Consider the following 115,343-nt stretch of genomic DNA (forward strand, 5'->3'; position numbering starts at 1 on the left):
GAGTTCTCAAGGAACGGACGCTTCCTTCAAGACCCTTTCACCGGTCTCTCCGGGCGCTTCCCTTCTTGTTTCTCCAGCTTATCGGACTCGATTCGGCCTTTTCAAATCGGCCTCTTCGCCATCCGGCAGCTTTTCGGAGATTTCCTTCGACTTCGCACCCAAGCCTACCAGGCTTTTGGTGTTCCGTTTCCGGGGGGTGACTCCCGCGAGAAAGGAAGAGTCCATTGGAATTCTTCGGTCTTCTCGGGAGTGGAGTGGATCGTAACTCCTGCCTGCGACTGGTGTCCAGTTTCGCGGCAACCGTTCAAATCTACCTCCCGCCCCACCCCCTGTCAACAGGAGGAGCGGCGCGAAGAGGAGGTTAGCAGTCCCACGGGCTCCCGCGCACATCAGCCCGCACGTTCAGGCGGCGGTGGGCAGCTGGTCGCCCCGGTCGAGCCGTTCCACATCACCCGTCTCGCCGCTCCGTGCCTGCCTGCGGCCCAGGACGAAGACGTAGACGAGGAACAGACCCTCGACCAGCACCCCGATCCCGATCCGCGCCCAGGTGGGCAGCGGGGACGGAGTCACAAAGGCCTCGATGACACCGGAGACCAGCAGCACCAGCGCCAGGCCGATGGCCATCCCGATCGCCGCCCGTCCCTCCTCGGCGAGGGCGGCACGCCTGGTGCGCGGACCCGGGTCAATGACCGTCCAGCCCAGCCGCAGCCCCGTTCCGGCCGCCACGAAGACGGCCGTCAATTCCAGCAGGCCGTGCGGAAGGATCAGTCCCAGGAAGGTGTCGATACGGCCCACCGAGCCCATGAGCCCGATGCCGACGCCGAGGTTCACCACGTTCTGGAACAGCACCCACAGCACAGGAATTCCCAGGAAGGCCCCGAAGACGAGGCAGATGGCGGCGGCCTGGGCGTTGTTCGTCCAGACCTGCGCGGCGAACGAGCCCGCGGGGTGGCTGGAGTAGTACGTCTCGTAGCCCCCTCCCGGCCTGGTCAGGCTCCGCAGGTCGTCCGGTGCCGCGATGGTGGCCTGGACCTCGGGGTGAGCCGCGATCCACCAGCCGATGACGGCCGCGAGCGCCGTAGAGAGCAGTGCGGTCGGGACCCACCAGCGCCGGGAGCGGTAGACAGCGGCGGGAAAGGCCGAGGCGAAGAAATGGGCCACATCGCGCCAGCCCGCCGTACGTGCCCCGGTGACCGCGCTGCGGGCCCGGGCCACCAGCGTGGTGAGCCGGCCGACCAGTGCCGGATCAGGGGCACTCGACTGCACCAGGGACAGATGTGTGGCCGTGCGCTGGTAGAGGGTGACGAGTTCGTCCGTCTCCTCGCCCGACAGCCGGCGGCCCCGCCGCCGCAGCAGCGCGTCCAGGCGGTCCCATTCGGCACGGTGCGCGGCCACGAAGACGTCGAGGTCCATGCGGCTCAGCTTCCCAGACGCCGGATGCGCGTGCCCCGGGGGTGGGAGGCATGCTTGTCGGGCAGGGCTCCCGGGGAGAGGGCCGCGAGGACGAGGGGCGAGCGATGAGTCAGTTGGTCACGGGCGAGGCGGTTGTCCTCGGGCTGCAGCCCGCCAAGCTGCCGAGCCGCATAGTTGCGGTGGCCATCGACCTCGCGGTGTATTGGGGCGTCTACCTCATCCTGGCCATCGCGCTGGTCGGCGCCACCTCGAGCCTGGACGACGCGGCGTCCGCCGCCGTGACCGTGGCGATGCTGCTGTTCCTGCTGGTCGGCGTGCCAGTCGCCGTCGAGACACTGTCGCGGGGGCGTTCCCTGGGGAAGCTGGCGCTCGGGCTGCGGGTGCTGCGGGACGACGGCGGGCCGGTCCGGTTCCGGCATGCGCTGGTGCGCGGTGCCGTGGGGGCCATCGAGATCCAGCTGTCGATGGGGGTGATCGCGAGCATCGCCTCGCTCGTGTCGGCGCGTGGCCGCAGGGTGGGGGATGTCTTCGCGGGGACGCTCGTGGTCCGCGAACGGATCCCGGCGCAGTATCTCCAGCAGCCGCCTCCGCCGCCGTGGCTGGTGGGGCAGTTGGCCGGAATTGATCTGTCGGCGGTGCCGGACGAGCTGTGGCTCGCGGTGCGGCAGTACCTCTCGCGGATGCGGCAGCTGGACCCTCAGGTGAGCTGGGGCATGGCGCAGCGGCTGGCCGCGGATGTGACCGCCCGCACGGGCAGGGCGGTGCCCCAGGGAGTGCCTCCGGCGGCCTATCTGGCGGCGGTCGTGGCCGAGCGGCAGTCCCGGGACGCACGGAGGGTGTTCGGAAGCGCTCAAGCGAACGGAGCCACGGGGGCGCCCGTCGCGGCCGGCCACGCATCCGGTCAGGGGCCGGTCGCCCCGGTGAACGGGCCGACGTACGGGGGGTACGGGCCGATGGGCGGACCCGCGCATGCTCCTGCCGACGGTCACCCGGCGCCCTCGGCTTCTCCTCGGGTCGACGACGGCAGGCCGACCGGCGGTTCCGCGTCCGGCCCCCAGCAATCCGGCACCCAGCAATCCGGCCCTCGGCAATCCGGCACGTCGCGGTCCGGGCAGTCCGGCGGAAGCACGGGGTTCGCTCCTCCCGCGTAGACGAACGAGCCTTCCCGCGGCAGACGATCCTTCCCGCGTAGTCCCTGGTCGGTGGCCCTTAGGCCGTAGGTGTACTCGTAGTCCACGGCATGCGATGGTCCACGGCATGCGATGACCCACGGCATGCGATGGCCCTGGCAGTCCACGGCAGTCCACGGCAGTCCACGGCAGTCAAGTGGTCCACGGCGCGGCCGAGGCGGGCCCTCGGACTCGTCCGGCCTACTCGAAGGCCGGGGGCGGGGACTCGAACGTGGAGGGCGGGGACTCCAGGTCCTCGAGCTCGATCCCGGGGGCCGCGAGGACGACGTCGCCCGCGATGTGCACGGTGTGCTGCTCGCCCGTGTCCATGTCGCTGACCTGGTAGTTCTCCAACATCAGCGGCCCATTGTCAGTGTCGTGTGCTTCAGTGTTCACCAGGGCCCAGGACTGGTCGATGGTGCGTGGCGCGAGGACTGGCGCGGTGAAGGCGACGAGGCGGATTCGGGTGGCGGGGCCACCGGGGTCGAGGCGCAGCAGTCGGGCCGTTGCGATGAGGAAGCCAGGGGAAGTTCCGGCGAATGTGTGGGCGCGGGCGTTGCCTTCCTGCGCTTGCAACCCAGCCGGGTCGGAGCGGACCCAGGTGACGCCTTCGAGGCAGGCGCCGCGGACCTGCCAGCCGGCGGCGTGGAGTTCGAGACGGATGGGTCTGCCGAGAGCGTCGATCGTGAGGTCGACGGAGCCCGAGTGATCGCCCGAGGGAGTGGTGGTCCGCGCGGTGTAGCGCCAGCCGGAGGGGCCGGGGGCGCACTGGAAGTGTTCTTCTCCCAAGGGGGTGCTGTCGTATGGCTCATACAGCGAATAGCGACCGCGTGGCATTGGACGACTCTACGGGGAGCGTGGGCACGGACGGGCGAGGGCCCCCGTGCGGTGGCGGGGGCCCTCGTTGGTCACCGGTGGTTCAGGCGGGGACGGACGCGCTGGTCAGCCTGCGTGTCCGAGACCGGTCAGTAGCGGTAGTGGTCGGACTTGTACGGGCCCTCGACCGGGACGCCGATGTAGGAGGCCTGCTCGGGGCGGAGCTTGGTGAGCTTCACGCCGAGCGCGTCCAGGTGCAGACGGGCGACCTTCTCGTCGAGCTGCTTGGGGAGGACGTACACCCCGACCGGGTACTGCTCGGTCTTGGTGAACAGCTCGATCTGGGCGATCGTCTGGTTGGCGAAGGAGTTCGACATCACGAACGAGGGGTGGCCGGTGGCGTTGCCCAGGTTCAGCAGGCGGCCCTCGGACAGCACGATGATCGTGTGCCCGTCGGCGAAGCGCCACTCGTGGACCTGCGGCTTGATCTCGGTCTTCACGATCCCGGGCAGCTTGGACAGCCCGGCGATGTCGATCTCGTTGTCGAAGTGGCCGATGTTGCCGACGATCGCCTGGTGCTTCATCGCCTCCATGTGCTCGGCGAGGACGATGTCCTTGTTGCCGGTGGTGGTGATGAAGATGTCGGCCGTGCCGACCACGTCCTCCAAAGTGGTCACCTGGTAGCCGTCCATCGCCGCCTGCAGTGCGCAGATCGGGTCGATCTCGGTGACGATGACGCGGGCGCCCTGCCCGCGCAGGGACTCCGCACACCCCTTGCCCACGTCGCCGTAGCCGCAGACGACCGCGACCTTGCCGCCGATCAGGGTGTCGGTGGCGCGGTTGATGCCGTCGATCAGCGAGTGGCGGCAGCCGTACTTGTTGTCGAACTTCGACTTGGTCACCGCGTCGTTGACGTTGATCGCCGGGAAGAGCAGCGTGCCCGCCTGGTGCATCTCGTACAGCCGGTGCACACCGGTGGTGGTCTCCTCCGTCACCCCGCGGATCTCCGAGGCCAGTGCCGTCCACTTGCCCGGCGACTGCGCCAGGGAGCGGTTGAGGAGTTCCAGGATCAGGCGGTACTCGTCGTTGTCAGCGGTGGACGGGTCGGGGGCCGAGCCGGCCTTCTCGAACTCCACGCCCTTGTGCACCAGGAGGGTGGCGTCACCGCCGTCATCGAGGATCATGTTCGGGCCCGGGGCGTCCGGCCAGGTCAGCGCCTGCTCCGTGCACCACCAGTACTCCTCCAGCGTCTCGCCCTTCCAGGCGAACACCGGCACACCCCTCGGCTGCTGCGGCGAGCCCTCCGGCCCCACCGCGACGGCCGCGGCGGCGTGGTCCTGCGTGGAGAAGATGTTGCACGACGCCCAGCGGACATCGGCTCCCAGCGCCACCAGCGTCTCGATCAGCACGGCGGTCTGCACGGTCATGTGCAGGGAGCCGGTGATCCGCGCACCGGCCAGCGGCCGGGCGGCGGCGTACTCGGAGCGGATCGCCATCAGGCCGGGCATCTCGTGCTCGGCCAGCTGGATCTCCTTGCGACCGAAGGCCGCCAGGGAGAGGTCGGCGACCTTGAAGTCGCCTGAAACGGCCGTGGTGGAGGACGTCATGCTGTGGTCTCCTCGGAGTCGGGTTCGAGGGTGGGCGTCGGTCTGTCAGCCGCGGTGGTTTCAGAGCCCGGCGAGGGCTTGACGCGCGCACGCCGAACTGGACCGGTGGTGCCGGTCCTCTACCGCAGCGCAGTCCGTCGGAGGCCCTCTCTCCCTCGGTCGGCCCTCGCGGGCCGCCCGACCGCCATCAGCAGCGACGTCTGGCTCTGTGTACAGAAATCTACACCGATTGTCCGAGCAGCCAAGCGTCCGGCGCGGGTTCGCGCCAACTCTCCAGCGGGGATCGGGTTCCGGCTCGAGGAAACCGATCCCGACCGGTGTGTTGCTAAGCGGTGGGGGGCGGGGCGAGACTCATGCGCCAGCCGGGCAGTTCCTTCCGCGTGACGCGGCCCGGCCCAGCACAACCAAGGAGTCGATGCACGTGACTGGTCCCGACATCCCTCGCGAGAGAGCGGGGAGGAGCGAGCCGGGGCTGAAGCTGCTCGCTGTCACCGCCTGTCCGACGGGGATCGCCCACACCTATATGGCCGCGGAGAAGCTCTCCCAGGCCGCCGCAGCCCTCGGGCACACCATGAAAGTGGAGACGCAAGGTTCGATCGGGGTGGAGAACGCACTGTCTGACAACGATGTCAGAGAGGCTGACGCCGTGATCGTCGCGGCGGACAAGGACGTGGACACGAGCCGGTTCGCCGGGAAGAGGCTGCTGGTGGTGGGGGTCGCCGAGGGGATCCGCCACCCCGAGCGGCTGGTCGAACGGGCCCTTGCCGCCCCCGTGCACCGCGTCGGCGGCTCCGGGGGATCGGCGGCTGCCTCGGGGGCGGCCGCCGGTACTGCGGGCGGCGGCGAACGCAGCGCCGTGTACAAGGCGCTGATGAACGGTGTCAGCTACATGATCCCGTTCGTCGTGGTGGGCGGACTCCTGATCGCGATCTCACTCGCGCTCGGCGGCGACCCCAAGCCGGACGGCGGCCTGGTCATCCCCGAGGGGACGTTCTGGAAGCACGTCAACGACATCGGGGTGATCGGCTTCACGCTGATGGTGCCGGTCCTGTCCGGCTACATCGCCTATGCGATCGGCGACCGGCCGGCGCTGGTGCCGGGCATGATCGGAGGCTGGATAGCCAATACCGGCGCCCTCTACGACAGCAAGTCGGGCGCGGGGTTCATCGGGGCGATCGTGACCGGGTTCCTCGCCGGGCACCTGGTGCTGTGGATCAAGAAGGTGAAGGTCCCGAAGTTCGCCCAGCCGATCATGCCGATCATCGTGATCCCGATCGTGGCGACGGTGACCCTGGGGCTGTTCTTCATCTATGTGATCGGCAAGCCGATCGCCTGGGTCTTCGAGAACCTCACCGACTGGCTGTCCGGCATGACGGGCACCAGTGCGGCGCTGCTGGGCATCATCCTCGGGCTGATGATCGCGTTCGACATGGGCGGGCCGGTGAACAAGACGGCGTTCCTCTTCGGCGCGGGCCTGGTCTCCAAGAATCCGGAGATCATGGGCATGTGCGCGGCGGCGATTCCCGTACCGCCGCTGGGGGTGGGCCTGGCCACGGTGATCCGGCGCGGGTTCTTCACCGAACAGGAGCAGGAGACCGGCTACGCGGCGCTGTTCATGGGGTGCTTCGGCATCACGGAGGGCGCCATCCCGTTCGCGGCCGCTCGGCCGGCGAGGATCATTCCGGCGAATATGATCGGCGGCGCCGTGGCCGGGGCGGTCGCGGGGGTTGCCGGGGTCGAGGACTCGGTCCCCCACGGTGGTCCGATCGTGGCGGTGCTCGGAGCCATCGGCGGTGTGCCGATGTTCTTCGTGGCGGTGCTGGCGGGCACGGCGGCGACCGCGCTGACGGCGGTGGCGTTGATCGGGATGCGGCACAGCGGGAAGGAGGCCGGGGCGCAGGTCGCGGTTCCGTCGCCGGCTCCCGAGCGCGAACTGGCCATGGCGGGCGCGCCCGCCACCGCGACGGGCGCGGTGACCACCGCGAGCACCGGCGACGGCCCCGCCGGCGACACGGGCCCCGGCACGGCCACGAGCACCGGCGACGCTTCGGCCGATGTCCCGGCCGAAAGCCCGGCCGACGATCCCGTCGGCACTCCCACCGGCGAGCCGGGAGTGCTCTGCGGGTATCTCACCAGCGGCACGGTGAAGGAACAGCTGGTCTCGCGGACGAAGAAGGAGGCCATCGAGGAGATGGCCGATCTGCTCGCGTCGACGGGCAAGGTCGCCGACAAGGCCGGGCTCATCGAGGCGGCTCTGGCGCGCGAGGTGCAGGGCACCACGGGTCTGGGTGAGGAGATAGCGATACCCCACGCCAAGTCGGACGCGGTCACGGCTCCGGTGGTCGGGTTCGCCCGATCCGCCGAGGGGATCGAGTGGGGCTCGCTGGACGGGACGACGGCGAAGCTGGTGTTCATGATCTCGGTGCCGGAGGCGGCGGCCGGGGACGAGCACCTGCGCATTCTGGCTCTGCTGTCGCGCAGGCTGGTGGACGCGGACTTCCGTGCGAGATTGCAGGCGGCGCCGACGAGGGAGGAGATCATGCGCTTGCTCGCCGAGATCCGTTAGCCCGGGAGGGAGCCGGGAGGGAGCCGGGAGGGTCCGGAGGGGGCCCGGAGGGAGACGGAACCGGCCGAGGGCCCTCGCTGGTCGGCGGGGCCCTCGGGGACGAACACTGAGGCCGGGCGCGGGTACAGCCTGGCGGCCGGGGGTCAGTGCTCGGAGCCGCCCTGCCCTGTGGCTCCGCCGGGGGTCGCTGTCGGGTCCGGGCCTGCCGCGGCGGCGTCGGCGCTGTAGATGTCGGGTTCGAGGTAGATGACGCGGGCGATCGGCACGGCCTCGCGGATGCGCCGCTCGGCGTCGTCGATGGCCTCGGCGACCACGGCGGCGGTGTCGTCGTGCCGTACCGCGATCTTCGCCGCGACCAGGAGCTCCTCCGGACCCAGGTGCAGGGTGCGCATGTGGATGACACCGGTCACGGTCCTTCCGTCCACCGTGGCCTCGCGGATCTTCTCCACGACCTCGGGCCCCGCGGCCTCGCCGAGCAGGAGCGACTTGGTCTCGGCGGCGAGCACGAGCGCGATCACGACGAGCAGGACGCCGATGCACACGGTTCCGATGCCGTCCCACACACCGTCGTCCGTCAGCAGCGCGAGGCCGACACCGCCGAGGGCCAGCGCGAGGCCGACCAGGGCGCCGAAGTCCTCGAGCAGTACGACGGGCAGCTCGGGAGCCTTGGCACGCCGCACGTACTGCACCCAGGAGAGGTCTCCGCGGGTCTGGTTGGACTCCTTGATCGCGGTCCGGAACGAGAAGCTCTCCGCGATGATCGCGAACACCAGCACGCCCACCGGCCAGTACCAGTGCTCGATGGCGTGCGGGTGCTCGATCTTCTCGTAGCCCTCGTAGAGGGCGAAGACGCCACCGATGGTGAACAGGACGATGGAGACCAGGAAGCTGTAGATGTAGCGCTCGCGGCCGTAGCCGAACGGGTGCTCGGGGGTCGCCGCGCGCTGTGCTTTCTTGCCTCCGATGAGCAGCAGCGCCTGGTTGCCGGAGTCGGCGACCGAGTGCACGCCCTCGGCGAGCATGGACGACGAACCACTGAAGGCGAACGCCACGAACTTCGATACGGCGATCGCGAGGTTGGCGCCGAGCGCCGCCACGATCGCTTTGGTTCCGCCTCCAGCACTCATCTGTGCCCGGTGTCCCTTCGTCAGTCGTCCGGCAAGGCGCACATTCTTGCAGCCTCGACGACCGCCGTTCGGGTCACACCACCACGGTCGCCCTGAAGACGGTTCCCTCCCCGTCGATCTCGACACCCGTTCCGGCTGGGACGAACGCCGACTCACCGCGGGCGAGCACGAGTTCACCGCCGCGGGAGCCGAGGTCGCAGCCACCGTCCGCAGCCTCGCCAACGGCCGCGCCCCGCTCCCGCACCGTGGCCGAGCCGTCCGTGCAGAGCAGGATCTGCGGGACACCCGCGGCCACCTTCCGCGGCCCGACACCGTCGAGGACGTAGCGGGACAGCCGGAACTCGTCGATCGGCGTCGGGTACACCTGCTCGCCGTCCTCCCCCGGCTCCGGGCGCAGCACACCCGGGCCCGAACCGCGGAAGACAACGACCTTCAGCAACTCCTTGACGTCCACGTGCTTCTGGGTGAGGCCGCAGCGCAGCACATTGTCGGAGTTGGCCATGATCTCCACGCCCATGCCGCTGAGGTAGGCGTGCGGCACACCCGCGCCGAGGTAGAGGGCCTCACCGGGGCTGAGCCGGACGTGGTTGAGGAGCATGGCCGCGATGACGCCCGGGTCGCCGGGGTGGGCACGGGCGATGGAGGCGTAGGCGGCGTAGTCGGAGGCGAACGGCCCCGGAACGCAGGCGAGCCGTTCGGCGGCGGCCGCCGCCGGCTCGACCGTTTCCGCGACCCGGCCCTGTTCCGTGGTGAGCACGGTGGTGAGCGCGTCGCGCAGCGCTTCGGCCTCGGGCAGGGCCCGCAGGAGGTCCACGAGGGGCTTGAGCGCGTCGACTCCGAGGGCCTCGATCAGCTCGGCGGCCTCCCGCGTGGGGCGGAACCCGCACAGCCCGTCGAACGGCTCGAGGGCGCAGATCAGCTCGGGCTTGTGGTTGGTGTCCTTGTAGTTGCGGTGCGGGGCGTCGATCGGGACGCCGCGTTCCTCCTCGTCCTCGAAGCCCTGGCGGGCCTGCTCGCGGTCCGGGTGCACCTGGAGCGAGAGCGGTGATCCCGCCGCGAGGACCTTGAGGAGGAAGGGCAGCCTCGGCCCGAACCGCCGCAGCGCCGCCTCGCCGAGCTCACCCTCCGGGTCGGCCTCGATGAGGTCGGCCAGCGATACCGGTCCGGTGCCGCGGTCGAGCCGTGAGGGCGCTCCGGGGTGCGCTCCCATCCACAGCTCGGCCTGGGGGGCTCCGGTCGGCGGCGTGCCGAGGAGAGCCGGGATGGCTGTCGTCGAACCCCAGGCATAGGGGCGGACGGTGTTCGCGAGGCGGTCCATGGCTCCCAACATTCTCTGCCGAGCTGACACAGCGGTTAACTGCGGCCGAACGCATCATCTCGCGAAACCCCCGTCACACCCGCCATCGGGCGCGAGCACTGGCCCGAGCCGCGCGGGACGCGTCGGGCGTCACGACCTGTCGGCGAGCGCCAGATACGCGGAGGCGAAGTCGGTGAGGGCGAGCATCTGGGCGGCCCGTTCCAGCGTGGAGTCGGCGGAGGCGCTGACCTCGCTCAACGCGGTGTTGTTGGCCCGTGCGGCGCGGTGGGCGGCCGTGGCCTCACTGGCCAGGGTGCCGTCGACGTACTCCCGCATGAGCACCACTCTGGGCCGCAGTGCCTTGGGCTCCTCCAGCCGGTCGCGGAAGAAGTCGTCCTCGACGCCGCCCGGGGACAGCGATCCGGCGAGCAGCCCGCGGTGGTCGATGAGGGCGTCCGGGAGCGCGGCGGGCAGCGCCGGGATGCCCGCCCGCTCCGCCAGGCACGAGGCGAACCTGCGGGCGATGGCGTCCGCGGCCATGCCCTCGCTCCACAGCAGCGGCAGGGTGTCGGTCAGCTCGGTGGCGAGCGTCTTGGCGGGGTTCTGGTACGTGGCCGTGGCGGGGCCGCAGCGCGAGGCCATCTCGTCCAGGCGGTCGGCCGCGCTCTGCACCGCGGAGGCGGGGACACTGCCGGTGCCGAGCCGGTCGGCCAGGATGAGCAGGGGAACGAGCAGGGCCCACAGCGCGCCCGCGTCCTCGGCGGCGTCCTCCAGACCGGGCTGGGCCGGCAGGGACGGCTCGGAGGCGAAGGGCGCGGGGGCGAAGGGCAGGGAGAGTCCGCGTGCCTGCTCGGCGGCTTCGGAGAGCGGGGACTCCGGCGGGGTGACGGCGACGACGGAGCACCCGCGCTGGTAAGCCTGCTCGACGAGGTTGGCCAGGCCCGCCTCGGCGCCGTTGGGCGTGGCGAGCAGGAGCAGGTCGAGCGAGCCGGCCCAGCCTGGCAGCGTCCAGTGGGGGAAGCCGTCGGCCCCGGAGGCCGGGCGCAGCGTGAGGACGGGGCAGGCGGCTCCGGCGACCGCTCCGAGGAGTTCTCCGGCGTGCACGGCTGGGCCCTGCCCTGCCACGAGGACATTGCGCGGCCTGCCGTCGGGGCGCAGCGCGGCGAGGCCCGCCTCGTCGGCGAGGCGGGCCGCGGTGCGCACACGGGCTCCGGCCGAGGCGAGCGCGCGCAGCAGTCCCTGCGCGTCGCCGCGGGTGAGGGATTCGGGATCGTCGAGGAGCGCCTCGTCGAGCATCGGTTCCTGGCTCCTCTCGATCCAGCCGGGTCCACCGGCTTCACGCACGGTCTGTTGCTCCGGTCCGGCGCACCGGCTTTCACGCACCGGCTTCATGCGCGGACTTCACGCACCGGCTTCCATTCGGCACCGGACTCCATTCACGACCGGTTTTCCATTCAAGGGGGACGGCCGCTCCACGGGGACGGCCGCGTGTCAGGCCGGTCGGCGCGCCTCGTCGATCAGGAGAACGGGGATGTCGTCGCGGACCGGGTAGGCCAGGCCGCAGTCGGCGGCGGTGCAGACGAGCTCCTGCGCGTCGTCGTCCTCACGCAGAGGTGCGTGGCACTGCGGACAGGCGGCGATCTCGAGGAACGACGGGTCCAACTTCACGGCGGCCATCTCTTTCGTTGTCCTTCGGCGTTCTACGGGCCTGCGGGCGGCCCCGCGCCCCGGTGGTTCCGCGGGCGGGCAAGCCGGGGAGCCCGGTCTCACCCGCGCGCCCCCTGGTGTGAGCGTACCTCCGGGGCTTGCCGGGCCGTCAGCCGCGGACGGCCCGGTGGGCGCGAACGGCCGCCGGGGGCGCGGGAAGTCGGCACTCGCGCCCCCGCCGATCGAACATCGAACAAGTACCACCACCGGGCGTCGCGGCTGCGCCGGACGCCGAGCACGCGGGCAGGCGCTTCACGTCCGGACGATGCCCAGGACCTCGTCGCGGACTGCGGCGCAGGTGTCGGCGTCGCGCGCCTCCACGTTCAGGCGCAGCAGCGGCTCGGTGTTGGAGGGGCGCAGGTTGAACCACCAGTCGGCCGCCGTGACGGTGAGGCCGTCGAGCTCGTCGATCTCCACGTCGTCCCGCCCGGTGTACCGCTCCTTGACGGCCGCCGCGCGCCCCGCCTGGTCGTCGACGGTGCTGTTGATCTCGCCGGAGGCGGCATAGCGGTCGTACTGGGCGACCAGTCCGGACAGCGGTCCCGGCTGCTCGCCGAGCGCGGCCAGCACATGGAGGGCCGCGAGCATGCCGGTGTCGGCGCGCCAGAAGTCGCGGAAGTAGTAGTGGGCGGAGTGCTCGCCGCCGAAGACCGCTCCGGTGCGGGCCATCTCCTCCTTGATGAACGAGTGGCCGACGCGGGTGCGCACGGGCGTGCCGCCGTTCTCCCGTACGACCTCGGGCACGGACCAGGAGGTGATGAGGTTGTGGATGACGGTGTCGCCGGGGTGCTTGGCCAGTTCGCGGGCGGCGACGAGAGCCGTGATCGCCGACGGGGAGACGGGCTCGCCCCGCTCGTCGACGACGAAGCACCGGTCGGCGTCGCCGTCGAAGGCCAGTCCGATGTCCGCCCCGGTCTCGCGCACCTTCGCCTGGAGGTCGACGATGTTCTCCGGGGCGAGGGGGTTGGCCTCGTGGTTGGGGAAGGTGCCGTCGAGCTCGAAGTACATGGGGACGAGGTCCAGCGGCAGCCCGTCGAAGACAGTGGGCACGGTGTGGCCGCCCATCCCGTTGCCCGCGTCGACCACGACCTTCAGCGGGCGGCTCGCGGTCAGGTCGACCAGGCCGCGCAGGTGGTCGGCGTACCCGCGCAGGGTGTCCCGCTCGGTGATCGTTCCGGGCTTCTCGACGGGGGCCGGGGCGCCCTTGTCGGCCCAGGACTCGACGAGTTCGCGGATCTGGGACAGGCCGGTGTCCTGGCCGACCGGGGAGGCGCCGGCGCGGCACATCTTGATGCCGTTGTACTGCGCGGGGTTGTGGCTGGCGGTGAACATGGCGCCGGGCATGTCGAGGCTGCCGCTGGCGTAGTAGAGCTGGTCCGTGGAGCACAGGCCGATCAGGACGACATCGGCGCCGCGGGCTGCCGCGCCCCGGGCGAACGCCTGGGACAGTCCGGGCGAGGAGGGCCGCATGTCGTGGCCGATGACGACGGACTCGGCATCGGTGATCTGCGCGAACGCCGAGCCGAACAGCTCCGCGAGGGATTCGTCCCACTGGTCCGGCACGACACCGCGCACGTCGTAGGCCTTGACGATCCGTGACAGGTCGACCACAGCAGCTCCCAATCCAGTTGTCGTGTTCGCCGCGCAACAACCTACCCGTGGTGCGTGGATCGAACCCGTTCGCGGCTCGGGTCAGGCGTCGGGTGAGCGCAGTACTCGCAGGTGGCCGCGTCTGGCGACCTCCATCGGGTCCGCCTCCCGGCCGACGCGGTGGCCCGAGGGGCGCTCGGGCGGGCGGGCCGCTTCCCGCACGGCGTTGGCGAGGGCTTCGAGATCGTCACCGGTGGGCCGCGCGGGGCCGGTGTCGACGGCGAGCCGGACGACCTCCCAGCCCCGGGGGGCCGTCAGCCGCTCTGAATGCTCCGAGCACAGGTCGTAGCAGTGCGGTTCCGCATAGGTGGCGAGAGGGCCGAGTACGGCGGTCGAGTCCGCGTAGACGTACGTCAGCGTCGCGACGGCAGGGCGGCCGCACGCGGTGCGCGAACAGCGACGTACAGGGCTCACGACGTTGGACGGTACCGCACTCTTGAGCGGGCCGCGACGACTCTCCCCCTCCTCACCCCGACGTGTCGTCCGCGGCCCCTTGTTGCCGATCACTTCCGGCCAAAGCCGCTGACCAGCGGCGGGGCAGCGGCCTCCGGCGGCACCGAAGACGAAAGCGGTCACCATTGATCCCAATACCGGTCGAACCGCTCGGGACGACCGATCGTTTCTGCGGCCGAAATCTCTCCCGGCCGACCGTGGATCGCTCATGGGCAGACAGCTCGTCCCCGGCGGCTACTCTCGGACGTGATGGACAACTCAGGACCTCCACGCACACCTCGGCCTCGCCGCCGGGACCGGCACGGGCGCGGCATGCGCGGCCCGATCGCGCCTCCCCAGGTGCCGCTCGCGCTGACCCGCTCCGAGGCCTTCGACGACCTCGTGCGCGAGTCGGCGGACCGGCTCGAGCGCCGGTTCCCGCAGCTCTCCGAGGTGCAGTTCGCCGTGCAGGAGGTGCCGCCGACCATCAAGAGCGGGGACTCGGACACCGTGCCGCTGGGGCGCATCATCTCCTCGGCCAAGAGCCCGCCGGACCGCATTGTGATCTACCGGCGTCCGGTGGAGATCCGCGCCAAGAGCCGCGAGGACCGGGCGGCCCTGGTGCACGAGATCGTGGTGGAGCAGGTGGCCGAGCTCCTCGGGCTCTCCCCGGAGGCGGTCGACCCCCGCTACGGGCAGGACTGACGCCACACGCAGGACCCGCGCCACGGACAGGACCGGCGCCACGGGAAGGACCGGCGCCACGGGAAGGACTTGGGAGGGCGGGCAGGACCGGGGCCCCGCGGGGCGGCGCAGGTCCGGACACCGGGCGGCGCAGGTCCGGACGCGGACCCGCCCGCTGTCCCGCCCGGGGCGCCCCTCCGCCCCGGCCGCCGACAGCACCCGTTGCACCGCCCTTGCCCCTCCCAGTCCTCCTCCTACTCCTGGTTGAGGATCGAGAGGTCTTCCTTCGAGGTGGGGACGGCCACCGTGGCGTGGTCGTCGGGCATGGTCTGCAAGGTGAACATCGGCAGGCCGCCCGTCGACGCGGTCAGCATCCGGCAGGCGTGGACCGGCCCGCCCGAGACGGGCTCGACGCTCACCGAGAAGACGCCCTTGCCCGAGGGCTTCGGCGGCTCGATCGCCAGTGTCGCCCCCTGCTTGACCTCGACCGTCCTGCTCACCGGCTTGCCGCCACCGGCGGGCGCCGAGGAGGTCACCCTGACCTTGGCCGCCTTGTCCGGGGCGGTGAGGAAGAGCGTCGAGCCCTTCTCGGTGTTCCCCGACACGGTGGCCCTCTCGACGGCCCTGGGTGTGGCGGAGGCGAAGGCCATCTCCTGCGCGGCCGCCTTGCCCCGGACCACCCGCACCGACGCCACGACCGGCACCGCGTGCTTGGGGTCACTGGGCGTCAGGACGAGCGAACCGGCCTCGCCCTGCGTGATCCTGTCGAGGTCGACGGCGGTCGTCATGCCGTTCTTCACGTGCAGCGTCTCGTGCCCGGCCGGGGAGATCGACCCGGTCGGCGTGGCGACCTTCACATTGAGGTCGGCGTCCTCGCTGCCGGGGGCGAAGACCACGAGGCGGGCCTTGGTGGTGTCCTTCGGCAGTCCCGGCAGCACCACGCCGTCCGAGCCGGAGGCGGACGCGGGCACCCAGTCGCCGCCGAGGGAGGAGTCGACGGCCTGGAGCCCGGCGCCGACGCGGCCGGACCTGGCCAGGACGTGGAGGGTGAGGTTCTCCTCGTTCCCGGAGGCGAGGGTGGACAGGCGGACGGGGACGGAGCCGTGCGCCGGAACGCTCACGTCGTTGCCCGAGGGGGTGTTGATCTCGCCCTTCGCGCCGTAGAGCTCGAGGTCCACGACGGCCGGGGTGTCGTCCGGGTTGGTCAGGTGGATGTAGTCCTGCCGCGACTTGGCGGTGCTCGCTCCGGGGAACCAGTACTCCGCCCCGGGCGCGGTGCACGAGGTGCCCAGCAGCCCATGGCCGTCACCGGCGCTGATCTCGGTGGTCTGCTGGACGGTGTAGCCGGGGGCGAGCACACCGTCGGCCGTGCCGACCAGCGCGGGCGCCTTGGCGTCCCCGGTACTGGCCGAGACCGGCTTGCCCGGTGCGGTCAGCGGCGCGACAGGCTTGGCCTTCGGGTCGGGCTTGCCGTCGCGCGCCGGGAGGAGCTGGGCCTTGCCGCCCTGCCCCGCGCCGGTGCCGGGTGAGAAGGCGGTGTAGGCGGTCTTGGCGAAGTCGGAGGCCGCCGGGGCGGGGCAGGTGACCGTGCTGCGCTGCACGGGCATCCGCTTCGCGGCGGCGACGGGCGAGGGAGCGGCCTTGTCCCGCTCCGGCGCGGTGACCGAGGCGACTCCGCCGACGGCGCCGAGGGCGGCCACCGCGGCGATCAGGGACACGGTGGTGCGCTTCACTGCTCGCTCCCGTCGCGGCGCTCGGACTCGCCGTGCTCGTTGGGGTCGCCCTGCTGGCCGTAACCGGTGGCGGGGTCGGGGTCGGGGTACTGCCCGCCGTAGCCGTAGGGGTCGGTGTACTGGCCCGGGTCCGGGTAGCCCTCCGGGGCGTACGGCTGCTGGTACTGGCCGCCGTAGTCGCCGGGCGCGGTGTAGGGGGCGGCGGGAGGCTGGTCCGCGTCCGCGTACGGCCCCTGCGCGAAGCCGCCCTGCTGGGCGTCCTGCCCGAACCCGTCCTGCCCGAACCCGTCCTGCCCGAAGCCGCCCTGAGCGGTGTCCCCCTGAGCGGTGTCGCCCCGAGCGGTGTCGCCCTGCTGATACTGCTCGCCGCCGTACTGGCCGGCCGGGTAGCCGCCCTGGGCGTACTGGTCGGGCGGGTACTGGCCCGGCGCGTGGGGCTGCGGCGGGTAGTCGTCGTACGGATACTGCTCCGGCACGTACACCGGCGCCGCCTGGGTCCGGGAGGGCGGGTTGGGCGCGAAGGCGTCCCACTCGGCCGCTTGCTCCGGAGCGTCGGCGGGGTTCCCCCGGCCCTGTGCGCCCACCGGCGCGGGCTGCGCCGGGATGTCGGGGAAGTCCGGCCCGGGGAAGGCCGGTTCGGGGAGGTCCGGTGCCCCCGTGGGCTCCGGCACCTGCGATGGCTCGAAGGCCCCTGCCCGCCGCGGTGCCTCGGCGGCTTCGGCGGCGGCCTGTGCCCGCAGCCTGCGGGCCCTGCGGCCGTCGCCGGAGGCCGCGAGGTCGGCGGCGACCGGAGCCGGTGCGGCCTCGGCGGCCGCCTCCTCGTCCTCGACCTCCGCCTCCGCCCGCCTGCCGGGCAGGGCGAGCACCAGCACCACGAGCGCCAGGAAGCCCTGCGCCCACAGCCAGGCCGCATGCGTGACGGGGGTGTCATGGACGACATCCAACGCGCCGCCCTCGGCGGGCAGTTCGAAGCCCTGCGCCCAGCCGTCCAGCGTGGTCGGCGTCAGCGCCCTTCCGTTGAGCGTGGCCCGCCACCCGCTGTCGGTGGCGTCGGCGATCCGCAGCACCCGGCCCGCGGCGCCGGCCGGGATGCTCGTGTGCGTCTCGACCGGTCCCGAGGCGACGGCGACGGGCTGGGCGGAGTCCTTCTCCTGCACGGTGACGCGGGCGACCGTCCGGTCCACGCGCCACAGAGCCGTCCCGTTCTCCTGGCTGACCCGGAGGATGCCGGGAGTGCTGTCGAGGACGGTGCTCAGCTCGTGCTGGGCGGGGCCGTCCTGGACGAGGACGTAGCGGACGGCGTAGGAGGACAGCCGGCCCGCCTGGTCCGCACCGGATCCGGCGAGCAGGTTGTTCACGACCTCGCCGAGCCTGCGGTCGACGCCGTCGCGGGCGGCGATCTCCGCCTCGCCCAGACGTGCTCCGGAACCGCGCACGAGCACGAAGGAGATGTCGGAGCGCGATCCGCCGCTGAGCACGAGGGTGCGTGCCTGGTCGCGGGTGGAGCTCTCCTCGGCGACGAACGCCGGTACCTGCACCGGATCACGCCGCTCCAGCGGGTCCCCGGCGCCGCGCAGCAGCCACGCGCCCGCCGCGAACAGCGGGGCCGCGGCGGCCGCGAGGCCGATGAGCACGGCGGCGGGCTGGCGCCAGCCGAAGCTGAGCCCGGCCACCCGTGTCCTGATGCCCTCGGCGCCCACCGCGGACGCGGTCAGCAGGGCCAGGGAGTACAGCAGCACGGCGGGTCCCGGCCACGCCGGTCCGGCGGCGAGCCCCGGCGACGGGGTGACGTCGGTGGTGTTCATCGGCAGCGCGAACAGCAGCCCGGTCAGGGCCACTCCCCATGCCGCGAGGACCGCGGTGCGCCGCTCCGGGCGCAGCAGGGCGGCGAGCCCGGCGAGCAGGATGCCGACGAGGAAGGTGCCGGACAGGACCCCGGGGCCGCCGGGGTTGAGCAGGATCAGATCGCTCGCGCCCGCCGCGGCGCCGCCGGAGTACGGCAGGCCCGCCTCCAGCAGGAAGCGGGAGGGGCTGGAGAGCAGCCCGAGCGACCAGGGCGCGAGCAGGAGCAGCGGGGTTGCGAGCAGGGCGGCGGCCCGCAGCAGGAGCGGCACCACGAGCTGCGCCTGCTTGGCGAGCACCCGGGCGACGACGGCCGCGACCGCGAGCACGGCGGCGATCGGCCACACGATGGGGGTGAACGCCGTGGTGACGGTGAGGAGGAGGGCCAGCGCCCACAGGCCGCGCCGGCTGGGGCGCGCGCCGCGCTCGACGGCGGCGCGGCCGAGCCGCAGACCCGAGGCGGCGACCCCGGCGCGGGCCATGAGCGGCAGGAGCACGGCCAGGACGGCGGTGCCGATCCGGCCGGCGGCGAGCGCCCCGGTGATGGCGGGCAGCAGGGCGTAGGCGACGCTCGCCCAGGCCCTCAGCACACGGGAGGCGACCAGGGGGCGCGAGGCGAAGTAGGCGGTCAGCCCGGCGAGCGGGACGGAGCCGATCAGGAGCAGGGTGACGGCGAGCCCGGCCTTGCCCAGCAGGAGGGTGGCGAGGACGGCGAGCACCGCGAGATAGGGGGGTGCCGAGCTGGTGCCCCCGGTGCCGACGGCGTGCCAGCTGTCGCCGATGAGCGCCCACAGGTCGGAGGCGCCCGCGGACGCGGGCAGCATGGCGCCGCCGGACAGTGATCCCCCGCCGAGCAGTTGCCGGTTGGCCAGGAGGGAGACGAGCAGGAGCGCGGCGAACAGGACGGGGGCGGGCTTGCGGGCGATGCGCTTGAGCCGCGCGAAGTTCTCCACTTCGAGGAAGTCGGCGTCCTCGTCTCCGGGCCCGGACTCGACGGCTCCGTGCCGTCCGGCGGACGCCTCTGCGTCGGACCTGCCTCCGCCGAGTCCGGCGACGATCTGTTCGGCGGTGAGCCGGACGGTCGCGCCGGGCGGCGGGAATAGCGGGCGCAGTTCGGCGGCGTCGACGCGGCCCGCGGCCTTGCGGCGGCGGCGCCCGGACAGGATCCGGCCGGGCCGCAGGAGGACTCCGGTCAGTCCCGCCATCTCGTCGAGCGCCTGGCCCGGGACCTTGCCGACGAGGTAGGCGAAGGTGCGCAGGAGGGTGCCGACGACGAGCCTGAGCAGGACATAGGGCAGGACACGGCCGCGGGAGTTGGTGAGGAGGGTGTAGGCGGCGCCGGCCTTGTCCACGCGGTGCGGCCGGTTGACGGCGCAGTCGATGGGGCGGCGTTCGCGGGCGGCGGCCTCGGCGTGGCGCAGGACGGCGTCGGGGGCGACGAGCACCCGGTGGCCCGCGGCCTGGACGCGCCAGCAGAAGTCGACGTCGTCGCGCATGAGCGGCAGGCGCCGGTCGAAGCCGCCGAGCTCCTCCCACACGTCGCGGCGCACGAGCATGCCGGCGGAGGAGACGGACAGGACCTGGCGGACCTGGTCGTGCTGGCCCTGGTCCTGCTCCTTGCGGTCCAGGCCGGTCCAGCGGCGGCCGCTGTGGGCGATGCTGACGCCCGCTTCGAGGAGCTGGCGCCGGTCGTACCAGCTGCGCAGCTTCGGTCCGACGACGGCGGCGGAGGGGCTGGAGTCGGCGACGCGCAGGAGCTGGGCGAGGGCGTCGGGGGTGGGCTCGCAGTCGTCGTGGAGGAGCCAGAGCCACTGGACGGGCTCGGGGAGCTCCTGGTCGAAGGAGGGGTCGTCGTCGCGCCAGCTGCGGGTGACGGGGTCCCAGCCGCTGCGGCGGGCGAGGTAGGGCAGCGACTCGGTGTCGACCGGTCCCGCGAGGCGGGCGGCCTCGTCGACGGCGGCGCCGAAGCCGGTGCGGCGGGCGAGGTGGAGGACCCGGTCCTTGCCGAGGCTGTCCTCGAGGAGGTTGGCGGACTCGTCGGCGCTTCCGGTGTCCGCGGCGACGACGTTCTGGACGGGGCGGTCCTGGCCGTGGAGCCCGGACAGGGCCCGGGGCAGCCAGCGGGCGCCGTCGTGGGCGACGATCACGGCCGTGACGACATGGCGCGGGAACTCGGGCGTGCCCGAGTGCGGGTGGTGCTGGGCCTGGTGCGGCTGGGCCGTCTGATGGCTGTGAACGGACATCGAGGAAGCGGGCCCCGGTTCGCTGGACAGTGGGGACGCGCGCGTGAGCCTCACGCGTCTCGGACGGCCCCCCACACTAACGGCTCACGCAAGAGGCGTTCCGGTGCGGGAGCCAAGGCCGGGCCAAGGCCCCGCCTCAGGAGGAGGACTGCGACAAAGGTCCGCCTCCCACGGCAGCGCGCGCGGAAGACGGACCTGGTCCTCGGCCGCCTCGACCGGCCGTGAGGTGACGGCGGGCGGCCGACGGCGTCGGCGGGTGGGCCTGCGGCGTCAGACGGCCGCCTTCTTGAGCCTGCGGCGCTCGCGCTCGGACAGGCCGCCCCAGATGCCGAACCGCTCGTCGTTGGCGAGGGCGTACTCGAGGCACTCCGAGCGGACCTCGCAGGCCAGGCAGACCTTCTTGGCCTCGCGGGTGGAGCCGCCCTTCTCGGGGAAGAAGGACTCCGGGTCGGTCTGGGCGCACAGCGCGCGCTCCTGCCATCCGAGCTCTTCTTCGGCTTCATCGCCCAGTAGCTCAAAAAGCTCGGTCATATGCGCCCCTCGCTCCTGTTTGCATCCCCGTGATGTCGTGATGCCGTCGTCATCTAGTCCGATACGACCGAACGACACGAGTGAAATTACAAGTGTGCCGATCCAGCTCAGTCAAGCCGAGATCTGCTATTGGGCCGTTCATTCACTCCACGGAACCAAGGGTTCGCGGAAAGTGTTCAAATCTGCCCAAACTCCGACAAGCAGCTCCGCGCTCCCCGCGCGACGCCACTTACCACCCATGGACGCGGCCCGAAGAGATCGGGTTGCACATCTGTGCGAGGAGGCGTTGCGGATCGCCGCCCGCCACGGAAACGTTTCGCGGTTCGCCCCGAGGGGCGCCCCGGAGGTACGCCCCGCACACGGGATGCTGCGCCACGTTCCCGGTGCCTGTGTGCACAAACCTTTCAGCGGTGCCTGCCGCCGGAACGGGTGAAAGATTCGCCACACCGCGGGACAGTCGGTTGACAGTCGCCCTCTTGACAAGGTGTCCTGGACCGCATGTCAGTGACCCACGCACCCACCCGGACTCGCCGTGCCGAGCTCCGCCGTGCCGTGACGGCCCACTGCTTCCAGCTCTCCGGCTGCTGTCGCAGCTGTTCCTGCTGACGCCCGAGGCGCAGCCACTGCCGCTCCCGCGCTGATCCGCGCGGTCGCAGCGACGTCTTTCCGGTACCGACCGCCGAGGCCATCAGGCCCGGCCGCCGATGCCACCGCGGCCCCGCCCCAGTCCCCGGCGGACGCCCTCGCGCACGCGGAGCCCGCGCCACCGCGCGGACGCGGCGCAGCCGACTTCCGGTACTTCCTCCCGCCATAGGACACCGCAACCGTGTACAGCCCCTCTCCCCTCGCCGCCGAGGTCCCGCAGCTCAGCGACATCTCCATCGGCGGCGACCCGCTCGCCGTGGAGCATCTGGCCCCCGCCCGCCCCGAGCACCCGCGAACCGTCGCCGAGTTCGCCGGGCTGGCGTGCGCCGTGGCCGGGGACCGCGCGCGCTGGGCGCCGCTGGTCGAGTACGACCCCGTGAGCCGCTGGTACCACCGGCTCGAGACCGGCCCCGGCTACGAGGTGTGGCTGCTGACCTGGCTGCCGGGGCAGAGCAGCGGGCTGCACGACCACGGCCGCTCCTCGGGTGTCGTCACCGTTCTCGAGGGCACGCTCACCGAACGCTCCCTCACCCGCTCGGGTGAGGCCCGGCGCGAACTGCGGCCAGGCAGCCAGCGGGTGTTCGGCCCCGGCTACCTGCACGAGGCCGTCAACGACAGCCTGGAGCCCGCGGTCAGCCTCCACGTCTACTTCCCCGGCCTGACCGAGATGACGCAGTACCCGCACCTGCCTCACGTGTGCAGCTCGGTAGTGGGGGAGACCCGGTGAGCGAGACCGTCGACAGCCTGGTTGACCGGGCCAGGGCCCGCATCGGCAGGCTCACCCCCGAGCAGGCGCGCGGCGCCGTCGAGGCCGGCGCCGTGCTGGTGGACACCCGCTACCAGGCGCTGCGCGAGCGGGACGGACTGATACCGGGCGCGGTGATCGTGGAACGCAACGAGCTGGAGTGGCGCTTCGACCCGGCGTGCCCGTACAAGCTGCCGCAGGCGGTGGACCACGACGTGCATGTGATCGTGGTGTGCAACGAGGGCTATGCCTCTTCCCTGGCCGCCGCCTCCCTGCGCGACCTCGGACTGCGGCGGGCGGACGACCTGGACGGCGGCTTCCAGGCATGGGCGGCCGCGGGACTGCCCGTCGTCCCGGCGGCCGGCGCCGGTGGAGGCGAGGGCGGCAAGGGCGCGGCGCTGCGCCACTGAACCGCCTGGCAGACTGGCCGCATGCGCATCGTGGTTCTGGCCGGAGGCATCGGGGGCGCCCGTTTCCTGCGCGGTCTCAAAGCGGCGGTTCCGCAAGCGGAGATCACCGCCATCGGCAACACCGGTGACGACATCCACCTGTTCGGACTCAAGGTCTGCCCGGACCTTGACACCGTCATGTACACCCTCGGCGGCGGCATCAACGAGGAACAGGGCTGGGGCCGCGCCGACGAGACCTGGTCGGTCAAGGAGGAGATGGCCGCCTACGGCGTCGGACCGCAGTGGTTCGGGCTGGGCGACCGCGACTTCGCCACGCACATCGTGCGCACCCAGATGATCGGCGCCGGCTACCCGCTCAGCGCCGTCACCGAGGCGCTGTGCCAACGCTGGAGGCCCGGGGTTCGTCTGATCCCGATGTCGGACGACCGGGTCGAGACGCATGTCCTCGTGGACACCGAGGACGGGGGGCGCAAGGCGGTTCACTTCCAGGAGTACTGGGTGCGCCTGCGCGCCGCCGTGGAGGCGCGGGCGATCGTCCCGGTGGGCGCGGAGCAGGCGAAGCCCGCCCCCGGCGTACTCGAGGCCGTCGCGGCGGCCGACGTCGTCCTTCTCCCGCCGTCCAACCCGGTCGTCAGCGTGGGCACGATCCTGGCCGTCCCCGGCATCCGCGAGGCGGTCGCCGAGGCGGACGCCCCGGTCGTCGGCCTGTCCCCCATCGTCGGGGACGCCCCGGTGCGGGGCATGGCGGACAAGGTCCTGGCGGCCGTCGGCGTCGAGACGACGGCCGCGGCGGTCGCCGCGCACTACGGTGCCCGCGGGGCAGGAGCCGGGTCCGGCCCGGGCGGAGCGGAGTCCGGGGGCGCGGCGAACGCGTCCTCCGGTTCCGGCTCCGCCTCCGGGCTGCTCGACGGGTGGCTGGTGGACACCGTGGACGCCTCGGTGGTCGGGGAGGTGGAGGCCCGGGGCATCCGCTGCCGGGCGGTGCCGCTGATGATGACCGATATCGACACCACGGCCGCCATGGCCCGCGAGGCGCTGGCGCTGGCCGAGGAGGTGCGCCGGTGAACGACTTCCGCGTCTGGGCCCTGGACGGCATCCCCGAGGTGTCGGAGGGTGACGACCTGGCGAAGCTCATCGCCGCGGCGGCGGGACCGGACGACCTGGCCGACGGTGACATCCTCCTGGTCACCTCGAAGATCGCCAGCAAGGCGGAGGGGCGGCTGCTGAGAGCGGACGACCGCGAGGCGGCGATCGACGCCGAGACCGTGCGCGTCGTGGCGCGGCGCGGACGCACCCGCATCGTGCAGAACCGTCTGGGCCTGGTCATGGCGGCCGCGGGCGTCGACGCCTCCAACACCGCCCCCGGCACCGTTCTCCTCCTGCCCGAGGATCCGGACGCGACGGCGCGGCGGATCCGCGAAGGGCTGCGCGAGGCGCTGGGCGTCGAGGTGGGTGTGGTGCTCACCGACACGTTCGGGCGGCCGTGGCGCAATGGGCAGACGGACGTGGCGATCGGCGCGGCCGGGCTGCGTGTGCTGGAGGACCTGCGCGGGGCGCGCGACACCCATGGCAATGAGCTGGAGGTCACGGCGGCGGCGGTGGCGGACGAGCTCGCCGGGGCCGGAGACCTCGCAAAGGGCAAGGCGTTCGGCCGCCCGGTGGCGGTGGTGCGCGGGCTCGGCCACCTGGTGGACCCTCAGGACGACTCCGGGACGGGGCCGTTGGTGAGGGACGCCGCGATGGACATGTTCCGGCTCGGCACCTCGGAGGCGATCCGCGAGGCGGTCACCCTGCGCCGGACCGTCCGGGAGTTCACCGACGAGCCCGTGGACGGCGACTCGGTCCGCCGGGCCGTCGCCGCCGCCGTCACCGCGCCCGCCCCGCACCACACCACGCCGTGGCGGTTTGTGCTGCTGGAGTCGGCGCGGGCGAGGACCCGGCTGCTGGACGCCATGCTGGAGGCCTGGCGTGCGGACCTGCGCGCCGATGGCCTCTCCGAGGAGCGGATCGCCCGGCGCACGGCCCGCGGGGACGTCCTGCGGCGTGCGCCGTATCTGGTGGTGCCGTGCCTGGTGGCGGACGGGGCGCATGCCTACCCGGACGCCCGGCGGGCGGCGGCGGAGCGGGAGATGTTCGTGGTCGCGGCCGGGGCGGGAGTGCAGAACCTGCTGGTGGCGCTGGCGGCCGAGCAGCTCGGCTCCGCCTGGGTGTCGTCGACGATGTTCTGCCGGGACGTGGTCCGCGAGGCGCTCGGCCTCCCGGCCGACTGGGACCCGATGGGCGCGGTGGCGGTGGGCCGCGCGGCGGCGCCCCCACGAGAGCGGCCCGCGCGCGACGTCGGCGCGTTCATCGAGGTGCGGTAGTAGACCTGCGGCGCTCGGCCCGAGGCAGCCGCAGCGCGCGGAAGCGCGGTGGGCGGGCTGTCGCGTCCTGCCGGGCGACGTGCGGTGGCCGAGGCGCCGCAGCCGAACTCCGGCGGCCGGTCCCGTCAGAACCGTTCGATCGCGAAGACCTGCCGGCGTGGGGCACGGCGGGAGGGGGACCGGCCGAAGAGGAGGATCAGGCGGCAGGCGCGGTGGCGTTGGCCGCGGTAGGGCTCCAGGAGTTCGAGCATGACGTCGTCGTCGGCGTCCCGGTCGCGCGCCAGGGACCAGCCCACGATGCCGGGCAGGTGCAGATCGCCGACGGAGACGGCGTCGGGGTCGCCATTGCTCCGCTGGAGAGTCTCGGCGGCGGTCCATGGGCCGATGCCGGGGATGGCCTGGAGGCGCCGGGCGGCGGCCTCTCCGTCCATCGCCGCGGCCTCTTCGAGACGGCGGGCGTATCGGACCGCGCGCATGATCGTCGAGGAGCGCTGACCGTCGACCCCCGCACGGTGCCACTCCCAGGAGGGGATCATCGCCCAGCCGCGCGGGTCGGGAGCGACCCGCATTCGGGCGGCGGGCGAGTCGGCGGGGCCGGGAGCGGGTTCGCCGTAGCGGTGGAGCAGGAGGCGCCAGGCGCGGTAGGCCTCCCGGGTGGTGACGCGCTGTTCGAGGACGGCCGGGATCAGGGCTTCGAGGACCAGTCCGGTGCGGGCGAGCCTCATGCCCGGGTTGCGGCGGTGCGCCTCGTGCACCAGGCGATGGCGCGGGACGAACGCGGCCGGGTCGTCCTCGGCCCCGAGCAGCGTGGGCATCCGGTCGAGCAGCCACTGGGCGCCGGGGCCCCATGCCTGGCCGTCAACGGCCGCCTCGCCGGGGCGGGCCATCAGGCGCAGCGTGCCTGGTCCCTCGGGGGTGCGGGAGGCCCGCCAGACGGAGCCGTCGGGGGCGGGGAGCAGGCAGGGGTCGGCTCCTCCCCGGCGCAGCTTGCCGACGGTGAGAGGCAGATCGAGGGGTCCGGACGGGGACCAGCGCCGGACGGCGGGCTCCGACGGCGGCGCTCCGGCGACGACCGGCGCCCGGACCCGCGCCTGACTCGGTGCCTGGACCGGTGCCTGGACCCGCGCCTGGCTCGGTGTCCGCGCCGGGACTCGTGTCCCGGCACCGGGCCCGCCCCGCGTGCGGCCCTCGACCTGCCGTGGCACGGCCATCAGCCCGGCGCGGACGGTCGCGCGCGTCATGGGCGGGGTCGGAAGGTCGGACGTCACGGGTGCGAGCGTAGCCGCTGCCCGCCCGGGCTCACTGGTCGGAGGAGAAACGGACCGACGCGGGCGCCAGGGTGGCCCCGCACCACACGCGGATGCCGTGGCGCAGCTCGTTGTCCGGGCCGACCACGGCCCCGTCACCGATGACCGCCCCGTCCAGGACGCAGTGGGCCCCGACGCGGGCACCGGCGCCGATGAGCGAGTTGCGGACCATGGCCCCCGCCTCGATCACCGAGCCCTCCAGGACCAGGCTGCCGTCCACTCGCGCCCCCGCCGCGACGACGGCCCTGGCGGCGACGCAGGTGCCGCCGCTGAGCTTGGCGTCGACGGCGACGTCGGCACCCTCCAGCACAAGGTGTTCCCCGGCCCGGCCCGGCACGGCCGGGGAGGGGGCGCGGCCGAGCACCAGGTCCGCGGAGCCGCGCACGAACGCCTGCGGTGTCCCGAGGTCGAGCCAGTACGTGGAGTCGACGACACCCTGGAGGTGGGCACCGGAGGCGAGCAGGCCGGGGAAGGTCTCGCGTTCGACGGAGACGGGACGGCCCACCGGGATCGCCTCGATGACGGAGCGGTTGAAGACATAGGCGCCCGCGTTGATCTGGTCGGTGACGATCTCCTCCGGCGTCTGCGGCTTCTCCAGGAACGCCGTGACCCGCCCGTCGGCCGCCGTGGGGACCAGACCGAAGGCGCGGGGGTCCTCGACCCGGGTGAGGTGGAGGGTCACCTCCGCTCCGGTGTCGACATGGGTACGCACCAGGCCGGCGATGTCGAGGCCGGTGAGGATGTCCCCGTTGAAGATGAGCACGGGCTCGTCGGGGCCGGAGGTGAGCCGTTCGGCGACATTGCGGATGGCCCCGCCGGTGCCGAGGGGCTCGCGTTCGGTGACGTACTCCAGGCGCAGGCCCAGCGCGGAACCGTCGCCGAAGTACGGCTCGAAGACCTCGGCGAGGTACGACGTGGCGAGGACCACGTGCTCCACCCCGGCGGCGCGGGCGCGGGCGAGCTGGTGGGTCAGGAAGGGCACTCCGGCCGCGGGGACCATGGGCTTGGGCGTGCGCACCGTCAGGGGGCGCAGGCGGGTGCCCTTTCCGCCGACGAGGAGGATCGCTTCAGTCACCTTGCACCTTGTTCTTCCCGCGCCTTGCTCTTCGGTCGTCTGCGCTCATCGGTCGTCCGCGCTCTTCGGTGGTCTGCGCTCATCGGTCGTCCGCGTTCATCGGTGGTCTGCGCTCTTCGGTGGTCTGCGCTCATCGGTGGCCCAGGCCACCGCCGTGCCCCGCTCGCGGCAGAGTGGTCCGCAAGTCTATGCAGGAGGGAGGGCCCGGCCGTTCACCCCCCGGTCAGGGCGTGGCGTCCGGTGCCGTGGGCCTGCGACGGCCGGGCACGGCGGCGCGCCCCGACGACCGGGTCCCCCCGACGGCCGGGTCCCGGAACGCCGACAGCGGGACCCGGCCGGGGCAGCCGGACACGGGGACGGCGGGGCCCGGGCCACGGCCCCGCGCGGGAGCGCTAACGGCCCTGGAGACGTGCTGCCTGCGTACGGATGCCGGGGATGGCGGCGTACAGCTTGGCGCCGGGGCACTCGGTGTTGAAGCCGTCCCGGTGCCCGGAGATCGCCTTCATCCGTACCTTCGTACCTGCCTTGTACTTGCCGCCGCCCGCGGTGACGACATTGCTGCCGTTGGCGTTGACCCCCTTCAGGCCCAGCTTCCAGGACGTCAGGCGGGCGAGGGCGGTGACAACCGCGGTGGGCGGCTTGGAGGCGCTGTGGGTGCCGAGGACGGCGATCCCGGTGCTGTGGTTGTTGAAGCCGTAGGTGTGGGCGCCCATCACGGCCTTGGTGACACCGCCGGCGCGTCCCTCGTAGATGGTGCCGCACTTGTCGATGAGGAAGTTGTAGCCGATGTCGCGCCAGCCCATGCTCTTGACGTGGTAGCGGTAGACGCTGCGGATCATGGAGGCCGACTGGCTGCAGCTGTAGTTGTTGCCGGTGGCGGTGTGGTGCACGAACGCGGTGAGGACCTTGCCGGTGTACAGGAACTTCCGCTCCCGCAGGCGCTCGTCGGCGCCCCATCCGGCGCGGGTGACGATACGGGGGCGGGCGGCGCTGTACGTCGGCGGGCCGACCTTGGTGGCGTTCTCCTCGGCGGCGATCTCGGTGGCGTTGGCCGCGGCGACGTCGGAGTTGGCGTAGGAGGAGGCCTCCTCGTTGGACACCCCGTCGGGGGTGTCCACCTCGAAGGGCAGGGTCTGGGCCTCGGGCGCCTCCCCGGCCGAGGCGTCGGTGCCGGTCGCGGTGCCGTTGTCGGTCGACGTACCGGTCCCCGAGTCGGGCTCAGGACCGGATTCAGGACCGGATTCAGGACCTGACTCGGGACCGGCCTCGGGCCCCGCCTCGGGTCCGGACTGGGGCCCCGCCTCGGGACCGGACTGCGGCTCGGGATCGGGCTGGGGTCCGGCCTCGGGGCCCGACTGGGGCTCCGGGCCCGCGTGGGGAGCGGGCGGACCCGGGTTCGGCCTGGTGCCACCCGGGACACCTCCGCCCTTCGGCACCGGGCCGTCCGGGTCGACCATGTCCACCCGCAGCCCCTTCGGCAGCGCGGCGGGCGCACCGCCGGTGGACGCGGCCGGGGCCACCCGCACCTCCACCGCGTCCGAGCTGCCCACCCACAGCGGGGCGGTGCTGCCGCGCACACTCGAGGAGAGGCGCTCGGCCGAGTCGGCGTCGGGGGCGTCGTCGTCGTGGGCCTCGAGCGCCTGCCACGACGACCAGGAGCCGCTCCCCACGGCCCGGGTGCGCACCTCGACGCTGCCCGGCAGGGGAGCCGAGGCGTCGTCCCAGGTGACACCGACGAGGGAGAACGGCTCGACGGCCTGCGGGGGGAGCCCGCTGCCGGTGGCGGCGTTTTCCCTCTCAGGGGTGACCAGGCCGCGGTCGAGCGAGTCGCCGCTGAGGGAGAAGGGGACGAGCGGGATGGTTCGCGTGGTGCCCGACACGGCTGACGCGGTGTCGGCCGCGACGGGCGCCGGGACGGCGGAGGAACGCACGGCCGTGTGCTCGGCGGCGTTGGCTGGCAGGGCGATCGGGGCCGCGAGGACAGCCGCGCACCCGACTCCGATAGCGGAAGCTAGAAATTGACGCATATGCAGATACTGGGCATAAGCCATAAATCATGCCACTCAGGGTCTGACGGACTGTCCGCCGGATGGAGCGCCCCCGCCCGCCCCGGCCGACCGGATCCTGACCCGGCGTCGGACGGCGGCGCGCGTAGGCTCTGGGGACCATGGACCACACCGCACAGACCCCCGACGACCTGCTGCAGTCCGCGCTCGCCACGGACGCGGCGAGGCCGCTGGTCACCTTCTACGACGACGCCACGGGCGAGCGGGTGGAGCTGTCCGTGGCCACCTTCGACAACTGGGTGGCCAAGACCGCCAACCTGCTCCAGGACGAGCTCTCCGCCGAGCCCGGCGACCGGCTGGCGCTCCTCCTGCCCGTCCACTGGCAGACCGCCGTGTGGCTGGCCGCCTCCTGGCGGGTCGGGCTCGTGGTGGCCCCCGGGGGCGATCCGGCGGCGAGCGACCTGGTGATCACCGGGCCGGACACCCTGGAGGAGGCGCGCGCCTGCCCGGGCGAACGAGTGGCCCTGGCGCTGCGCCCGCTCGGCGGCCGCTTCCCCCAGCCGCCGCGGGGGTTCATGGACTACGCGGCCGAGGTCTCCGGGCAGGGCGACCGGTTCACGCCCTACTCCCCCGTGACCGCCGACGACCCCGCTCTCCTGCTCGGCGGCCAGGAACTGACGGGGGCGCAGGTGGTGGAGCGGGCTCGGGGCGAGGCCGCGAAGCTCGGCCTCGAGCGGGGCTCACGCGTGCTCACGGGTCTGCCGATGGACTCGTGGGAGGGGCTGTCCGCAGGGCTCCTCGCCGCCCTGGCCGCCGACGCCTCCGTGGTCCTGTGCCGCAACCTCGACCGCCTGGACGCCGACGCTCTGGAGCGCCGCAGGGAGCAGGAGCGGATCACCCGCACGGCCTGAGCGGGACCGTGTGTCCCGCGGTCGATCCCGTCCCGACCTCTTCACCGTCTCCCGCGAGATCGCGGCATTACCAGGACTGCGGTCGTACCACGCCGAAAGCTCTGACACTTCACTCGAACGGCGCAATGTCAATATCACCCGTTCGGCCCGCCGCGACCAGCGAAAACCATAGGGCAATCGCACGCACATACGATCTCAGGCCGCGCATACCCCGTGCTCACAGGCCAATGATCGTGGGTAGTCGCACAACCATGCGCCCGATTCAGGCGTCTGCACGGGTGTTCATGGGCCTCTGATCCGGACGGCCCACCGTGCCGCCGACAAGGACCTCTCCCAGGGGGATGAGCGCAGACGTGAGCAGACGAGCGGACGCCGGGAACGGGGCCGGCGGCGAGCCGGGCGAGGAGCAGGCGGCCGCGCCCGAGGACCGCTCGCCCCTGCCACCCGGTGGCACCCGAATACCGCAGTCGGTGCTGCGCCGCCGGGCCCTGCGCCGCCGTGCGGCCAAGATCGTGGCGATCGGCACCGCGGTCCTGGTCGCGACCGCCGGCGGCGCCGCCTACCTCGCGTACCAGAAGCTCGACTCGAACATCAAGACGGACGAGAGTACGGCCCGCATGCTCGGCGGCTACGAGAGCCAGCGCCCGACGCCGGTGGTGGAGAAGGCACTCAACATCCTGCTCATCGGCTCGGACGACCGCAGCGGATCGAACCGCAAATACGGCGCGAGCGAGGGTTCTCAGCGCTCGGACACCACCATCCTTCTGCATTTGACCGCCGACCGGCGCAGCGCCACGGCGATGAGCATCCCCCGCGATCTGATGGCGGACATCCCGGCGTGCCGGCAGAAGAACGGCAGTGAGACCCGCGCCCAGCACGCGCAGTTCAACTGGGCCTTCCAGTTCGGCGGGGCGGCGTGCACGATCCGCACGGTGGAGAACATGACCGACGTGAGGATCGACCACCATCTGATCGTGGACTTCACCGGCTTCAAGCAGATGGTCAACGCGGTCGGCGGGGTGGAGGTCTGCCTGCCGAAGCCGGTCACGGACCGGGACGCCAAGCTGGACCTGCCCGCGGGACGGCAGACGGTCAGGGGCGAGGACGCGCTGGCCTTCGTACGAGCCCGGCACAGCTTCGGCGACGGCAGCGACACCCAGCGCATGGGCCGCCAGCAGCAGTTCATGGCGTCGCTGCTGAAGAAGGTGAAGAGCAACGGGGTCCTGCTCAACCCCACCAAGCTCTACTCGCTGATGGACGCGGCCACTTCCTCGCTCACCGCCGACGCGGGGCTGAACTCCCTCGACGAGTTGTACGGGCTCGCCCGCACGCTGCAGAAGACGCCGACGAAGGGCGTGGTGTTCCTCACCGTGCCGCGCGAGCCGTACGTCAACGACCCCAACCGCGACCAGTTGGTGCAGCCGGAGGCCGCCGAGCTCTTCGCGGCGCTGCGCGAAGACCGGCCGGTGAAGGTGGCAAGTTCCGCGCACAGCCGCCCGGGTAGCCCTTCGGGCACAGCGAGTGACAGCGGCGCGGGCGCGATGTCACAGGACACCGCAGCGCCGCACGGACCGTCGCCGGATCCGACGCCGTCGACGTCACCGTCCGTCGCCACTCCCGGCTACGAGGGCACAACAGCCAACTCCGACATTTGCGGCACTTCATAGGTAAAGGCCGTTCCAATACACCAGAACTATCAGCTAGTTTGTCCGCTTGTAGGGGAGTGGAATTTGTCACGGGCGTACTAAGCCGCTGAACTGGGCGGCTAATGTGTGCCATCCGGCCTGGTCCGAGGCCGACGACGCGCACGCAAGAAATCGACCGATGGACGCCCCTGGGGGGAGGCGTCGCGCGGCACGACGGAGGGCACAGGCGACCGTGGATTCGCAAGGCCGTAGGCACAGCGGCTCAGGCAGCCCCGGCCGGTCCGGCGACATCGACCCCGCCGACCAGTGGGTTCTGGACCCGGAGACGGGCACCTATGAGTTTCGTCCGACCCCTGACTCCCTTTCCTCCCCCGAGGCGCCCCCGAGAACCTCCAGGCGCCGCCCCTCCGGCGGCGGCGTCCCGCGCCAGGCGGGTTCGCCCGAGGGCCGCCGACGCGCCAGGAACGGCGGCGACTCCCCCGCACCCGGGGGACGCGCCACGCGGCGGGCGGGCCAGGGCGGCGGACCGGGCGGCGACGGCGGACGCGCGGGCGGCGCGGGGCGCAGGAGGCCCAAGGGCAAGTCCAAGGGCAAGAAGGCCCTGCACTGGACGGCGGGCACGCTCGGCTTCCTGCTCGTGGCGGGCTGCACCGGCGGCTACTTCGTCTACCAGCACTTCAACGGCAACATCAACTCGTACAAGGCCGACCTCGGCGACGACCGGCCGTCCGCGGGCGCCGACGGCGCCATGAACATACTCATGATCGGCACGGACAGCCGTAAGGGCCTCGGCAAGAAGTACGGCGACGAGGGCAGCGCGGGCCACGCCGACACCACGTTTTTGTTCCATGTGTCCAAGGACCGCACCAACGCGACCGCCGTCAGCATCCCCCGCGACCTGATGGTGCCGATCCCCGAGTGCCGGACCGAGGACAAGTCCAGGACCATCCCCGGTCAGGCGAAGGGGATGTTCAACACCAGCCTCGGACAGGACGAGCGCGGTCCCGACTGCACATGGAAGACCGTCGAGGCGCTCACCGGCATCCGTGTCGACCACTTCATGATGGTGGACTTCAACGCGGTGAAGACGATGTCCACCGCCGTCGGCGGTGTCGAGGTGTGCCTGGCCAAGGACATCCGCGACAGGGACTCCAAGCTCAACCTGTCCGCGGGCAAGCACACCATCAAGGGCGAGCAGGCGCTGTCCTTCGTCCGCACCCGGCACTCCGTCGGCCTCGGCGGCGACCTGACCCGCATCCCGCTCCAGCAGCAGTTCCTCAGCTCGATGATCCGCAAGGTCAAGAGCAATGGGACCCTCAGCAGCCCCACCAAGCTGTGGGACCTCGCCGATGCCGCCACCAAGTCGCTGACCGTCGACAGCGGCATAGGGAGCGTGAAGAAGCTGATGAGCCTGGGCCAGGACCTGGGCGAGGTCAACACCAAGAACATCACCTTCGCCACGGTCCCCGTCGCCGACGACCCCGCCGACAAGAACCGTCTCGTTCTCAAGGAGAAGGAGGCCCGGCAGCTCTTCGCCATGGTCAAGGCCGACCACTCGCTCACCAAGGTCGGCAAGAAGGGCAAGAAGGCCGGGCCCGCCCCCACCGAGACCACCAAGGCAGCCCCCGCCAATGTGCGGGTGAAGGTCGTCAACGGCAGCGGCAAGGTGGGCGCCGCTCAGGTGACGGTCAGCTGGCTGCAGAACAGCCAGGGCGTGATCCGTTCCAGCAACGGGCTCAACGCCCCGGCCACCGCAAGGAAGACCAACCTGGTCTACGCCCCCAACCAGGGGGACCAGGCCCGCGCTCTCGCCGAGATCATGGGCCTGCCCGACTCCGCGCTCAAGGAGAAGGGACCCGACGCGGCACCCCTGGATGAGATGACCCTCACCCTGGGACAGGACTTCGAAGGCGCGGGCGTTCCGTTGACGGCCCCCACCGCCGCGCCTTCGGACCTGCAGAGCGTCAACGCGGACGACAAGAACGTCTGCGCCAAGTAGCAGCAGCCGAGGAGGCCGTCATATGCAGAATGCCGCCCGAACGAAGGTTCCATCGCCCCGTACAGCCCCCCAGGGCGGTTCGGGCGGGTCCGGCGGCGAAAGACGGCGTGGTGGCGGCAATCGGCGGCGCAGACAAAGCGGCAGGATCCGAATACTGAAGTGGACGGCCGGGTGCGTCAGCCTGCTCGTGCTCGGCACGGCGGGCGCCGGGTGGCTCTACATCGAGCACCTGAACGGCAACCTGAGGAAGGACGACCTCAACCTCGGCGACAAGAACATGCAGCACACGCCGAACGCCGCCGGGCAGACCCCGCTGAACATCCTCATCCTGGGCTCGGACAGCCGCAAGTCCAAGGAGAACCAGAAGCTCGGCGGCGCCCGCCAGGACGCCGACCGCCCGCCGCTGGCCGATGTCCAGATGCTCGTCCACCTGTCCGCGGACCGCAGCAACGCCTCGGTGATCAGCCTCCCCCGCGACACCCGGCTGCGGATACCCGCGTGTCACGACAAGGAGGACGGCAAGACCTACCAGCCGATGGAGAACACGGCCAACGAGAGCCTGGGGCGCGGCGGTCCGGGCTGCACGGTCGCCATGTGGTACGAGCTCACGCGCATTCCGATCGACCACTTCATGATGCTCGACTTCGGCGGAGTGGTGCGCATGGCCGACGCCGTCGGCGGCGTCCCGGTCTGCGTGGACGCCAATGTCCACTCCAAGGACAGCAGCGGCCACGGCTCGGGGCTGCGGCTGGAGAAGGGCACCACGAAGGTCAAGGGCGTCCAGGCCCTGCAATGGCTGCGCACGCGCTACGGCTTCGAGGACAACACCGACATCGGGCGCACCCACGCCCAGCACATGTACATGAACTCGATGGTCCGCCAGCTCAAGGCGGGCACCAAGCTCACCGACCCGGGCAAGCTCACATCGCTGGCGGAGGCGTCGACCAAGGCGCTCACCGTCGACCGGGGCCTCGACACGGTCAAGAAGCTCTACGACCTCGGCACCCAGCTCAAGAGCATCCCGGCCAAGCGCATCACGATGACCACGATGCCGTGGGTGCTGGACCCGCGGAACAACGCGCACGTGATCCCCAAGCCCGGCGACGCCGAGAAGCTGTTCTCCCTCGTCCGCAACGACGTCCCGCTCGACGGCAAGGGGAAGAAGAAGCCGGAAAAGGCGCCGAAGAGCAAGACCCCAAAGGACCAGGTCGACGCGCTCGTCGTGAACAGCTCGGGCACCCAGACCCTGCCCCCGGCCACCCACCGGGCCGCCGACGTCACCGCGCACCTGGTCTCCCAGGGCTTCACCAAGGTCGTCTCCGGCGGCTCGGGACAGGCCCGGAGCGAGTCCACGGTCACCTACGCCGCACCGGGCCAGAAGGCGGACGCGCAGGTGATCGCGAAGTCGCTCGGCCTGCCGTCGAGCGCGGTGGAGCGCTCCACCACCTCCACGGCGATCACGGTGATCGTGGGCGCCGACTGGCGGGAGGGCACCACCTACCCCGAGGCCGCCAGGAAGAAGCGCGAGAAGGACGGCGCTCCGGACAGCGCGGCCGCGCTGCGGGGCGACGACAGCAAGGCGTGCATGCACGTGAACCCGTCGTACACCTGGTGACGCTCCGGTGGCCGGTCGCGGTCCACGCCGCCGCGGGCTTGCGCTACACCTGGTGGAGCTGCCCCGGCAGGCTGAGGACGCCGTCCCGCTCGGTGTAGAGCTCCCCGGTGTCGGGGCACCGCCAGCGGCACGGCTGCCCCTCGACGGGCTCCAGCGGAACGCCCGCGCGGCCGACCCACTTGACGCGGTGGGCGGGCGTTCCCACGACGAGCGCGAAGTCCGGGACGTCCCGGTGGACCACGGCCCCGGCCGCCACCAGGGCCCAGCGGCCGATGGTGACTCCCGCGACGATCACGGCGCGGGCACCGACGGAGGCGCCCTCGCGCACGGTGACACCTAGCGCGGACCAGTCCTGAGGGCGTTTCAGGCGCCCGTCGGGCGAGGTGGAGCGGGGGTAGAGGTCGTTGGTGAGCACGGCGGCGGGCCCGATGAAGACGTTGTCCTCGAGCACCGCGGGCTCGTAGACCAGGGCGTGGTTCTGGAGTTTGACGCGGTCGCCGATGCGCACACCCGGGCCCACGTAGGCGCCCCGGCCGATGACGCACTCGGCGCCGAGCACCGCGTCCTCGCGGATCTGGGCGAGATGCCAGACCGCCGTGCCCTCGCCGATCAGCGCCCGCTCGTCGACATCGGCGGTCGGCGCCACGCGTGTTGTGTTGTCCCCCACGGGCCGAGGGTAACGGGAACGGTCAGGCGGTGGGCTGGGTTGCCGCGGGCCGCCTGCTGGCGATCACCTTGCGCGCCAGCGACCTCGGGCTCGTGAGGAACCCCCAGCCCCAGCACAGGTGCATCGTGGCCAGCGCGAGCGGGATCTGGGCGCGGGCGCCCGTGGGCAGTGCCTTGCCCGCGGGTATGGAGCCCAGGATGATCGCGGCGAGGTAGCCGCCGGGGACGACCAGGCCCAGCGGGTGGACCAGCAGTCCGGCGAGCGTTCCGGCGGCGATGGCCAGCAGCGCGATCGGCGGCGCCAGGTAGCGCAGGTTGACCGAGCCCTTGTGGTAGCGGGTCACGATCCGGCGCCAGCGGCCGTAGTTGTAGTACTGCTTGGCGAGCGCCTTCACGCTCGGGCGCGGCCGGTAGGACACCCGCAGCCGCGGCGAGAACCAGATGAGGCCGCCGGCCTCGCGGATGCGGTAGTTCAGCTCCCAGTCCTGGGCGCGGATGAACTCCTCGTTGTAGCCGCCCTGCTGTTCCAGCACCTCGCGGCGGAAGACGCCGAGGTACACGGTTTCGGCGGGCGCGGCGTCGCCCCCGGTGTGGAACGAGGCGTTGCCCACACCGATCTTGGAGGTCATGGCGGCCGCCACGGCCTTCTCCCAGTCGTTCTCGCCCTCGGCGTGCATGATGCCGCCGACGTTGGCGGCGCCGGTCTCCTCGAGCAGGCGCACGGCCGTTGAGATGTAGTCGGGTGTGAGCATGCCGTGGCCGTCGACGCGCACGACAACGGGGTGGCGGGAGGCCTTGATCGCCGCGTTGAGCGCGGCGGGAGTGCGGCCTGTGGGGTTCGGCACCGTGTGGACGCGGCCGGTCGGCCGGTCCGCCGTCTCGGCGACGAGTTCGGCGGCGATGTCGTCGGTCCGGTCCGTGGACGGTCCGAGCGCGATCACCACCTCCACCTCGCCGGCGTAGTCCTGCCGAAGGATGTGCTCGACGGCGGTGCGCAGGTGCCGTTCCTCGTTGAGCACCGGCATGATCACGGAGACCGCCGGCGGCTGCTGACCACTCGTATTCATCGCGGCCAACGGTACCGTGGCCCGGCGGCGGCGCGCCCCCGCGGGTTCGCCTGGCCCCTCGGGCCATCGCCTCCCCGCCGTTTCCACCGTCAGAGTGGCCCTGCCCGGCCGCTCGGCGTGGAACCGCGAATCGGCCGCGGGCCCCAATCGACACTGGACGCATGAGCCCCGACGAGACGCCCGGCCCCCGCCCGCGCTTCCACCGCTGGGGGATGAGGCTCGTCGGCGTGGTCTCCTGCGCCGTGCTCGCCACCAGCGGCTTCGGCTGGGCCGTCGTGGACCACGTCAACCAGGGGATCGACAGGGTCGACGCGTTCCAGGGCATCAAGGAGCACGAGCGCCCGGTGAAGGAGAAGGACAAGGGGCTCAACTTCCTGCTCGTCGGCGTGGACGGGCGCGACGGCCTCAGCCGCGGGGAGCTACGGCATCTGCACGCGGGGGGCACGGCGTGCAACTGCACCGACTCGCTGATGGTGCTGCACGTCTCCGGCGACCGGCGGCGGCTCAGCGTGGTGAGCCTGCCGCGCGACAGCTATGTGGAGTTCCCCGACCACGACGAGCCCGGTGGCGCCAAGGGTGTCCACCACCCGGGCAAGATCAATGCCGCCTACGCCCACGGTGGCCCGTCGCTGACGGTGCGGACCGTGGAGAAGGCCACCGGGATCCACATCGACCACTACCTCGAGGTGAACTTCCGCACGTTCGTCAACACCGTGGACGCCCTCGGAGGGGTGGAGGTGTGCACGATGACCCCGCTCAGGGACGACTACTCCGGCCTCGACCTGCCGAGCGGCACCACCGTCCTCGACGGCGCGGGGTCGCTGCGCTACGTGCGGGCCCGCCACATCGGCGGCAGTTCGGACTTCGGCCGCATCCGGCGCCAGCAGCACTTCCTCGCGCAGGTCATCGGACGGCTGCACAGCACGGGCGTGCTGATGAACCCGGCGCGCCTGACCCGGGTCGTGGACGCCGTGCTCTCCTCGGTCCGCGCCGACCGGGAGCTCAGCAGCACCGACCTGGTCACGCTCGGTACCGCGATGCGGCGCTTCGCGCCGTCCGGGTCGGAGTTCACCCAGGTCCCCGTGGCCGACGCGGACTACCGGGGGGACCCGGCCTGGGGCTCGTCCGTCCTGTGGGACCGGGTGAGGGCCGAGGCGCTGTTCGCCAAGGTCCGCGGCGACCGGCCGCTGGCCCGGCACCACCACCGCAGCCGCGCCAAGAGCGTCCCCATCGACCCGCGGGGCATCCTCGTGCGGGTCTACAACGCCTCCGGAGTCCCCGGCGAGGGTGTGCGGGCCGAGCGGCAGCTCAGCGCGACGGGCTTCGCCACGACGGGCGACCCGGAGGCCGTCGCGGGGCCGGGAGTCACACGGACGGTCATCACGTACGACCCGCGCTGGGACCGCTCGGCGCGGACACTGGCCACCGCCCTGCCGGGGGCTCGGCTCAACCCGGTGGCCGGGCACGGGCCGCTCATGCAGGTGTTCATCGGCTCCGCGTTCGATCGGGTCACGAGGGTGCGGGCCGAGACCAGGGGCGTGAGCGAGAACCCGGACGACGCGGTCACGGGCGACCAGGTGGTGTGCCCGTAGGCCCGTGCGGGCGGGCATGCACCGGCGCCCGGCGCCCGGGCGCGCGCGGCGTGCGTGGCTGCGTGGCTGCGTGGCGTGCGTGGCGCTAGTCGTCCAGGCCCTCGGCGGACCGGCGGGCCCGCAGCTCCAGGATCTCCTTGCGGCGGGCGAGGCGGTGCGTACGGCGGATCTGGGCCTCCTGCCAGCGCCGCTTGTCCCGGTCCGTCTCCGGCACGACCGGCGGCACCGGACGGGGCTTGCCCTCGGCGTCCACGGCCACGAACACCAGATAGGCGCCGGCGACCTGGGTGGCCGGGACGGACTCGTTCCACCGCTCGGCGATGACCCGCACACCGACCTCCATGGAACTGCGGCCGGTCCAGTTCACCTGGGCCTTCACATGGAGCAGGTCGCCCACACGGACGGGCTCGAGGAAGGCCATCTCGTCCATCGACGCGGTCACCGCCGGGCCCCCGGAGTGCCGGCCCGCGACCGCTCCCGCCGCGTCGTCCACGAGCTTCATCACGACGCCTCCGTGGACGGTCCCCAGCAGGTTGGTGTCGTGCGCGCTCATGATGTGGGAGAGCGTGGTGCGGGAGGCGGAGGTGGGCTTCCCGGGCAGGGCGGTGGGCTGCTCGATCATGCGCCCACTCTAGGCGGGGCCACTCGAACACCGGTCTGCGGCGTCTGTCCGTAACGTCTGTCACATACCCGGCACACCTGCATCAGCTCTGCTACGAAAAACCTCCTGGCTTAGATTTTCACTCGTTCGGGCGTGCACACTGCCATGCATGAACGAGTGGCCGGACAGGTGGTCCGACAGAGACGGGCGCGGAGGCGAAGCCGAGCCGACGCGGGTGATGGGGCATGTGCAGCGTCCGGGGGGCGTGCCGCCGCAAGCGCGGCCCTACCCCGGCCCCGGCGAGCCTCCGCTGCCGCCCGAGCTGTCCCCGCGCAGGGTGGCGCAGGGCGGCCGGGGCATCCCGACGCAGACCGGCCCGGACCGCGGCGGACCGCAGTCCCCGCCGCTCCCGCCGACGGCGCCGCGCCCCGCCGGCTCCGGCCCGCGCCCCAACTGGCGCCGCCGGATCACCTGGACCGCGATCATCCTGATCGGTGCGTTGCTCGTCACATCGGTCATCACGTACTTCTGGGCGGACTCCAAGCTCAACCGGGCCGTGGACCTGTCCAAGGTCATCGAGCGGCCCGAGTCGGGCAAGGGGACCAACTACCTCATAGTCGGCTCGGACAGCCGTGAGGGCATGTCCGCCGAGGAGAAGAAGAAGCTGCACACCGGGTCGGCGGAGGGCAAGCGCACCGACTCGATGATGATCCTTCACGTCGGCGACAACGGGAACACGATGATCTCGCTGCCGCGTGACTCCTGGGTCACCATCCCGACGTTCCGGGGGTCGGAGTCGGGCAGGATGTTCCCGGCGTCCGGCGGGAGCAAGCTGAACGCGGCCTACGCCAAGGACGGCGCCCAGCTGCTGGTCCGCACCGTGGAGTACAACACGGGCCTGAAGATCGACCACTACGCGGAGATCGGCTTCGCCGGGTTCGCCAAGATCGTGGACTCCGTCGGCGGTGTCGAGATGGACATCCCCAAGGGCTTCAAGGACAAGAACTCCGGCGCCGACTTCAAGGCGGGCAAGCAGACCCTCAACGGCGAACAGGCCCTGGCGTTCGTCCGCACCCGCTACGCGTTCGCGGGCAGCGACCTGGACCGGACCAAGAACCAGCAGAAGTTCCTGGCCGCGCTGGCCTCGCAGACCGCCACTCCGAGCACGGTCCTGAACCCCTTCAAGCTGTACCCGACCATGGGCGCGGGCCTGGACACGCTCATCGTCGACAAGGACATGAGCCTGTGGGACCTCGCCGAGATGTTCTGGGCGATGAAGGGCATCACGAGCGGCGACGGCAAGTCCATGAACATGCCCATCGCCGGCACCGCCCCCCAGGGCTCGCTGGCGTGGGACATGACGAAGGTCAAGCAGCTGGTGAAGGAGCTGAAGGACGACGAGAAGGTCACGGTGACCGGCAACCGCTGACCGGCCGGTCCGCCCGTCGGCCGGTCGGTGCGGGAAGCACCGACGCCGCGGTACCGCCCGGACGCGACGAGGCCGCCCCCTGCGCAGGGGGCGGCCTCGTCGCGTGAGTGTGAACCGGTCGGCTACCGGGGCAGGTTGCGGGCCATGACGATGCGCTGGACCTGATTCGTGCCTTCATAAATCTGGGTGATCTTGGCGTCGCGCATCATGCGCTCGACCGGGTAGTCACGGGTGTAGCCGTAGCCGCCGAGGAGTTGGACGGCGTCCGTGGTGACCTCCATGGCGACGTCGGAGGCGAAGCACTTGGCGGCCGCGCCGAAGAACGTCAGGTCGCCGTCCACGCGCTCGGACTTGGCGGCGGCGGCGTAGGTCAGCTGCCGGGCGGCCTCGAGCTTCATGGCCATGTCGGCGAGCATGAACTGGACGCCCTGGAAGTCGGCGATGGCCTTGCCGAACTGCCTGCGCTCGTGCACGTAGTTCTTGGCGTAGTCCAGTGCGCCCTGCGCGATGCCGAGCGCCTGGGCCGCGATGGTGATGCGGGTGTGGTCCAGGGTCTTCATCGCCGTGGCGAAGCCCGTGCCCTCCTCGCCGATCATGCGGTCGGCGGGGACGCGCACATTGTCGAGGTAGACCTCGCGGGTCGGCGAGCCCTTGATGCCGAGCTTCTTCTCCGGGGCGCCGAAGGAGACACCCTCGTCGCCCTTCTCCACGACGAACGCGCTGATGCCCTTGGAGCGCTTCTCCGGGTCGGTGACGGCCATGACCGTGTAGAACTCGCTGACGCCCGCGTTGGTGATCCAGCGCTTCACACCGTTGAGCACGTAGGTGTCGCCGTCACGGACGGCCTTGGTCTTCATGCCCGCGGCGTCCGAGCCCGCCTCCGGCTCCGAAAGGCAGTAGGAGAACATCGCGTCGCCCTTGGCCAGTGGGCCGAGGTACTTCGCCTTGAGCTCCTCCGAACCGGACAGGACGACGGGGAGCGAGCCGAGCTTGTTCACCGCCGGGATCAGGGAGGACGAGGCGCAGACCCGCGCCACCTCCTCGATCACGATCACGGTGGCCAGGGCATCGGCGCCCGCGCCCCCGTAAGCCTCCGGGACGTGCACCGCGTGCAGGTCGGCGGCGACCAGCGCGTCGAGGGCCTCCTGGGGGAAGCGTCCCTGCTCGTCGACCTCGGCCGCGAACGGCGCGATCTTCGCCTCGGCCAGCCCGCGGACCGACTCGCGGAGCATGTCGTGCTCCTCGGAGGTCCGGAACAGGTCGAAGTCTGCGTTTCCTTGCGCCGCCAAGGTGCCCTCACCTCTACCAGAGTTAGTTACCGTTAAGTAAGTACAATCGTAGGCCCGAACATCACCGCTCGACCACGTGACTTACGCGACAGGGATCGAGCCCGGCTCGCGCGCCCGGCCAAGGCAGCGGCTAGGGCACGTTCTCGGTGAGTTGGTCCACGGACCGGTTCGCCGTGTAGTCGGCCATGGTGTCGGTGCGGATCGCGTCCCAGAGCAGACCCGCGTCGTTGTCGTCCAGCAGCACCACCGACTGGCCCTTGATCTGGTCGAAGCCGCCGACCGGTGCGTTCATGAAGACCATGTTCCCCGGGCGGACGTTGCGCATGCTCCACACCAGGTCGCGCAGGGCACCGTTCGAGAGCCGGTCGTCGACACTGACCACGTCGGTGACCTGGTCGAGCAGCTTGCGCAGCTTCAGCGGGTTCGACAGCGTGCCCGCGTCGAGGGTCTTGCGCAGGAGCGAGCGCAGGAAGTTCTGCTGGCGCTTGGTGCGGTCGAGGTCCCCGTTGGGCAGGCCGTGCCGCTCGCGGACGTACACCAGCGCCTCCTCGCCGTACATGTGGTGCTTCCCCGAGGTCCAGCCGCGCTCGCCGGGCCGGGTCGGGATGTCCTTGTCGACCACGATGTCGACACCGCCGACCGCGTCGGTGAGCTTCCTGAACCCGCTCCAGTCGATCACCATCAGGTGGTCGACCCGGATGTCGGTCAGGCGCTGCACGGTGTCGATCAGCAGCGGCGGCCCGCCCCAGGAGAAGGCCGCGTTGAGCTTGGCCTTGCCGTGGTCGGGGATCTTCACCCAGCTGTCGCGGGGCAGCGAGACGACATAGGCGTTGCGGTGGTTGGCGGGGATGTGGAGCAGCATCATCGTGTCGCTGCGCTGGGCGCCCGGCCTCCACTGCGGGGCCTTGGCGTCCTTGCCCGTGGTGGGCAGGTCGGAGCGCGAGTCCAGACCGACCAGCAGGAAGTTGGTCCCCTTGCCCTTGATCTGCTGGGGCTGGTCCTTCGCCGGGACCGAGGGGAACACATTGGGGATGCGGTGCACGGAGCCCGTGTAGTGCTCGACGGCCGCCCAGAGGGCTCCGGCGATGCCGAGCCCGCCCACCAGCAGGAGGGCCAGGGCGAAGACCAGGACGTTCCTGCCGCGTATTCGCCGGCGCCGGGTGCGCGCGGGTGGTGGCTGTGCGCCGCCCTTCCCGGGGGCCTGCCCCCCGCCGTCCCCGGGGGCCTCGTCGGGGGCCTCGTCGAGGGCCTCATCGGGCGTCGCCGATTCGTCCCCGGGGGGCGCTTCGGGCTTGTCGTCGATCGCTGTGCGCTCTTCGTGCTCTTCCACGCGCGCATTGTGCCTTTGCACGCGCCTCCTTACACAGAACTTTCACAGAAGAGGTCGGGGCTATGCTCGGGCGGGCGAGGACCCCCGCCGCCAAAAGCCCATTCAGCACTCATCAGCAAAGGACGGCCCCATGACGCTCAGGGTCACGGTGATCGGCACCGGATATCTCGGTGCGACCCACGCGGTCGGCATGGCCGAACTGGGGTACGAGGTCCTGGGCCTGGATGTGGACGTGGAGAAGGTCGCCGCCCTGTCGGCGGGGCGCGTGCCGTTCTACGAGCCGGGTCTCGAGGAGCTGCTGGCCAAGCACATCGGCTCCGGACGGCTGCGCTTCACCACCGACTTCGCCGAGGTGGGCGCCTTCGGCGATGTGCACTTCGTATGCGTCGGCACCCCGCAGAAGAAGGGCGAGTTCGCCGCCGACATGCGGTACGTGGACTCCGCCGTGGAGTCCCTCGCCCCCCACCTGCACGGCCCCGCGCTGGTCGTCGGCAAGTCCACCGTGCCCGTGGGCTCGGCAGGCCGGCTCGCGGAGCGCCTGGAGGAGCTGGCCCCGGCCGACGCGGACGCGGAGCTCGCCTGGAACCCGGAGTTCCTGCGCGAGGGCTTCGCCGTGAAGGACACCCTGCACCCGGACCGGCTGGTCTTCGGCGTGGAGTCGGGCAGCGCCGAGGCGAGGCTGCGCGAGGTCTACGCCCCCATCATCGAGGCCGGGACGCCCGTCGTGGTCTGCGACTTCGCCACCGCCGAGCTGGTCAAGGTCAGCGCCAACGCCTTCCTGTCCACCAAGATCTCCTTCATCAACGCCATGGCGGAGGTGTGCGAGGCGGTCGGGGCGGACGTGGTCAGGCTGAGCGAGTCGCTGGGCCACGACGAGCGGATCGGGCGGAAGTTCCTCGGCGCCGGGCTCGGCTTCGGCGGCGGCTGCCTGCCCAAGGACATCCGGGCGTTCATGGCGCGGGCCGGGGAGCTGGGTGCCGACCAGGCGCTGACGTTCCTGCGCGAGGTCGACGCGATCAATATGCGGCGGCGCTCCAAGATGGTCGACCTGGCCCGCGAGCAGTGCGGCGGAGGCTTCCTCGGCCGCAGGGTCGCGGTGCTGGGTGCGGCGTTCAAGCCCGACTCCGACGACATCCGCGACTCGCCCGCGCTCAACGTCGCCGGGCAGATCCAGCTCCAGGGCGGCCAGGTGACCGTCTACGATCCCAAGGCGCTGGACAACGCCCGCAAGATGTACCCGGCCCTGAGCTATGCCGAGTCGCCGCAGGAGGCGGCCGAGGGCGCCCATGTCGTGCTGCACCTGACGGAGTGGCGCGAGTTCCGGGAGCTGGACCCGGCGGCGTTCGGCGAGCTCGTCGCCGACAGGCGGATCCTGGACGGGCGCAACGCCCTGGACCCGGAGCTGTGGCGCGCGGCGGGCTGGACCTACCGGGCCCTGGGCCGCCCCAACGCCTGAGCCGTCGAACGCCGGGGGTCGCACGCCCGCCCTCGGACACCTGAGCCGTCGAACGCCTGTCGCCCGCTCTACCCTTGGGGCACATGGCTTCCTACGCAGACTTCGCGGACGCGGCGACCGCACGTGCGATCCTCGCCGACTCCGGTGACACCTGGGCCGTGGTCGGGCTCTCCACCAACACCTCGCGGGCGGCGTACGGGGTCGCCCGCGTACTGCAGAGGTTCGGCAAGCGGATCGTGCCGGTGCACCCCGGCGCGCCGACGGTCCATGGCGAGCAGGGATACGCCTCGCTCGCCGACATCCCGTTCCAGGTGGACGTGGTGGACGTCTTCGTCAATTCCAGCTTGGCGGGAGCCGTGGCCGACGAAGCGGTCGCGGCCGGGGCCAAGGCCGTGTGGTTCCAGCTCGGGGTCGTCGACGAGGACGCCTACGAGCGCACCGCGGCCGCCGGACTGCGGATGGTCATGGACCGCTGCCCGGCGATCGACATCCCCGCCTTCTTCGACTGATGCCGTTGCGGCGCGGGGCCGCCCCGGCCGGGGGCCGACGCCGTGACGCGGGCCCGTTGTCGGAGCCGGGCGCTACGTTGAGCACGTGGGGATCAGCGAAGGCGTTCGATCGTCCCCACGCGGCACGGAAGACACGCAAAGACACGCAAAGACACGCACGGAAACAAGCACGGAAGACAAGCACGCGAGCACCAGGAAGGAGCCCGTCACATGATCGCGACGCTGGAGTGCGTGGTCCTGGACTGTCCGGAGCCCAAGGAGCTGGCCGAGTTCTACGCGGGGATCATCGGTGGGAAGGTCTCCTGGGAGGACGACGACGACAGCTGGGTGACCCTGTCCGCACAAGGAGGGACCGTACTCGCCTTCCAGAAGGCGCCCGAACTCCAGCGCGCCAAGTGGCCCGACCCGGAGCGCCCGCAGCAGTTCCACCTCGACCTCCAGGTGGACGACCTCGAGGCGGCCCAGGCCCATGTGCTCGGCCTCGGCGCCGAGCTCCTCGACGACAAGTCCTCGAAGACGTTCCGTGTCTACGAGGACCCGGCCGGGCACCCGTTCTGCCTCTGCGTGAGCTAGCCTTCGGCGGAGCCGGACCCGCGCCGGGGCTACCCCGCCGTGCCGCCGTCGAGCTGGTCGAGGGTGGCGGTGGAGGGGCCGCGGCGGCGGCGCAGCTCGCGGGCGGTCTGCTCGGCGCCGCGCAGGACCCGTACGGCGTTGCGCCAGGTGATCTTGGAAAGGTCCTCGCGGGACCAGCCCCGGTCCACGAGTTCGGCCAGCAGCCGCGGGTAGCCGCTGACGTCCTCCAGTCCCTCCGGCTGCCTGTCGACGCCGTCGTAGTCGCCGCCGAGGCCGATGTGGTCGATCCCGGCTACCTCGCGCACGTGCTCGAGGTGCGCGACGACGTCCGCGAGGCCGGCCACGGGCCGGGGGTGGTCCAGGGAGTACTTCTCCACGGCGGGCAGGGCCGCGGCCCGGTCCTGGAGGTCGACGCCCTGCTCGCGCAGGGCGGCCGCGGCCTCCGTGGTCCAGTCGGCGACGGCCTGCGAGACGAACTTCGGGACGAAGGTCACCATGCACACGCCGCCGTTGTCCGGCAGCAGCTCCAGGACGTCGTCCGGGACATTGCGGGGGTGGTCGCAGACCGCCCGGGCCGAGGAGTGCGAGAAGACCACGGGGGCCTCGCCGACCCGCAGGGCGTCCCGCATGGTGTCGGCGGAGACATGGGAGAGGTCCACGAGCATGCCGACGCGGTTCATCTCCCGGACGACCTCCTCGCCGAAGGCGGTCAGGCCACCCGCCTCGGGCGCGTCGGTCGCCGAGTCCGCCCACGGCACGTTGTCGTTGTGCGTGAGCGTCATGTACCGCACGCCGAGGGTGTGCAGGGCGCGCAGCGTGGCGAGCGAGCAGTCGATGGAGTGGCCGCCCTCGGCGCCCATCAGCGAGGCGATCCGCCCGTAGCGGCGGGCGGTCTCCATCTCGTCGGCGGTCAGGGCGAGCCGGAGCTCGTCCGGGTGGGCCTCCACCATGCGGTGGACGACGTCGATCTGCTCGAGCGTGGCGCTGACGGCGTGGTCGCCCCGGAGGGCGGTGGAGACGTAGACGGACCAGAACTGCGCACCGACCCCACCCGCCCGCAGCCGCGGGATGTCGGTGTGGAACCGGCGCTCGCCCCCGGCCAGGTCCACGCGGTCGAGGTCGTAGCGGACGGTCCTGCGCAGCGCCCACGGCAGGTCGTTGTGCCCGTCGACGACGGGGAACTCCTCGAGTACCGCGTGCGCCAGAGCGAGGCTGCCCGCCTCGCCGGTGTGATCCGTCTCCGTCATCGGTCCTGCTCTCTGAAGCCGAAGGTGGCGGTGCCCCCCACCTTGTTCCGCAGCCGACGGCCCTTCTCGGCCGCCTGTGCGTTCAGCTCCTCCTGGAACTGGCGCATCCTGTCCATCAACTCCCCGTCGTGGGCCGCGAGCATGCGTACGGCCAGGAGTCCGGCATTGCGGGCGCCCGCCACGGAGACGGTGGCGACGGGCACACCCGCGGGCATCTGCACGATGGACAGCAGCGAGTCCATGCCGTCGAGGTACTTCAGCGGCACGGGGACACCGATGACGGGCAGCGGGGTCACGGAGGCGAGCATGCCGGGCAGGTGGGCGGCGCCCCCGGCTCCGGCGACGATGGCCTTCAGGCCGCGGCCGGCGGCGTTCTCGCCGTAGGCGACCATCTCCCGGGGCATCCGGTGGGCGGAGACGACGTCGACCTCGTAGGGCACCTCGAACTCGTCGAGCGCCTGGGCGGCGGCCTCCATGACGGGCCAGTCGGAGTCGGATCCCATGACGATTCCGACGAGGGGGCCGTTGCTCATTCTGTGATCGTTCCTCGCAGGTAGTCGGCGGCGTGCCGGGCGCGGGCCCGCACCTCGTCGAGGTCGTCGCCGTAGGTGTTGACATGGCCGACCTTGCGACCGGGCTTCACGTCCTTGCCGTACATATGGATCTTCAGGGCGGGGTCGCGGGCCATGCAGTGCAGATAGCCGTAGTACATGTCGGGGTAGTCGCCGCCGAGGACGTTGGCCATCACGGTCCAGCGCACCCGGGGCCGCGGATCGCCGAGCGGGAGGTCGAGGACGGCCCGCAGGTGGTTGGCGAACTGCGAGGTGACCGCGCCGTCCTGGGTCCAGTGGCCGCTGTTGTGCGGGCGCATGGCCAGCTCATTGACGAGGATCCGGCCGTCGGCGGTCTCGAACAGCTCCACGGCGAGGTGGCCGACGACGCCGAGCTCCTTGGCGATGGTCAGCGCGATCCGCTGGGCCTCGCCGGACAGGGCCTCGGACAGGCCGGGGGCGGGGGCGATCACCTCGTTGCACACCCCGGAGACCTGGATGGACTCCACGACCGGATAGGCGACTGCCTGGCCGTGGGGGGAGCGGACGACGTTGGCGGCGAGCTCGCGGGTGAAGGCGACCTTCTCCTCGGCGAGCACGGGGACCCCGGCGTGGAACGGCTCGGCGGCCTCGGTCTCGTCGCGGACGACCCACACGCCCTTGCCGTCGTAGCCGCCGCGCACGGTCTTGAGGACCACGGGCCAGCCGGCCTTCCCGCCCTCGGCTGCCTCTTGCCCGGCCCCGCCCGACCCGCCCGACCCGGCGGTCTCGGCGGTCTCGGCGGTCTCGGCGGCGAAGGCCGCCACGTCCGCCGGGTCCTCCACGATCCGGTGGCGCGGGCACGGCACCCCGATGGCGGTGAGCCTGGCCCGCATCACCCCCTTGTCGTGGGCGTGGATCAGCGCGTCGGGACCGGGGCGGACCACGACCCCGTCCGCCTCCAGCGCCCGCAGGTGCTCGGTGGGCACGTGCTCGTGGTCGAACGTGATCACGTCGCACCCCTCGGCGAACCGCCGAAGGGTCTCCAGGTCGCGGTAGTCGCCGACCACCACGTCATTGACTGTCTGCGCTGCCGAGTCCTGGGGAGTGTCACTGAGCAGCTTGAACTTGATGCCGAGCGGGATGCCCGCCTCATGGGTCATGCGGGCGAGCTGGCCGCCACCGACCATGCCGACTACGGGGAATGTCACGCCCCCAGGGTATCGGCCGCGGACCGGACGGGGCCCGCCCGGCCGTGCCCCGTACGCCGCTGCCCTGAGCTGCGCTTTCCCCCGATTGACCGTCCTTGGCGCGGCGGCCATACCGGTCGCCCACTAGCATGAGGTTCTGATGACTGCCGAAAGACGGGGCTCCACGATCGCGATGAGTGCATTGCGCAGGCTGTACCTCAAGCTGAGGCTGATCGCCGCCGAACTGATGAAGTTCGGGGCCGTCGGGGCATTCGGCGTCGTGGTCAATATCGTGGTGTTCAACCTCTGCCTGCATTCGCTGAAGCTGCAGACGGTCCGCTCGGGAGTCATCGCCACGATCGTGGCCATCGCCACCAACTACGTGGGCAACCGGTACTGGACCTACCGCAATTGCGACAAGAACCGCCGGACCCGGGAAATCACCCTGTTCCTGCTGTTCAGCGGCATCGGGCTGGTGATCGAGAACGGCATCCTGGCGCTGTCGCACTACGGTTTCGGCTTCACGTCCACCCTTGCGGACAATGTGGCGAAAAACGTCGTCGGACTCGGGCTCGGCACCCTCTTCCGTTTCTGGTCGTACCGCACCTGGGTTTTCCGGGCACTGCCCGCACGCGACGCCGTGGACGAGGCCGAGCGGATGCTGACCGAAAACGGGGGGAAGAGGCCGTACGTCGGCCGGCGCCCCTGAATAGCGGCCTATTGCGGAGCCGGTCCCGGGCGGGTTCTTCTCGCGCGTCCGCTTGTTCTTCTCCCGTGGCCGCTTCTCGCCGGACGGCTCGCGTTCATCCTTCTTCCACTTCCCGGCCCAGAAAGAGCGCGAAGACCGGCGGGCGCTGCTGGAGGAGTTCGAGACGGCCGCCGTCCGCCTCCGCGAGGTCCCGGGCGACCGCCAGGCCCAGCCCCGTGGAATTGCGGCCGCTCACCGTCCGCTCGAAGACCCTCGAGCCCAGGTCCGGGGGAACGCCCGCGCCCTGGTCGGTGACCTCGACGACGACCTGGTTGCCGGTGACCCGCGTGTGCAGGTTCACATTGCCGTCGCCGTGCATCAGGGAGTTCTCGATCAAGGTGGCCAGCACCTGAGCCACCGCCCCCGGCGTACCGACCGCCCGCAGCCCCGGTGCGCCCGAGCGCGAGACGGCCCGGCCCTCGCCCCGATAGGCGGGACGCCACTCCTCGATCTGCTGTTTGACCACCTCGTCGAGGTCGAAGGCGACGGCGGAGCCCGTCTTGGGGTCGCGCGAGTTCGTCAGCAGGCGCTGGACGACGTCGGTCAGCCGCTCGACCTGCCCCAGCGCGATCGCCGCCTCCTCCTTGACCGTCTCGGTCTCGTCGGTGGCGATGATCTCCTCCAGCCGCATCGACAGCGCGGTCAGCGGGGTGCGCAGCTGGTGGGAGGCGTCCGCGGCCAGGCGCCGCTCGGCGGTCAGCATCCTGGCGATCCGCTCGGCGCTGCTGTCCAGCACATCGGCGACCCGGTCCAGCTCGGGCACGCCGTAGCGGCGGTGGCGCGGGCGCGGGTCGCCCGAGCCGAGTCTCTCGGCGGTCTCCGCGAGGTCGGTCAGGGGCGCGGTGAGCCTGCCCGCCTGCCGGATGGCGAGGACGACGGCGGCCAGGACGGCCAGGAGCGCCACGGCGAGGATCACCAGCAGGGTGCGGCCGATCTCCTGGCCCACGGAGGAGTGGGACTCCTCGACGGTGACCTTCTCACCATTGGCGCCCGTCTGCACCGACCGGATGGCCTTGCCCGACGGCTTGGCGCCCAGCTCGATCGGGGCCTGCCCGCGCACCTCGATCCTGGCGTAGCGGTGGGCGCCGATCTGCCGCCGCAGCGCCTTGGCCGCCACCGGTTCCCCGGCGACCAGGCGGTTCTCCACCACGCTGATGAGCCGGACCGCCTCGGAGTCGACGCTCTCCTGGGCGCTGTTCTCGATCGTCCTGGTCTCCACCAGGACCAGCGAGAGGCCGAAGACGGAGATGACGACGAGGACCACGGCGAGCGTGGAGTTGATCATGCGGCGGCGCATGGAAAGAGGTCAGCTCTTCTCGAACCGGAAGCCGACTCCGCGCACGGTGGAGATGTAGCGGGGGTTGGCGGCGTCGTCGCCGAGCTTCTTGCGCAGCCAGGAGATGTGCATGTCCAGGGTCTTGGTGGACGACCACCAGGTGGTGTCCCAGACCTCGCGCATCAACTGGTCCCGGGTGACGACCCGCCCGGCGTCGCGGACCAGTACCCGCAGCAGGTCGAACTCCTTCGCGGTCAGCTGGAGCTCCTCCTCGCCGATCCAGGCTCGGTGGGACTCCACGTCGATCCGCACCCCGTGCGTGGACGGCGGCTGCGCCGCGTCGGCGGTGGTGCCCCGCCGCAGCAGGGCGCGCACGCGCGCGAGAAGTTCGGCGAGCCGGAAGGGCTTGGTGACGTAGTCGTCGGCGCCGGCGTCGAGACCGACGACGGTGTCCACCTCGTCCGCACGGGCAGTCAGCACCAGGACGGGGAAGGCCTGTCCCTCGGAGCGGAGCCTGCGGCAGACCTCGAGGCCGTCCATGCCCGGAAGTCCGAGATCGAGGACCAGGAGGTCGACGCCGCCCTGCAGGCCGCAGTCCAGAGCCGCGGGGCCGTCCTCACGCACCTCGACCTCGTATCCTTCGCGGCGCAGGGCGCGCGCGAGCGGTTCCGAGATGGACGCGTCATCCTCGGCGAGCAGTACTCGGGTCATGTCCCGAGGATAGTCCGCTGACGATCGACATCAGGCGAGAGCCGGTGACCGCGCCCGCGCCGAGCCGCTATGGCCGTCGTCACATTCGCCGGATACGTCCTTGGCCGGGACACGGGCGACGTAAGGTCAACCGGAATACCTTCTACCGCTTCGGGTCCTTCGGCCAACCCAAAAGGCGCCAAGGGGCCCGTTGTGGCGCAAGGTCGGCGCTGCCGGGCCCGGTCGGTCGACGACCTGTCCACCCGTGCGCCGGTCCTGGACGACAAGCGCGTACCGATCGCGCCCGGACAAGCGAGGAACGACCATGGCGTCAAGCCTGACGAAGGGCACCGCACAGGCGACCCCTGCCGGCGGCAAGACCTTCTTCGGCCACCCCCGCGGCCTGGCCACCCTCTTCATGACCGAGATGTGGGAGCGGTTCAGCTGGTACGGGATGCGCGGCATCCTCGTGCTGTACCTGACCGCCGCCGTCGCCGACGGCGGCATCGGTATGAAGGAGTCCACCGCGGTCGCCCTGTACGGCGTCTACAACGCGCTGGTCTACATGCTCGCCATGCCCGGAGGCTGGGTCGCCGACCGGCTCTGGGGCGCGCGCAGGGCGGTCCTCGTCGGCGGTGTCGTCATCGCCGCGGGCCACTTCGTCCTCGCCGTCCCGGCCGAGGCCACGTTCTACGTCGGCCTGCTGATGATCGCGATCGGTACCGGCCTGCTGAAGCCGAACATCTCCACGATGGTCGGCGGGCTGTACAAGGACAGCGACAGCGCCCGGCGCGACGCCGGCTTCACCCTCTTCTACATGGCGATCAACATCGGCGCCTTCGCGGCCCCGCTGGTCGTCGGCACCGTCGGCGAGAAGGTCAACTGGCACCTCGGCTTCGGTATCGCCGGTGTCGGCATGGCGCTGGCCGTCATCCAGTACGCACTCGGCGGACGTCACCTCGGCGAGGTCGGCGCCACCGCGCCGACCCCGGCCTCCCCGGCCGAGCGCCGCGGGGTCCTGCGCAAGGCGGGCATGTGGCTCGGGGTCGCCGCCGTCGCCCTGGCCCTCGACCTGGTGACGGGCACCTACGACATCGAGCACGTCGTCAACGTCATGGCCGTCCTCGGCATCGTCGTGCCGATCGTCTACTTCGCGGTGATGTTCCGCAGCCCCTCGCTGACCGGCGCGGACCGCTCGAAGGTCAAGGCCTTCGTCTGGTTCTTCGTCACCTCGGTGCTGTTCTGGATGATCTACGACCAGTCCGGCTCGCTGCTGAACATCTTCTCCGAGGACAAGACCGACCGGGACATCGGCGGCTGGGAGTTCCCGGCGAGTTGGCTGCAGTCGGTCAACCCGGTCTACGTCATCGCGCTCGCCCCGCTCTTCGCGACCGTCTGGGTGGCGCTCGCCAAGCGGCAGCGCGAGCCCAGCACGGTGACGAAGTTCGCCCTGGCGATGCTTCTCATCGGTGGCTCGTTCGGCGTCATGGCCCTGGCCGGCGCCGCCGCCGCGAACAGCGGCACCGGCAAGGTCACCGTCTTCTGGCTGCTCGCCGTCTACCTCGTCCAGACCATCGGGGAGATGTGCCTGTCCCCGGTCGGCCTGTCGCTGTCCACGAAGCTGGCCCCGGCGCAGTTCGCCAGCCAGATCATGGGCCTGTGGTTCCTGGCCACCGCGACCGGCAACGCGATCAACGGCTGGGCGACCAAGCTCAACGAACCGCTGGGCGACGCCGGGTACTACACCCTGTGGGCCGTCCTGGCCGTCCTGGGCGGTCTGGCCTTCATGGTGGCGCACAAGCGGATCCGCGCCTTGATGGGCGATGTGAAGTAGTTCCCGCGCCATGCGCCCGCGGGTCCCGGCTCCTGGTGAGCCGGGGCCCGCGGGCGTTGCCGCAGGTGCGGTGCCCGTGGCTGCGGCTGTGCCTGTGTGCCGGCTGCGGCTGTCAGCGGCGCAGGCGGCGCCACGGGGTGAAGGCGAACACGGCTCCGCCCACGAGGAGGAGAGTGCCCGCCATCAGGCCGAGGGCCCGCACCGAGCCGATGTTGCCCGCTCCCGTGTTCGGCAGGCCACCGGAGGTGGAGGCACCCGAGGCAGAGGTGCCGGAGGTGGAGGCGCCGGAAGTGGAGACGCCGCCCGAGGAGGTCGTGCCGCCCGAGGACGTCCCGCTGGAGGTCCCGCCCGCGACACCGCCCGACTGGCCCTTGACCTCGAGCCGGAGGGAGGCACCGGGGTCCTTCTCGGGGGTGCAGGTGGTCGTGGTCCCGAGCGCCTTCACGGTGAGCACGCCGGGCGTCAGGGTGACCTTGCCGGTCCTGCCCGGCTTGTAGAGGCCCTTGAGGTCGGGGATCTCGATGGGGTCACCGGCCTTGATGGGCCCGGGGTTCAGCGGGCCCTCGACACCGACCTCCCCTGTCTCGGCTCCGCCGACCTTCACTCGCATGCCGGGCTTGACGGAGTTGGCGGGGATGTCGGCCGGGCTGTCCATGACGCTCTTGCCGAAGTGGACGGTGAGGTCGTAGTTCCCCTTGTTCGACACGGCGTTCACGGTGACGCCGGACGTGGCCTTCTTGTCCCCGATCGGAGTCTTGCAGGCGTAGTCGACGGAGACCTCCTTGCCCTTGTACTCGGTGCCGTCGGGGTCACCGCTGCCACCGGTGGAGCCCCCGGTGGAGCCCGTGGAGCCGCCCGCCGTCCCTCCGGAGGCCGTGGTCCCGGAGCTCGTTCCGCCGGAGGCCGTGCCCCCCGACGTGCCCCCCGACGTGCCCCCCGACGTGCCCCCGGACGTGGTCCCACCGCCGACCGTCCCTCCGGAGGCCGTTCCGCCGCTCGTCGTTCCGCCACTCGTCGTTCCGCCGGAGGCGGTCGTGCCTCCGGACGTGGTGGTCCCGCCGCCGTCCGTCACCTCGACGGTGGCGCCCACCGTCACATGTTCCGTCGGCGTGCACTTGGTGTCGGTGGAGATGGGTTGGCTGACGTTGATGTTGTAGCCCCCCGGGGTGAGGGTGACCTCCCCCGCCTTGGTGAGTTTGAGCGTGGCCTTCATGTCGGACAGCTTCATGTCGGAGTTCTTCGGGATCGGCGGGTTCTTGCGCTCGCCCTCGACGGCGAGGGTGCCGGACTGCGCTCCCCCGACGGTGATCCTGCCCGTCGGTTTGACCGTGTCCGCCTTCAGATCCAGCACATCCGGGTTCTTCGACGCCGCCTGGACCGTCTTCCACACCACCGTGATCTCGTCGCCCACCTTCGCCGTGGCCGGGGCCCGGATGTCGGCCTTCGTCGCGCCCTCGACCGGTGGCAGACCGGAGATGGGCGGCGGTATGCATTCGGTGGCGAAGGAGACCTCGGCGGCGCCCGCCGGGGCCGCGGTCGGCAGCAGCGAGCCACCGCCGGCCATGAGCACGGCGCCCACCGCGATCGCGGTCCGGCTCCTGGGGGGTCGCCTGAGTTGCGTTCTCACGTGCTTCCCTTCCTGCGGTTGGAGGTGGCGGGCAACGTGTCCGGCGCGAACCACGGGAGGGCGGCGGCCTCGCCCTCGGTCGTCGCGGCGGGACCGGTTCCGTTGCGGTCGCCCTTGCCGTTGCCGTTGCCGCGGCTGTGGGGCCTGTCGTTGCCCTTGCCGCGGCCGGTGCGCCTGCCCTTGCCGTTGGCGTTCCCGTGAGTGTTGAAGCGGTTCACGACCTCGAGCCCGATGCGGAAGATCCCGGCGGGAACGACGGTGAACAGCAGCACCCAGAACAGCGTCGCCCCCCAGGGCCGCGGCGCCGTCCAGGTCTTCTCCGCCAGCAGCCTGCCGCCGTACTCGAGGGAGACCTTGTAGTCGCCGTGCGCGCCCATCGCCAGCTCGACGGGGAATCGGATGTCCTGTCTGCCGCCGGAGGCGATGGTGCCCTCCCAGCGCACCTCCTCCCACCGCGGCGCGTACACCGAGTGCGCCGTACCCACCCGAAAGGCCGGGTTGCGGGCGGGTGCGGAGCCCATATTGCCCACGGTGACGACGAGCGTGCGGTGCGCAGGGGCGCCGAACCAGTTGAGGAAGCCGTTGGAGCCCTCCAGCCGCACCCCGAGCGCGGCCAGGCGGGCCGAGGTGCCGCCGCGCTCGGGCAGCGGTGCGACGGGGTGGCCCGCGACGGTGAACGGGACGTCGACGACGGCGGGTTCCGCGCCGGTCACGGTCGCGATGTGCACCACGCAGGGGCAGGGCTTGGGGGGCTCGGCGACCGGGAGCCGCACCGACAGCCGGCCGCGGGCGTCCGTGGTCGCGGCCTTGCCCGTGGAGTTGGCGCAGGAACCGGTGCCCCCGATGGCGTTCTGCCCGCAGACCAGGAGGGTGAGGAGGGCATGCGGCTTCCAGCCGCGCCCGGTCACGGTGACGCGCCCGCCCGCGCCGCCCTCCCGGGGAGTGACATCGGCGGTGGGACGGGAGGCGGCGTACGCGGGCGGCTCACCGGGCAGCGCGGGCACCGCGGCCGCGCACAGCAGGAGGGCCGGCAGGATCCGGGCGACGCCCCTCGCGGTGCGGGGGTGGACACGGTGCCTCACGCCGTTCCACTCCCGCTCGCCGCCTCGACCGCTCCCGCTTCCCCCTCGCCTTCTTCTCCCCGGTCCCGTTCGCCCGCCGTGTCCGCGGCCTCTTCCTCACCGGCGGCGGTGTGCCGCGCCCGGTGGCGCAGCACCAACCAGGCGCCCGCGCCCGCCAGTCCGGCGAGCAGGAGGCCGACGGCGAGCCAGGGGACGGCGAGGAACGAGGCGCTCGCGCCGGATCGCAGTCGGCCGCGGTCCGCGGTGGCGGTCACACGGACGTTCACATGGTCCAGGCGGGGCGCGCCCGCCCACCTCTCGGTGAGGCGGACCTTCTGACCCGGCAGCAGCTCGAACGGGACGCGGGAAGCGGTCCGTTGCAGCAGGGTGCGGCCGAACAGCCCCTGCGCGCGGAGGGTGACATGCGGCCGCAGCGAGACATTGCCCCGGTTGACCAGGGTGTAGCGGAGGGTAGCGGTGCTCTCGCCGGTCCCGGGGAGGAGCGGCCGGCCGTGGCCGACGCCGACGTCCTCGACCGCGAGCGCGGGCAGGGCGGGACCGCCGACGCGAAGGTGGATCCGCGCTCCCACGGCCCGGCGGACGCCGATCGCCACGGACCCCTTGGCCTTGTCCACCTCGGTGTCGAGGGCGACGAGGGCGCCCGGGTGGTCGCCGGGGGTGGCGTCGCGCGGGACGGTCACGGTGAACGGGATGTCGGCGCGGGTGCGGGGCGGCACGGTCAGCCGGTCCTTGGCCGGTGCGACCCAGGCGCCGACGCCGGTCTGCCGCTCCTGTTCACCGCGAACCGCGAACCCGCCGTCGCGCGGGGTGTTGTAGGCGTCGGCGCCGTAGATCCGGAAGGTCATGGGCTCGGAGGAGAGGTTGGAGACGGAGACCTTGTCCTTCAGGACCGTCCCCGGGTCGCCCTCGAGGTAGAAGTACTGGCGGTCCGAGGCCTTTCCGTGGCCGGCGGGGGCGGGAAAGACCGACCAGCGCCCGTTGTCCGCGGCCCTGGCCGGACCACCCGCTCCCACCAGGATGCCGAGGGCCGCGGCGACCAGCGCCAGGAGGGCCAGCGGTACCGTCCACGTCCTGCGCCGGTCCATCGCGGCTCCCTCGCTCGCCGTGGTGGACCGGCCCGGACGGCCGGTCCACCACCATTATCTGACTGTGCGTCAGGTCAGGGTCAGGGTCAAGACTCCCGAGTAGCTGCCCGACGCCGAGAACGCGGGTATGTCGAGCGACAGATCCGCGTCGGCCGTGAACTCACCACCGGTCAGGGCGGCGTTGGGCGCCCCGGCCAATGTGGCGCCCGCCGTCCCCACCGGCCCGGGCGAACCGGCGGCGCAGGTGCTCGGGCTTCCCGCCTTGGTCGTGCACTTGGGCTTCCAGCTGAGCTTGTCGGCTCCGATCACCGCCGCGCCCGGGCCCTTGAAGTCGGTGGCCTTGCCGGTAAGCGACCACCCGGTCGCGCCACCGCGGAAGTCCTTGACGGTCACCGTTCTCAGCGCTCCGGTGGAGGAGCCGCCCTCTCCGAAGTTCACCGGGGTCATCGTGACGGTGTCCCCGGCCTGGGTCATCGACAGCGTCCCGCTCTTGACCGAGGCGGTCAGCTTCTGGCTGCCGGGAGGAACGGGGGTGTCGTCCTCGACCGAATAGGGCGCCGGCCCCGCGGCTTTCGCGGAGTCGTAGCTCGCGCCCTCGTAGGCGACGATGCCGGTGGTGGCCTTGTCGCTGACCTTGAGGCTCGCCGCGAAGGCACCCAGCGCGTCCGCCGTCACCGTCGCCTTGTCGGCGGTCTCGGCCGAACCCGCCCTGCCGGCCACGGTGATGGTCGAGCCCGGGGTGAACTTGGCGCCCGTGACGGTCACATGGGCACCCGGGGCGCCCTCGGTCGCGCCGAGGAGGATGCTGCGCTGGTTGACCGGGGTTCCGTCCGAGGCGTTGACGGTCTCGGAGACCGGCGCGGGCGGGCTGATCACCGTGCAGGGGGTGTCCAGTTCGACGATGTAGCTGGTGTGGATGTTGTAGTCCCCCGGGGAGAGGGTGATGGCCCCGGCACTGCCCACCTTGAAGCTGCCGGTCATGCTGAACGCGGGGAACGGGGCCTTGCCCGGGATCGGCGGGTTGCTCTTGGGTCCGGCGACGGTCACCGTGCCCGTCTGCGCTCCGCCGAGCGTGACCTTGCCGGTGGGCGTGACCACGTCGGCGGGCAGGGCGATGTCGGTGGGGTTGGCGGCCGCCGCCTTGGTCACCGTGTAGGTCACCTTGACGGTGTCGCCGACCTTGGGGGCGGCGTTGTCGACGGTGATCCGGGCGTTGGTCGTGCCGTCGATGGGCGGCAGCCCCGAGATGGGCGGTGGCACGCAGTGGGTGGCGAAGTCGACCGGCGCCGCCTGGGCGGGCGTCGCCAGTACCATCGCGCCACCGAGCGCGAGCGAGGTCACCCCCGCCACGGCCGTGAGTCTGCGTCCGAGTCCGCTCGTGCTGCGTCTTCGCGCTTCAGCGATCATGTGAGTGCCCCCTTGGGCGTGACGCGGCGCGCCGTCCCGATCGTCCCTGTCGGGCCGTTTCCGCTCTGCGCGCCAGTGGGGCCATTGACGCTGTGTGATCAAGAGAAGTCAATGCCGATCGAGGACCGAATTTGACGGATCGTCAGATCCTGCGGAGCGCTTCTCCTCCGCCTTTCAGGTGCGACGTCGGCCCTTGAGCGTCAGCCACAGACCGCCCGCGGCACCGGCGAGCAGGACCGTCCCGCCGAACGTCCCCAGGGCCACCGCGCTGTCGGCGGGCCCGGTCCGCGGCAGACCGGAGCCCCCCGTCGAACCCCCCGCCGAGGAGCCCACCGAGGAGCCCGAGGAGGCGCCCGACGACGAGCCGCTGGAAGTGCCTGCCGATGAGGCGCCCTTCACCTCGAGGGTGAGCGACGGCTTGGGGTTGTTGCCCGGGGTGCAGGTGGTGGTGGTGCCGAGGGCCTTGATGGTGAGGGTTCCGGCGGTGAAGGTCACCCGGCCCGACACCCGCGGTGTGTAGGTTCCCGACAGGTCATTGATCTTGATGGGCGTGTTGGCCGGGATGGCCCGGGAATTGGCGGGGCCCGAGACGGCGACCGTCCCCGAGCCCGCCCCCGCCACTTTGATCAGGGCGCTGGGCTTCATCGCCCCCGGCCCGAGTTCGACCGGACTCGAGGACACACCCTTCCGGAAGGACATGGTGAGCCGGTGGGCGGATCCGCTCTTCACCGCCTTGATGTCGATGGGAGAGACCGCGCTCTTGTCACCGATCGGCGTCTTGCACCGGTAGTCGACGTCGACGGTCTGCGCACTCACGGCGGGGGCGGCCGACAGGAGGGCCGCCATGGCCGCGGCGGACACGGCCGCCGCCTTCCGGAGGTACCTGGCCACTGTCGCACCCACTCTCTGATGAGGTGTCAGATTTGGCCAGCGACAGTACGCCGGAGGATGCGAGGAAGGAAGGGAAAGGGGATGAACAAGCGCAGAGGTGGAACGCGCTCCCGCGGCGCCCGGGCGGGAAGGGCGGCTGACTGGGCCGTTCCCCGCGGCCCACGCACGGCTGTTCGCGGACGCTCGTGCCTACGGCCGGAATTCGGCACCCGCCGCGCTCGGAGCGGCGTGGCGCAAGGGGGCCGCGGTCAGGGCAGCGACGGAGCGGCGATCTCGGCCCAGACCGTTTTGTTGCCGCCCTCGGCGTCGCGGGCCATACCCCAGTCCACACAGAGTCTCTGGACGATGTACATACCGTGACCACCCGGGCGGCTTCCCCGGTGGGGGGTCTTCGGTTCGGGACGGCCCTCCCCGGAGTCGGTGACCTCGAGCCGGATCGTCTCCGGCGTGCGCTGCACGGACAGGGCGTCGGCGCCGTCGGCGTGCAGGCACGCGTTGGTCACCAGCTCGGAGACCACCAGGAGCACATCCTCGGCGGACGCTCGCGCCTCTTCCGAAGCCGCCGGAAGCCACCCCCAGTCGTACAGCGCCTTTCTCGTGAAATCGCGCGCCAGAGCCACGACGCCGCTGGCCCCCGCAAGGCGGACCCTGCGGACCTGTCCGCTCGCGGGGCCGACGGAGTCGCCCGCCTCGGACGAACCGCGGTCGTCCGGCACGAAGGGCCGGGTGGTGCTCATCAGCGCTTCACCTCACCGGTGTCCGACACGTTTCGAAGGTTCTCCTGCCCGAGTCGGACTGATGAACACCCTCGGATTCCCGACCCCCCGAACGGAACACAGCCCCTCATTCCCCGAGCGCTTCGTCCAGCGCGTCGTGCACGGTGAACACCGCGTCGGCCCCGGTGATCTCGAAGACCCTGGCGACCGGCGGGAGCATCCCGACCAGGTGCACTCCGCCACCCGCCGCCTCTGCCTTCAGACGGGCGCTGAGCAGCACATTCAGCCCCGTGGAGTCGCAGAATTCCAGCTCCGAGCAGTCCACGACGAGCCGGGAGTAACCCAGCTCGGAACAACGGTCCAACTGCTCGCGGAGCACGTCAGCGTTGTGGTGGTCGAGCTCTCCCGAGGGGCTCACCACCGCACTCTCACCATGCTGCCGCACCGCTACCTGCAACCGGTCATGTCCGGCTGTTCCGGCGATGCCGCCGTCCATGCTCGACCTCCCGCGTTCCGTGCCATCGCACGCGTGAACATTACGCCGAAGCGGCAGGTGAAGGTAGTCAACCAAGGGAACCTTCGTTCGACCGAATCCGCCCCGCCTTGCAATATCACTCCGAAAGCGGGTAGGGGTAGAGATGACACATGCACGCAGGACCGACCCCGGAGGCGCCGCAGAACACAGGGACAGATGACAGAGACGGCAGCGAATCTGCCGGATTGAGGGAGGAGCACCATGGCACCCCAGCTCGACGCAACGCGCACCCGATCGATTGCCGAGGACGCGTCGTCGACCGCCCCCACCCCCGGTGTCGAGGCCGAGGCCGCGTCCGAGTTCTTCGGACTTGAAGGGCTCCCCGACATTCCCCCCTACGACGAGGTGGGGCCGCTGGATGCGCGGGCCCTGTCGAAGACCCTGTTCAAGCGCCTCGAGGCACTGGAAGAGGGCACGCATGAGTACCAGTACGTCCGCAACACCCTGGTCGAGCTCAATCTCGCCCTGGTGAAGTTCGCCGCCTCCAGGTTCCGCACCCGCAGTGAGCCCATGGAGGACATCGTCCAGGTCGGCACCATCGGCCTGATCAAGGCGATCGACCGGTTCGAGCTGCACCGCGGCGTGGAGTTCCCCACATTCGCCATGCCCACGATCATGGGCGAGATCAAGCGTTTCTTCCGTGACACCAGCTGGTCGGTGCGGGTGCCGCGCCGCCTCCAGGAGCTGCGGCTGGACCTGGCCAAGGCCGGGGACGAGCTGGCCCAGGAGCTGGACCGGGCGCCCACGGCCGCCGAGCTGGCCGCGCGGCTGTCCCTGTCGAAGGAGGAAGTCCTCGAGGGCATGGCCGCCAGCAACGCGTACACCGCGAGCTCGCTGGACGCGCAGCCCGACGAGGACGACTCCGAGGGCGCCCTGACCGACCGCATCGGCTACGAGGACCACGACATCGAGGGAGTCGAGTACCGCGAGTCGCTCAAACCCCTGATCGCCGAGCTGGCGCCCAGGGACCGGCAGATCCTCTCGATGCGCTTCGTGGGCAATATGACGCAGTCCGAGATCGGCGAGGAGCTCGGCATCTCGCAGATGCATGTCTCCCGGCTGCTGTCGCGCACGCTGACCAAGCTGCGCACCGGGCTGCTCGTCGAGGACTGAGGCTGAGGCTCCCACGAGTGGGACGAACGGCTGGGACGAACGGCTGGGACGAACGGCGAGGGGCCGACCCGAACGGGGTCGGCCCCTCGTTGTGTCCCTCACCTCCGTGTCAGCGCACGCCGGGCCAGGGCACCTGCGGTGACCGGTAGTAGTCGATCCCCATCGCCGACCAGCGCGGGCCCTGCGCCGCCAACCGCCGGCGGAACGAGCCCCAGTCGTGCGTCCTCGCGGGCGACCATCCCAGCTCGGCGATCGCGGGCAGCCTGGGGAACGCCATGTACTCGATGTGGTCACTGGTGACGATCGTCTCGGTCCACAGCGGAGCCTCGACGCCGAGCACGGAGGACGGCGGGGCGCCCTGGATCAGCGTCCCCGGGTCCCAGTCGTACGCCTGCTGGACCTCGATGAAGCCCGCCCAGTCCTGGCCGAGCGGGGTGTCCTTGTCGTACTTCATGTCCAGGTAGGCGCGGGTGGCCGGGGAAAGCACCAGCTTGGTCCCCGCCCTGGCCGCCGCCCCGACCTCGGGCTCCGAGCCGTCGAAGCCCCAGTACTGGGCGACCGCGCCCTTGATCGGCCGGGCGCCGGTCAGCTGGTGCCAGCCGACGACGGTCTTGCCGTACTTGCTCACCGCCCGCTGTGCGCGGTCCATGAACGCCACGTAGTCGTCGTGGCCGGTGGCGTGGGCCTCGTCCCCGCCGATGTGCAGATACCTGCCGGGTGTGATCGCGGCGATCTCGCGCACCACGTCGTCGATGAAGTCGTAGGTGACCTGCTTGGGCACGCACAGCGAGCTGAAGCCGACATCGGTGCCGGTGTAGAGCGGGGGCGCCACCCCGTCGCAGTTCAGCTCCGCGTAGGAGGCCAGGGCGGCATTGGTGTGCCCGGGCATGTCGATCTCGGGGACGACGGTCATGTAGCGGCTCGCCGCGTACCGGACGATCTCCTTGTACTCGTCCTGGGTGTAGTAGCCGCCCGGGCCGCCGCCGACCTGGGTGCTGCCCCCGTACGTCGCCAGCCGCGGCCGGCTCTTGATGGCGATCCGCCAGCCCTGGTCGTCGGAGAGGTGGAGGTGGAAGCGGTTGACCTTGTAGAGGGCGATCTGGTCGATGTAGCGCTTGACCTCGTCCAGCGAGAAGAAGTGCCGGGAGACATCCAGCATCGCGCCCCGGTAGGAGTAGCGGGGCCGGTCGGCGACCGTGCCGCCGGGAACGGTCCACGGTCCCTGCTGCGGCTTGCTCTTCTCCACCTTCGCGGGCAGGAGCTGACGCAGCGTCTGCACGCCGTGGAAGAGACCGGAGGGCCGGGCGGCGCGGATCACCACGGCGTGCCTGCCGGAGTCGAGCCGGTATCCCTCGGCGCCGAGGCCCCTGGCGCCGACGAGCGAGAGCACGATGCCGCCGCCCCCGCGCGCGGTGGTCACCGGCAGCTTGTAGCCCGTGGACGGCCGCAGCAGGGAGGCCAGGTACTCCCCGACGCGCGCGGCTTCCCTGGAGCGGGCGGGGACATGGATGCGCGTGTCGCGGGTGAGGGTGAACGCCGACCCGTGCGCCCTGGCGGAGGCGGGCTCGGGCACGATGTTCCCCAGGGCTGCGGCCTTGGGGTGGTGGACGGCGGGCGCCGCGGCGGCGCCGGTGCCGACCGCGCCGGCGGTGACGCACAACAGCAGGGCGCACAGCGGTCTCGAGATGGCATGACGTCTTACGAGTGGGCTCACGCGTGGTCCCTTCCGCGGAGGACACAGGGCTCGTCCGTGGCTGAGTGCCGGACTCGACCTGGGTACCGTGCGGCCCGCTCCGGGGTCAAGGGTCTACACCAATTCCGGTCTACACCAATTTTGTCCGCCCCTCCCTCGGTGACGCACGGTGCGTCAGACGGGCACTCCCCGCTGCCAGACCGCCGAGACCAGGGGGACTCCGGGGCGGTAGGCGAGGTGCACATGGCTCGGGGTGTCGAGCAGGGTCACGTCGGCGCGGGCGCCGGGAGCGATCCGGCCGACGTCGTCGCGGCGCAGCGCCTTCGCGCCGCCGAGGGTGGCGGCGACCACGGCCTCGTCGGGGGTCATGCCCATCTCCCGCACGGCGACCGCGATGCAGAACGGCATGGAGCTGGTGAAGCTGGAGCCGGGGTTGCAGTCCGTCGACAGCGCCACGGTCGCGCCCGCGTCCAGCAGGCGGCGGGCGTCGGGGTAGGCGGCGCGGGTGGAGAACTCGGCGCCGGGCAGCAGGGTGGCCACCGTGGTTCCCTGGGCGAGCGCGTCCACGTCGGCGTCGGTGAGGTGGGTGCAGTGGTCGGCGGAGGCGGCGCCGAGCTCGACGGCGAGCCGGACTCCGGGGCCGTGGTGGAGCTGGTTGGCGTGCACGCGGGGGACGAGGCCGCGCTTGGCCCCGGCGGTGAGGATGGCCCGTGCCTGGTCGCCGTCGAACGCGCCCTGCTCGCAGAAGACGTCCACCCAGCGGGCATGTGGGGCGCAGGCGTCCAGCATGGGTCCGGTGACCAGGTCGACGTAGGCCGCGGGGTCGTCGGCGTACTCCGGGGCGACGATGTGGGCACCGAGGTAGGTGACCTCGTCGGTGTGGGCGGCGGCGATCCGCAGGGCGCGGGACTCGTCCTCGACGGTGAGGCCGTAGCCGGACTTGGTCTCGACGGTCGTGGTGCCCTGGCGCAGCGCCTCGGCGATGTACCGGGCGACATTGGCGTCGAGTTCGGCGTCGGTCGCGGCCCGGGTGGCGGCCACGGTGGTCCGGATGCCGCCCGCGCTGTACGGGCGGCCGGACATCCGGGCGTTGAACTCGGCGGTGCGGTCCCCGGCGAAGACGAGGTGCGAGTGGGAGTCCACGAAGCCGGGCAGGGCGGCGCGGCCCCGCGCGTCGTGGCGCACGTCGGCGGCGGGCGCCCGGTCCGCCGGGCCCACCCAGGCGATGTGCTCGCCCTCGATGACGACGGCGGCGTCCTCCACCGTCCCCAGGGAGGGGTCATTGGTGAGCAGGCTGCCGATATTGGTGATGACGGTGGCCACGGCGGGACCTTTCGGTTGCGTATCGTCCGGCGGTCTGGCGCTGTCGGGCGCGGTCAGGCGCGAAGCGCGTCGATGGCGGTGGTGAGGGCGCCGGGCACGTTCTCCACCAGTTGGTGGACGCCGTCGCTGACGATCGTCCGGCCGCCGGCCACGACATGGCGGACGTCGGCGTTGGTGGCGGCGAAGACCGCGGTCTCGGCGGCCGTCCGGGGCAGCGCCCCCGCGGTGCGGACGGTGTCGAGGGCGATGGTGCAGAAGTCGGCCAGCAGGCCCTGCTCGATCCGCCCGGCGTCCTTCCACCCGAGGGAGCGGTTGCCCTCCTCGGTGGCGGCGATGAGGAGCTGGGAGGCGGTCCAGTGGCCCCGGGTCCGGCTGCGCAGCCGCTCGTCGAGCTCCAGCGCCCTTGCCTCCTCGAGCAGGTCGATGACCGCGTGGCTGTCGCTGCCGAGGGTGAGCGGGGAGCCGGCGTGGGCGAGCGTCTGGGCGGGGCCGATGCCGTCGGCGAGGTCCCTCTCCGTCGTGGGGCACATGCAGACGGTCGTCGAGGAGCCGCCGAGCGCCCGGACGTCCTCGGGGGTGAGGTGGGTGGCGTGCACGGCCGAGGTGCGCGGGCCGAGGACGCCGTGCTCCTCCAGCAGCCGGGTGGGGGTGCGGCCGTAGGCCTGGACGCATGTCTCGTTCTCGGCGGTCTGCTCGGACAGATGGACATGCAGCGGCGCACCGCGCTCCTGCGCCCATCGCGCCACGGTCTCCAGCTGGTCGGCGGGGACCGCCCGGACGGAGTGGATCGCGGCGCCCACGAGGGCGTGCGGGCGTTCCTCGAGGGCGCTCGCGCGGGACGCCCATGCCTGGGCGTCGCCGTCGCTGAAGCGCAGCTGGTGCTTGTCCGGCGGGGCGCCGAAGCCGGAGGAGAGGTAGCAGGTGTCCAGGAGGGTGATCCTGATCCCGGCCTGGGCGGCGGCCTCGACGAGCGCCTCGCCCATGGCGTTGGGGTCGGCGTAACGGGTCCCGCCGGGCGCGTGGTGCACATAGTGGAACTCGCCCACCACGGTGATCCCGGCCAGCGCCATCTCCGCGTACACGGCGCGGGCGAGGGCCAGATAGCTGTCGGGGTCGAGGCGGTCGGCGAACTTGTACATCAGGTCGCGCCACGTCCAGAACGTGCCGGAACCCACCTGCACGGTGCCGCGCAGCGCCCGGTGGAAGGCGTGCGAGTGCGCGTTCGCCAGCCCGGGGACGGTGAGCCCCCGAAGGACGGTGGCGCCCGGCGGCGGTTCGGGTGTGTCCCTGCGGACGGCGGTGATCCGCCCGTCCGCCGTCCCGATCACGACACCGGGCTCCACGACGGTGTCGAGCCAGGCGTACTCGGCCCAGTAGGTCCCCGTCACCTGCACGCCAGGCCCTCCAGAACGTCGGCGAGTGCGGCCACCCCGGCCACGCAGTCGTCCTCGGTCGCCGTCTCGGCCGGCGAGTGGGAGACTCCGGTGGGGTTGCGCACGAACAGCATGGCGGTCGGGACGTCCTGGGAGAGGATTCCGGCGTCGTGTCCCGCCCCGGTCGGCAGAACGGGTACCCCGCCGAGCACCTTGCCGAGCTCGTCGCGCAGTCCGTGCTCGAACTCGACGACGGGGGTGAACGACTCTCGGGTGACCCGGACCTCCACGCCGTCGCGCTCGCCGCGCTCGGCGGCGGCCCGCTCGATCTCCTCCACGACGGCGGCCAGTGTCGCCTCGTCGGCGGCGCGCGAGTCCAGCCATCCGCGCACGAGGGAGGGGATGGCGTTGACGCCGTTGGGCTCGACGGCGATCTTGCCGAAGGTGGCCAGCGCCCCGGCCAGGCGCGCCTTCTTACGGGCGGCCAGCACCGTGGTGGCGTAGGTGACCATCGGGTCGCGGCGGTCCTCGAGCCGGGTGGTCCCGGCGTGGTTGGCCTCGCCGTGGAAGTCGAAGCGCCAGCGGCCGTGCGGCCAGATGGCACTGGCCACGCCCACAGCGTGAGGGGTCTCGGCGAGCAGGCGCCCCTGCTCGACGTGGAGTTCGACGAACGCCCCGATGCGGGCGAGCCGGTCGTCGTCGCGGCCGAGGGCCAGCGGGTCGCGGCCCGCCGCCTCCATGGCCCGCGCCAGGCTCACACCGTCGGCGTCCCGCAGCTCGCGGGCGTTCCGAGGGGTCAGCTGACCGGACATCAGCCGGGAGCCCACGCAGGCCAGCCCGAAGCGGGCGCCCTCCTCGTCTCCGAAGTTGACGACGGCCAGCGGCTTGGAGGGGGTGGCGCCGCGGGCCTTCAGCTCGTCCAGCGCGGCGAACGAGGAGACGACGCCCAGCGGGCCGTCGAAGGCGCCCCCGTCCGGCACCGAGTCCAGATGCGAGCCGGTGACCACGGCGTCGCCCTGCGCGGGGTCGCCCAGCCAGGCCCACTGGTTGCCGTTGCGGTCGACCTCGTAGGCGAGGCCGCGCGAGCGGGCCTGGTGCTCGAACCAGGCCCGGCAGTCGGTGTCGGCCGCGGTCCAGGCGAAGCGCCGGTAGCCACCGGAGGAGGAGGCAAGGCCGATGGGCAGCAGATCCTTCCACATGCTGTGGAAGGAGGCGCCCGGCCGGTGGCCGGTGTCCGTGCCTGCCGGTGGGGCGGGGTCGCCGTGCGGACGGCCGGTGTCCTGCGCGTCGGTCACGGGGTCTCCCGCATGGGGACGCGGACGTCACGCTCGGCGGCGACCTCGTCGGCGCGGTCGTAGCCCGCGTCCACGTGGCGGATGACGCCCATGCCGGGGTCGTTGGTCAGCACCCGGCGGATCTTCTCCCCGGCCAGCGGGGTGCCGTCGGCCACGGTGACCTGGCCCGCGTGGATCGAGCGGCCGATGCCCACGCCGCCGCCGTGGTGGATCGAGACCCACGAGGCGCCGGAGGCGACATTGACCATGGCGTTGAGCAGGGGCCAGTCCGCGATGGCGTCGGATCCGTCCAGCATCGCCTCGGTCTCCCGGTACGGGGAGGCGACGGAGCCGCAGTCGAGGTGGTCGCGGCCGATGACGACGGGTGCGGACAGCTCGCCGCTCGCCACCATGTCGTTGAACCGCTCGCCGGCCTTGTCGCGCTCGCCGTAGCCGAGCCAGCAGATACGGGCGGGCAGGCCCTGGAAGTGGACGCGCTCACCGGCCAACTTGATCCAGCGGGCCAGGGACTCGTTCTCCGGGAACAGCTCCAGGATCGCCTTGTCGGTGGCGTGGATGTCCTTGGGGTCGCCCGACAGCGCGGCCCAGCGGAACGGGCCCTTGCCCTCGCAGAACAGCGGCCGGATGTAGGCGGGAACGAAGCCGGGGAACGCGAACGCCCGCTCGTACCCCGCCAGCTGGGCCTCGCCGCGGATGGAGTTGCCGTAGTCGAAGACCTCGGCGCCCGCGTCCTGGAAGCCGACCATCGCCTCGACGTGCCTGGCCATGGACTCCCGGGCGCGCTGGGTGAAGTCGGCCGGCTTCTCGGCGGCGTAGGCGGCCATGTCCTCGAAGTCCACGCCGACGGGCAGGTAGGCCAGCGGGTCGTGGGCGGAGGTCTGGTCGGTGACGATGTCGACGGGGGCGTTCATGGCGAGCAGCCGCGGCACCAGCTCGGCGGCGTTGCCGAGGATCCCGATGGACAGCGCCCTGCGCTGGTCCCTTGCCTCGGTGGCGAGCTGGAGGGCGTGCTCGAGGGAGTCGGCCCTGACGTCGAGGTAGCGGTGCTCGATGCGCCGGTCGATGGCGCGGGGGTCGCAGTCGACGCACAGGGCGACGCCGCCGTTCATCGTCACCGCGAGGGGCTGGGCGCCGCCCATGCCGCCGAGTCCGGCGGTGAGGGTGATGGTGCCGGCGAGCGTTCCGCCGAAGCGCTTCTCGGCGACGGCCGCGAAGGTCTCGTAGGTGCCCTGGAGGATGCCCTGGGTGCCGATGTAGATCCAGGAGCCGGCCGTCATCTGGCCGTACATGGTCAGGCCCAGGGCCTCGAGGCGGCGGAACTCCTCCCAGTTCGCCCAGTCGCCGACGAGGTTGGAGTTGGCGATGAGGACGCGGGGGGCCCACTCGTGGGTGGTCATGACGCCGACGGGGCGGCCGGACTGGACGAGCATGGTCTCGTCGGCCTTGAGGTTCTCCAGGGTGCGCACCATGGCGTCGAACGACTTCCAGTCCCGCGCCGCCTTGCCCGTGCCGCCGTAGACGACGAGCTTGTCGGGGTGCTCGGCCACCTCGGGGTCGAGGTTGTTCTGGAGCATCCGCAGGGCGGCTTCCTGCTGCCACCCCTGAGCGGTGAGCTCGGTCCCCCTCGGGGCTCGGACGGGTCGCGGTCCTGACATGGCAGCTGCCTCCCGGTCATCGGAGAACGGGCCGCTCTGGATCGACCCATTCACATATTCGCCGGATGAATAGAACTAGTCAACCCTGGCGGCGCTTCGTGGGCGGTAGTGGAGAATCGGGCCTGTGGACGAGACACGGCGAGACGGCCGATCGGCCGACCGGGACCGGGACGACAAGGGCCGGGCCCGCAACGCCCGTCCCCGCGACGGGCTGGGACGGCCCCTGCCGTACGGCGCCGAGGGGGTGGAACGCCAGCCGGAGGGGGTGGTGCGGACACCGGGCGAAGCGCTGGAGGAGGCCCAGCGCCTCCTCGACACCGGGATGCCGTTCCATGCCCACGAGGTCCTGGAAGACGCCTGGAAGAGCGCCCCGGAGTCGGAACGCGCGCTGTGGCGGGGCCTGGCACAACTGGCGGTGGGCCTGACCCACGCGTGGCGCGGCAACACGTCCGGCGCGACTTCCCTGCTGCGCAGGGCGGCGGAAGGCATCGCCCCGTACGGCGAGTCCCCACCGTACGGCCTGGACATCGAAGGCCTCAGTCGGTGGGCCCACGGCTTGGCCGCCGCCCTCGAGGCGGCCCCGGAACACGACGAAGCCCGGCTGAGCCCCCCGAGCCTGCGAGGCACGCCGCAGGCGCCGAGCGCCTGAGAGGGACCGGCAGGTCGGTCCGAGGCCCGCGGGGCGCCGGCGGCGCGCCCGGCGGCATGGCGTCGGTCCGGCGGAAACCCGCGCCCCGGCCCGCCGGTGCGGGCGGACCGCACGGTGATCCGGCAGCGCTGCTCGCGTCGGCGGCCTTGCGCCGCGGGCCCGCGGCTCAGTCCACGAACAAGCCCCGGGCCGCGGCGGAGGTGTCGAAGGACTCCAGGCGGGACTGGGCGTCCGGAATGTCGTCGCACATGGATTCAAGCAGGATGCGGCCCAGCATCATCGGCGCGCAGGCCGTGTCGAAGACCAGGCCGGTGCCCACCGCCGCGGGCAGCAGGACGTCGGCGTGCTTGCCGATCGGGGCGAAGGTGCTGTCCGCGACCGCCACCACCGTCAGGCCCGCCGCCCGGGCGTACTCCAGCGCCTCGACGACCTCCTTCGCGTGGCGCGGCAGCGCGAAGCACAGCAGGGCCGTCGCGCCCGCGTGGACCGCGCTGTCGATGCGGTCGGCGAGCATCGAGCCGCCCTCGTCCAGCAGGCGCACATCCGGGTGGACCTTGGCGGCGAAGTACGCGAAGCCGCGGGCCTGCGCCGAGGCCGCGCGCAGGCCGAGCACCGGCAGGGGGCGGGAGGCGGCCAGGACGCGGCCGGCGGCGGTGACGGGTTCGGGGTCGGCGAGGAGCCCGGCCAGATGGCGCAGGTTCTCGATCTCGGCGTGGACGGCCTGCTGGTACTCGTTGCGCGCCGCCTCCCCCGCGTCCTGGGCTCCGGCCGCCTGCGGCAGCGTCTCCCGCAGATACCTGCGCAGCGCCGGGTAGCCGTCGAAGCCGAGCGCCACCGCGAACCGCGTCACCGACGGCTGGCTCACTCCGGCCAGCTCGGCGACCTCGACGCTGGAGAGGAAGGGCACATCCGAGGCCCGCCGCACCAGGCAGTGCGCGATCCGCCGCTGGGTGGGGGTGAGCCGGTGGCCCTCGAACAGCTCCAGCAGCCGGGTGGACGGGCTGGCGCCCTCGCTCGTCATCACGCTCTCCTGTCCGGGCATGGGGGGAATGATCTGTGCTCCCCGGGCCCCGACTGTACGTGCTGGTGCGCTCACAGTGCCGCGACCCGTGTCGAGGAGCCCCGCCGCCACCGTCACGTCGCAGGTCGGCGGACGGTCCTCGAAGCTGGGATCGAGGAGCTCGTCCGCCGGCGCGAAGGCGGCGCCGGCGGGCAGCTGCGGATCGGGCACGGTGCCCCGCCGGCGAAGCGCCCGCACCGCCGCCTGGCCGAGCCCGCCCCGCCCAACGCAACCGAGCACGGCCCCGGTGCATGTCGCCCTGGTCGCGCTCGCCGTGCCCGTCATCGTCACCAACTCCTACGCGGGTACGGCGGCGGCGGACCCCGAGGTCGAGGACGCCGCCCGAGGAGTCGGCACGACCGGGCGGACCGCTCACCGCGGCGTCCACCCCCGCGCTCGCCGCCCGCGGCGGCGGCACCAGCCTCGACGGCGACCCTCGGGCGGCTCCTGCGGCGGCGGCAGCACCGGCGGCCCCGACCGGGTGGCCGCGCAGTGGGCCGAGGACCACGGCATCACCAAGTGACCCTGCGCAGCGCCAGGAGCCGGTAGACGGGGTCGGGGCGCGGGGTGTGCTGGTCGGGCAGGGCGGCGAGGTCCGCGGACAGGCGCGCCGCCATGCCCGGGTCCAGCTCCAGCGCGGAGGGGAACACCCCGCGCCCGATCCCGTCCGCCGCCGCGCGCGGGGAGCGGCCCTGGCCGTGCCCGACGAACGAGGTCTCGGCGTCGGCGCGCAGCCCGTGCCGGGCCCCGTGCGCCAGCACCAACTCCCCCTCGTCGAAGGCCTGCCGGGTCCGGAACGGGGCGAACAACTCGTCGATGTCACTGCCCACGTCGTGCCCGGCGTCCTTGTCGACGGTGGCGATGAACACCCCTCCGGGGCGCAGCACACGGGCGCACTCGGCGATCACCGCCTCGGCCTGCGCCACCAGGTGGAGCAGCCACACCGCGCAGACCGCGTCCAGGGACGCCGTGCGGAACGGCAGTCGCCGGCTGTCCGCGAGCACGACTCCCCCGCTCAGCCGGTCGGCGGCCATACGGGCCATCCCGCTCGAGACGTCGGCACCGGTCACCCTCAGTCCGGGCCTGACGATCCGTTCGCTCACCAGCCCCGTTCCGCAGCCGACGTCGAGCAGGGTCCCGGCCTCGTCCGGCAGCAGGCGCAGAACGGCGGCCGCCGCGGCCCGCGCCCTCGGCACTCCCCCGCGGGTCACGTCGTAGCCGACGGCCTCTGTGTCGTAGTCCAGCATGCGGGGCAGAATATGCCCGCTCAGACCGGAGGGAGCAGCTTCTTCTGGGGTTTGCCCATCGCATTGCGCGGAAGCGTCTCCAGGAAGCGCACCACTCGGGGGCGCTTGTGCGCCGAGAGCTCCCGCGCGACGAAGTCGATGAGCTGACGCTCGCTCACCCCGTCGGCCACCACGTACGCCACGATCTGCTGTCCGAGGTCGTCGTGCGGCGCCCCCACGACGGCGGCCTCGCGGACGGCCGGGTGGTCCAGCAGCGCGTTCTCCACCTCGCCGGCGCCGATGCGGTAGCCGCCGCTCTTGATCAGATCGGTGGAGGCACGGCCCACGATGCGGTGGGTGCCGTCGGGCTCGACGACCGCCATGTCGCCGGTGCGGAACCAGCCGTCCTCGGTGAACGAGGCGGCCGTCGCCTCCGGGCGGCCGAGGTAGCCGGTGAAGAGCGTGGGCCCCTTCACCTGGAGCTCGCCGATCTCCGCGCCGCCCTCGGTGACCAGGCGCGTGGAGACGCCGGAGACCGGGACACCCACCACACCCTGGCGGCGCTCCCCGTCGGCCCTCGTGCTCACGGTGATCAGAGTCTCCGTCATGCCGTAGCGCTCGACGGGCCGCTGCCCCGTGAGCCGCTCCAGATCGCGGAAGACCGGTGCGGGCAGGGGCGCGCTGCCGGAGACCAGCAGCCGCGCCCCCTTGAGCGCGGCCGCCGAGGCGGGGTCGGCGGCGACCCGCCCCCACACCGTCGGCACCCCGAAGTACAGGCTTCCCCCGGCCCGCGCGTAAGCCTCGGGTCCGGGCCGTCCGGTGTGCACCAGACGGCTTCCGTGGCGCAGTGCCCCGAGCACCCCGAGGACGAGGCCGTGCACATGGAACAGCGGCAGGCCGTGCACCAGGGTGTCCTGCGCCGTCCAGGCCCAGGCCTCGGCGAGCGCGTCGAGATCGGCGGCCACGGCGGAGCGGGGGAGGAGGACTCCCTTGGGCGCCCCGGTGGTGCCGGAGGTGTAGAGGACGAACGCGGTGGCGTCCGACGCGGGTTCGGACGGCAGCCCGGCGCCGGAGCGCTCCCGGACGTCGACGGGAACGGTCTCGATGTCCGCCTCCGCCCACACCTGCCGGTCGGCGGCGAGGAGCAGGGCGGCGCCGGAGTCCCGCAGGATGTGGTCGCGTTCGACGGGGCCGGAGTCGGGGGGGACGGGTACGACGGGCACCCCGGCCAGCAGTCCGGCGACCACGGCGGTCACGGTCTCCAGGGAGGCGGAGGCGTGCACCGCCACGGCGGGCGCGCCCGCGATCCGCTCCACGAGTGCCGTGGCGGCGCCGAGCAGCCGCTCCCGGGAGGTCCGCCTTCCGTCGACGGTCAGCGCGTCGGCGCTGTCCGTACCCCGCGCGACCAGCGCGTCCAGCAATGACATGCCGCGAGCGTACCCAAAGGCCCTAAGGGATCCCTCCAGAGAGCGTTGCGGGGAGCCAGGGCTCGGCCAGGGGCGAAGCGGCACCTGAGGAGGAGGCCCGCCGACGGGGGGAGGGTCTACGGTTCCGGCATGAACGCGGCGCATCCGAACGACGAGCTGAAGAAGGACCTCGGCGCGGCCCTCGGGGCACGCAGGGACCTCGGGGACGACTACGAGTCCGCGCTGGTGGACTCGTTCCTGGCCAAGGTCGACGCCAAGATCGACAGCCAGGTGGAGCGGCAGGTCCGGCGGGGGCTGGCCGAGCAGGCCGTGGACCGGCACCGCCGGCCCGGCAGGCGCGGCTGGCGCGGCGACGCCCTGCCGTATGTCTCGCTGGTGCTGGCGGTCCCGCTGTCGGGCATCGGCGCGGGGTCCGCGGGCCTGACGGGTCTGGTGGTCAGCTGGATCGGGATCGTCGCGGTGAACGCGGCGCACGCCTGGTCGCCCCATCTGTCCGGGCGGCGCCGGGACGGCTCCGCCGGGTCCGACTGGGAGAAGTAGGCCGGCCCGAGGCGGGTGCCGCCCGCAGAGCCCGGGCGGCCGGGCGGCCGGGCCAAAGGATCGCGGACCGCAGGATTGAGGCGGGGACCGCCGCACCCCGGGTGCTCACACACCCAGGGGCGGGACGACGGCGGTCCCCGCGAGGGACGCGTCTGCCGGGTCAGGGCCGGGCGCGTCCTAGGCAACCGCGAGGTCCGGGAGCCGCTCCGGAAAGTCGCTGGTGCCACACTTCGCGTTCTGTCCCGTCGGCTCTCACCGACAACCACTACGATGCCCGCCCTGTGTTAAGGCCGTGCTGCCGATACATGACGTGTGCGTTCCCGTTCCGCGGCCCTCGCCGTCGCACCGGCGCGTCGCGCCAACTCCTCGCGCTCCAGGCGCAGTCGAACACCTGCTCATCCGCAGGAGCCGCCCTCGCCGCCCATCCAGGCGCGGGTGCCGAACGACGCGCAGGAGCCGGTGGCCACCTCGGCCGCGAGCGCCAGGGACCGGGTGAATGCCTCGGAGCCGAGGTCGGCGCGCTCCGGCAGGAAGTGGACCAGCGCTCCATGGAGCACATCGCCAGCGCCCAAGGTGTCGGCCGCACGCACCCGTGGCACCGGCACCTCCCCGCCGCCGTCCGGCCCTGCCCAGTGGATCGGGCCCGCTCCCTGGCTGACCGCGGCCCAGCCCACGCCGTGCTCGCGCAGGAAGCCGAGGCGGTCGCCCGCGCCCGGCGGCCGGAAGTCGGCCGAGCAGACGGCGACGTCGATCCACGGCAGGAGCTCCGCGGTTCCCGGCTTCCAGCTCCCGCCGTCGAGAAGCGTCAGCGCCCCGGCCGAGCGCGCCGCCCTCGCGACGGCGAGCGCCAGGGGCATGTGGTGGCCGTCGAACTCCACGGCCTGGAAACCGGTGACGAGCGCGGGCGGATCGCCCGGCACGGGCAGTTGGCGGCCGGTCGCGTTGAGGGAGGAGACCGCCCGCTGCCCCGTGCCCGCCGTCACCAGGACGCAGGACACCGGGGGCGGCACGGTGGACTCCTCGTCCAGATCCATGACGTCGACTCCGCACGCGGCGAGATCGGCGGTGATCCCGGCCGCGAGCGGATGCCGGCCGATGCCGGTGAGCAGGGTGGAGGCGCCGCCGAGGTGGCGGTGGGTGACGGCGGCGTTCGCGGCGGGACCTCCCGCGGCCACCGTCTGCCGGACGGCGGTCAGCTTCTCGTCGGGTGCCGGGACATGGTCGACCAGCTGGATCACGTCGAGCGTGCTCAGCCCGACGAACAGGGCTCGGCGCCGGTCCCGGTGACCCAGGGGGCCTTGGGGACCGGCGCCGGGGCGCGCGGGCGTGGTCAGGCCCGCTTCGCCAGGTAGGCGAGCAGGTCCTGGCGGGACAGGACGCCCTTCGGCCTGCCCTCGACCAGGACGACGGCCGCGTCGGCCTTCTCCAGCACGGCCATCAGGTCGGCGATGGGCTCACCGGACCCGACCTGCGGCAGCGGCGCGGACATGTGCTTGTCCAGCGCGTCGCCCAAGGAGGCGCGGCCGGTGAACAGGGCGTCGAGCAGGTCGCGCTCGACGATGGAGCCGACGACCTCGGCGGCCATCACGTCGGGGTGGCCCGCACCGGGCTTGACGACCGGCATCTGGGAGACGCCGTACTCGCGCAGCACGTCGATCGCCTCGCCGACGGTCTCCTCGGGGTGCATGTGGACCAGCTCGGGCAGCCCGCCCTCGCGGTGGGCGACGACATCGGCCACGCGGTCCTGGTCGCCCTCTGCGAGGAAGCCGTAGTCGGCCATCCACTCGTCGTTGAAGATCTTCGACAGGTAGCCGCGGCCGGAGTCCGGCAGGAGCACGACCACCACGTCGTCCGGGCCGAGGCCCTCGGCCACCCGCAGCGCGGCCACGACCGCCATGCCGCAGGACCCGCCGACGAGCAGGCCCTCCTCCTTGGCCAGGCGCCGGGTCATCTGGAAGGAGTCCTTGTCGGAGACCGCGACGATCTCGTCGGTGACCTCGGCGTCGTAGGCGGTCGGCCAGAAGTCCTCACCGACGCCCTCGACCAGGTACGGACGGCCGGAGCCGCCGGAGTACACCGAGCCCTCGGGGTCCGCGCCCACGACCTTCACCCTGCCGTCGGAGATCTCCTTGAGATACCGCCCGGTGCCGGAGATGGTGCCGCCGGTGCCGATGCCCGTGACGAAGTGCGTGATCCTCCCCTCCGTCTGCTCCCACAGCTCGGGGCCCGTGGAGTGGTAGTGGGAGAGGGGGTTGTTGGGGTTGGAGTACTGATCGGGCTTCCAGGCGCCGGGGGTCTCCCGCACGAGGCGGTCGGAGACGTTGTAGTACGAGTCCGGGTGCTCGGGGTCGACGGCGGTCGGGCAGACCACGACCTCGGCGCCGTAGGCGCGCAGCACATTGATCTTGTCGGTGGAGACCTTGTCCGGGCAGACGAAGATGCACCGGTAGCCCTTCTGCTGGGCCACGATCGCCAGGCCGACTCCGGTGTTGCCGGAGGTGGGCTCGACGATCGTCCCGCCGGGCTCGAGCTCGCCGGACTGCTCGGCGGCCTCGATCATGCGGACCGCGATGCGGTCCTTCACCGAGCCCCCGGGGTTGAAGTACTCGACCTTGGCCAGGACCGTGGCCCGCAGCCCCTCGGTCACCCGGTTCAGCCGGACCAGGGGGGTGTTGCCGACAAGATCGATCATCGAGTCGTGAAACTGCACGACATTCCTCCGGGGTCATCCGTTGCGTCAAGCGTGTCGTATGGCGCTCGCTCGGAGTCCCAGGGTCGCTTGGTCATTCCGCCCGCGTGCTGCCTTCTCAAAGCGTAACCGGCGGCATTGAGCGTGGCTTTAGTTGATTGGCCCCCCGGACCGGGCAATTTGAAGGTGTGAGGACCGGGACGGCCCCGGTGATCGGCGGCAGGGGGGTGCACATGTCCCGGGCTCGGGTGGCACGGCGGATCGCCGCGGCTGCGGCGTACGGAGGCGGCGGCGTCGGACTGCTCGGCGGCGCCGCCGTCGGACTGCTCCTCACGGAGGTGCGGCTGGCCAGGAGGGTGGTGGGCGGCTCGGACGACCGGCCTCCTCTGGCGGACGGGCGGTACGGGGCGGCCTTCGCGGCTCCGTCCAACGAGCCGATCATGCTGGTCTTCCTCGGCGACTCCACGGCCGCGGGGCAGGGCGTGCACCGGGCCTCGCAGACGCCGGGAGCGCTGCTGGCCTCGGGGCTGGCGGCGTTCGCCGAGCGGCCGGTGGACCTGGTGAACGTGGCCCTGCCCGGCGCCCAGTCCGACGACCTCGCCCGGCAGGTGTCGATGGTGGAGGCCCTGCCGGCCGTGCCGGACATCGCGGTGGTGATGATCGGCGCCAACGATGTGACGCATCGCATGCCGCTCGCCAAGTCGGTGCGGCTGCTCGTGGACGCGGTTCGGCGGCTGCGCGCGCTCGGCGCCGAGGTGGTCGTCGGCACCTGCCCCGACCTGGGGTCGGTGGAGCCGGTGTACCAGCCGCTGCGCTGGGTGGCCCGGCGGCTGAGCAGGCAGCTGGCCGCCGCGCAGACCATCGGCGTGGTCGAGGAGGGCGGGCGGACGGTGTCGCTGGGCGCGCTGCTCGGCCCGGAGTTCGAGGCCAGGCCGCGCGAGCTGTTCGGCCCGGACAACTTCCACCCGTCCGCCGAGGGGTACGCGACCGCCGCCATGGCGGTCCTGCCGACGGCCTGCTCCGCTCTCGGGCTGTGGCCCGAGGAGGAGGAGCGGCCGGACTCCGCCCGCGGCGAGGGTGTGCTCCCGGTCGCCGAGGCCGCAGCGGAGGCGGCGGGCGAGGGCGGCACCGAGGTCGCGGCGACAGCCATCGGCGGGCAGCGCGGCCGCCTCGCCCTGCTGCGGCACCGCCGCCGTCGCCGCCTGCCCGAGGAGCTCCCGGAAGAAGGAACCCAGCCGGCGACCACCCCGGCGAAGGCTCCCTGACGGGGACGGCCGAGGGCCGGTGCGGGAGGCCCGCCCGCGCGGCAAGGCGCGGCGCCGCACGCGGGGGGATGGGCCGCCGTCGCCCCTGGGCGAGGCACCTGACGGGGCGGCCTCCGGGCCGCCCTGCCGGGCGCGCGAGCGCGACGCAGATCACCGGGAGTGGCACTTCTGGGGTGGGCACGAACTGAGTACGCTCAGTGTTGAGCACAAGTTACTCATAAGTAAAGCCGCAGCTGAACGCCCCCCGAGGAGTAGCCATGCCCGAAGCAGTGATCGTCTCGACGGCACGTTCCCCCATCGGACGCGCGTTCAAGGGCTCGCTGAAGGAGCTGCGCCCGGACGACCTCGCGGCCACGATCGTGCGCGCCGCGCTGGACAAGGTCCCCGCGCTCGACCCGCGCGACATCGACGACCTGATGCTCGGCTGCGGCCTGCCCGGCGGCGAGCAGGGCTACAACATGGGCCGTGTGGTCTCCACCCTCCTCGGCTTCGACCATCTGCCGGGCTGCACCATCACCCGCTACTGCTCCTCCTCGCTCCAGACCTCCCGCATGGCGCTGCACGCCATCAAGGCGGGCGAGGGCGACGTCTTCATCTCCGCGGGCGTCGAGGCGGTCTCGCGCGGCGTCAAGGGCAGCTCGGACGGGCTCGAGGACACCAAGAACCCGCTCTTCGACGAGGCCCTGGCCCGGACCGAGACCTTCGCGGGCGGCGGCCGGACCTGGCACGACCCGCGCGAGGACGGCACTCTGCCCGACGTCTACATCGCGATGGGCCAGACCGCCGAGAACCTCGCCCAGCTCAAGGGCGTCACCCGCCAGGACCAGGACGAGTTCGGCGTGCGCTCGCAGAACCTCGCCGAGAAGGCCATCGCGGACGGCTTCTGGGAGCGCGAGATCACCCCGGTGACACTGCCCGACGGCACCGTGGTCTCCAAGGACGACGGCCCCCGGGCCGGAGTGACCATGGAGGGCGTCTCCGCGCTCAACCCGGTCTTCCGCCCCGACGGCACGGTCACGGCGGGCAACTGCTGCCCGCTCAACGACGGCGCCGCCGCCGTGGTGATCATGAGTGACACCAAGGCCCGCGAGCTGGGCCTCACCCCGCTGGCGAGGATCGTCTCCACCGGCGTGACCGGCCTGTCCCCCGAGATCATGGGCTACGGCCCGGTCGAGGCGTCCAAGCAGGCGCTCAGCCGTGCCGGGCTGACCATCGGCGACATCGACCTGGTCGAGATCAACGAGGCGTTCGCCGCGCAGGTCATCCCGTCCTACCGCGACCTCGGCGTGGACCTGGACAAGCTCAACGTCAACGGCGGCGCCATCGCCGTCGGCCACCCGTTCGGCATGACCGGCGCCCGCATCACCACCACGCTGATCAACTCACTCCAGTGGCACGACAAGCAGTTCGGCCTCGAGACGATGTGCGTCGGCGGTGGCCAGGGCATGGCGATGGTCATCGAGCGCCTCAGCTGAACCGCTCGATTCCAAAACGTTTTCAAAACAAAACGCGTGTTCCCCGGGCACTGGCCTTACGCTCGGGGAACACGTGTTTGCGCAGGTCGGTCCGGCACCGTCGAGGCCGTGCGGGCCCTATGGCCCACCGCTTTGGTGACATAGCGCACTGCACTGGCCATGACTCGTCGGGCAGGGTGGTACGGACACGACCTTTCCGCCCCCGACCTGGAGCCCGCCGTGAGCGCTGTGAACCTCATTCTGCCGCTGCTCGCCGCTGCGACCGCAGCGGCGCCGAGCGCTGCCGTCCTGGTCGCCGTACGCGGCCTGCGGCGCGAGGTCCGCGTGCTCCGCGTCGAGGTGGCTCAGGCGGCCGAGGCTTCCAAGGCCGCGCAGGCGCCCAGGGCCGCGGATGCGCCGCTCGGGGAGCGGGCGGGCGTACCGGCCGCCCGCAGCGCCACCGAGGACCTGGAGGGCGCCCTGCGCCGCCGCACCGAGATACGTGACGCGGTCGCCGAGGCACTGGCCGAGGAGCGGGAGCGCGAGCTCGCCGAAGCCCGGGCGTTCTGGGCCGCGCAGGAGGCACGCGAGACCGCGGACGCCCCGTTCCTGGACGGCCGCCTCGACGACGCCGGGGACTGCCCCTCGCCTCCGCCCCGCCAGGTCGACCTGAGCGGCCTCGACGCCTTCCGGCAGGCGCCCAACACCAATATCCACGGCCCGTTCGACCAGCAGTTCACCGACGCGCTGCGCGAGGCGATCGACGAGCTGGCCCATGAGGACGAGGACGACGCCGACCACCCCGAGCCGGCCGTGCCCGACATGCGCCGCCACCCCTCGCACCCCGACTTCCGGCCCACCCCCGTCGTGGCCGACCAGGAGCGCACCACGGACCGCCTCCTCGAGCTGGCCGAGTCCGGCACCCCGCTGACGGACGTGCGGCCCGGCCCGATGGGCACCCTCGACATCTACGTCTTCGGCGACGGCACCACGCTCTGCGTGACCCCGGGGAACCGCCCGGCCACCGAGCGGCTGGCCGAGGCGCTGCGCCGCGGGGAGACCGCGACCCTTCTGGGCGGCTCCGGCGTCGGCGGCGCCTACGCGCTCACCTTCGGCGTGGGCGACGAGAGCGTCTACCTCCTCGCCGACCGCGTGGTCACCTCGATCTGAGGCCGCCCGCCGCGGGCGCCATTTCAGGCCACCCGCTCAGGGAATCCGCTCTCCGGGAATCCCGGCTCCAGGCATCCCCGCTCCGGGAATCCCCGCCCCGGGGATCTCAGGACGCCCGGCCGTCCATGAGCCGCGCGGTCACCTCGACATTCCGCAGCGCCTCCTCCAGCACCTCCCGCGCGGCCACGCGTGCCCACTCCCCGGCGGGAGCGGCGATCGCGGCCGCGAGGTCGTGCCCGGCCACCGCCACCTGGTCACCCACCGCGAAGGGACCCGCGTCCGGCAGCGGTACCGGCTCGCGGTCCGGCGCCTCGAGGCGCTGAGCCGCGTCGGCCAGCCCCCGCGCGAGGGCGAGAGCCGCGTCGGCGCGGCTGCCGAAACCGGGCACATCGCCCAGCAGCCTGCCCTGCGGCAGGGCTCTGAGGCGGTCGGCGAGGCGGTCCACGGCATGCAGCAGAGGGGCGGCGTCGAGCATGCGACGAGAGTAGCCGCGCCGCAGGCCAGAGCGGGTACATGGTGGGCACAAGTTCACAAGCGGCAACTGTGCGCGACCGAATTCACCGGCCTCGACACATATCCGACCGGGCGAACGGGTACGACCCCGGCATCTGTCGTCGTGCCGCCGACTGTTGCCATTACAGCCAGGCTCAGGCACAGTCAGGTAACGGCACGCTAACCGGAGGCGCCCATGTCCCAGATCTTCTCCGAAGAGACCCATCGGAACATGCTCTCCCGCATCCCCATCGTCACCGGCCGCGACGTGGGTGAATGGATCCGAGCCGTAGACGAGGGTCCCGCTCTCTGCCGCTTCGAAGAGAAAGTCAACTGGCTCCGCTCCGAGCACAACCTGCCCTTCGGCCACGCGAAGGCAATCGTCCACGAATACGACCTGAGGCGGGCCGCGCGCAAACTGCAGTAGCCGGCGCCCGGACACACGGACGGCCCGTCGTACGTATATGACGTGGACGGGCCGTTGGCCGTGCAGGGCCCGGTGGCGGTGCCACCGGGCCGTCGTACGGAGCCGTACGGTCGCGCTAGTCGCGCAGGATGGACAGCAGCCGCAGCAGCTCCAGGTAGATCCACACCAGGGAGAGCGTGAGCCCGAAGGCGGCCATCCAGGACTCCTCGCGCGGGGCGCCCTGCTGGACACCGCGCTCGATCTCGTTGAAGTCCAGGGTCAGGAAGAACGCGCCGATCAGGATGCCCACGATGCCGACGACGATGCCGAGGCCGCCGGAGCGCAGGCCCAGACCGTCCCCGCCGCCGATCCACGCCGCCAGGGCGTTGATCGAGACGAGCACCACGAAGCCGATGGCGATGGCGATGCCCGCGCGCTGATAGCGCGGGGTGACCCTGATCGCGCCGACCTTGTAGGCGAACAGCGTCCCGGCGAAGACCGCGAGCGTGCCCAGGACCGCCTGGGCGACCACTCCGTCGTACGCGTAGTTGAAGGCGTGGCTGACCGCGCCGACGGCGAAGCCCTCCAGCACCGCGTAGGCCAGGATCAGCGCGGGGCTGATCCGGCGGCGGAAGAAGATGACGAGGTAGACACCGAGCGCGGCGATCGCCGCCAGTCCCGCGATGCCGAAATTCCGCACGGGGACGGTCATCCAGGCCACGGCGGCCGAGGCCACGAACAGGCCCAGCGTCATCGCCGTGCGCATCACGACGTCGTCGATGGTCATCCGGCCGGTCTGCACCGGGCCCGCGGGCGGTGCGCCGTACATCTGCTGGAGCTGGTCGGGCGTGAGATCGCCCTGGGCGTACGGGTTGCCGCCCGCGTACGGGTTGCCCTGGTAGGGCCCACCGGCCTGCGGCTGCTGGGGGGCGTGCGGACCCGCCTGCGGTCCGCCGAAGCCCGCATAGCTGTTGTCGCGGCTGAAACCCCGCCGCGAGAACATCGGGTTGCTGCTCCTCATTTCACTCCTCCATGGGCCACGTGGTGCAGCCGTCGAGCCAAGAGTAATAGCTTGGCAAAAGAAAGGCTCTCGTTCCTGGGCACGATCTTTCCCGTCAGAGGCCCTCGCACACTGGAACGATGACGAGTGAGCCGGCGTTCCACGCACTCCTCGCCGGTGATCCGGCGCCCGGAGTGCTCGACCGGCCCGCCGACGAGCCCGCCGAGGACATCCTGGCGGCTGCCCGCCGGAAGGGTTGGACGGCCGCGCTGCTCGATCTCGAGGGCGTCCGCGGCAGACCCGCGTTCTTCGACCGCTGCGCCGAGGCCCTGCGGCTTCCGGACCGGTTCGGGCGGAACTGGGACGCGCTCGCCGATTGCCCCACCGACCTGTCGTGGTGTGAGACCGGGGCCGGGCGGCTGGTGCTGGTGCGCGGCTGGGAGGGTTCCGGGAGAGCTCGCCGCGTGAGTGGGAGAGCGCCGTGGAGGTCTTCGAGTCATCCGTGCGGCACTGGCGGGGAACGCCCACACCGATGGCGGTACTCCTGCGGAGGAAGCGGGACTGCCCGCATTCTGTTTGAAAGCGGAACAGAAACCCAATGGGCGCGGAGGATCTCCCGGAGGGGGCGAAAAAGCTGAACGGGACGCGGTCGGCGGCGTCCGACCACGTCCAGTGCAGCCCCCTGGTTGAACCAGGTGCCCGGAGCGGGACTTGAACCCGCACGGCCTCTAGGCCAAGGAGGTTTAAGCTCCTCGTGTCTGCATTCCACCATCCGGGCAAGCAGGGTGCGCGCGGCCCGTTCCGAACCGTCCAGGGACATGACGAGCCTAGCCGTTCACGGTCCTTCAACTGCACGTCTCCTGCTCTAGGTTGTCTTATTTCATTGACACATGACTAGGTGTCATATTCATGCTTGCCCCGGGCCTGACGCTGCGTGCAGGACGCTTTTTAGCGGGCCGCATCCCGGTCTCATTCCCGGACCGCGTTTGCAGATGACGCAAACTCGCCCTCGCCCGCGAGGGCCGTATGCGGCGAGGACATAGGTATGCCCCCGGAGGGTGTCTCCGGGGGCATACGTGTCGGTCACTTCTGGAGGGTGTCCCCGAAGAGCCAGTCCTCACGGGTGAGCGGCAGGCCCGACTCCCCACTCGCGGGTGTGCGCACCGCGAGCACCTGGTTGACACCGATCCGGTTCTGCTCGAACGCGATGGCGCTGGCCGCCATGTACAGGCGCCACACCCGCGCCCGGCCCGGCGAGGTCAGGCGCACCGCCCGGTCCCAGTTCCGCTCCAGATTGCCCACCCAGTGCCGCAGTGTCAGCGCGTAGTGCTCGCGGATCGACTGCACATCGCGGACCTCGAACCCCGCGTCCTCCAGTATCGAGACGGTGGTCCCGACGGGAGACAGCTCACCGTCGGGAAAGACATACGCGGCGATGAAGGGGTCCACCTCGTAGGGGCCCTCGACCGGACGCCGGGAGATCTGATGGTTGAGCAGGCGCCCGCCCGGGCGGAGCAGACCGTGGAGCTCATGGGCATAAGTGCGGTATTCGGCCGAGCCGACGTGCTCGGCCATGCCGACGCTGGAAATGGCGTCGAACGGCCCGTCCTTGACCTGCCGGTAATCCTGGAGCCTGATGTCCACGCGGTCGGCGAGCCCCGCCTCGGCCACGCGCTTGCGGGCGTAGGTGGCCTGTTCGCCGGACAGTGTCACCCCCACCACCTCGACCCCGTATGTCCTGGCGGCATGCAGCGCCATCGAGCCCCAGCCGCAGCCGACGTCGAGCAGCCGCTGGCCGGCGCGCAGCCCCAGCTTGCGGCAGACCAGGTCGAGCTTGTCGCGCTGGGCCTCGGCCAGCGGGGCGTGGGGCGCGGCGAAGTAGGCGCACGAGTAGACCATCGACTCGCCGAGGACCATCCCGTAGAACGCGTTGCCCACGTCGTAGTGGTGGCTGATCGCCTGGCGGTCGCGGCGCATGCTGTGCACACCGCCGCGCAGACTGCGGGCCTCCTCGCGCGGAGGCTTGGGGGGCGGGCCGAGGCCGGACAGGGACACGGCCTCCCGCACCACGCGGCGTACATGCCTGTCGCGCAGCCGGGACAGGCGGCGCAGGGCGGAGGGCGCCTTCGCCGTCATGTCCACCTGGTCACCGAGGCGGGTGAACCGCGCCATCACCTCGTAGAGGTCGCCCTCCACGTCGATCTCCCCGGCCACCCAGCCGCGGGCGAGACCCACCTCGTCGGGGCGCCACAGCACCCGGCGCAGTGCCCGGCGGTCGCGGATCACCAGGGCGGGGGCGTCGGGCGGCCCCGCCTCACTGCCGTCCCAGGCGCGGATGCGCAGCGGCGGCGGTACGTCCAGAGCCTGTGTGAGGAGCGCGGCGATCCTCCCGGCCGCATCACCCATGGTGCACACCTCCGGTCACATGGAGTGGCTGACCTTGACCACTTCACACCAACCGGTCATGTCGGGCGCCCTATTCCGGGCCCGAAACGACGAGCAACGGGCGTCCGCCCCACGGATGGCGGACGCCCGTTGCTCCTACGTGCTGAACCGGACCGAGCCGGCTGCGGGGGTCAGGAAGCCTTGGCCTCGGCCTTCTCCTCCTCGGCCCGCTGCGCCACGGCGGCGCTCACGGGAGCGGCCGCGGTGTAGAACTCTCCGCGCGGGTTCTCCATCGCGCCGAGGGAGACGACCTCGCGCTTGAGGACCGCGGCGAGCGCCCAGTCGGCGAAGACCCGGATCTTGCGGTTGAACGTCGGCATCGCCATGCCGTGGTAGCCGCGGTGGCAGTACCAGGCCAGACGGCCCTTGAGCCGGATCTTGCCGAACAGCAGGGCGACACCCTTGTGCAGGCCGAGGCCCGCGACGGCGCCGAGGTTCTTGTGCTTGTACTCGGCCTGCGGGAAGCCGCGCATCCCCGCGATGACGTTGTCGGCCAGGACCTTGGACTGGCGCAGCGCGTGCTGGGCGTTCGGCGGGCACCAGGCGCCCTCGCCGGCGGCCAGGTCCGGCACCTGGGCGTTGTCGCCCGCGGCCCAGATGTAGTCCGTGCCCTGCACCTGGAGGGTGGGGGCGGTGTCCACGTGGCCGCGCGGGCCGAGCGGCAGGCCGAAGCGGCCGAGCGCCGGGTTCGGCTTGACGCCCGCGGTCCATACGATGGTGGACGCGTCGACCTCGAGGCCGTTCTTGAGCACCACGTGCTTGTCGACGCAGGACTCCATCGAGGTGTTGAGGTACACCTCGATACCGCGCTCCTGGAGGTGCTTGAGTCCCCACTCGCCGAGTTCGGGGCCGACTTCGGGAAGGATGCGGCCCGCCGCCTCGACGAGGATGAACCGCATGTCCTCGCGCTTGACGTTCTTGTAGTACTTGGTGGCGTACCGGGCCATGTCCTCGACCTCGCCGATGGTCTCGGCGCCCGCGAAACCGCCGCCGACGAAGACGAAGGTCAGCGCCTCGCGGCGGACGTTCTCATCGGTGGTGGAGTCGGCCTTGTCGAGCTGCTCCAGGACGTGGTTGCGCAGCCCGATGGCCTCCTCGACGCCCTTCATACCGATGCCGTGCTCGGCCAGGCCGGGGATCGGGAAGGTGCGGGAGACCGCGCCGAGTGCGATGACGAGGTAGTCGAAGGGCAGGTCGTACGACTCGCCCACCAGGGGCGTGATCGTGGCGACCTTGCGCTCCTGGTCGATGGTCGTGACGTGGCCGGTGAGGACCTCCGCCTGGGGGAGCACACGTCGCAGGGGGACCACGACGTGGCGGGGGGAGATACTGCCGGCGGCAGCTTCGGGGAGGAAGGGCTGGTACGTCATGTACGACCGGGGGTCGACGACCGTCACGGTCGCCTCGTCGTAGCGCATCTTCTTCAGAATGCGCTGCGCCGCGTACAGGCCGACGTACCCGCCTCCGACTACGAGGATCCGAGGACGCTCCGTGGTGCTCATAGGAAAAGTATCCAGCACCCCAATGGGGGGTGCTCGTGAGGCCAGTCACAAGCCTCTGGACACCTGCTGCTACACTCCGCGACCCGGCTCCGACCGAGGGGTTCGCAGGGTCCCCCATCCCCCCGCTGAGCAGCGACGATGGCCCTGCGGCGGATACTTCCCGGCCGCCCTGCGGATCGCCTGCGCGGGGCTCGAAGCCGCCTCGATCACCGCCGCGCGACCCGCCCGGGGGCCCCGGCGGGCCGGATCGCGTCATTCGGACGGGAACTTCATGTGAAGAAATTCACGAAGTTCCCCGCGCGACGCGTGGAAGGTGGTGCCGGGAGGGCTCGCAAGGGCCGTGCGGCCCCTCTTTCCGGCCCTGTCACACCTGGCTCCAGGCGATCCCGTCGAGGATGTCGTGCTCGCTCACAACCACCTCGGAGGCACCGATCCGCTCCATGAGGGTGAGCAGGACCAGGGCCCCGGCACCGATCACATCGACTCGCCCGGGATGCAGAACGGGGATGGCGGCGCGCTCGGCGTAGGCGGCCGACAGGAGCCGGCCGGTGACCTCGCGGACCCGGTCGGCACCGATCCTCGAGTGGTGGATCGCCGAGGAGTCGTACTCGGCCAGGCCCAGGGCGATGGCGGCGACCGTGGTGACGGAGCCGGCCAGGCCCACGAGGGTGCGGGCCTCGGCGAGCGGGACGGTGCGCTCCACCTCGTCCAGAGCCGCCTCGATGTCGGCTCGTATGGCGGCGATCCGCTGCGGGGTCGGGGGATCGACGACCTGTCCGTCCGCGACGAGGTGCCGCTCGGTCATCCGGACACAGCCGACGTCGACCGACCGGGCGGCGCGCACATGCTCCTCGCCCACGACGAACTCCGTCGAGCCGCCCCCGATGTCGACCACCAGGAAGGGCTTGTCCAGATGGTCCTTGCCGGCCAGTTCCCGGGTGGCGCCGATGAAGGAGAACTCCGCCTCCTGGTCGCCCGAGATCACCTCGGGCTCGACACCGAGGATCTCCACGACGCCGTCGACGAACTCCTGGCGGTTCTCGGCGTCACGGGACGCGGAGGTGGCGACGAAGCGGACCTTCTCGGCGCCGAGCTCGCGGACAGCCCGGGCGTACTCCCGGCAGGCGGCGAAGGTGCGCTCCAGCGCTTCGGGGGCCAGGCGCCCCGTCCGGTCCACGCCCTGCCCCAGCCGCACGATGGTCATCCGGCGGTCGAGGTCCTTGAGCTCACCGGTCACCGGGTCCGCGTCCGCGACGAGCAGGCGGATGGAGTTGGTGCCGCAGTCGACGGCGGCGACACGCGTCACTGGGCGTCTCCCTCCGCTGTCTCTTCGGCGCCCGCTGTCTCTGCGGCGGCCACTGCCTCTTCGGCGGCCACTGCCTCTTCGGCGGCCGCGGCCTTTTCGGCGGCCGCTGTCTCTTCGGCGTCTGCGACATCCGCGGCGCCCCGCCCGTGCCCGGCGCAGGGGCCCTTGCGCCACCACTGCGGGAGCATGGCGACGGCCTCGTCACCGAGCGGGTTGACCCCCGGGCCCGCGGCGAGGGAGTGGGCGACGAGCACATGCAGGCACTTGACCCGGTCCGGCATACCGCCCGCGCTGGGGAACCCCTGGAGCACCTCGATGGAGTCGCGCCGCCCGATGTAGTCCTCGTGCGCCGCGCGGTAGGCCGCCGCCAGCTCCTCGTCCCGCGCCAGCCGCTCGTTCATCTCCTTCATGACGCCGTCGGACTCGAGGGTGCCGATGGCGGAGGCCGCACGGGGGCAGGTCAGGTAGTACAGCGTCGGGAACGGGGTGCCGTCCTCGAGCCGGGGCGCCGTCTCCACCACATCGGGCAGCCCGCACGGGCAGCGGTGCGCGATCGAGCGCAGGCCGCGCGGCATCCGGCCGAGCTGCTCGCCGATGGCGGCGCGGTCGGCGCCGGTCGGCGCGGTGGTGGGGGTCGGGGCGGGATGGGATTCCATGAGGGGTGTTCTCGTGCCTGTCTTCGTCTGTGGTGTGGTGCGGAGCCCGGGTTCGGGCAGGACCGGTCGGCAGGAGCGGTCCGCTCAGGGACGCGGTCCGCCCATTGTGCCGGTCCGCCGGTCCGCAGTGCCCGGCCGCGGGTGCTCCGGCCGCGGGTGGTCTGTCGGCGCGTGGCCGGTCGGCAGGTGGTCGGTCGGCAGGTGGTCAGTCGGCGGCGTGCGGGGAGGGCGAGGACGCCGGCGCGGCCGGACGCTCCACCCGGTGGGCGGCGTCCGCCTCGTCCACGCCGTCCCAGAAGTTCTCGTACCACGAGCGGCCCGCCGCCGCCTCCGCCTCGGGGGCATGGGTGCTGCTCGCGGAGGAAGGCCCCACGACCGTGTACCCGGTCTCGCCCGGCATCACATAGTGCAGATGCTGCCTGGCCTGGGTCTTCACATAGGCCGGGTCCTTCCAGCGGGCCTTCTCCTCGCGCAGCTGCTCGACGCGCTCGCGCGCCTTCTCGGTCTGCTCGCGCTGCTCGGCGATCTTCGCGCGCTGCGCGATGTACTGCCGGGTCGGATAGGCCAGGGCCACGACCAGCGCGCACAGCACCAGGGCCAGCACGGCCGCGCGCCCGGTGAAGCGGCTGCGGCGGGGCGCCACCGGCCGCCTGCCCGACGCCCGGTAGACCCTGGCCTGGGCCTGCTTGCCGAGTGCCCGCAACCGGGCGCTCGTCGTCGACAACCGGTCAGCCGCGCCACGGTCGCGGTCGGCAGCCACGTCAGTCTCCTCGTCCGGGGGCGATGTGGGCCCATGGGACCACGGACCCGGGCGCGAAGTCACGCATGCCCGGCCCCGCAGGGCCGGAGCATGCGTGCCATGCCCCGCGATGGGCGGGTCGGCCCTGGAGCCGGGGCCTGGGCGTCAGCCCCTGAAGCGCGGGAAGGCGGAGCGGCCCGCGTACACGGCCGCGTCGTCGAGGATCTCCTCGATGCGCAGCAGCTGGTTGTACTTGGCGACGCGCTCGGAGCGGGCCGGGGCGCCGGTCTTGATCTGGCCGCAGTTGGTGGCGACGGCCAGGTCGGCGATGGTGACGTCCTCGGTCTCACCGGAGCGGTGGGACATCATGCACTTGTAGCCGTTGCGCTGGGCCAGCTCCACGGCGTCGAGCGTCTCGGTGAGCGAGCCGATCTGGTTGACCTTGACCAGCAGCGCGTTCGCCGTGTTGTTCTCGATGCCGCGGGCGATGCGCTCGGGGTTGGTGACGAACAGGTCGTCGCCGACGAGCTGGACCTTGTCACCGAGCTGCTCGGTGATGGTCTTCCAGCCGTCCCAGTCCTCCTCGTTCAGCGGGTCCTCGATGGAGACCAGCGGGTACGCGGCGACCAGCTCGGCGTAGTAGGCGGTCATCTCGGCGGCGGAGAGCGACTTGCCCTCGAACGTGTAGGAGCCGTCCTTGTAGAACTCGGTGGCGGCCACGTCGAGCGCCAGCGCGATGTCCTGGCCCGGGGTGTAGCCGGCCTTCTTGATCGCCTCGACGATGAGGTCGAGGGCCTCGCGGTTGCTGTCGAGGTTCGGCGCGAAGCCGCCCTCGTCGCCCAGGCCGGTGGACAGCCCGCGCTCCTTCAGCACGGCCTTGAGCGTGTGGTAGACCTCGGCGCCCCAGCGCAGGGCCTCGGAGAACGACTCGGCGCCGATCGGCGCGATCATGAACTCCTGGATGTCCACGTTGGAGTCCGCGTGCGAGCCGCCGTTGAGGATGTTCATCATCGGAACGGGCAGCAGGTGCGCGTTCGGGCCGCCGAGGTAGCGGAAGAGCGGCAGGTCCGACGCCTCGGAGGCGGCGTGGGCCACCGCGAGGGAGACGCCGAGGATGGCGTTGGCGCCGAGGCTGGACTTGTCCGAGGTGGCGTCCAGGTCGAACATCGCCTGGTCGATCAGCCGCTGCTCGGTGGCGTCGTAGCCCACCAGCTCCGGGCCGATCTGCTCGATCACGGCGAGCACGGCCTTCTCGACGCCCTTGCCGCCGTAGCGGCTCTTGTCACCGTCCCGCAGCTCCAGCGCCTCGAACGCGCCGGTGGACGCGCCGGAGGGAACGGCGGCACGGCCGGTGCTGCCGTCGTCGAGGCCGACCTCGACCTCGACGGTGGGGTTGCCTCGCGAGTCGAGGATCTCCCGGGCTACGACGACGTCGATGGAGGGCACGAGCATCTCCTTATGGATGTGTGTGGAGCCTTGCAAGCTGAGCCTAACCGCACGGCGGCCCTGGGCAGGAAGACCGACCGATGGCCGGAACGAAAACGGATGGAAAACGGGATCAACCACCTGCGCGGCCCGCAGAACGCCACGGAGAGCCGCCGCGCGAACGCGTCACCCCGGCCGGAGCGCACGGGGGAAGAACGCGTCCGGCCGGGGCGGCCTGCGGGGGCGGGCACACACGGCGCTCGCCGGGGTGGGTCGGCTCAGCCGCAGCCGCCGGCCCGGGACGATCAGGTCGGCGGGCGGCGGCGGGATTCGGCGCACCGGCGACGGGGTCCGCTCAGCAGCGGACGACAGGGACCGTAGGCACACGCCTTCCGCCCGGGCAAGCCCTGCGCTGTGGGGCACTTGTCCGGGCCGAACCGCTACCCGTAATTGGACATAATCCCGGATACCCCAGGTCGGGGCGGGTTCAACACAGGGGTGCACAAACAACCGACGCGGCATCGAAGCCGGACGAAAGCGACCGGAGTCACATTTTCCGTCCGATTCCGACGCCGCGTCAGCGGGTCACCGGTCCTGCTCAACGCGCGAGGCCGACGTGCGAGGCGGTCACCCCGCCATGGAGGTGCCGATCTCGAGGCGCTGCCCGGGAACGATCAGGTCCGGGTCCTGGCCCACGGTGTTCTTGTTCGCCTTGTACAGAGCGGTCCAGCCGCCGTTGAGGCCCTTGTCCTCGGCGATGTCGCACAGGTTGTCGCCCTTGACGACGGTGTACTGGTCGTCGTCCGCCTTCGCCGGGGCGCGGTGCTTGCCGCGGGAGGCACGCTCCTCGTCGCCGGCCTCGGTGCCGTCACCGGGCGCGGCGTGCTTGGGCGCCTTGGACTCCTCGGGAGCGGTGGTGTCCCCCGTGTCGGTGGAGCCGGTGTCCTGCGAGCCGGTGGCCTCGGAGTCGCCGTCCTCGGAGTCGTCGTCCTCGGAGTCGCCGTCCCCGAAGAACCTGTCCTCGGAGAACCTGTCCTTCGGGGACACGGTCTGCCCGGTGGTCCCGTCCTCGGAAGCCGAGGAATCCTCCGACTCGGAGGACTGGGAGTACTTGGGGGACGAGGAGTCCTTCGAGGGGGTGTCGCCGGTGTCCTCGGAGCCCTGATCCGCGGAGCCCTGATCCGCCGAGCCCTCGCCGGGCTGGGTGTTCGTCGCCTCGACGTCGGGGGACTGCGAGGCGTCCGGGGTGGCGTCGGCCTTGGTGAGCCCTGCCTGGACCGAGCACTCCGGCCAGGCGTTGGGGCCCTGGTCGGCGAGGATCTTCTCCGCGACGGCTATCTGCTCGTTGCGGCTGGCGAGGTCGGCGGTCGGCGCGTACTGCTTGCCGCCGTAGACGGACCAGCTGGTCTCGCTGAACTGCAGCCCGCCGTAGTAGCCGTTGTCGGTGTTCATACTCCAGTTGTTGCCGCTCTCGCAGCTCGCGACCTTGTCCCAGGCGCTGCCGGAGGCGGCGTTCGCGCCGGTCGCTCCGATGAGCGGAAGTGCCACACTCGCGCCGGTGACTCCGACGGCGAGCACGAACTTGGGCGTCGGGCGTGGGCGGCGGTGTCGCCCGTTGCCGGACAGCAGCATGGAGTTATCCCTCTCCGACGCCTACGAGGTGAGCTGTCGGGTTCGGGCCGCAGAGGCAGTGCCCGGCCTCCGTCGCTGAAGGCTTCACCCCAAGCCGGTCCCTTGCGGTTCCGGCACTTACCTGGTTCCCCCGCTCCCGCCCTCGGTTCGTCGACAGCCTTTGACCCGCCGTCCGGTGGCGGGACTCGGCGCTCCGGTGGCGGGGCCCGCAGGTGCGGACTTGGAAGGAGAACGTATTGGCCAGCGCTTCAGATCACAAGCTGGTGTATCGATTGTCACGCGGAGATCACCACGCACCTACCCGGCCTGCGCGATTCCCTCACTTTCCGGGCCGAACTCGACAGGCAGGGTGCGCAATCCACGCATGATCAGGCCTCCCCGCCACCTCAACTCCTCGGGCTCGACGGCCAGTCGGAGGTCCGGCAGCCGACGCAGCAAAGCGGCGAGTGCCGTCTGCCCCTCGAGGCGGGCCAGCGGAGCCCCGATGCAGTAGTGGATGCCGTGCCCGAAGCCGAGATGCGGATTGTTGGCACGCGACAGATCCAGCGTGTCGGGCCCTTCGAACCGCTCCGGATCGCGGTCCGCGGCGGCGAGGACGACGAGTACGGGGTCGCCCACGTCGATGGGGACCCCGGCGAGCGTCAGCGGCTCGGTCGCGAACCGCCACGTGGCCAGCTCCACCGGTCCGTCGTAGCGCAGCAGTTCCTCGACCCCGGTGGCCAGCAGTTCGGTCTCCCCCCGGGCGAGGGAGTCCTGGAGACGGGCACGCTGATCACCATTGCGAAGCAGGGCATACAGCCCATTGCCCACCAGGTTCACCGTCGTCTCGAAGCCGGCGAACAGAAGGATGAACGCCATGGCGGCCGCCTCGTTCTCCGTGAGGTGCTCGCCGTGGTCGCTCGCGCGGATCAGGCCGGAGATCAGGTCGTCCCCGAGGTCGGCGCGCTTGCGGTGGATGAGCTCGGCGAGGTAGGAGCGCATCCTCTTCACGGAACGGGCCACTCCGCCGCGCGGCCCCCCACCGTGGCGGATCATCATCCCGGCCCAGTCGCGGAAGTCGTCCTGGTCCTCCCGTGGGACACCGAGCATGTCGCAAATGGCGTAGATGGGCAGCGGGAAGGCGAACTCGTGGATGAGGTCGGCGCTCCCCCTGGCCGCGAACGCGTCGATGAGGCGGTCCGTCAACTCGCTGACCCTGGGCGCGAATTCGGCTACCCGACGGGGTGTGAAGGCCTTCGAGACCAGCCGCCGCAGCCGGGTGTGGTCGGGCGGGTCGATATTGAGCAGGTGCGAGACCAGGTCGGCCTTGCGCTCGCCGGGGATGCCCACCTTCCCCTTGGCGTGAGCGCTCTCGCAGTGGTGGACGGGGTTCTTCGACAGCCGTGAGTCGGCCAGCGCCTGCCGGGCGTCGGCGTAGCGGGTCACCAGCCAGGCGTCCACCCCGCTGGGCAGCGTGGTCCGGTGCACCGGAGAGTGCTCCCGCAGCCAGGCGTACGCCGGATAGGGATCGGCGGCGAACTCCCAGGTATGGAGGGCAGGCGCTTCGGGGGACTCGTCGTGCATGTCCCGACCGTACCGGGGTGCACGGCTTCGCCCGGTGCGGGGCGGCTCACGGCGCTCCGGGTGACCCGCGTGCGCTCATTCCCCGCCCCGGACCGAAGCGGCGACGGTACGCGGACGGGCTCAGGCCCGTCTCCCGGCGCAGAAGGGCGCGCGGATCGGCCGCCGTGCCCGGGCCGCCGCGCTGCGCCACCGCATCGGGACGCTCCTCGCCTCCGCCCGCTCCGGCCGCCTCGATCCTCGTGTTCGAGCCCTCCGGGACCCCCGCGGTCGGCGACCGCCACGACGAGATCCCGGACCATGTGGACGCGACGACGGGGCACACGCTCGCAGCCCTGGACCCGCACTGATCGTTTCGGAGCGCCGAGTGGTCGCGTGCATGCTGGGAAGTGGGCGTTCCCGCGGGTGACGGGTCCGCGGGGACGCTCGGCGGGGGCGGGTCAGGCGGCCGGGGCGACGGCCGCCACCGCCGCTGGGAGGGCGGCCGCGGGATCGCCGGGGGTGGGAAGCAGGGCGGGCACGACCGTGGTGACGCCATGGGCGGCGTAGCGGCTCAGCTCCTCGCGGCACCGCTCGGGACTGCCGTGCAGGACGAGCGCGTCCACCACCTCGTCGGGCACCGCCGAAGCGGCCTGCCTGCGGTCGCCGCAGGACCAGGCGTCCCACATCGGCTTGAGCGCCTCCCCTCGGCCCAGCCAGCGCTGGTACTGCGCGTAGGCGGGCACGGTGAGGTACCCGGCGATGAGCCGCCGTCCGAGCTTGCGGGCATAGGAGATGTCCTCGGTGGGGCAGACGAAGACGCGCGCGACGACCTCCTTGCCCTCTCCCCCGGCCCCGTGGAACTCGGCGAGGGCGGTGGGCACGTCATCGGCGCCGAGCCAGTTGAGGATCACCCCGTCCGCCTCCCGCGCCGCCAGCCGGAGCATCCCGGGACGCAGGGCGCCCAGCAGGAGGGCGGGGTTCTGGTCCGGCACCCGCTCCAGGCGGAACCGGTCGATCTCGAAGGTCTCGTACTCCTGCGTCACCGCCTGGCCGGTCAGCGCCTCACGCAGAAAGCCCAGGGTGTCCCTGCACCGCTGGTACGGGCGGTCGTGGGTGAGGCTGTTCCAGTGCTCCACGATCACCGGCGAGGAGGCGCCCAGACCCAGGGCGAACCGGCCGGGCGCGGCCTCCGCCATGGCCGCCGCCTGCATGGCGATCAGGGCGGGGCCCCGCGTGTGGACCGGCACGATGGCGGTGCCGAGCCGCAGGGCGGGGGCCCAGACGGAGGCGAGGGCGAGCGGGGTGAACGCGTCCGCACCCGCCGTCTCCGTCGACCACACGTCCGTGAACCCCAGGTCGGGCAGGCTCTCCACGAGCCGGCGCTGCTCGGCCAGCGGAACGCCGTCGAGCGGATACGTCAGTCCCCAGCGCGGCTGCGGGGTCGTCATGGCGCTTGTCCTCCCGATGGCGCTTGCCCTCCCGGTCCTGCCCCTGCCGGTTCTACCACCGAGTAGTCAGCCGGTGCGGCTCATGCCATCACAGGCGCGGGACCTGCGACAAGGGGCCGGGACCGGCGCCTCCCACGCCGAGGCGCCTCGGCACCCGAAGCGCCCGGGCACCACAAGCGCCTCCCGCGCCGAGACGCACGGCGCGTGGGCGCTCACGCGGCGCGCAGGACGTCGCGGCACAGCCGGTCGGCGAGGCGGGTGGACTCCGGCAGCCGGTACTTGGGGGCGGTGGCCAGGACATGGTGGCAGGCGGTGTCGAGGTCGATGCCGTGGCCCGTGGAGACGTAGACCGGCTTGACACCCTTCTGCGTCCTCAGCGCGCGGCCGACCGTCTCGTCGCCGTCGACCAGCGGCGCCCAGTCCCCTCGTTCCTCCCCGAGCCCCTCGTACGTGCCGATGAAGGGGTTCTTGGCGACACCCACCGCGGGCAGGCCGGTGAGCACGCCGAGGTGGCAGGCCAGGCCGAAGCGTCGCGGGTGGGCCAGCCCCTGACCGTCGCACAGCAGCAGATCGGGGGCCACGGGCAGCTTGCGCAGCGCGGCGATCAGGGTGGGCAGCTCCCGGAAGGCGAACAGCCCGGGGACGTAGGGGAAGGAGACATCGCCGACCGCGGTCTCCATGGCGACCGGCACCAGCGTCTTGGCGTCCAGGACGACGACGGCCGCGGCGACCCGCTCGACGGTGCCGCCCTGGCTGTCGGGGCCGTACGCCACGTCGAGGCCCGCGACGGTGAGCGGCTCACGCGGCCCGGGACCTTCGAGGTCGACCAGGCCGCGCAGCCCGTCCTGAATGCGCAGCGCGGCAGCTTCGTCCTGCGGCCAGTCGTGCGGAACGTCGATGCGCACCTGCTGTCCCCTCCCCTGGGAAGCCCCGCCGTGCCCGTGCGAAACGTCGTCGAGTCAGGGCCGGGGCGGGCCGTCCTGGTGTCCCGGCCCGTGGTCGGGCGCCGTCGGCTCGCCGTACTCCTCACGGGTCTGCCAGGCGCCCGCGCGCGGCTCCGGCCGGGCCTCGACCGGCGGCTCGCGCCGCTTGCGGCGAGCGTAGTGGACACGTGCGACGATCATCCCGACGACCAGGATGATGCCGACCACCAGCGGACCTACGCCGACGATCGGGTCGCCTCCTGCTGCAGCCAGTTCCAGGGTCAGTGATCGCATGGACTGCGCCTACCCGCGTTCGGCGCCGGAATCCGTGTGCAATCGCGGTGTCTACTTCTTCCGGCCGTCTGCCTTCCGGCTCTCGCTCTCGACGATGCGGTCGCGGTGGCGCCGGGCCTCGGCCCGCAGCGCGGCCTCGGGATCGACACCGTTGGCACAGGCCAGCGCGGCGACGGCCAGGAGCAGGCGCCCGATGGCGGCCTCGTCGTCCGGCCGCTCGGGCGGTGCCACGGGGGCGGGCACGGGGACGTCGATCCCGGCCTTGTCCGCCCTGGCCAGCAGCTTGGCGGCGAGCGCCAGGGCGGGCTGCCCCATCGGGACGCCGTCGGTGACCGAGTCCCGATGCTTCTCCGCCGCCTTCAGCTCCTCCCAGTTGGCCTCGACCTGCTCCGGGGTGTCGGCGTCCACCGACGCGAACACATGGGGGTGCCGGTAGACGAGCTTGTCCACGATGCCGCCGGCCACGTCGTCGATGGAGAAGGGCTCCTGCTCGTCCTCCTGCGCGATCCTGGCGTGGAACATCACCTGAAGGAGGACGTCCCCGAGTTCCTCGCGCAGCGCCTCACGGTCGCCCTGCTCGATCGTCTCGACCAGCTCGTACGCCTCCTCGATCAGGTACTTCACGAGCGAGGCATGGGTCTGCTCGGCGTCCCACGGGCACCCGCCGGGTGAGCGCAGCCGGTCCATGACGGCCACCAGGTCGAGCAGGCGGGCGCCGGGCAGGTCGTAGGAGGCGGGCAGCAGCTCCAGCTCGGGCATGGCGGTCACCTGGCCGGACCCGGCGAGGCGGGCGAGGTCGTCGGTGACACCGCCCGGGTCGCCGCCGTAGGAGACCACCAGCACGGCGGTGCGCCCGGTGGAGCAGTACTCCACGAGTTCGCGGGCCGAGGGCGAGGCGATCTCCACCTCGACCCCGGCCTCGCGCAGGTAGGGCAGCTGGGGGTGCTCGGCGTCGGCGCTGATCACGCGGTCGGCCTCGCGCAGCGTCTGCCACGCGGGCCACGACAGCAGGCCGGGGGCGACCCGGTGGGTGGTCGTGAGCAGAACGAGGCGGCCGGGCGAGTCAGTGTTCGAGTCCACCCGACGAACCTACCTCCGACGCGGCGGCGCCCGGCCACCGCGCCGGGTCAGGACACCGGGCCCGCGCGCCCCCGGCCGCGGCCGGCTCCCGCTGCCCGCCTGCCCCTGCCCGCTACTGCTGGGGCTGCGGCTCGCCCGGGGCCACGGCGCCGCCGTCCCGGGTGGCGGGGCGGACCCGCAGCCACTTGTCCTGGGCGGTCTCGATCGCGATCCTGTCGGCGTTCCACTTGCCGTAGCGCGGGTTGACGTCGATGCCCATGCTCTTCGACGTCTTGGCGAGCAGGTCGCCGATCTGCCTCTGCCCCTGCGGGGTGTTGAGGTCGGCGCCCTTGGCCTTCGACAGCTTCTGGACGCGCAGCTCGGTGCGGAAGAACTGCTCGACGTCCCCGGGGACCACTCCCTGCTGTTCGAGCAGGGTGGAGCGCAGGGCGTCCTCACCGCCCAGCATCTTCTCCTGGGCGCGGATGAAGCTCTGGAGCTCGGCGCGGCTGACACCGACACCCGCGTCCTTGGCGGCCCTGGCGATGACCCGGTCGAAGACCAGGCCGTTGAGGGTGGCACCGGTGAGCTTGGCGGAGTTGGCGCTCAGCTGCTCGGCATTGGGGGACTTGGCCTGGGCGGCCCGGACCGCGTCGACCTTGTGCTGGAGGGTGGAGACCGTGATCTGGTCGCCCTCGACCACGGCCGCGGCTCCCGCGTGCGGCGTGCCGCAGGCCGACAGCAGTGGCAGGCCGACGAGCAGCCCCCCTGCGGCCAGGACCGCCGTTCGGCGCACGGGCGAGGTGGATGCGGCGGAGCGGCGGATCACTGTGCCTCCTTGGTTGCTTCTCCGCCGGGTGGCGAAGCCGCGGTAATCGAGTCCAGCTGCGGTCCGGCGGCCTCGTGCGCGTCGCTGACCCGCGCCGTCGGCCGAACCGGAACAAACCCAGATGTTGCTGGTGACCGAGGATATTGACTCACAGCGCTGGAGATCCAGCCTTCGTGGGCACTCGCACGAGTGGAGCGGCCGCCCGGCCCCCGGTCACTTGTCGCAGGCCACCCCGTCGCCGTCGCGGTCGAGGCGGCCGGAGTAGCCGGGGTCGCCCCGGTGCAGGGGCGCCTTCCCCGCGGCGCGGACAGCGTCGCAGTTGCGGTAGGTGACCGACCCCCCGCCCTTGCCGCCTCCGCCGGTGCCCTTCCCGCCGTCGCCCTTGCCCCCGCCGTTGTCCCGGCCCGTGCCCGTGTCCCCGCCGTTGTCCTGGCCCGGCGGCGCCGGGCGGCCGGCGGAGGGCAGCTTCTCGTCGGGGCAGCCCTTGAGCACCTTCACCATGGCGTCCTTCTCCGCCCGGGTCACCCGCAGCTCGTACTTCTTCTTGACCGCGACCTGCCGGGCCACGTACGCACAGCGGAAGCCCTTGTTCGGCGGCAGCCAGGTGGCGGTGTCGCCGTCGCCCTTGGAGCGGTTGGTGGAGGCGTCCACGGCGAGCAGGTTCAACGGGTCGTTCGCCAGCGACTCCCGCTTGTCCCGCGACCACTGGGAGGCGCCCTTCTGCCAAGCGTCGGACAGCGCCACGACATGGTCTATGTCGACATCGCTGTGGCCTCGGGTGAAGTGGATCCGCCTGCCCGTGTAGGGGTCGTCGAGGACGCCCGCGGTGACCTTGCAGCCGCCCGTCACGGCGTCCTGGGTCAGATCGCGCCGGAGTATGTCGTCCCGAGTGCCGCAGTCGTTGTGGTCGATGTCCACCCACGACCGGCCGAACCGCTCTCTCGAGTAACCGGTCCTCGGCGAGCGGCCCTTGACGGTCAGGTCGTCAACGGCCTTGAGCGCGCTGCCCTGTGGAGCCTTCCCCTGACCGGAGCCGTCCGCCGACCCCGAATCCGGTGCGGTGGTCCTGCACCCGGTCACAACGGTCGCGGCGACAGCGGCGGCGCACAGCGCGGCACGGACGGAGAAAGCCATGGGCCAACAGGATGCCGGACGGCCCCTCACCCGTGAACCCCGGGGCCGGGCAGGGGCGTCAGGAGGGGCGGCCGGGAACCTCAGCCCTGCACCTGGCCCAGCCACGCCAGCGTGCGGCGCAGCTCCAGAGGGAACGGATGGTGCGGACCGTGGAGGCGTTCGGCGTCGTACAGCAGCCTGCCGAACACATCGCAGGCGGCGGCCCGGTCGCCCACCGACAGCAGCAGGTGCCCCATGCGGTGGCGCACCTCCAGCGGCAGCGCCGGGTCCGTGGCCGCGTCGCTCTCGAAGTACGGCAGCACCGCCCGGTACTCGCTCAGCGCGGCCGTCGCCTCGCCCAGTTGCTGCAGACACTGCGCGGCCTCGTAGCGCAAGCGCAGCGACTGCCGGTCGGCCGGGCCCCCTTCGGCCGCGTGCTCGTCGGCGAGGCGGCGCAGCTCCGGCAGCGCCTTGCGGTACTGGCCGTCCTCCATGAGCGTCGCCGCGTACTGCTTGCGCAGCATCCGCACGATCGGGGAGTGCTCGCCGTGCTTGTCCGCGGCGGTGGGCAGTGCCCCGCCGAGGATGTCCACGGCCTGGGTGATGCGTCCGGCGTCGAGCAGTGCCTTGACCTCGTCGACGGCCCCGGCGATGTCGAGGACGGCCGCCGCGCCCGTCTGCGCCACGGGCTCGGAGGAGGCGCGTGCCCCGGAGGAGGCGGCCCGGTCCGGCCAGGGGGCGTGCGGGCGCAGGAAGGGGCGTGCGGGGTTCATCGGTCCGCACTGGCGCACCCCCGGCGGATGGGCCGCGCCGTCCGCGGCGGGCAGGAGGGGGACGAGCGCCTGGTAGGCGGCCTGGGCGTTCTCGGGCCGGTGCTGGGGGTCCTTGGCGAGCAGGCGCAGCACGAGCGCCTCCAGCGGCTCCGGCACCTCGGGGCGCACCTGGCGCAGTGGCACGGGCGGCTCATGGAGGTGCCGGTGCAGGACTCCGAGCGCGGTCGAGCCGTGGAACGGGACATTGCCGCTGAGGAGTTCATGCATCAGGATGCCGAGCGCGTACAGGTCGGTGCGCGGGCCCACCACGCCGCCCATCGCCTGCTCGGGCGCCATGTAGGCGGGGCTGCCGATGGGCGAGCCGGTGCGGGTCAGGCGGGTGGTGTCGCTGTCGAGTACGGAGGCGACACCGAGGTCGAGGACGGTGACGGCGCCGTCGGGGCGGACCATCACATTGCGGGGCTTGAGGTCGCGGTGGACGATCGGCACCGCGTGCACGGCGGCGAGCACCGCACACAGCTGCGCGGCCACGGAGACCGCCCACGGCCAGGGATAGGGGTCGTGCTCGGCGAGATGGTCGGCGAGGTCGGCGCCCTCCACGAACTGCATCACGAGGAAGAGTTCGGCGCCGTCGCTGCCGGCGTCGTGCACGGTGACGAGCCCCGGGTGGTCGACCTGCGCGGTGACCCGGCACTCCCGCTCGAAACGGCGGCGCAGCTCGTCGGCGTCGTGACCGCCGGTCAGCCGGTCGGCGCGCAGCAGCTTGACGGCGACCCGCCGGTCGAGGCGGCGGTCGTAGGCGGTCCACACCTGGCCCATGCCGCCCTGGCCGATGACGGTGGCGAGTTCGTAGCGGTCGGCGACGATCCGCCCGTTCACCGGCCTTCCTCCTGCTTGCGCAGGTAGTCGCTGATCTCGTCGAGCTCCGCCCTGACCCGGTCGATGCGGTGGGGCTGGGCGGGCGCGGGGATCGGGGTCGGCAGGGGGGCGGGGACGGCGTTGGGGAGGGGCGACGGCGGCGGGGGCGGGGTGGCTCCGGTGTCGTCCCGGTACGGATTGTGGCCGCTGTGGCCGAGCGGAGGCCGCGGTGACGGCGCCGGGACCGGCGTTCCCCCGTACGGGTAGGGCGAGTACGGCGGGGAGCCCGTCTGCCGCGCCTGCCAGTGCTCGCGCCGCGACTCCTGGTGGCGCACGTCCATCACGAGGAAGTACGTCGGGACCGCCAGGGCCAGCACCAGCATCCCGGTGACTCCGACGTCCACCTGCCAGCTGTCCGCGTCGGGACCGACCTCGACCAGCACGAAGGAGGCGATGGACGCCGCCACGACCACGACGAAGATCACCCAGTGCAGCGGACGGCGGCGCCGGAGCGCGATCCGCAGCATCGGGACGAAGGACAGGGCACCGCAGGTCAGGAACGGCGCCGCCATGAAGAGAACACGCAGGAGGGTGGTGACGCCCCCCGCACCGTTCGGGCGGGGCTGCTGCGGCGGCGGGGCTATGCCGGGGCCGTTCAATGCTGCTCCTGGACATAAGTGCGATGACAGGGCGAGATTATCCCCGCCCTCGCCGAAAGCCGATCCCGCATCGCGCGAACGCATGGCGTGAATACGCCCCCCGCCGTGCTCCACTGCCTGCTCCGGATGCCTACTCCGGCCGCACCGTTCCGTCCGTGAGGCCGTCGTGGAGGCCCTGGACGAGTTGCTCTCCGAGCTGCCCGGCGAGCCGCAGCGCATCCTCGAACGCCGCCAGCGTACGGAACCGCTGCCCGTACCGCCGCTGGTCGGCCGGAGCCAGCCGGGGCAGTTGGAGGCGGCGCACGTCGAGCCGGGTCGAGGTGGAGGTGTAGCTGCTGGCCTGCCGATTGTTGGCGGTGCCTCGCAGGAATCCCGCCAGGAACCAGGGATCGAGCGCCGCCGGGTCGGGCCGCAGCAGATAGAGATTGCGGCCGAGCGCCGCTCCCGCGCCCGCCTCGTCCACGACCCGGGCCACGGCTCCGCGGCCCAGCACCGGCACCACGACATCCCCAGCCTCGGTGAGGACGGGCTCCTCCGCGGGACCGTCGGGGAGCGCTCCGGTCGGCCCGGTCCCCGCCACGACGTCGTGCTCCGTCAGCACGGGCGGGGCGTCCTTCCCGGCGGCGGCTCCGGCGCCGGCCGCCGTGCCCGAGCCGCCGACCCGGAGCACCAGGGCCCCGGCCCGGGCCAGCTCGCCGATCGTGGTGGTGGGCCAGCGGGCGGGCTCCCCGGCCCGGGTGGGCGCCGGGGCCAGCTCGGCGCTGCGGTGCAGCGTCCGCGCGAGCCGGTCGCGGACCTCGGCGAGCCGGTCGGGTCCGCCGGCCCCTGCGGGAGGCGGCAGATGGCGTGCGGGGGCGAGGTCCACGTCGTCGTCGAGTAGGTCGATGACGGCAATGGCGCGGCTGACCCCCGGCCGGTCGGGCACGGTGCCGTGCCGGTCGAACGAGCGCCAGGCCTGCGCCGCCGCGGCCCGGACGCTCTGCCACGGAGGCTTGTCCGCGCCCGCCGTGTGCCCGCCCGCGGTGTTCACGACCAGCAGATGGGGCGAGGGCTGGGCGCCGGTGCCGGGCCTGCGCAGCACCCACAGGTGCAACGGGATGCTGTACGGCGGCGCGACGCCCGCGGGCAGCGAGATGACGGCCCGAAGGGCGCCTCGCCGCAGCAGATCGGCGCGGATACGGCGGCCGGAGCGCCGGGAGGCGGCGGCGGGGGGCATCAGCACGACCACCGTTCCCCCGTCGCGGACATGGACGAGGGCGTGCTGGACCCAGGCCAGCTCGGACTCGGTGCGGGCCGGGAAGCCGTACTCCCAGCGGGGGTCGTAGGCGAGCTCGTCGTGACCCCAGTTGCGCTCGTTGAACGGCGGGTGGCACAGCACCGCGTCGGCCCGCAGATCCGCGAAGGCGTCGGCGCGCAGGCTGTCGGCCGCGCGAACCCGCACTTGCGCGTCGGTGCCGAGCGCGAGGCGCAGGGCGGTGAGCGCGGCCAGGTCCTCGTCCAACTCCTGGGCGCACAGGACCTCGGCGGTGGATTCGGCGCGCAGCAGGCTCCCGGTGCCGCAGGCGGGGTCGAGGACGGTGGCGGCGGGCCCGGCGAGTTCGGCCATCAGCTCGGCGGGGGCGGCGGGAGTGAGCGTGTACTGGCGGGGGTTGGCGTCGAGGTAACGACCGGTCAGGAACTCGTACGCCTGACGCTCCCCCAGTTCGGCCGCGAGGTCGGCGACGGCGCGCAGGAGGGGGATCGAGGCGGCGATCGTCTCGCGGCCGATGGTGTGAACAGGGTGCCGGTCGCCCAGGCGGTCGGCGAGGACGCTGCCGAGCTCGGCGGGCAGACGCCGGGCCAGTTCGGCGTCCGAGGCGGCGGACAGGCTCGGCCGGCTCTCGGGGCGGTCCCGCAGGAGGAGCAGCAGGGCGCCTGCGGTGCGCAGGGCGGCGGGGATGCCGGCGGGGTGGCCGTCGAGTTGCTGCCAGACGCGTTCACGGAGCGGGACCTCGGCGAGTTTGCCCTGGTCGCGCAGCCAGCGCTCGATCTCGGCGAGGGGATACGTGGGACTGGTCTCGGTGCCGCCGACCGGCTTGGGGAAGTCGGTGTGGCGTCGGCGCCAGTTGCTGACGGCGGCGCGGCCGACTCCGGCGAGGCGCGCGATCCCCGCGGCGGTCACCTCTGTTGCTTTCTCCGGCACTTGGCGTGCTCCTTCCCCCTGCATGGGCCGAGCATACCGACGATGGGGCGACCCATCGCTTCACAGCGTGAACGAGTCGCCATCGCTCACTCTTGTTGACTCGGTTCACAGTGCATGTTCTCATTGTCCCACCGAAACACAGAGGGCTGTGAACGCACTCGTCGGCGACGGAGGGGGAACCCCATGCACCACCACTCGAAGCGCACCGCCCTGGCGGCGGCCTGCACCGCCGCGGCCATAGGCCTGGTGGGCTGCGGAACCGCCACCAAGGACGCCGGGAAGAGCCCTTCCGCAGCGCCGGTCACCAGCAAGCCCGCGGCCAAGGAGCCGTTCGCGGGACTGAGCGGACCGCGGATCGCCGACAAAGCGCTCGCCGCCACCCGGTCGGCGTCCTCGATGACCCTGCGCTTCGACGGCACGAGCGACGGGGAGCACATCACGGCCGGCATGGCGCTGGACAAGCGCGGCGACTGCGTCGGGGACCTGACGATGCCCCAGGGCGGCATCAGGATCATCAAGACCGGTGACACCGCCTATATGAAGTACGACGACGCGATGTGGAAGTCCCAGGGCAAGGACGGCGCGACCGCGGCATCGGTCATCGGCGACCGGTGGATCAAGACCAGCGCCGCCGACCCCGACTTCAAGGACCTCGGCTCGATGTGCGACCTGGAGGAACTGCTGGCCGGATTCGACGGCGACACCGAGGGCTCGCAGAAGGGCAGGCTCACCGTGCTCGACGGCAAGCCCGTGGTCCCGCTCGTCGAGAAGGACGGCAAGGAGGTCTCCACGGCCTACATCGCCGCCGAGGGCAAGCCCTACATCCTCAAGATCACCACCGAGGGCGGCAAGGAACCCGGCACCGCCGAATTCGCCGACTACGACAAGCCCGTGAACGCACAGGCCCCGTCCCCCAAGAACGCCGTGGACCTGGCAAAGCTCGGCGGCTGAGACGTTCCGTCCCGGAGGCGGAAGGAGCGCGCCAAGCGAGCCCGGTCGAGGCGGGCCGCCCACGGGGGCCCGCCTCGACCGGGGCTTCGAGCCGCCCCACGGCGGACCCCGTCGGCGGCAGCGAGGCCGGATCGGCCTCGACCGATGGCACCGGGCGCAGCCGGTACGGGATGACGGGCGGACGCGGCCCCACGCGCAGAGGGGGCGGGGCAACGCCGAGGCTCCGCGGCAGCGGCCGTCCGGGCGAGCCCGGCCGAAGCGGGTCTTCCACGACCCGCCAACCGCCGCCGGGGCTTCAAGCCCGCCCGGCGGCCGGCCGCCGGGAAAACCGGTGGCCCCCCGTCCGCTCCTGCGTGAGGCTGGCCGCATGGATGAAACGCTGACGCCGGGCACCGAGGTCGCGGTCAGGCTCGTCAAGCACCCGCGGGCCGATGTCCGCTACCCGGCCGTGGTCGGGCGCGACGACGGGACGCACATCGTCGTGCGGGCGCCCTGGGCCGGGGCGGCGGCGAAGGACTTCGGCTTCGTCCGGTTCGAGGACGGCGACATCTTCACCGAGCACTACTGGCGCGACCGGTGGTTCTCGATCAAGGAGGTCCGGACGGCGACGGGCTCCCTGAAGGGCTGGTACTGCGACATCGCCCGGCCCGCGCGAGTGGAGAGCGGCGCCCTCGTGGTCGAGGACCTCGACCTCGACCTGTGGCGGTCCGCCGACGGAGGCACGGTCCTGCGCCTGGACGAGGACGAGTTCGACGACAGCGGCCTCGAGCGACACGACCCGGCCGCGGCGGCGAAGGCCCGCCAAGCGCTGGACGAACTCGAACTCCTCGCCCGTGAAGGCGGCTTCGGGCCACTGCTGGCCTAGTGCCCGCCCTGGCCGCCCCTTCCGGGCTCGTGGCCCTTGGGCTTGTGCTCCTTGGGCTTGTGCCCACCCGGCTTACCCTTGCCCTTGCCCGGCTTGCCCTTGCCCGGCTTGCCCTTGCCCGGCTTGCCCTTGCCCGGCTTGCCCTTGCCCGGCTTGCCCTTGCCCGGCTTGCCCTTGCCCGGCTTGCCCTTGCCCGGCTTGCCCTTGCCCGGCTTGCCCTTGCCCNGGGCTTCGGCTTCTCCGGCTGCTGTTCCTTCGGCTCCTTGTCCTTCTTCGGCTCCTTGTCCTTCTTCGGCTCGTTGTCCCTGTTGGGCTTTTCATCCTTCTTCGGCTCCCTGTCCCCCTTCTCGACCTTCTCCCTCTTCTGCTCCTTCTTGAGCTTGTCCCTCAGCTTGTCCTGCTGCCCGCCGCCACCCGCCGACCCGGGCTCCCCGGCCGGCCCGGGGGCCGGCGACGTACCGTGCGCCGGCGAAACCGTGGCCGGGGCCGACGGCTTCGGCCTGTGGTCGCCATTGCCGGGCTCGAAGGACACCGCCCCGCCCGCCACCGCGACACCGCCGCCCAGCAACGAGGCGACCACCACTCCGAGGACGGCGGAACGGGTGGAGCGCATCCGGCGCCAGCGCGCCGCACCACCCGACCGCCAGTTCTCGCGGGCCGCGCGGAAGGCCGCCGCCGCGCGCTCCTCGCCCTCCCGGTCTTGGAGATCCAGCGGACCGGCCGCGGCCGACACAAGTCGGGCCAGGTCCCGCGCCGTACGCCCGTCCGGTGCGGCCGCACCCTCCCCGTGGCCGTCGCCGCTTCCGCGCCGGCTCCTGCCGCCCTCCGCGATCAGCCGCGCGATCTCGTTCCCGTCGATGCCCCGCCCCCCGTCCATACCGTTGGTCATCCCCGCACATCCGACGTCATCGAGCACCGCTGACCGCACTGCTCCAACCGCTTTCCGAGCCGCTTGAGGCCACGCGAGACCGACATCCTCACCGTTCCGGGCCGTTTGCCGAGCACTTCACCCACGTCCGCCGTGTCCATGCCCAAAACCACACGCAGCATCACCGCCTCCGCCTGGTCCGGCGGCAGTGTCGCCACCAGCGCCACGGCCCGTTCCGTGGACAGCGCCTCCAGTACGGCGTCGGCCGCGTCCCTGGCACTTCCGCGGGGCTCCGGCAACTGCTCGACGGGCAGCATCACCTCGTCCACCCGCGCGATCCGGCGCCGCAGCAGATCGCGGGCCCGGTTGCGGGTGACCACGAGCGCGAACCGCCGGAATCTCGGCCCGTCGCCCCGGAACCGGAACAGGTCCCTGGACATCTGCAGCCACGCCTCCGAGGCCACGTCCTCGGCGTCGTCACCGACCATCACCCGCGCGTAACGCACCAGTTCCGGGTTCAGCGCCTGGTACAGGATCCGGAACGCCGCCTCGTCGCCCTTCCGGGCCAATAACAGCGCTTCGGTCAGCCGGGCGGTCTCCCCGCCCGAAACCTCATTGAGTCTCCCCGGGACATTATTGTCCTCGTGATCCATGCGTCGATCCTGACAGAGCCGCGCAAGGCCGCAACCCCCTTAGAGGAGAAGCCACTTGACCACGCTGTCGCCCTCGTCCGCGGCCTTCGCGTAGAAACCGCGCAGGGCGTCGTGGTGGCGGTCGAAGGTCTTGCGAAGCACGCTGGTGAACCCGGCGCCGTGGGGCGGCACCAGCTGCTCGGCCGCCGCCGACCACAGGTCGTCGAAGCGGACGTCGTCCAGGAACGCCGATGCCTGCACCACCAGCGGCGGGTCGAGTATCACAAAGGGCGGAACGTCGGGCTCGGCGCCGCGGACGACGCGGCCGCCCAGGACCGGCAGGGTCTTGGGCTCACCGGTGTCCGGGTAGTGCCGCGCCCCGGTGTAGAAGTGGTGGACGTCGAGGAAGTCCCGCTCCAGGGAGACCATGGCGTGGGTGTCCGCCTCGTCCACCAGACCATCCCACGCGAAGTCGAACAGGCGAGTAAGCCACCCGGCGTCCTCCTTGACCTGGTTCACGGCCACCGCACGCAGATGGAAGTAGAAACTCAACGCCCGTCCCCTCGTCTCCGGCTCACGACGGCGACGGCCGCACCCGTGTCCTCCGGTCCGGGACCCCGGGCGAACGGTCCGCGACCTTCCGCGGACCGTTCGCCTTCTCACGACCACCGCTTCACCCGACACAGAGCGCGCGGCGGCCGGAATCCGTCACACCTCGGGCTCAGGTGTCGACGATCGAGGTCAGGAACTCCCTCGCCCAGGCCAGCAGATCGCGTCCCACCACGGGCTTGCCGCCGATGCGGGCCGTGGCCGGCCGCGGGACGAGGACCTGCCTTGTCGCCTGCTTGACGACCGAGCGCGGGTAGAGGCGCTTCAGGCGCAGTTCCTGGGACTCGCGCAGCTCGACCGGGCTGAAGCGGACATTGGCTCCCTGCAAGGTGATGTCCGCGACGCCGACCCGGCGGGCCAGCAGGCGCAGGCCGGCCACCAGCAGAAGGTTCTCCACCGGCTCGGGCAGCGGGCCGTAGCGGTCGGTGAGCTCCTCGCGGACGGCGACGATGTCCTCCTCGGAGTTCACCGACGCGATCGAGCGGTAGGCCTGCAGGCGCAGCCGCTCCCCGGGGGCGTAGTCGTGCGGGACATGGGCGTCCACCGGCAGCTCGATCTTGACCTCGAGCGGGGCCTCCTCGACCTCGCCGCCACCCGCCTCCAGCGCTGCGCGGTAGTCCGCGACCGCCTCGCCCACCATGCGGACGTACAGGTCGAAGCCGACGCCCGCGATGTGGCCGGACTGCTCGCCGCCGAGGAGATTGCCCGCCCCGCGGATCTCGAGGTCCTTCATCGCCACATACATGCCCGCGCCCATCTCGGTGTGCTGGGCGATGGTGGCCAGCCGCTCGTGGGCGGTCTCGGTGAGGGGCTTCTCCGGCGGATACAGGAAGTAGGAGTAGCCGCGCTCGCGGCCCCGGCCCACACGGCCGCGCAACTGGTGGAGCTGGGAGAGGCCGAAGGTGTCGCCGCGCTCCACGATGAGCGTGTTGGCGTTGGAGATGTCGATGCCGGACTCGACGATCGTCGTCGACACCAGCACGTCGGACTTCTTCTCCCAGAAGTCCACCACGACCTGTTCCAGCACCGACTCGCTCATCTGGCCGTGGGCGGTGGCGATACGCGCCTCGGGGACCATCTCGCGCAGCCGCGCGGCGGCCCGGTCGATCGACTCGACGCGGTTGTGGATGTAGAAGACCTGGCCCTCGCGCAGCAGTTCACGCCGGATCGCCGCGGAGATCTGGCGCTCCTCGTAGGGACCGACGAAGGTCAGGACAGGGTGCCGCTCCTCCGGCGGGGTGGTGATCGTGGACATCTCGCGGATGCCCGTGACCGCCATCTCCAGGGTGCGCGGGATCGGTGTCGCGGACATGGTGAGCACATCGACGTTGGCGCGCAGCTTCTTCAGCTGTTCCTTGTGCTCGACGCCGAAGCGCTGTTCCTCGTCGACGACGACGAGACCCAGGTCCTTGAACTTCGTCTCGTTCGAGAACAGGCGGTGGGTGCCGATGACCACGTCCACCGAGCCCTCGCGCAGCCCCTCGACGACCGCCTTGGCCTCGGTGTCGCTCTGGAAGCGGGACAGGGCCTTGACCACGACGGGGAACTGCGCGTACCGCTCGGAGAACGTCGTGAAGTGCTGCTGGACGAGGAGGGTGGTCGGCACGAGGACGGCGACCTGCTTGCCGTCCTGCACCGCCTTGAAGGCGGCCCTGACCGCGATCTCGGTCTTGCCGTAGCCCACGTCGCCGCAGATCAGCCGGTCCATGGGGACCGACTTCTCCATGTCCTCCTTGACCTCGGCGATGGTCGAGAGCTGGTCGGGCGTCTCCGCGTAGGGGAAGGCGTCCTCCAGCTCGCGCTGCCACGGGGTGTCCGCGCCGAAGGTGTGTCCGGGCGCCGCCATGCGGGCCGAGTAGAGCTTGATCAGGTCGGCGGCGATCTCCTTGACCGCCTTCTTCGCCCGTGACTTCGTCTTCGTCCAGTCGGCGCCGCCGAGCCGGTGCAGGGACGGGGACTCACCGCCCACGTACTTGGTGACCTGCTCCAGCTGGTCGGTGGGGACGAAGAGCCGGTCCCCGGGCTGGCCGCGCTTGGCCGGGGCGTACTCCACGACCAGGTACTCCCGGGTGGCGCCCTGCACCGTGCGCTGGACCATCTCGATGTACCGGCCGACGCCGTGCTGCTCGTGGACGACGTAGTCCCCGGCCTGGAGGGTGAGCGGGTCGATGGTCTTGCGGCGCCGCGACGGCATCCGGCCCATGTCCTTGGTGGAGGACTTCTGGCCGGTCAGGTCGGTCTCGGTGAGCACCGCGAGCCGCTGCCCGGGATCGACGAGGCCGAGCTCGACACCGCCGCAGGCCACATGCACCAGGGACGGCTCGGGAACGCTCTCCAGGTCGACGTCCAGTCGGGCGGCGATCCCCTCGTTGCCCAGGACCTCGACCATACGGGCCGCGGGGCCGTGGCCCTCGGTGACGAAGACGGTGCGCCAGCCGTCGGCGAGCCAGCCCTTGGTGTCGGCCAGCGCCCTCGCCGTGTCGCCGCGGTAGGTCTCGGTGGCGTGCATGCCCAGGCGCAGGGTGTCCGGGTCCAGCTCCTCGTCCGCGACGAAGGGACTCACCGACCACCACGGCATCCCGATCTCGCGGGCGTGGTCCCTGACGTCGGCCAGCCCCCACAGCGAGGCCGCGCCCACATCGATCGGGGCCTGTCCGCCGCCCGCCGAAGCCGCCCAGGACGCCTGAAGGAACTCCTGCGAGGTGGCCACCAGATCCGCCGCCCTCGTGCGCACCCGCTCGGGGTCGCAGACCACGGCCAGGCTGCCCGCGGGCATCACGTCGAGCAGGAGCTCCATGTCGTCGACGAGAACGGGCGCCAGGGACTCCATGCCCTCGACCGCGATGCCCTCGGCGATCCTGCCGAGCAGATCGCCCAGCTCCGGATGGCGCTCGGCCAGGGCGGCGGCGCGCTCGCGCACCTTGTCGGTCAGCAGGAGCTCACGGCACGGCGGCGCCCACAGGCCGTGCTCGGCCACCTCCAGGGAGCGCTGGTCGGCGACCTTGAAGTAGCGGATCTCCTCGACGTCGTCGCCCCAGAACTCCACCCGCAGCGGGTGTTCCTCGGTCGGTGGGAAGACATCGAGGATGCCGCCGCGCACGGCGAACTCCCCGCGCTTCTCGACCAGCTCCACCCGCGAGTACGCGGCCGCGGCCAGCCGGTCCACCACATCGCCGAGATCGGCCGACTCACCCGAGCGCAGCCGCACCGGCTCCAGGTCGCCGAGCCCGGCCACCTGCGGCTGGAGCACCGAGCGGACCGGAGCCACGACGACCTTGACGGGCCCCGCGGACGGGTCGTCCTTGCTGGGGTGGGCGAGCCTGCGCAGCACGGCGAGGCGTAGGCCGACGGTGTCGGAGCGCGGGGAGAGCCGCTCGTGCGGCAGCGTCTCCCACGAGGGGAACTCCACGACCGAGTCCGGCGGCAGCAGGGAGCGCAGCGCGGCCACCAGGTCCTCGGACTCTCTGCCGGTGGCGGTGACGGCCAGCACGGTGCGGCCGGAGCGGGCCAGAGCGGCCGCGGCGAAGGGCCTGGCGGCCGCTGGGCCCACCAGGTCCAGGTGCGGGCGGTTGCCGTCCGACGCTGCCTTCACCGCCTCGGCGAGGGCAGGATCCTTGACGACGACGTCGAGCAGACCGGTCAGACTCATGCGCCTTAGTGTCCTGTGGCTTCGGGGATTCCTGGATGACGCGATGCGGGCGTGCGGGCAACGCGAACAGCCCCGTACGCGCAAACGCCCCGGGGTCCTTCCAGGCTAGCCGGTGCCTGGGACAACTGTCCGAGGGCCGGAACGGGACCGGCCGCGGGCGGTTTCGCGCGCCGCGCCGACGGGGGCGGCTTCCCGGTGGGCGGGGCGCTGCTCCCCGGTGGGCCGGGCCCCGCGGGGCCGGAGGGGGAACGGGGCCCGAGCGGGAAAGGGGCCCGAGCGGCGATAGGGCCCGAGCGGGAAAGGGGCCACAGCGGGCAAGGGAGCGGCCCCGGTGCGCGGATTGGAGGGATGCGCACCGGAGCCGCGGTCTGCGGGTCGCCGCGGCTACTCCGTGGCGATGGCGTTCAGGACATTCATCCGTCCCGCCCGGAAGGCCGGGACCAGGGCCGCGATCAGGCCCACGACCGCCGAGCCGAAGAAGACCCAGATGATGGTCGCCCACGGGATCTCCAGCACCCCGAGGCCCTCCAGCGCCAGGAGCTTCTGCGCGGTGGCGCCCCAGCCCATGCCGAGCCCGAGCCCGACGAGGGCGCCGAACAGGGCGATGACGACCGACTCCAGCCGGATCATCCGGCGCAGCTGCCGCCGGGACAGCCCGATCGCCCTCATGAGGCCGATCTCACGGGTCCGCTCGACCACCGAGAGGGCCAGGGTGTTCACGACACCCAGGACCGCGACGATGATCGCGAGGCCCAGCAGGCCGTAGACCAGGTTGAGCAGCTGGCTGACCTGGCTCTGGATCTGCTCCTTGAAGTCGGCCTGGTTGCGCACCTGGAACGTCGGGTACTTGCTCAGGGCGTCCTTCAGGGCGGCGTAGGACTGCTTCTCCTGGCCGTCCTTGGCCTCGGCGAACATGATCACATCGAGCGGGAGCTTGTCGGCCGGAAGGTACTTCTGGGCCGTGCCGATGCTCGTGTACAGGGCGCCCTTGTCGAACGAGGTGTCGTCCGTGGTGATGGCGGCGATCTTGAGCTTCGCGGTCCGGCCGCCGACGAACGCCGCCGTGACCTCGTCGCCCAGCTTGATCTTGTGGTCCTTGGCGTATCCCTCGTTGACCGACATCGAGTCCGTCGCGTAGGCGTCCTCGAGCTTGCCGTGGACGGTCTCGACCCGAAGGTCCTTGGTGTACGAGGCGTCGGCGGCGGTCATCTGGCTGTCGTCGGACTTGCCGTCGGGCAGGGTCAGCCTGGCGTTGACCACCTTGTAGTCGGTGACGTGGTCCAGGCCCGGAACACCCTTGATCGCCTCCTCGGCCTTGGGGGTGATCTGCTGTTGGTTGTCGGCCTGGATGATGAAGTCCGCGCCCACCGACTTGTCGAGCTGGTCGTTGGCGGAGGCCACCATCGAGGAGCCGACCACCGACAGGGCGGCCACCAGCGCCAGGCCGATCATGAGCGCGGCGGCGGTGGCGCCGGTACGGCGCGGGTTGCGCAGCGCGTTGCGCTCGGCCAGGCGGCCGACGGGGCCGAAGACCCGCAGCACGACGGCGCTGATGGCCTTGACCACCAGGCCGGCGAGCAGCGGCCCGACCACGACGAACCCGATGAGGGTCAGCAGCACACCCAGACCGAGGAACTGCGCCCCCGTGCTCCCGGTGTCCGCGCTGGCCGCGGCGTACAGGCAGGCCCCGCCGATGAGGGAGAGCGCCACACCGATCCAGGCGCGCACCTTGCCCGACTTGCCGTCAGCGGGCATCCCGGAGTCGCGCAGGGCGGCCATCGGGGAGACCTTGCCGGCCCGGCGGGCAGGCAGGTAGGCGGCCAGGACGGTGACGATGACACCGAGGGCCAGACCGGTGACGGGCGTTGCCGTCTTGATGGTCAGCTCGGAGGTGTCCAGGTGCATGCCCACGCTGCCCATGAGCTTCATCAGCCCTATCGCCAGGCCCACACCGGCGCCGATGCCGAGGAGGGAGCCGACGACGCCGAGCAGGAGCGCCTCGACGAGCACGGAGCGGTTGACCTGCCGACGGCTGGCGCCGACGGCCCGCATGAGGCCGATCTCCCGGGTGCGCTGGGCGACGAGCATCGAGAAGGTGTTGACGATGAGGAAGATGCCGACGAGGACGGAGACCGCCGCGAAGCCGAGCATGGCCTTCTTCATGAAGCCGAGGAACGAGCCCAGGTCCTTCTGGTTGTCCTTGACGATCTCGGCCTTGGTCTGCACCTCGTAGTCGGTGCCGAGCGCCGCCACCACGCTCTTCTTCAGCTGGCCGTTCGAGACGCCGGACTTGGCGTCCAGGTTGATGGAGGAGAAGGCGTCCGGCTTGCCGAGCAGCTTCGTCTGCGCCGTCGGGGTGTCGAAGTAGAAGATGGCCGCACCGGGGTTGGTGGTGCGGAAGGTCACGATGCCGGTGACCTTGACCGTGAAGTCACCGGGAACGGCGATGACCCGGAGCTCGTCACCGATCTTGACGTGCTTCTTGTCGGCCGTGTCCTTGTCGATCATGGCCTCGGAAGGGCCGCTGGGCGCCTTGCCGGAGGTGAGGTCGACGGCCTTGTGCTCGGAGGGGTCCCAGTCGGTGCCTATGGTCGGGGCTCCACCGGTCGGGCCGACCTTCTTGTTGTCGGCGTCGACGACGGTGATCTTCTCGCTGTAGGCGTCACCGCGGGCGGACTTGACGCCGTCCACCGCGCGGATCCGCGTGATCAGCGAGGCCGGGAGGGTCTCGGCGCGCCCGGTCTCCTGGGCGTGCTCGACCTCCTTGGGCTTGACCGCGACATCGGCGGCCGTCGTGTTGAAGAGCTTGTCGAAGGTGGCATTGATGGTGTCGGTGAACACCAGGGTGCCGCAGACGAAGGCCACGGACAGCAGGACAGCGACCGCAGACAGCGCCATTCTCCCCTTGTGGGCGAAGAAGTTGCGCAACGAGGTCTTGACGACGGTCACACGGTCCTCCCGCGAGCGTCGAAGCGCTTCATACGCTCGAGGACGGCGTCAGCGGTGGGCTTGAGCATCTCGTCGACGATGCGGCCGTCGGCGAGGAAGAGCACGCGGTCCGCGTAGGAGGCGGCGACCGGGTCGTGGGTCACCATGACGATGGTCTGACCGAGCTCGTCCACCGAGCGGCGAAGGAAGCCCAGCACCTCGGCGCCGGCGCGCGAGTCCAGGTTTCCGGTGGGCTCGTCACCGAAGATGATCTCCGGACGGGCGGCGAGGGCGCGCGCGACCGCGACACGCTGCTGCTGACCGCCGGACAGCTGGGACGGCCGGTGCTTGAGGCGGTCCGCCAGGCCGACGGTCTCCACCACCCGCTCCAGCCAGCCCGCTTCGGGCTTGCGGCCCGCAATGTCCATCGGGAGCGTGATGTTCTCACCGGCGGACAGGGTGGGCAGCAGGTTGAACGCCTGGAAGATGAAGCCGATCTGGTCCCGGCGCAGCTTGGTGAGCTGCTTGTCCTTGAGCCCCGTGATCTCGGTCTCGCCGATCCAGATCCGGCCCTCGCTCACCGTGTCCAGACCGGCGAGGCAGTGCATGAGGGTCGACTTGCCGGAGCCCGAGGGACCCATGATCGCGGTGAACCGCCCCCGGGCGATGTCGACGTCCACGGCGTCCAGCGCCACGACCCGGGTCTCGCCCGAACCG

95 protein-coding genes, 1 tRNA gene, 1 pseudogene and 1 riboswitch (1 of these 98 running past the window's edge) are annotated in these 115,343 nt (G+C 71.9%); of the genes and pseudogenes, 30 read left to right on the forward strand and 67 right to left on the reverse strand.

The features are described from left to right. Positions 1 to 402: 402 nt before the first annotated feature. On the reverse strand, positions 403 to 1,413 hold the full coding sequence (locus IEY86_RS13870) for a stage II sporulation protein M (protein WP_189131966.1): 1,011 nt from the start codon (positions 1,411 to 1,413) through the stop codon (positions 403 to 405). A gap of 104 nt (positions 1,414 to 1,517) precedes the next feature. Here IEY86_RS13870 and IEY86_RS13875 point away from each other — a divergent pair, with 104 nt between their 5' ends. Further along, positions 1,518 to 2,564, forward strand: coding sequence for an RDD family protein (locus IEY86_RS13875; RefSeq protein WP_189131967.1), 1,047 nt, complete (start codon positions 1,518 to 1,520; stop codon positions 2,562 to 2,564). Positions 2,565 to 2,783: 219 nt separating this feature from the next. Here the strand turns inward: IEY86_RS13875 and IEY86_RS13880 are convergent, their stop codons facing one another. After that, entirely contained in the window at positions 2,784 to 3,419 is a 636-nt protein-coding gene (locus tag IEY86_RS13880) for a hypothetical protein (RefSeq protein ID WP_189131968.1), read from the reverse strand. Between the two features lie 128 nt (positions 3,420 to 3,547). Continuing rightward, a complete protein-coding gene (ahcY, locus tag IEY86_RS13885; RefSeq protein WP_189131969.1) occupies positions 3,548 to 5,005 on the reverse strand; it encodes an adenosylhomocysteinase in 1,458 nt (485 codons plus the stop codon). A gap of 415 nt (positions 5,006 to 5,420) precedes the next feature. Between ahcY and IEY86_RS13890 the strand changes: the two genes are divergently transcribed. After that, on the forward strand, positions 5,421 to 7,571 hold the full coding sequence (locus tag IEY86_RS13890) for a fructose-specific PTS transporter subunit EIIC (RefSeq protein ID WP_373287019.1): 2,151 nt from the start codon (positions 5,421 to 5,423) through the stop codon (positions 7,569 to 7,571). Between the two features lie 143 nt (positions 7,572 to 7,714). Here the strand turns inward: IEY86_RS13890 and IEY86_RS13895 are convergent, their stop codons facing one another. From IEY86_RS13895 to IEY86_RS13920, 6 genes are all read right to left on the reverse strand, one after another. Beyond that, positions 7,715 to 8,698: a cation diffusion facilitator family transporter gene (locus tag IEY86_RS13895; RefSeq protein WP_189131970.1), complete on the reverse strand. Its 984-nt coding sequence runs from the start codon at positions 8,696 to 8,698 to the stop codon at positions 7,715 to 7,717. Between the two features lie 73 nt (positions 8,699 to 8,771). Next, on the reverse strand, positions 8,772 to 10,016 hold the full coding sequence (gene manA / locus IEY86_RS13900; RefSeq protein WP_189131971.1) for a mannose-6-phosphate isomerase, class I: 1,245 nt from the start codon (positions 10,014 to 10,016) through the stop codon (positions 8,772 to 8,774). Positions 10,017 to 10,145: 129 nt separating this feature from the next. Then, entirely contained in the window at positions 10,146 to 11,291 is a 1,146-nt protein-coding gene (locus IEY86_RS13905; RefSeq protein ID WP_189131972.1) for an SIS domain-containing protein, read from the reverse strand. A gap of 195 nt (positions 11,292 to 11,486) precedes the next feature. Further along, positions 11,487 to 11,672: a Trm112 family protein gene (locus tag IEY86_RS13910; protein ID WP_189131973.1), complete on the reverse strand. Its 186-nt coding sequence runs from the start codon at positions 11,670 to 11,672 to the stop codon at positions 11,487 to 11,489. Between the two features lie 282 nt (positions 11,673 to 11,954). Further along, positions 11,955 to 13,313 (reverse strand): phosphomannomutase/phosphoglucomutase, encoded by a 1,359-nt coding sequence (locus IEY86_RS13915; RefSeq protein ID WP_189131974.1) that lies wholly within the window; start codon positions 13,311 to 13,313, stop codon positions 11,955 to 11,957. Positions 13,314 to 13,394: 81 nt separating this feature from the next. Next, positions 13,395 to 13,856 carry a DUF3499 domain-containing protein gene (locus tag IEY86_RS13920; protein WP_189132138.1) on the reverse strand — a complete coding sequence of 154 codons (462 nt, stop codon included), beginning with the start codon at positions 13,854 to 13,856 and terminating at the stop codon, positions 13,395 to 13,397. Between the two features lie 198 nt (positions 13,857 to 14,054). On the opposite strand from IEY86_RS13920, the gene IEY86_RS13925 reads away from it, so the two are divergent. Next, on the forward strand, positions 14,055 to 14,489 hold the full coding sequence (locus IEY86_RS13925) for a metallopeptidase family protein (protein ID WP_189131975.1): 435 nt from the start codon (positions 14,055 to 14,057) through the stop codon (positions 14,487 to 14,489). A gap of 233 nt (positions 14,490 to 14,722) precedes the next feature. Here the strand turns inward: IEY86_RS13925 and IEY86_RS13930 are convergent, their stop codons facing one another. The 3 genes from IEY86_RS13930 to IEY86_RS13940 form a co-directional block, all read right to left on the reverse strand. Further along, positions 14,723 to 16,201: a DUF5719 family protein gene (locus tag IEY86_RS13930; protein ID WP_189131976.1), complete on the reverse strand. Its 1,479-nt coding sequence runs from the start codon at positions 16,199 to 16,201 to the stop codon at positions 14,723 to 14,725. Next, complete coding sequence (locus IEY86_RS13935; RefSeq protein WP_189131977.1) at positions 16,198 to 20,286, reverse strand: glycosyltransferase; 4,089 nt, start codon at positions 20,284 to 20,286, stop codon at positions 16,198 to 16,200. Before IEY86_RS13935 ends, IEY86_RS13930 begins: the two co-directional genes overlap by 4 nt. A 270-nt stretch (positions 20,287 to 20,556) precedes the next feature. Continuing rightward, on the reverse strand, positions 20,557 to 20,817 hold the full coding sequence (locus IEY86_RS13940) for a WhiB family transcriptional regulator (RefSeq protein WP_189131978.1): 261 nt from the start codon (positions 20,815 to 20,817) through the stop codon (positions 20,557 to 20,559). Positions 20,818 to 21,643: 826 nt separating this feature from the next. Here IEY86_RS13940 and IEY86_RS13945 point away from each other — a divergent pair. The 4 genes from IEY86_RS13945 to IEY86_RS13960 are packed head-to-tail and all read left to right on the forward strand — an operon-like array spanning position 21,644 to position 24,980. Then, the gene (locus IEY86_RS13945) at positions 21,644 to 22,189 is read left to right on the forward strand and encodes a cysteine dioxygenase (protein ID WP_189131979.1); all 546 of its coding nucleotides are present in this window, start codon (positions 21,644 to 21,646) and stop codon (positions 22,187 to 22,189) included. Further along, positions 22,186 to 22,617 carry a rhodanese-like domain-containing protein gene (locus IEY86_RS13950; RefSeq protein WP_373287020.1) on the forward strand — a complete coding sequence of 144 codons (432 nt, stop codon included), beginning with the start codon at positions 22,186 to 22,188 and terminating at the stop codon, positions 22,615 to 22,617. The genes IEY86_RS13945 and IEY86_RS13950 overlap by 4 nt, the downstream gene beginning before the upstream one ends. 21 nt (positions 22,618 to 22,638) lie before the next feature. Next, positions 22,639 to 23,682, forward strand: coding sequence for a 2-phospho-L-lactate transferase (cofD, locus tag IEY86_RS13955; protein WP_189131981.1), 1,044 nt, complete (start codon positions 22,639 to 22,641; stop codon positions 23,680 to 23,682). After that, positions 23,679 to 24,980 (forward strand): coenzyme F420-0:L-glutamate ligase, encoded by a 1,302-nt coding sequence (locus tag IEY86_RS13960; RefSeq protein WP_189131982.1) that lies wholly within the window; start codon positions 23,679 to 23,681, stop codon positions 24,978 to 24,980. The genes cofD and IEY86_RS13960 overlap by 4 nt, the downstream gene beginning before the upstream one ends. 125 nt (positions 24,981 to 25,105) lie before the next feature. Here the strand turns inward: IEY86_RS13960 and IEY86_RS13965 are convergent, their stop codons facing one another. From IEY86_RS13965 to IEY86_RS13975, 3 genes are all read right to left on the reverse strand, one after another. After that, a complete protein-coding gene (locus IEY86_RS13965; RefSeq protein WP_229698409.1) occupies positions 25,106 to 26,248 on the reverse strand; it encodes a DNA-3-methyladenine glycosylase family protein in 1,143 nt (380 codons plus the stop codon). A gap of 31 nt (positions 26,249 to 26,279) precedes the next feature. Next, positions 26,280 to 27,362: a mannose-1-phosphate guanylyltransferase gene (gene manB, locus IEY86_RS13970; RefSeq protein WP_189131983.1), complete on the reverse strand. Its 1,083-nt coding sequence runs from the start codon at positions 27,360 to 27,362 to the stop codon at positions 26,280 to 26,282. 392 nt (positions 27,363 to 27,754) lie between these two features. Continuing rightward, positions 27,755 to 29,389, reverse strand: a complete 1,635-nt coding sequence (locus IEY86_RS13975) for an N-acetylmuramoyl-L-alanine amidase (protein WP_189131984.1) — start codon at positions 29,387 to 29,389, stop codon at positions 27,755 to 27,757. A gap of 140 nt (positions 29,390 to 29,529) precedes the next feature. Here IEY86_RS13975 and IEY86_RS13980 point away from each other — a divergent pair, with 140 nt between their 5' ends. The 4 genes from IEY86_RS13980 to IEY86_RS13995 all read left to right on the forward strand — a co-directional run bounded on the left by IEY86_RS13980 (position 29,530) and on the right by IEY86_RS13995 (position 35,539). Then, complete coding sequence (locus tag IEY86_RS13980) at positions 29,530 to 30,279, forward strand: TIGR03089 family protein (protein WP_189131985.1); 750 nt, start codon at positions 29,530 to 29,532, stop codon at positions 30,277 to 30,279. 353 nt (positions 30,280 to 30,632) lie between these two features. Then, complete coding sequence (locus IEY86_RS13985) at positions 30,633 to 31,946, forward strand: LCP family protein (RefSeq protein WP_229698410.1); 1,314 nt, start codon at positions 30,633 to 30,635, stop codon at positions 31,944 to 31,946. 211 nt (positions 31,947 to 32,157) lie between these two features. Continuing rightward, positions 32,158 to 33,924 (forward strand): LCP family protein, encoded by a 1,767-nt coding sequence (locus IEY86_RS13990; protein ID WP_229698411.1) that lies wholly within the window; start codon positions 32,158 to 32,160, stop codon positions 33,922 to 33,924. A gap of 187 nt (positions 33,925 to 34,111) precedes the next feature. Then, positions 34,112 to 35,539 carry an LCP family protein gene (locus IEY86_RS13995; protein ID WP_308425143.1) on the forward strand — a complete coding sequence of 476 codons (1,428 nt, stop codon included), beginning with the start codon at positions 34,112 to 34,114 and terminating at the stop codon, positions 35,537 to 35,539. A gap of 43 nt (positions 35,540 to 35,582) precedes the next feature. Here the strand turns inward: IEY86_RS13995 and IEY86_RS14000 are convergent, their stop codons facing one another. Together IEY86_RS14000 and IEY86_RS14005 are read right to left on the reverse strand one after the other, a co-directional pair. Beyond that, positions 35,583 to 36,206: an acyltransferase gene (locus tag IEY86_RS14000; RefSeq protein WP_189131989.1), complete on the reverse strand. Its 624-nt coding sequence runs from the start codon at positions 36,204 to 36,206 to the stop codon at positions 35,583 to 35,585. A gap of 22 nt (positions 36,207 to 36,228) precedes the next feature. Next, positions 36,229 to 37,272 (reverse strand): glycosyltransferase family 2 protein, encoded by a 1,044-nt coding sequence (locus IEY86_RS14005; protein ID WP_189131990.1) that lies wholly within the window; start codon positions 37,270 to 37,272, stop codon positions 36,229 to 36,231. A 161-nt stretch (positions 37,273 to 37,433) separates the two neighbouring features. On the opposite strand from IEY86_RS14005, the gene IEY86_RS14010 reads away from it, so the two are divergent. Then, the gene (locus IEY86_RS14010) at positions 37,434 to 38,864 is read left to right on the forward strand and encodes an LCP family protein (protein WP_189131991.1); all 1,431 of its coding nucleotides are present in this window, start codon (positions 37,434 to 37,436) and stop codon (positions 38,862 to 38,864) included. Between the two features lie 85 nt (positions 38,865 to 38,949). Here the strand turns inward: IEY86_RS14010 and IEY86_RS14015 are convergent, their stop codons facing one another. Then, entirely contained in the window at positions 38,950 to 39,486 is a 537-nt protein-coding gene (locus IEY86_RS14015) for an acyl-CoA thioesterase (RefSeq protein ID WP_189131992.1), read from the reverse strand. 148 nt (positions 39,487 to 39,634) lie between these two features. Here IEY86_RS14015 and IEY86_RS14020 point away from each other — a divergent pair, with 148 nt between their 5' ends. Beyond that, on the forward strand, positions 39,635 to 40,894 hold the full coding sequence (locus IEY86_RS14020; RefSeq protein ID WP_189131993.1) for an LCP family protein: 1,260 nt from the start codon (positions 39,635 to 39,637) through the stop codon (positions 40,892 to 40,894). A 122-nt stretch (positions 40,895 to 41,016) separates the two neighbouring features. Here IEY86_RS14020 and IEY86_RS14025 read toward each other — a convergent pair whose 3' ends face one another. After that, complete coding sequence (locus tag IEY86_RS14025; RefSeq protein ID WP_265804460.1) at positions 41,017 to 42,183, reverse strand: acyl-CoA dehydrogenase family protein; 1,167 nt, start codon at positions 42,181 to 42,183, stop codon at positions 41,017 to 41,019. Positions 42,184 to 42,313: 130 nt separating this feature from the next. Then, entirely contained in the window at positions 42,314 to 43,513 is a 1,200-nt protein-coding gene (locus IEY86_RS14030) for an LCP family protein (protein WP_229698412.1), read from the reverse strand. Positions 43,514 to 43,643: 130 nt separating this feature from the next. Here IEY86_RS14030 and IEY86_RS14035 point away from each other — a divergent pair, with 130 nt between their 5' ends. The 3 genes from IEY86_RS14035 to IEY86_RS14045 all read left to right on the forward strand — a co-directional run bounded on the left by IEY86_RS14035 (position 43,644) and on the right by IEY86_RS14045 (position 46,051). Continuing rightward, positions 43,644 to 44,969, forward strand: coding sequence for a UDP-glucose dehydrogenase family protein (locus tag IEY86_RS14035; RefSeq protein ID WP_189131994.1), 1,326 nt, complete (start codon positions 43,644 to 43,646; stop codon positions 44,967 to 44,969). Positions 44,970 to 45,052: 83 nt separating this feature from the next. Then, positions 45,053 to 45,478 (forward strand): CoA-binding protein, encoded by a 426-nt coding sequence (locus tag IEY86_RS14040; RefSeq protein ID WP_189131995.1) that lies wholly within the window; start codon positions 45,053 to 45,055, stop codon positions 45,476 to 45,478. 210 nt (positions 45,479 to 45,688) lie between these two features. Then, on the forward strand, positions 45,689 to 46,051 hold the full coding sequence (locus tag IEY86_RS14045; RefSeq protein ID WP_189131996.1) for a VOC family protein: 363 nt from the start codon (positions 45,689 to 45,691) through the stop codon (positions 46,049 to 46,051). A 29-nt stretch (positions 46,052 to 46,080) separates the two neighbouring features. On the opposite strand, the gene IEY86_RS14050 is transcribed toward IEY86_RS14045, so the two are convergent. Genes IEY86_RS14050 through IEY86_RS14060 form a run of 3 tightly spaced genes read right to left on the reverse strand, consistent with a single transcriptional unit; the run spans position 46,081 to position 49,039 of the window. After that, entirely contained in the window at positions 46,081 to 47,298 is a 1,218-nt protein-coding gene (locus IEY86_RS14050) for a dipeptidase (RefSeq protein WP_189131997.1), read from the reverse strand. Next, a complete protein-coding gene (gene purE / locus IEY86_RS14055) occupies positions 47,295 to 47,831 on the reverse strand; it encodes a 5-(carboxyamino)imidazole ribonucleotide mutase (RefSeq protein ID WP_189131998.1) in 537 nt (178 codons plus the stop codon). Before purE ends, IEY86_RS14050 begins: the two co-directional genes overlap by 4 nt. Next, complete coding sequence (locus IEY86_RS14060) at positions 47,828 to 49,039, reverse strand: 5-(carboxyamino)imidazole ribonucleotide synthase (protein ID WP_373287021.1); 1,212 nt, start codon at positions 49,037 to 49,039, stop codon at positions 47,828 to 47,830. The genes purE and IEY86_RS14060 overlap by 4 nt, the downstream gene beginning before the upstream one ends. 172 nt (positions 49,040 to 49,211) lie before the next feature. On the opposite strand from IEY86_RS14060, the gene IEY86_RS14065 reads away from it, so the two are divergent. Next, positions 49,212 to 49,727 (forward strand): GtrA family protein, encoded by a 516-nt coding sequence (locus tag IEY86_RS14065; RefSeq protein WP_189132142.1) that lies wholly within the window; start codon positions 49,212 to 49,214, stop codon positions 49,725 to 49,727. A gap of 94 nt (positions 49,728 to 49,821) precedes the next feature. Here IEY86_RS14065 and IEY86_RS14070 read toward each other — a convergent pair whose 3' ends face one another. Continuing rightward, a complete protein-coding gene (locus tag IEY86_RS14070) occupies positions 49,822 to 51,063 on the reverse strand; it encodes a sensor histidine kinase (protein ID WP_189132000.1) in 1,242 nt (413 codons plus the stop codon). 9 nt (positions 51,064 to 51,072) lie between these two features. Further along, positions 51,073 to 51,753, reverse strand: coding sequence for a response regulator transcription factor (locus IEY86_RS14075; protein WP_189132001.1), 681 nt, complete (start codon positions 51,751 to 51,753; stop codon positions 51,073 to 51,075). A gap of 304 nt (positions 51,754 to 52,057) precedes the next feature. On the opposite strand from IEY86_RS14075, the gene IEY86_RS14080 reads away from it, so the two are divergent. Further along, complete coding sequence (locus IEY86_RS14080) at positions 52,058 to 53,566, forward strand: peptide MFS transporter (RefSeq protein WP_189132002.1); 1,509 nt, start codon at positions 52,058 to 52,060, stop codon at positions 53,564 to 53,566. A 112-nt stretch (positions 53,567 to 53,678) separates the two neighbouring features. On the opposite strand, the gene IEY86_RS14085 is transcribed toward IEY86_RS14080, so the two are convergent. The 7 genes from IEY86_RS14085 to IEY86_RS14115 all read right to left on the reverse strand — a co-directional run bounded on the left by IEY86_RS14085 (position 53,679) and on the right by IEY86_RS14115 (position 60,870). Continuing rightward, on the reverse strand, positions 53,679 to 55,130 hold the full coding sequence (locus IEY86_RS14085) for a hypothetical protein (protein WP_189132143.1): 1,452 nt from the start codon (positions 55,128 to 55,130) through the stop codon (positions 53,679 to 53,681). Between the two features lie 59 nt (positions 55,131 to 55,189). Then, a complete protein-coding gene (locus tag IEY86_RS14090) occupies positions 55,190 to 56,275 on the reverse strand; it encodes a hypothetical protein (protein ID WP_189132003.1) in 1,086 nt (361 codons plus the stop codon). After that, the gene (locus tag IEY86_RS14095; RefSeq protein ID WP_189132004.1) at positions 56,272 to 57,360 is read right to left on the reverse strand and encodes a COG1470 family protein; all 1,089 of its coding nucleotides are present in this window, start codon (positions 57,358 to 57,360) and stop codon (positions 56,272 to 56,274) included. The genes IEY86_RS14090 and IEY86_RS14095 overlap by 4 nt, the downstream gene beginning before the upstream one ends. A gap of 69 nt (positions 57,361 to 57,429) precedes the next feature. Beyond that, positions 57,430 to 58,767, reverse strand: coding sequence for a WxL domain-containing protein (locus tag IEY86_RS14100; RefSeq protein ID WP_373287022.1), 1,338 nt, complete (start codon positions 58,765 to 58,767; stop codon positions 57,430 to 57,432). Between the two features lie 174 nt (positions 58,768 to 58,941). Beyond that, a complete protein-coding gene (locus IEY86_RS14105; protein WP_229698433.1) occupies positions 58,942 to 59,613 on the reverse strand; it encodes a peptidase in 672 nt (223 codons plus the stop codon). A 293-nt stretch (positions 59,614 to 59,906) separates the two neighbouring features. Next, the gene (locus tag IEY86_RS14110) at positions 59,907 to 60,395 is read right to left on the reverse strand and encodes an ATP-binding protein (RefSeq protein WP_189132006.1); all 489 of its coding nucleotides are present in this window, start codon (positions 60,393 to 60,395) and stop codon (positions 59,907 to 59,909) included. 106 nt (positions 60,396 to 60,501) lie between these two features. Beyond that, positions 60,502 to 60,870, reverse strand: coding sequence for an STAS domain-containing protein (locus IEY86_RS14115; RefSeq protein ID WP_189132007.1), 369 nt, complete (start codon positions 60,868 to 60,870; stop codon positions 60,502 to 60,504). Between the two features lie 240 nt (positions 60,871 to 61,110). Between IEY86_RS14115 and IEY86_RS14120 the strand changes: the two genes are divergently transcribed. Next, positions 61,111 to 62,022, forward strand: coding sequence for an RNA polymerase sigma factor SigF (locus IEY86_RS14120; protein WP_189132008.1), 912 nt, complete (start codon positions 61,111 to 61,113; stop codon positions 62,020 to 62,022). Positions 62,023 to 62,131: 109 nt separating this feature from the next. Here IEY86_RS14120 and IEY86_RS14125 read toward each other — a convergent pair whose 3' ends face one another. From IEY86_RS14125 to hutU, 5 genes are all read right to left on the reverse strand, one after another. Continuing rightward, positions 62,132 to 63,736 carry a beta-N-acetylhexosaminidase gene (locus tag IEY86_RS14125; RefSeq protein ID WP_189132009.1) on the reverse strand — a complete coding sequence of 535 codons (1,605 nt, stop codon included), beginning with the start codon at positions 63,734 to 63,736 and terminating at the stop codon, positions 62,132 to 62,134. Between the two features lie 153 nt (positions 63,737 to 63,889). Next, positions 63,890 to 65,038, reverse strand: a complete 1,149-nt coding sequence (gene hutI, locus IEY86_RS14130) for an imidazolonepropionase (RefSeq protein WP_189132010.1) — start codon at positions 65,036 to 65,038, stop codon at positions 63,890 to 63,892. A gap of 53 nt (positions 65,039 to 65,091) precedes the next feature. After that, complete coding sequence (locus IEY86_RS14135) at positions 65,092 to 66,432, reverse strand: formimidoylglutamate deiminase (RefSeq protein WP_189132011.1); 1,341 nt, start codon at positions 66,430 to 66,432, stop codon at positions 65,092 to 65,094. Then, the gene (locus tag IEY86_RS14140; protein WP_189132145.1) at positions 66,423 to 67,610 is read right to left on the reverse strand and encodes an allantoate amidohydrolase; all 1,188 of its coding nucleotides are present in this window, start codon (positions 67,608 to 67,610) and stop codon (positions 66,423 to 66,425) included. The genes IEY86_RS14135 and IEY86_RS14140 overlap by 10 nt, the downstream gene beginning before the upstream one ends. 92 nt (positions 67,611 to 67,702) lie before the next feature. After that, positions 67,703 to 69,361 (reverse strand): urocanate hydratase, encoded by a 1,659-nt coding sequence (hutU, locus tag IEY86_RS14145; protein WP_189132012.1) that lies wholly within the window; start codon positions 69,359 to 69,361, stop codon positions 67,703 to 67,705. Between the two features lie 124 nt (positions 69,362 to 69,485). Here hutU and IEY86_RS14150 point away from each other — a divergent pair, with 124 nt between their 5' ends. After that, complete coding sequence (locus tag IEY86_RS14150; protein WP_189132013.1) at positions 69,486 to 70,010, forward strand: DUF309 domain-containing protein; 525 nt, start codon at positions 69,486 to 69,488, stop codon at positions 70,008 to 70,010. A 166-nt stretch (positions 70,011 to 70,176) separates the two neighbouring features. Here the strand turns inward: IEY86_RS14150 and IEY86_RS14155 are convergent, their stop codons facing one another. Beyond that, complete coding sequence (locus tag IEY86_RS14155) at positions 70,177 to 71,052, reverse strand: MurR/RpiR family transcriptional regulator (RefSeq protein WP_373287023.1); 876 nt, start codon at positions 71,050 to 71,052, stop codon at positions 70,177 to 70,179. Between the two features lie 262 nt (positions 71,053 to 71,314). On the opposite strand from IEY86_RS14155, the pseudogene IEY86_RS14160 reads away from it, so the two are divergent. Further along, positions 71,315 to 71,434 (forward strand): annotated as a pseudogene (locus IEY86_RS14160) (ABC transporter permease); the annotation flags it as partial. Between the two features lie 148 nt (positions 71,435 to 71,582). Here the strand turns inward: IEY86_RS14160 and IEY86_RS14165 are convergent. Both IEY86_RS14165 and IEY86_RS14170 read right to left on the reverse strand, forming a co-directional pair. After that, on the reverse strand, positions 71,583 to 72,317 hold the full coding sequence (locus IEY86_RS14165) for a class I SAM-dependent methyltransferase (RefSeq protein WP_189132014.1): 735 nt from the start codon (positions 72,315 to 72,317) through the stop codon (positions 71,583 to 71,585). 20 nt (positions 72,318 to 72,337) lie between these two features. Then, complete coding sequence (locus tag IEY86_RS14170; RefSeq protein WP_189132015.1) at positions 72,338 to 73,723, reverse strand: acyl-CoA synthetase; 1,386 nt, start codon at positions 73,721 to 73,723, stop codon at positions 72,338 to 72,340. Between the two features lie 129 nt (positions 73,724 to 73,852). On the opposite strand from IEY86_RS14170, the gene IEY86_RS14175 reads away from it, so the two are divergent. Next, positions 73,853 to 74,263 (forward strand): hypothetical protein, encoded by a 411-nt coding sequence (locus tag IEY86_RS14175; RefSeq protein WP_189132016.1) that lies wholly within the window; start codon positions 73,853 to 73,855, stop codon positions 74,261 to 74,263. Positions 74,264 to 74,658: 395 nt separating this feature from the next. On the opposite strand, the gene IEY86_RS14180 is transcribed toward IEY86_RS14175, so the two are convergent. Both IEY86_RS14180 and IEY86_RS14185 read right to left on the reverse strand, forming a co-directional pair. Further along, positions 74,659 to 75,501 carry a PfkB family carbohydrate kinase gene (locus IEY86_RS14180; RefSeq protein ID WP_229698413.1) on the reverse strand — a complete coding sequence of 281 codons (843 nt, stop codon included), beginning with the start codon at positions 75,499 to 75,501 and terminating at the stop codon, positions 74,659 to 74,661. Positions 75,502 to 75,593: 92 nt separating this feature from the next. Beyond that, positions 75,594 to 76,973: a cystathionine beta-synthase gene (locus tag IEY86_RS14185; RefSeq protein WP_189132017.1), complete on the reverse strand. Its 1,380-nt coding sequence runs from the start codon at positions 76,971 to 76,973 to the stop codon at positions 75,594 to 75,596. Positions 76,974 to 77,185: 212 nt separating this feature from the next. Between IEY86_RS14185 and IEY86_RS14190 the strand changes: the two genes are divergently transcribed. The 3 genes from IEY86_RS14190 to IEY86_RS14200 all read left to right on the forward strand — a co-directional run bounded on the left by IEY86_RS14190 (position 77,186) and on the right by IEY86_RS14200 (position 80,841). Further along, positions 77,186 to 78,217 carry an SGNH/GDSL hydrolase family protein gene (locus tag IEY86_RS14190; RefSeq protein ID WP_189132018.1) on the forward strand — a complete coding sequence of 344 codons (1,032 nt, stop codon included), beginning with the start codon at positions 77,186 to 77,188 and terminating at the stop codon, positions 78,215 to 78,217. Between the two features lie 257 nt (positions 78,218 to 78,474). Further along, positions 78,475 to 79,692, forward strand: coding sequence for an acetyl-CoA C-acetyltransferase (locus tag IEY86_RS14195; RefSeq protein ID WP_189132019.1), 1,218 nt, complete (start codon positions 78,475 to 78,477; stop codon positions 79,690 to 79,692). Positions 79,693 to 79,911: 219 nt separating this feature from the next. After that, positions 79,912 to 80,841 (forward strand): hypothetical protein, encoded by a 930-nt coding sequence (locus IEY86_RS14200; RefSeq protein WP_189132020.1) that lies wholly within the window; start codon positions 79,912 to 79,914, stop codon positions 80,839 to 80,841. A gap of 106 nt (positions 80,842 to 80,947) precedes the next feature. Here the strand turns inward: IEY86_RS14200 and IEY86_RS14205 are convergent, their stop codons facing one another. Further along, a complete protein-coding gene (locus IEY86_RS14205; protein ID WP_189132021.1) occupies positions 80,948 to 81,316 on the reverse strand; it encodes a hypothetical protein in 369 nt (122 codons plus the stop codon). A gap of 213 nt (positions 81,317 to 81,529) precedes the next feature. Here IEY86_RS14205 and IEY86_RS14210 point away from each other — a divergent pair, with 213 nt between their 5' ends. Then, positions 81,530 to 81,760, forward strand: coding sequence for a DUF4287 domain-containing protein (locus IEY86_RS14210; RefSeq protein ID WP_189132022.1), 231 nt, complete (start codon positions 81,530 to 81,532; stop codon positions 81,758 to 81,760). 115 nt (positions 81,761 to 81,875) lie between these two features. Here IEY86_RS14210 and IEY86_RS14215 read toward each other — a convergent pair whose 3' ends face one another. After that, a complete protein-coding gene (locus IEY86_RS14215) occupies positions 81,876 to 82,760 on the reverse strand; it encodes a Bax inhibitor-1/YccA family protein (protein WP_189132023.1) in 885 nt (294 codons plus the stop codon). A 119-nt stretch (positions 82,761 to 82,879) separates the two neighbouring features. On the opposite strand from IEY86_RS14215, the gene IEY86_RS14220 reads away from it, so the two are divergent. Then, complete coding sequence (locus IEY86_RS14220; protein ID WP_229698414.1) at positions 82,880 to 83,377, forward strand: barstar family protein; 498 nt, start codon at positions 82,880 to 82,882, stop codon at positions 83,375 to 83,377. A gap of 58 nt (positions 83,378 to 83,435) precedes the next feature. Here the strand turns inward: IEY86_RS14220 and IEY86_RS14225 are convergent. The 9 genes from IEY86_RS14225 to IEY86_RS14265 all read right to left on the reverse strand — a co-directional run bounded on the left by IEY86_RS14225 (position 83,436) and on the right by IEY86_RS14265 (position 94,007). Continuing rightward, a tRNA-Leu gene (locus IEY86_RS14225) sits at positions 83,436 to 83,517 on the reverse strand. A 305-nt stretch (positions 83,518 to 83,822) separates the two neighbouring features. After that, positions 83,823 to 85,145, reverse strand: coding sequence for a class I SAM-dependent methyltransferase (locus IEY86_RS14230; protein WP_189132024.1), 1,323 nt, complete (start codon positions 85,143 to 85,145; stop codon positions 83,823 to 83,825). Positions 85,146 to 85,315: 170 nt separating this feature from the next. After that, a complete protein-coding gene (locus tag IEY86_RS14235) occupies positions 85,316 to 86,686 on the reverse strand; it encodes an NAD(P)/FAD-dependent oxidoreductase (protein WP_189132025.1) in 1,371 nt (456 codons plus the stop codon). A 364-nt stretch (positions 86,687 to 87,050) separates the two neighbouring features. Further along, complete coding sequence (locus IEY86_RS14240) at positions 87,051 to 87,992, reverse strand: Ppx/GppA phosphatase family protein (protein ID WP_189132026.1); 942 nt, start codon at positions 87,990 to 87,992, stop codon at positions 87,051 to 87,053. Beyond that, positions 87,989 to 88,648, reverse strand: coding sequence for a DUF501 domain-containing protein (locus IEY86_RS14245; protein WP_189132027.1), 660 nt, complete (start codon positions 88,646 to 88,648; stop codon positions 87,989 to 87,991). Before IEY86_RS14245 ends, IEY86_RS14240 begins: the two co-directional genes overlap by 4 nt. A 205-nt stretch (positions 88,649 to 88,853) precedes the next feature. Beyond that, a complete protein-coding gene (locus tag IEY86_RS14250; protein ID WP_189132028.1) occupies positions 88,854 to 89,408 on the reverse strand; it encodes an FtsB family cell division protein in 555 nt (184 codons plus the stop codon). A gap of 144 nt (positions 89,409 to 89,552) precedes the next feature. Then, positions 89,553 to 90,833, reverse strand: a complete 1,281-nt coding sequence (gene eno, locus IEY86_RS14255) for a phosphopyruvate hydratase (RefSeq protein ID WP_189132029.1) — start codon at positions 90,831 to 90,833, stop codon at positions 89,553 to 89,555. 606 nt (positions 90,834 to 91,439) lie between these two features. Next, complete coding sequence (locus IEY86_RS37830; protein ID WP_189132030.1) at positions 91,440 to 92,444, reverse strand: LysM peptidoglycan-binding domain-containing protein; 1,005 nt, start codon at positions 92,442 to 92,444, stop codon at positions 91,440 to 91,442. Positions 92,445 to 92,447: 3 nt separating this feature from the next. Further along, positions 92,448 to 92,607: riboswitch (cyclic di-AMP (ydaO/yuaA leader) on the reverse strand. Between the two features lie 134 nt (positions 92,608 to 92,741). Continuing rightward, the gene (locus IEY86_RS14265) at positions 92,742 to 94,007 is read right to left on the reverse strand and encodes a cytochrome P450 family protein (protein WP_189132031.1); all 1,266 of its coding nucleotides are present in this window, start codon (positions 94,005 to 94,007) and stop codon (positions 92,742 to 92,744) included. A gap of 164 nt (positions 94,008 to 94,171) precedes the next feature. Between IEY86_RS14265 and IEY86_RS14270 the strand changes: the two genes are divergently transcribed. Further along, positions 94,172 to 94,354 carry a hypothetical protein gene (locus IEY86_RS14270; RefSeq protein WP_229698443.1) on the forward strand — a complete coding sequence of 61 codons (183 nt, stop codon included), beginning with the start codon at positions 94,172 to 94,174 and terminating at the stop codon, positions 94,352 to 94,354. 90 nt (positions 94,355 to 94,444) lie between these two features. Here IEY86_RS14270 and IEY86_RS14275 read toward each other — a convergent pair whose 3' ends face one another. The 9 genes from IEY86_RS14275 to IEY86_RS14315 form a co-directional block, all read right to left on the reverse strand. Then, on the reverse strand, positions 94,445 to 95,434 hold the full coding sequence (locus tag IEY86_RS14275; protein WP_189132032.1) for an LLM class F420-dependent oxidoreductase: 990 nt from the start codon (positions 95,432 to 95,434) through the stop codon (positions 94,445 to 94,447). A gap of 212 nt (positions 95,435 to 95,646) precedes the next feature. Next, positions 95,647 to 96,339, reverse strand: a complete 693-nt coding sequence (locus IEY86_RS14280; RefSeq protein ID WP_189132033.1) for an endonuclease V — start codon at positions 96,337 to 96,339, stop codon at positions 95,647 to 95,649. A 54-nt stretch (positions 96,340 to 96,393) separates the two neighbouring features. Beyond that, positions 96,394 to 96,651 (reverse strand): DUF6479 family protein, encoded by a 258-nt coding sequence (locus IEY86_RS14285; RefSeq protein ID WP_189132034.1) that lies wholly within the window; start codon positions 96,649 to 96,651, stop codon positions 96,394 to 96,396. Positions 96,652 to 96,702: 51 nt separating this feature from the next. Further along, the gene (locus tag IEY86_RS14290) at positions 96,703 to 97,731 is read right to left on the reverse strand and encodes a nucleoside triphosphate pyrophosphohydrolase (protein WP_189132035.1); all 1,029 of its coding nucleotides are present in this window, start codon (positions 97,729 to 97,731) and stop codon (positions 96,703 to 96,705) included. Positions 97,732 to 97,843: 112 nt separating this feature from the next. Next, positions 97,844 to 98,539, reverse strand: coding sequence for a SurA N-terminal domain-containing protein (locus IEY86_RS14295; protein WP_229698415.1), 696 nt, complete (start codon positions 98,537 to 98,539; stop codon positions 97,844 to 97,846). Between the two features lie 213 nt (positions 98,540 to 98,752). Then, a complete protein-coding gene (locus IEY86_RS14300; protein ID WP_189132036.1) occupies positions 98,753 to 99,673 on the reverse strand; it encodes a GmrSD restriction endonuclease domain-containing protein in 921 nt (306 codons plus the stop codon). A gap of 80 nt (positions 99,674 to 99,753) precedes the next feature. Continuing rightward, positions 99,754 to 101,304: a serine/threonine-protein kinase gene (locus IEY86_RS14305; protein WP_189132037.1), complete on the reverse strand. Its 1,551-nt coding sequence runs from the start codon at positions 101,302 to 101,304 to the stop codon at positions 99,754 to 99,756. Then, the gene (locus IEY86_RS14310; protein ID WP_189132038.1) at positions 101,301 to 101,942 is read right to left on the reverse strand and encodes a hypothetical protein; all 642 of its coding nucleotides are present in this window, start codon (positions 101,940 to 101,942) and stop codon (positions 101,301 to 101,303) included. Before IEY86_RS14310 ends, IEY86_RS14305 begins: the two co-directional genes overlap by 4 nt. A gap of 130 nt (positions 101,943 to 102,072) precedes the next feature. Beyond that, positions 102,073 to 104,124, reverse strand: a complete 2,052-nt coding sequence (locus tag IEY86_RS14315; protein ID WP_229698416.1) for an N-6 DNA methylase — start codon at positions 104,122 to 104,124, stop codon at positions 102,073 to 102,075. 183 nt (positions 104,125 to 104,307) lie between these two features. Here IEY86_RS14315 and IEY86_RS14320 point away from each other — a divergent pair, with 183 nt between their 5' ends. Beyond that, positions 104,308 to 105,075 carry a hypothetical protein gene (locus IEY86_RS14320; RefSeq protein WP_189132040.1) on the forward strand — a complete coding sequence of 256 codons (768 nt, stop codon included), beginning with the start codon at positions 104,308 to 104,310 and terminating at the stop codon, positions 105,073 to 105,075. A 367-nt stretch (positions 105,076 to 105,442) separates the two neighbouring features. Next, on the forward strand, positions 105,443 to 105,940 hold the full coding sequence (locus tag IEY86_RS14325) for a ribonuclease FAU-1 family protein (protein ID WP_189132041.1): 498 nt from the start codon (positions 105,443 to 105,445) through the stop codon (positions 105,938 to 105,940). A gap of 885 nt (positions 105,941 to 106,825) precedes the next feature. Here IEY86_RS14325 and IEY86_RS14330 read toward each other — a convergent pair. The 5 genes from IEY86_RS14330 to IEY86_RS14350 form a co-directional block, all read right to left on the reverse strand. Continuing rightward, entirely contained in the window at positions 106,826 to 107,461 is a 636-nt protein-coding gene (locus IEY86_RS14330; RefSeq protein ID WP_189132042.1) for an RNA polymerase sigma factor, read from the reverse strand. 39 nt (positions 107,462 to 107,500) lie between these two features. Then, positions 107,501 to 107,992: a hypothetical protein gene (locus IEY86_RS14335; protein WP_189132043.1), complete on the reverse strand. Its 492-nt coding sequence runs from the start codon at positions 107,990 to 107,992 to the stop codon at positions 107,501 to 107,503. A gap of 169 nt (positions 107,993 to 108,161) precedes the next feature. Next, a complete protein-coding gene (mfd, locus tag IEY86_RS14340; protein WP_189132044.1) occupies positions 108,162 to 111,698 on the reverse strand; it encodes a transcription-repair coupling factor in 3,537 nt (1,178 codons plus the stop codon). A gap of 384 nt (positions 111,699 to 112,082) precedes the next feature. Further along, positions 112,083 to 114,647: an ABC transporter permease gene (locus IEY86_RS14345; RefSeq protein WP_189132045.1), complete on the reverse strand. Its 2,565-nt coding sequence runs from the start codon at positions 114,645 to 114,647 to the stop codon at positions 112,083 to 112,085. Continuing rightward, positions 114,644 to 115,343 carry the 3' portion of an ABC transporter ATP-binding protein gene (locus IEY86_RS14350; protein ID WP_189132046.1) on the reverse strand. The gene runs 92 nt beyond the window's last position, so only the last 700 of its 792 coding nucleotides appear in the window; its start codon lies off the right edge, out of view — the gene reads right to left on this strand; the stop codon is at positions 114,644 to 114,646. The genes IEY86_RS14345 and IEY86_RS14350 overlap by 4 nt, the downstream gene beginning before the upstream one ends.

It is taken from the genome of Wenjunlia tyrosinilytica (genome assembly GCF_014646055.1).
In the GTDB taxonomy this organism is placed as follows: Bacteria; Actinomycetota; Actinomycetes; order Streptomycetales; family Streptomycetaceae; genus Wenjunlia; species Wenjunlia tyrosinilytica.

Bases quoted from the DNA above. Each gene is read 5' to 3' on its own strand.
- IEY86_RS13870 (WP_189131966.1), bottom strand. From the start codon at position 1,413: ATGGACCTCGACGTCTTCGTGGCCGCGCACCGTGCCGAATGGGACCGC.
- IEY86_RS13875 (WP_189131967.1), top strand. From the start codon at position 1,518: ATGAGTCAGTTGGTCACGGGCGAGGCGGTTGTCCTCGGGCTGCAGCCC.
- IEY86_RS13880 (WP_189131968.1), bottom strand. From the start codon at position 3,419: ATGCCACGCGGTCGCTATTCGCTGTATGAGCCATACGACAGCACCCCC.
- ahcY (WP_189131969.1), bottom strand. From the start codon at position 5,005: ATGACGTCCTCCACCACGGCCGTTTCAGGCGACTTCAAGGTCGCCGAC.
- IEY86_RS13890 (WP_373287019.1), top strand. From the start codon at position 5,421: ATGCACGTGACTGGTCCCGACATCCCTCGCGAGAGAGCGGGGAGGAGC.
- IEY86_RS13895 (WP_189131970.1), bottom strand. From the start codon at position 8,698: ATGAGTGCTGGAGGCGGAACCAAAGCGATCGTGGCGGCGCTCGGCGCC.
- manA (WP_189131971.1), bottom strand. From the start codon at position 10,016: ATGGACCGCCTCGCGAACACCGTCCGCCCCTATGCCTGGGGTTCGACG.
- IEY86_RS13905 (WP_189131972.1), bottom strand. From the start codon at position 11,291: ATGCTCGACGAGGCGCTCCTCGACGATCCCGAATCCCTCACCCGCGGC.
- IEY86_RS13910 (WP_189131973.1), bottom strand. From the start codon at position 11,672: ATGGCCGCCGTGAAGTTGGACCCGTCGTTCCTCGAGATCGCCGCCTGT.
- IEY86_RS13925 (WP_189131975.1), top strand. From the start codon at position 14,055: ATGGACAACTCAGGACCTCCACGCACACCTCGGCCTCGCCGCCGGGAC.
- IEY86_RS13935 (WP_189131977.1), bottom strand. From the start codon at position 20,286: ATGTCCGTTCACAGCCATCAGACGGCCCAGCCGCACCAGGCCCAGCAC.
- IEY86_RS13940 (WP_189131978.1), bottom strand. From the start codon at position 20,817: ATGACCGAGCTTTTTGAGCTACTGGGCGATGAAGCCGAAGAAGAGCTC.
- cofD (WP_189131981.1), top strand. From the start codon at position 22,639: ATGCGCATCGTGGTTCTGGCCGGAGGCATCGGGGGCGCCCGTTTCCTG.
- IEY86_RS13975 (WP_189131984.1), bottom strand. From the start codon at position 29,389: ATGCGTCAATTTCTAGCTTCCGCTATCGGAGTCGGGTGCGCGGCTGTC.
- IEY86_RS13980 (WP_189131985.1), top strand. From the start codon at position 29,530: ATGGACCACACCGCACAGACCCCCGACGACCTGCTGCAGTCCGCGCTC.
- IEY86_RS14005 (WP_189131990.1), bottom strand. From the start codon at position 37,272: ATGAATACGAGTGGTCAGCAGCCGCCGGCGGTCTCCGTGATCATGCCG.
- IEY86_RS14010 (WP_189131991.1), top strand. From the start codon at position 37,434: ATGAGCCCCGACGAGACGCCCGGCCCCCGCCCGCGCTTCCACCGCTGG.
- IEY86_RS14015 (WP_189131992.1), bottom strand. From the start codon at position 39,486: ATGATCGAGCAGCCCACCGCCCTGCCCGGGAAGCCCACCTCCGCCTCC.
- IEY86_RS14020 (WP_189131993.1), top strand. From the start codon at position 39,635: ATGAACGAGTGGCCGGACAGGTGGTCCGACAGAGACGGGCGCGGAGGC.
- IEY86_RS14035 (WP_189131994.1), top strand. From the start codon at position 43,644: ATGACGCTCAGGGTCACGGTGATCGGCACCGGATATCTCGGTGCGACC.
- IEY86_RS14040 (WP_189131995.1), top strand. From the start codon at position 45,053: ATGGCTTCCTACGCAGACTTCGCGGACGCGGCGACCGCACGTGCGATC.
- IEY86_RS14045 (WP_189131996.1), top strand. From the start codon at position 45,689: ATGATCGCGACGCTGGAGTGCGTGGTCCTGGACTGTCCGGAGCCCAAG.
- IEY86_RS14050 (WP_189131997.1), bottom strand. From the start codon at position 47,298: ATGACGGAGACGGATCACACCGGCGAGGCGGGCAGCCTCGCTCTGGCG.
- purE (WP_189131998.1), bottom strand. From the start codon at position 47,831: ATGAGCAACGGCCCCCTCGTCGGAATCGTCATGGGATCCGACTCCGAC.
- IEY86_RS14065 (WP_189132142.1), top strand. From the start codon at position 49,212: ATGAGTGCATTGCGCAGGCTGTACCTCAAGCTGAGGCTGATCGCCGCC.
- IEY86_RS14070 (WP_189132000.1), bottom strand. From the start codon at position 51,063: ATGCGCCGCCGCATGATCAACTCCACGCTCGCCGTGGTCCTCGTCGTC.
- IEY86_RS14075 (WP_189132001.1), bottom strand. From the start codon at position 51,753: ATGACCCGAGTACTGCTCGCCGAGGATGACGCGTCCATCTCGGAACCG.
- IEY86_RS14080 (WP_189132002.1), top strand. From the start codon at position 52,058: ATGGCGTCAAGCCTGACGAAGGGCACCGCACAGGCGACCCCTGCCGGC.
- IEY86_RS14085 (WP_189132143.1), bottom strand. From the start codon at position 55,130: ATGGCCGGCGGTGGCTCGCTGCTGCCGACCGCGGCCCCGGCGGGCGCC.
- IEY86_RS14095 (WP_189132004.1), bottom strand. From the start codon at position 57,360: ATGGACCGGCGCAGGACGTGGACGGTACCGCTGGCCCTCCTGGCGCTG.
- IEY86_RS14100 (WP_373287022.1), bottom strand. From the start codon at position 58,767: ATGATCGCTGAAGCGCGAAGACGCAGCACGAGCGGACTCGGACGCAGA.
- IEY86_RS14105 (WP_229698433.1), bottom strand. From the start codon at position 59,613: ATGGCGGCCCTCCTGTCGGCCGCCCCCGCCGTGAGTGCGCAGACCGTC.
- IEY86_RS14110 (WP_189132006.1), bottom strand. From the start codon at position 60,395: ATGAGCACCACCCGGCCCTTCGTGCCGGACGACCGCGGTTCGTCCGAG.
- IEY86_RS14115 (WP_189132007.1), bottom strand. From the start codon at position 60,870: ATGGACGGCGGCATCGCCGGAACAGCCGGACATGACCGGTTGCAGGTA.
- IEY86_RS14120 (WP_189132008.1), top strand. From the start codon at position 61,111: ATGGCACCCCAGCTCGACGCAACGCGCACCCGATCGATTGCCGAGGAC.
- IEY86_RS14140 (WP_189132145.1), bottom strand. From the start codon at position 67,610: ATGTGGAAGGATCTGCTGCCCATCGGCCTTGCCTCCTCCTCCGGTGGC.
- hutU (WP_189132012.1), bottom strand. From the start codon at position 69,361: ATGTCAGGACCGCGACCCGTCCGAGCCCCGAGGGGGACCGAGCTCACC.
- IEY86_RS14155 (WP_373287023.1), bottom strand. From the start codon at position 71,052: ATGCCCGGACAGGAGAGCGTGATGACGAGCGAGGGCGCCAGCCCGTCC.
- IEY86_RS14165 (WP_189132014.1), bottom strand. From the start codon at position 72,317: ATGCTGGACTACGACACAGAGGCCGTCGGCTACGACGTGACCCGCGGG.
- IEY86_RS14170 (WP_189132015.1), bottom strand. From the start codon at position 73,723: ATGTCATTGCTGGACGCGCTGGTCGCGCGGGGTACGGACAGCGCCGAC.
- IEY86_RS14175 (WP_189132016.1), top strand. From the start codon at position 73,853: ATGAACGCGGCGCATCCGAACGACGAGCTGAAGAAGGACCTCGGCGCG.
- IEY86_RS14190 (WP_189132018.1), top strand. From the start codon at position 77,186: ATGTCCCGGGCTCGGGTGGCACGGCGGATCGCCGCGGCTGCGGCGTAC.
- IEY86_RS14195 (WP_189132019.1), top strand. From the start codon at position 78,475: ATGCCCGAAGCAGTGATCGTCTCGACGGCACGTTCCCCCATCGGACGC.
- IEY86_RS14205 (WP_189132021.1), bottom strand. From the start codon at position 81,316: ATGCTCGACGCCGCCCCTCTGCTGCATGCCGTGGACCGCCTCGCCGAC.
- IEY86_RS14210 (WP_189132022.1), top strand. From the start codon at position 81,530: ATGTCCCAGATCTTCTCCGAAGAGACCCATCGGAACATGCTCTCCCGC.
- IEY86_RS14215 (WP_189132023.1), bottom strand. From the start codon at position 82,760: ATGAGGAGCAGCAACCCGATGTTCTCGCGGCGGGGTTTCAGCCGCGAC.
- IEY86_RS14220 (WP_229698414.1), top strand. From the start codon at position 82,880: ATGACGAGTGAGCCGGCGTTCCACGCACTCCTCGCCGGTGATCCGGCG.
- IEY86_RS14230 (WP_189132024.1), bottom strand. From the start codon at position 85,145: ATGGGTGATGCGGCCGGGAGGATCGCCGCGCTCCTCACACAGGCTCTG.
- IEY86_RS14235 (WP_189132025.1), bottom strand. From the start codon at position 86,686: ATGAGCACCACGGAGCGTCCTCGGATCCTCGTAGTCGGAGGCGGGTAC.
- IEY86_RS14245 (WP_189132027.1), bottom strand. From the start codon at position 88,648: ATGGAATCCCATCCCGCCCCGACCCCCACCACCGCGCCGACCGGCGCC.
- IEY86_RS37830 (WP_189132030.1), bottom strand. From the start codon at position 92,444: ATGCTGCTGTCCGGCAACGGGCGACACCGCCGCCCACGCCCGACGCCC.
- IEY86_RS14265 (WP_189132031.1), bottom strand. From the start codon at position 94,007: ATGCACGACGAGTCCCCCGAAGCGCCTGCCCTCCATACCTGGGAGTTC.
- IEY86_RS14275 (WP_189132032.1), bottom strand. From the start codon at position 95,434: ATGACGACCCCGCAGCCGCGCTGGGGACTGACGTATCCGCTCGACGGC.
- IEY86_RS14285 (WP_189132034.1), bottom strand. From the start codon at position 96,651: ATGCGATCACTGACCCTGGAACTGGCTGCAGCAGGAGGCGACCCGATC.
- IEY86_RS14300 (WP_189132036.1), bottom strand. From the start codon at position 99,673: ATGGCTTTCTCCGTCCGTGCCGCGCTGTGCGCCGCCGCTGTCGCCGCG.
- IEY86_RS14320 (WP_189132040.1), top strand. From the start codon at position 104,308: ATGCACCACCACTCGAAGCGCACCGCCCTGGCGGCGGCCTGCACCGCC.
- IEY86_RS14325 (WP_189132041.1), top strand. From the start codon at position 105,443: ATGGATGAAACGCTGACGCCGGGCACCGAGGTCGCGGTCAGGCTCGTC.
- IEY86_RS14330 (WP_189132042.1), bottom strand. From the start codon at position 107,461: ATGGATCACGAGGACAATAATGTCCCGGGGAGACTCAATGAGGTTTCG.
- mfd (WP_189132044.1), bottom strand. From the start codon at position 111,698: ATGAGTCTGACCGGTCTGCTCGACGTCGTCGTCAAGGATCCTGCCCTC.